This is a genomic window from Flavobacterium soyae (assembly GCF_045348165.1).
GTDB classification, from domain to species: Bacteria; Bacteroidota; Bacteroidia; order Flavobacteriales; family Flavobacteriaceae; genus Flavobacterium; species Flavobacterium soyae.
Window position 1 is genome coordinate 1,326,443 of sequence record NZ_CP150845.1, and the last position, 115,343, is coordinate 1,441,785.

The 115,343-nt window shown below is 33.8% G+C and carries 95 protein-coding genes and 1 tRNA gene (2 of these 96 running past the window's edge); 38 read left to right on the plus strand and 58 right to left on the minus strand.

Going from position 1 to position 115,343, the window contains the following annotated elements; translation table 11 throughout:
* A protein-coding gene (locus AABD74_RS05915; protein WP_053471574.1) for an LD-carboxypeptidase crosses the window boundary here: on the minus strand, nucleotides 1-89 show its 5' end (the start). It extends 811 nt beyond the left edge of the window; the window shows 89 of its 900 coding nt (coding positions 1-89); the start codon lies at nucleotides 87-89; its stop codon lies beyond the left edge, outside the window.
* Between the two features lie 212 nt (nucleotides 90-301).
* Here AABD74_RS05915 and AABD74_RS05920 point away from each other — a divergent pair, with 212 nt between their 5' ends.
* From AABD74_RS05920 to AABD74_RS05930, 3 genes are all read left to right on the plus strand, one after another.
* Nucleotides 302-1,399, plus strand: coding sequence for an endonuclease/exonuclease/phosphatase family protein (locus AABD74_RS05920; protein ID WP_406844961.1), 1,098 nt, complete (start codon nucleotides 302-304; stop codon nucleotides 1,397-1,399).
* 99 nt (nucleotides 1,400-1,498) lie between these two features.
* On the plus strand, nucleotides 1,499-2,038 hold the full coding sequence (locus AABD74_RS05925; protein WP_073483783.1) for a 3-hydroxyanthranilate 3,4-dioxygenase: 540 nt from the start codon (nucleotides 1,499-1,501) through the stop codon (nucleotides 2,036-2,038).
* A 136-nt stretch (nucleotides 2,039-2,174) separates the two neighbouring features.
* Nucleotides 2,175-2,486, plus strand: coding sequence for a hypothetical protein (locus AABD74_RS05930; RefSeq protein ID WP_406844962.1), 312 nt, complete (start codon nucleotides 2,175-2,177; stop codon nucleotides 2,484-2,486).
* On the opposite strand, the gene AABD74_RS05935 is transcribed toward AABD74_RS05930, so the two are convergent.
* Both AABD74_RS05935 and AABD74_RS05940 read right to left on the minus strand, forming a co-directional pair.
* The gene (locus AABD74_RS05935; protein ID WP_406844963.1) at nucleotides 2,483-2,773 is read right to left on the minus strand and encodes a type II toxin-antitoxin system RelE/ParE family toxin; all 291 of its coding nucleotides are present in this window, start codon (nucleotides 2,771-2,773) and stop codon (nucleotides 2,483-2,485) included. The two genes, AABD74_RS05930 and AABD74_RS05935, sit on opposite strands and share 4 nt — an antisense overlap.
* A 53-nt stretch (nucleotides 2,774-2,826) precedes the next feature.
* Entirely contained in the window at nucleotides 2,827-3,786 is a 960-nt protein-coding gene (locus AABD74_RS05940) for an MBL fold metallo-hydrolase (RefSeq protein WP_406844964.1), read from the minus strand.
* 182 nt (nucleotides 3,787-3,968) lie between these two features.
* On the opposite strand from AABD74_RS05940, the gene AABD74_RS05945 reads away from it, so the two are divergent.
* Nucleotides 3,969-5,522 carry an aldehyde dehydrogenase family protein gene (locus AABD74_RS05945; protein WP_406844965.1) on the plus strand — a complete coding sequence of 518 codons (1,554 nt, stop codon included), beginning with the start codon at nucleotides 3,969-3,971 and terminating at the stop codon, nucleotides 5,520-5,522.
* Between the two features lie 76 nt (nucleotides 5,523-5,598).
* On the opposite strand, the gene AABD74_RS05950 is transcribed toward AABD74_RS05945, so the two are convergent.
* The 18 genes from AABD74_RS05950 to aspS form a co-directional block, all read right to left on the minus strand.
* A complete protein-coding gene (locus tag AABD74_RS05950) occupies nucleotides 5,599-8,358 on the minus strand; it encodes a T9SS type A sorting domain-containing protein (protein ID WP_406844966.1) in 2,760 nt (919 codons plus the stop codon).
* A 452-nt stretch (nucleotides 8,359-8,810) separates the two neighbouring features.
* Nucleotides 8,811-9,584: a Bax inhibitor-1/YccA family protein gene (locus tag AABD74_RS05955; RefSeq protein WP_232677671.1), complete on the minus strand. Its 774-nt coding sequence runs from the start codon at nucleotides 9,582-9,584 to the stop codon at nucleotides 8,811-8,813.
* 162 nt (nucleotides 9,585-9,746) lie between these two features.
* A complete protein-coding gene (locus AABD74_RS05960; protein WP_406844967.1) occupies nucleotides 9,747-11,138 on the minus strand; it encodes an NADH-quinone oxidoreductase subunit N in 1,392 nt (463 codons plus the stop codon).
* A 135-nt stretch (nucleotides 11,139-11,273) separates the two neighbouring features.
* Nucleotides 11,274-12,713 (minus strand): NuoM family protein, encoded by a 1,440-nt coding sequence (locus tag AABD74_RS05965; protein ID WP_406844968.1) that lies wholly within the window; start codon nucleotides 12,711-12,713, stop codon nucleotides 11,274-11,276.
* A gap of 10 nt (nucleotides 12,714-12,723) precedes the next feature.
* Nucleotides 12,724-14,607: an NADH-quinone oxidoreductase subunit L gene (gene nuoL / locus AABD74_RS05970; protein ID WP_406844969.1), complete on the minus strand. Its 1,884-nt coding sequence runs from the start codon at nucleotides 14,605-14,607 to the stop codon at nucleotides 12,724-12,726.
* 7 nt (nucleotides 14,608-14,614) lie between these two features.
* A complete protein-coding gene (nuoK, locus tag AABD74_RS05975) occupies nucleotides 14,615-14,935 on the minus strand; it encodes an NADH-quinone oxidoreductase subunit NuoK (protein ID WP_012023318.1) in 321 nt (106 codons plus the stop codon).
* Nucleotides 14,935-15,474, minus strand: a complete 540-nt coding sequence (locus AABD74_RS05980; protein WP_406844970.1) for an NADH-quinone oxidoreductase subunit J — start codon at nucleotides 15,472-15,474, stop codon at nucleotides 14,935-14,937. Before AABD74_RS05980 ends, nuoK begins: the two co-directional genes overlap by 1 nt.
* The gene (locus AABD74_RS05985; RefSeq protein ID WP_406844971.1) at nucleotides 15,474-16,019 is read right to left on the minus strand and encodes a NuoI/complex I 23 kDa subunit family protein; all 546 of its coding nucleotides are present in this window, start codon (nucleotides 16,017-16,019) and stop codon (nucleotides 15,474-15,476) included. Before AABD74_RS05985 ends, AABD74_RS05980 begins: the two co-directional genes overlap by 1 nt.
* Before the next feature lie 161 nt (nucleotides 16,020-16,180).
* Nucleotides 16,181-17,233, minus strand: a complete 1,053-nt coding sequence (gene nuoH / locus AABD74_RS05990) for an NADH-quinone oxidoreductase subunit NuoH (RefSeq protein WP_232677660.1) — start codon at nucleotides 17,231-17,233, stop codon at nucleotides 16,181-16,183.
* A 3-nt stretch (nucleotides 17,234-17,236) separates the two neighbouring features.
* Nucleotides 17,237-18,268: a 2Fe-2S iron-sulfur cluster-binding protein gene (locus AABD74_RS05995; protein ID WP_053471549.1), complete on the minus strand. Its 1,032-nt coding sequence runs from the start codon at nucleotides 18,266-18,268 to the stop codon at nucleotides 17,237-17,239.
* Between the two features lie 171 nt (nucleotides 18,269-18,439).
* Nucleotides 18,440-19,810: an NADH-quinone oxidoreductase subunit NuoF gene (gene nuoF / locus AABD74_RS06000; protein WP_072955480.1), complete on the minus strand. Its 1,371-nt coding sequence runs from the start codon at nucleotides 19,808-19,810 to the stop codon at nucleotides 18,440-18,442.
* 1 nt (nucleotide 19,811) lies between these two features.
* Nucleotides 19,812-20,342: a complex I 24 kDa subunit family protein gene (locus AABD74_RS06005; protein ID WP_406844972.1), complete on the minus strand. Its 531-nt coding sequence runs from the start codon at nucleotides 20,340-20,342 to the stop codon at nucleotides 19,812-19,814.
* 198 nt (nucleotides 20,343-20,540) lie between these two features.
* Nucleotides 20,541-21,779: an NADH-quinone oxidoreductase subunit D gene (locus AABD74_RS06010; protein WP_232677655.1), complete on the minus strand. Its 1,239-nt coding sequence runs from the start codon at nucleotides 21,777-21,779 to the stop codon at nucleotides 20,541-20,543.
* A gap of 95 nt (nucleotides 21,780-21,874) precedes the next feature.
* Nucleotides 21,875-22,396, minus strand: coding sequence for an NADH-quinone oxidoreductase subunit C (locus AABD74_RS06015; protein WP_232677653.1), 522 nt, complete (start codon nucleotides 22,394-22,396; stop codon nucleotides 21,875-21,877).
* A gap of 1 nt (nucleotide 22,397) precedes the next feature.
* Entirely contained in the window at nucleotides 22,398-22,946 is a 549-nt protein-coding gene (locus AABD74_RS06020; RefSeq protein WP_232677650.1) for an NADH-quinone oxidoreductase subunit B, read from the minus strand.
* Nucleotides 22,947-23,129: 183 nt separating this feature from the next.
* Nucleotides 23,130-23,495: an NADH-quinone oxidoreductase subunit A gene (locus tag AABD74_RS06025; RefSeq protein ID WP_053471573.1), complete on the minus strand. Its 366-nt coding sequence runs from the start codon at nucleotides 23,493-23,495 to the stop codon at nucleotides 23,130-23,132.
* A 243-nt stretch (nucleotides 23,496-23,738) separates the two neighbouring features.
* On the minus strand, nucleotides 23,739-23,933 hold the full coding sequence (locus tag AABD74_RS06030) for a cold-shock protein (protein ID WP_007137066.1): 195 nt from the start codon (nucleotides 23,931-23,933) through the stop codon (nucleotides 23,739-23,741).
* 303 nt (nucleotides 23,934-24,236) lie between these two features.
* Entirely contained in the window at nucleotides 24,237-25,988 is a 1,752-nt protein-coding gene (gene aspS, locus AABD74_RS06035) for an aspartate--tRNA ligase (protein ID WP_406844973.1), read from the minus strand.
* A 156-nt stretch (nucleotides 25,989-26,144) separates the two neighbouring features.
* Between aspS and AABD74_RS06040 the strand changes: the two genes are divergently transcribed.
* Both AABD74_RS06040 and AABD74_RS06045 read left to right on the plus strand, forming a co-directional pair.
* Nucleotides 26,145-27,140 (plus strand): TlpA family protein disulfide reductase, encoded by a 996-nt coding sequence (locus AABD74_RS06040; protein ID WP_406844974.1) that lies wholly within the window; start codon nucleotides 26,145-26,147, stop codon nucleotides 27,138-27,140.
* 209 nt (nucleotides 27,141-27,349) lie between these two features.
* Entirely contained in the window at nucleotides 27,350-27,697 is a 348-nt protein-coding gene (locus tag AABD74_RS06045; RefSeq protein WP_232677647.1) for a toxin-antitoxin system YwqK family antitoxin, read from the plus strand.
* A gap of 48 nt (nucleotides 27,698-27,745) precedes the next feature.
* Here the strand turns inward: AABD74_RS06045 and AABD74_RS06050 are convergent, their stop codons facing one another.
* The 7 genes from AABD74_RS06050 to AABD74_RS06080 all read right to left on the minus strand — a co-directional run bounded on the left by AABD74_RS06050 (nucleotide 27,746) and on the right by AABD74_RS06080 (nucleotide 38,070).
* On the minus strand, nucleotides 27,746-28,855 hold the full coding sequence (locus tag AABD74_RS06050) for a PepSY-associated TM helix domain-containing protein (protein ID WP_406844975.1): 1,110 nt from the start codon (nucleotides 28,853-28,855) through the stop codon (nucleotides 27,746-27,748).
* Between the two features lie 163 nt (nucleotides 28,856-29,018).
* Nucleotides 29,019-30,578 (minus strand): PepSY-associated TM helix domain-containing protein, encoded by a 1,560-nt coding sequence (locus AABD74_RS06055; protein WP_406844976.1) that lies wholly within the window; start codon nucleotides 30,576-30,578, stop codon nucleotides 29,019-29,021.
* A 5-nt stretch (nucleotides 30,579-30,583) separates the two neighbouring features.
* The gene (locus tag AABD74_RS06060; protein ID WP_406844977.1) at nucleotides 30,584-30,883 is read right to left on the minus strand and encodes a hypothetical protein; all 300 of its coding nucleotides are present in this window, start codon (nucleotides 30,881-30,883) and stop codon (nucleotides 30,584-30,586) included.
* Between the two features lie 14 nt (nucleotides 30,884-30,897).
* Complete coding sequence (locus AABD74_RS06065) at nucleotides 30,898-31,230, minus strand: hypothetical protein (RefSeq protein ID WP_232677635.1); 333 nt, start codon at nucleotides 31,228-31,230, stop codon at nucleotides 30,898-30,900.
* A 58-nt stretch (nucleotides 31,231-31,288) separates the two neighbouring features.
* Entirely contained in the window at nucleotides 31,289-33,745 is a 2,457-nt protein-coding gene (locus AABD74_RS06070; protein ID WP_406844978.1) for a TonB-dependent siderophore receptor, read from the minus strand.
* A gap of 216 nt (nucleotides 33,746-33,961) precedes the next feature.
* Entirely contained in the window at nucleotides 33,962-35,212 is a 1,251-nt protein-coding gene (gene odhB, locus AABD74_RS06075) for a 2-oxoglutarate dehydrogenase complex dihydrolipoyllysine-residue succinyltransferase (protein WP_406844979.1), read from the minus strand.
* Nucleotides 35,213-35,292: 80 nt separating this feature from the next.
* Entirely contained in the window at nucleotides 35,293-38,070 is a 2,778-nt protein-coding gene (locus AABD74_RS06080) for a 2-oxoglutarate dehydrogenase E1 component (RefSeq protein ID WP_232677630.1), read from the minus strand.
* 116 nt (nucleotides 38,071-38,186) lie between these two features.
* Between AABD74_RS06080 and AABD74_RS06085 the strand changes: the two genes are divergently transcribed.
* Both AABD74_RS06085 and AABD74_RS06090 read left to right on the plus strand, forming a co-directional pair.
* Nucleotides 38,187-38,738, plus strand: coding sequence for a hypothetical protein (locus AABD74_RS06085; protein ID WP_232677628.1), 552 nt, complete (start codon nucleotides 38,187-38,189; stop codon nucleotides 38,736-38,738).
* 61 nt (nucleotides 38,739-38,799) lie between these two features.
* Complete coding sequence (locus AABD74_RS06090; protein WP_406844980.1) at nucleotides 38,800-39,195, plus strand: hypothetical protein; 396 nt, start codon at nucleotides 38,800-38,802, stop codon at nucleotides 39,193-39,195.
* A 36-nt stretch (nucleotides 39,196-39,231) separates the two neighbouring features.
* Here the strand turns inward: AABD74_RS06090 and AABD74_RS06095 are convergent, their stop codons facing one another.
* The gene (locus AABD74_RS06095; protein ID WP_253786860.1) at nucleotides 39,232-39,585 is read right to left on the minus strand and encodes a hypothetical protein; all 354 of its coding nucleotides are present in this window, start codon (nucleotides 39,583-39,585) and stop codon (nucleotides 39,232-39,234) included.
* Nucleotides 39,586-39,626: 41 nt separating this feature from the next.
* Nucleotides 39,627-40,652 (minus strand): LacI family DNA-binding transcriptional regulator, encoded by a 1,026-nt coding sequence (locus tag AABD74_RS06100; protein ID WP_406844981.1) that lies wholly within the window; start codon nucleotides 40,650-40,652, stop codon nucleotides 39,627-39,629.
* 166 nt (nucleotides 40,653-40,818) lie between these two features.
* On the opposite strand from AABD74_RS06100, the gene AABD74_RS06105 reads away from it, so the two are divergent.
* The 3 genes from AABD74_RS06105 (at nucleotide 40,819) to AABD74_RS06115 (ending at nucleotide 46,614) form a co-directional block, all read left to right on the plus strand.
* Nucleotides 40,819-43,458 (plus strand): TonB-dependent receptor, encoded by a 2,640-nt coding sequence (locus AABD74_RS06105; RefSeq protein WP_406844982.1) that lies wholly within the window; start codon nucleotides 40,819-40,821, stop codon nucleotides 43,456-43,458.
* Between the two features lie 80 nt (nucleotides 43,459-43,538).
* Entirely contained in the window at nucleotides 43,539-44,756 is a 1,218-nt protein-coding gene (locus tag AABD74_RS06110) for an MFS transporter (protein ID WP_406844983.1), read from the plus strand.
* A complete protein-coding gene (locus AABD74_RS06115) occupies nucleotides 44,746-46,614 on the plus strand; it encodes a trehalase family glycosidase (RefSeq protein ID WP_406844984.1) in 1,869 nt (622 codons plus the stop codon). The genes AABD74_RS06110 and AABD74_RS06115 overlap by 11 nt, the downstream gene beginning before the upstream one ends.
* A gap of 632 nt (nucleotides 46,615-47,246) precedes the next feature.
* Here the strand turns inward: AABD74_RS06115 and AABD74_RS06120 are convergent.
* Nucleotides 47,247-48,221, minus strand: coding sequence for a polyprenyl synthetase family protein (locus AABD74_RS06120; RefSeq protein ID WP_406845629.1), 975 nt, complete (start codon nucleotides 48,219-48,221; stop codon nucleotides 47,247-47,249).
* Between the two features lie 268 nt (nucleotides 48,222-48,489).
* Between AABD74_RS06120 and AABD74_RS06125 the strand changes: the two genes are divergently transcribed.
* The 5 genes from AABD74_RS06125 to AABD74_RS06145 all read left to right on the plus strand — a co-directional run bounded on the left by AABD74_RS06125 (nucleotide 48,490) and on the right by AABD74_RS06145 (nucleotide 55,466).
* Nucleotides 48,490-49,011, plus strand: a complete 522-nt coding sequence (locus AABD74_RS06125; protein WP_232677618.1) for a YceI family protein — start codon at nucleotides 48,490-48,492, stop codon at nucleotides 49,009-49,011.
* 108 nt (nucleotides 49,012-49,119) lie between these two features.
* A complete protein-coding gene (locus tag AABD74_RS06130) occupies nucleotides 49,120-49,719 on the plus strand; it encodes a TetR/AcrR family transcriptional regulator (protein ID WP_232677615.1) in 600 nt (199 codons plus the stop codon).
* A gap of 31 nt (nucleotides 49,720-49,750) precedes the next feature.
* Nucleotides 49,751-51,085 carry a TolC family protein gene (locus AABD74_RS06135; protein ID WP_232677614.1) on the plus strand — a complete coding sequence of 445 codons (1,335 nt, stop codon included), beginning with the start codon at nucleotides 49,751-49,753 and terminating at the stop codon, nucleotides 51,083-51,085.
* Between the two features lie 9 nt (nucleotides 51,086-51,094).
* On the plus strand, nucleotides 51,095-52,162 hold the full coding sequence (locus AABD74_RS06140; protein ID WP_406844985.1) for an efflux RND transporter periplasmic adaptor subunit: 1,068 nt from the start codon (nucleotides 51,095-51,097) through the stop codon (nucleotides 52,160-52,162).
* A 127-nt stretch (nucleotides 52,163-52,289) separates the two neighbouring features.
* Complete coding sequence (locus AABD74_RS06145) at nucleotides 52,290-55,466, plus strand: efflux RND transporter permease subunit (protein WP_232677612.1); 3,177 nt, start codon at nucleotides 52,290-52,292, stop codon at nucleotides 55,464-55,466.
* An 88-nt stretch (nucleotides 55,467-55,554) separates the two neighbouring features.
* On the opposite strand, the gene AABD74_RS06150 is transcribed toward AABD74_RS06145, so the two are convergent.
* The 6 genes from AABD74_RS06150 to AABD74_RS06175 form a co-directional block, all read right to left on the minus strand.
* Nucleotides 55,555-57,006 carry an RNA-binding domain-containing protein gene (locus AABD74_RS06150; RefSeq protein ID WP_406844986.1) on the minus strand — a complete coding sequence of 484 codons (1,452 nt, stop codon included), beginning with the start codon at nucleotides 57,004-57,006 and terminating at the stop codon, nucleotides 55,555-55,557.
* A gap of 177 nt (nucleotides 57,007-57,183) precedes the next feature.
* On the minus strand, nucleotides 57,184-57,621 hold the full coding sequence (locus AABD74_RS06155; protein WP_406844987.1) for a retropepsin-like aspartic protease: 438 nt from the start codon (nucleotides 57,619-57,621) through the stop codon (nucleotides 57,184-57,186).
* Entirely contained in the window at nucleotides 57,573-60,233 is a 2,661-nt protein-coding gene (locus AABD74_RS06160; RefSeq protein ID WP_406844988.1) for a CHAT domain-containing protein, read from the minus strand. The genes AABD74_RS06155 and AABD74_RS06160 overlap by 49 nt, the downstream gene beginning before the upstream one ends.
* Before the next feature lie 109 nt (nucleotides 60,234-60,342).
* Nucleotides 60,343-62,295, minus strand: a complete 1,953-nt coding sequence (locus tag AABD74_RS06165) for a PKD domain-containing protein (RefSeq protein ID WP_406844989.1) — start codon at nucleotides 62,293-62,295, stop codon at nucleotides 60,343-60,345.
* 111 nt (nucleotides 62,296-62,406) lie between these two features.
* Entirely contained in the window at nucleotides 62,407-63,384 is a 978-nt protein-coding gene (locus tag AABD74_RS06170) for a hypothetical protein (RefSeq protein ID WP_406844990.1), read from the minus strand.
* Between the two features lie 189 nt (nucleotides 63,385-63,573).
* A complete protein-coding gene (locus AABD74_RS06175; RefSeq protein WP_232677601.1) occupies nucleotides 63,574-63,873 on the minus strand; it encodes a hypothetical protein in 300 nt (99 codons plus the stop codon).
* A gap of 130 nt (nucleotides 63,874-64,003) precedes the next feature.
* On the opposite strand from AABD74_RS06175, the gene AABD74_RS06180 reads away from it, so the two are divergent.
* The 5 genes from AABD74_RS06180 to AABD74_RS06200 all read left to right on the plus strand — a co-directional run bounded on the left by AABD74_RS06180 (nucleotide 64,004) and on the right by AABD74_RS06200 (nucleotide 68,649).
* Nucleotides 64,004-64,588 carry an RNA polymerase sigma factor gene (locus tag AABD74_RS06180; protein ID WP_232677599.1) on the plus strand — a complete coding sequence of 195 codons (585 nt, stop codon included), beginning with the start codon at nucleotides 64,004-64,006 and terminating at the stop codon, nucleotides 64,586-64,588.
* Between the two features lie 2 nt (nucleotides 64,589-64,590).
* The gene (locus AABD74_RS06185) at nucleotides 64,591-65,313 is read left to right on the plus strand and encodes a tetratricopeptide repeat protein (RefSeq protein WP_406844991.1); all 723 of its coding nucleotides are present in this window, start codon (nucleotides 64,591-64,593) and stop codon (nucleotides 65,311-65,313) included.
* 334 nt (nucleotides 65,314-65,647) lie between these two features.
* The gene (locus tag AABD74_RS06190) at nucleotides 65,648-66,427 is read left to right on the plus strand and encodes a TatD family hydrolase (RefSeq protein ID WP_406844992.1); all 780 of its coding nucleotides are present in this window, start codon (nucleotides 65,648-65,650) and stop codon (nucleotides 66,425-66,427) included.
* A 64-nt stretch (nucleotides 66,428-66,491) separates the two neighbouring features.
* Nucleotides 66,492-67,628 carry a 1-acyl-sn-glycerol-3-phosphate acyltransferase gene (locus tag AABD74_RS06195; RefSeq protein ID WP_406844993.1) on the plus strand — a complete coding sequence of 379 codons (1,137 nt, stop codon included), beginning with the start codon at nucleotides 66,492-66,494 and terminating at the stop codon, nucleotides 67,626-67,628.
* On the plus strand, nucleotides 67,618-68,649 hold the full coding sequence (locus AABD74_RS06200; protein ID WP_232677594.1) for an asparaginase: 1,032 nt from the start codon (nucleotides 67,618-67,620) through the stop codon (nucleotides 68,647-68,649). The genes AABD74_RS06195 and AABD74_RS06200 overlap by 11 nt, the downstream gene beginning before the upstream one ends.
* A 198-nt stretch (nucleotides 68,650-68,847) precedes the next feature.
* Here AABD74_RS06200 and AABD74_RS06205 read toward each other — a convergent pair whose 3' ends face one another.
* A complete protein-coding gene (locus AABD74_RS06205; protein ID WP_406844994.1) occupies nucleotides 68,848-70,089 on the minus strand; it encodes an MFS transporter in 1,242 nt (413 codons plus the stop codon).
* Nucleotides 70,090-70,179: 90 nt separating this feature from the next.
* Between AABD74_RS06205 and AABD74_RS06210 the strand changes: the two genes are divergently transcribed.
* Nucleotides 70,180-71,049, plus strand: coding sequence for a LysR substrate-binding domain-containing protein (locus AABD74_RS06210; RefSeq protein WP_406844995.1), 870 nt, complete (start codon nucleotides 70,180-70,182; stop codon nucleotides 71,047-71,049).
* Nucleotides 71,050-71,111: 62 nt separating this feature from the next.
* Nucleotides 71,112-71,198 (plus strand) — tRNA-Ser (locus AABD74_RS06215).
* A gap of 197 nt (nucleotides 71,199-71,395) precedes the next feature.
* On the opposite strand, the gene AABD74_RS06220 is transcribed toward AABD74_RS06215, so the two are convergent.
* Nucleotides 71,396-72,820 (minus strand): PLP-dependent aminotransferase family protein, encoded by a 1,425-nt coding sequence (locus tag AABD74_RS06220; protein ID WP_232677591.1) that lies wholly within the window; start codon nucleotides 72,818-72,820, stop codon nucleotides 71,396-71,398.
* Between the two features lie 225 nt (nucleotides 72,821-73,045).
* On the opposite strand from AABD74_RS06220, the gene AABD74_RS06225 reads away from it, so the two are divergent.
* The 3 genes from AABD74_RS06225 to AABD74_RS06235 are packed head-to-tail and all read left to right on the plus strand — an operon-like array spanning nucleotide 73,046 to nucleotide 75,503.
* On the plus strand, nucleotides 73,046-74,071 hold the full coding sequence (locus tag AABD74_RS06225; RefSeq protein ID WP_232677590.1) for an NAD-dependent epimerase/dehydratase family protein: 1,026 nt from the start codon (nucleotides 73,046-73,048) through the stop codon (nucleotides 74,069-74,071).
* 57 nt (nucleotides 74,072-74,128) lie between these two features.
* Nucleotides 74,129-74,452, plus strand: coding sequence for an EthD family reductase (locus AABD74_RS06230; RefSeq protein WP_232677588.1), 324 nt, complete (start codon nucleotides 74,129-74,131; stop codon nucleotides 74,450-74,452).
* Nucleotides 74,453-74,471: 19 nt separating this feature from the next.
* The gene (locus AABD74_RS06235) at nucleotides 74,472-75,503 is read left to right on the plus strand and encodes an NAD(P)-dependent alcohol dehydrogenase (protein WP_232677586.1); all 1,032 of its coding nucleotides are present in this window, start codon (nucleotides 74,472-74,474) and stop codon (nucleotides 75,501-75,503) included.
* A gap of 70 nt (nucleotides 75,504-75,573) precedes the next feature.
* Here the strand turns inward: AABD74_RS06235 and AABD74_RS06240 are convergent, their stop codons facing one another.
* Both AABD74_RS06240 and AABD74_RS06245 read right to left on the minus strand, forming a co-directional pair.
* Nucleotides 75,574-77,349 (minus strand): phospholipase D-like domain-containing protein, encoded by a 1,776-nt coding sequence (locus tag AABD74_RS06240; RefSeq protein ID WP_406844996.1) that lies wholly within the window; start codon nucleotides 77,347-77,349, stop codon nucleotides 75,574-75,576.
* Between the two features lie 299 nt (nucleotides 77,350-77,648).
* Entirely contained in the window at nucleotides 77,649-78,665 is a 1,017-nt protein-coding gene (locus AABD74_RS06245; protein WP_406844997.1) for an OmpA family protein, read from the minus strand.
* A 445-nt stretch (nucleotides 78,666-79,110) separates the two neighbouring features.
* Between AABD74_RS06245 and AABD74_RS06250 the strand changes: the two genes are divergently transcribed.
* On the plus strand, nucleotides 79,111-79,899 hold the full coding sequence (locus AABD74_RS06250; protein WP_232677581.1) for an SPOR domain-containing protein: 789 nt from the start codon (nucleotides 79,111-79,113) through the stop codon (nucleotides 79,897-79,899).
* A gap of 64 nt (nucleotides 79,900-79,963) precedes the next feature.
* Here AABD74_RS06250 and AABD74_RS06255 read toward each other — a convergent pair whose 3' ends face one another.
* The 3 genes from AABD74_RS06255 to AABD74_RS06265 all read right to left on the minus strand — a co-directional run bounded on the left by AABD74_RS06255 (nucleotide 79,964) and on the right by AABD74_RS06265 (nucleotide 82,845).
* The gene (locus AABD74_RS06255) at nucleotides 79,964-80,731 is read right to left on the minus strand and encodes an SGNH/GDSL hydrolase family protein (RefSeq protein ID WP_406844998.1); all 768 of its coding nucleotides are present in this window, start codon (nucleotides 80,729-80,731) and stop codon (nucleotides 79,964-79,966) included.
* Between the two features lie 64 nt (nucleotides 80,732-80,795).
* Nucleotides 80,796-81,578 carry a DUF3050 domain-containing protein gene (locus AABD74_RS06260; protein ID WP_232677579.1) on the minus strand — a complete coding sequence of 261 codons (783 nt, stop codon included), beginning with the start codon at nucleotides 81,576-81,578 and terminating at the stop codon, nucleotides 80,796-80,798.
* Between the two features lie 85 nt (nucleotides 81,579-81,663).
* Nucleotides 81,664-82,845, minus strand: a complete 1,182-nt coding sequence (locus AABD74_RS06265) for an acyl-CoA dehydrogenase family protein (RefSeq protein ID WP_053471504.1) — start codon at nucleotides 82,843-82,845, stop codon at nucleotides 81,664-81,666.
* Nucleotides 82,846-83,016: 171 nt separating this feature from the next.
* Here AABD74_RS06265 and AABD74_RS06270 point away from each other — a divergent pair, with 171 nt between their 5' ends.
* The gene (locus tag AABD74_RS06270) at nucleotides 83,017-84,771 is read left to right on the plus strand and encodes a helix-turn-helix domain-containing protein (RefSeq protein WP_406844999.1); all 1,755 of its coding nucleotides are present in this window, start codon (nucleotides 83,017-83,019) and stop codon (nucleotides 84,769-84,771) included.
* Nucleotides 84,772-84,811: 40 nt separating this feature from the next.
* On the opposite strand, the gene AABD74_RS06275 is transcribed toward AABD74_RS06270, so the two are convergent.
* On the minus strand, nucleotides 84,812-84,946 hold the full coding sequence (locus AABD74_RS06275; RefSeq protein ID WP_232677576.1) for an rSAM-modified peptide: 135 nt from the start codon (nucleotides 84,944-84,946) through the stop codon (nucleotides 84,812-84,814).
* A gap of 268 nt (nucleotides 84,947-85,214) precedes the next feature.
* Between AABD74_RS06275 and AABD74_RS06280 the strand changes: the two genes are divergently transcribed.
* The 4 genes from AABD74_RS06280 to AABD74_RS06295 all read left to right on the plus strand — a co-directional run bounded on the left by AABD74_RS06280 (nucleotide 85,215) and on the right by AABD74_RS06295 (nucleotide 90,863).
* Entirely contained in the window at nucleotides 85,215-86,777 is a 1,563-nt protein-coding gene (locus AABD74_RS06280) for a vitamin K epoxide reductase family protein (protein ID WP_232677574.1), read from the plus strand.
* Between the two features lie 42 nt (nucleotides 86,778-86,819).
* Nucleotides 86,820-86,984, plus strand: coding sequence for a hypothetical protein (locus AABD74_RS06285; protein ID WP_232677572.1), 165 nt, complete (start codon nucleotides 86,820-86,822; stop codon nucleotides 86,982-86,984).
* A gap of 388 nt (nucleotides 86,985-87,372) precedes the next feature.
* Nucleotides 87,373-89,565: a peptidase domain-containing ABC transporter gene (locus AABD74_RS06290; protein WP_406845000.1), complete on the plus strand. Its 2,193-nt coding sequence runs from the start codon at nucleotides 87,373-87,375 to the stop codon at nucleotides 89,563-89,565.
* Nucleotides 89,566-89,567: 2 nt separating this feature from the next.
* Complete coding sequence (locus AABD74_RS06295) at nucleotides 89,568-90,863, plus strand: HlyD family secretion protein (RefSeq protein ID WP_406845001.1); 1,296 nt, start codon at nucleotides 89,568-89,570, stop codon at nucleotides 90,861-90,863.
* Here AABD74_RS06295 and AABD74_RS06300 read toward each other — a convergent pair.
* From AABD74_RS06300 to AABD74_RS06315, 4 genes are all read right to left on the minus strand, one after another.
* Nucleotides 90,860-91,567 carry a tRNA1(Val) (adenine(37)-N6)-methyltransferase gene (locus AABD74_RS06300; protein WP_406845002.1) on the minus strand — a complete coding sequence of 236 codons (708 nt, stop codon included), beginning with the start codon at nucleotides 91,565-91,567 and terminating at the stop codon, nucleotides 90,860-90,862. The genes AABD74_RS06295 and AABD74_RS06300 overlap by 4 nt on opposite strands.
* Nucleotides 91,568-91,705: 138 nt before the next feature.
* Entirely contained in the window at nucleotides 91,706-92,056 is a 351-nt protein-coding gene (locus AABD74_RS06305) for a four helix bundle protein (protein ID WP_406845003.1), read from the minus strand.
* A gap of 199 nt (nucleotides 92,057-92,255) precedes the next feature.
* Nucleotides 92,256-92,780 carry a ribosome maturation factor RimM gene (gene rimM, locus AABD74_RS06310; RefSeq protein ID WP_232677563.1) on the minus strand — a complete coding sequence of 175 codons (525 nt, stop codon included), beginning with the start codon at nucleotides 92,778-92,780 and terminating at the stop codon, nucleotides 92,256-92,258.
* Between the two features lie 15 nt (nucleotides 92,781-92,795).
* Nucleotides 92,796-93,368, minus strand: coding sequence for a 30S ribosomal protein S16 (locus AABD74_RS06315; protein ID WP_406845004.1), 573 nt, complete (start codon nucleotides 93,366-93,368; stop codon nucleotides 92,796-92,798).
* A gap of 190 nt (nucleotides 93,369-93,558) precedes the next feature.
* Between AABD74_RS06315 and AABD74_RS06320 the strand changes: the two genes are divergently transcribed.
* Both AABD74_RS06320 and AABD74_RS06325 read left to right on the plus strand, forming a co-directional pair.
* On the plus strand, nucleotides 93,559-94,050 hold the full coding sequence (locus AABD74_RS06320; protein WP_406845005.1) for a DUF6252 family protein: 492 nt from the start codon (nucleotides 93,559-93,561) through the stop codon (nucleotides 94,048-94,050).
* A 128-nt stretch (nucleotides 94,051-94,178) separates the two neighbouring features.
* The gene (locus tag AABD74_RS06325; protein WP_089053747.1) at nucleotides 94,179-94,529 is read left to right on the plus strand and encodes an RNA-binding protein; all 351 of its coding nucleotides are present in this window, start codon (nucleotides 94,179-94,181) and stop codon (nucleotides 94,527-94,529) included.
* Nucleotides 94,530-94,667: 138 nt separating this feature from the next.
* On the opposite strand, the gene leuB is transcribed toward AABD74_RS06325, so the two are convergent.
* The 4 genes from leuB to leuC all read right to left on the minus strand — a co-directional run bounded on the left by leuB (nucleotide 94,668) and on the right by leuC (nucleotide 99,646).
* Nucleotides 94,668-95,729, minus strand: a complete 1,062-nt coding sequence (leuB, locus tag AABD74_RS06330; RefSeq protein WP_232677558.1) for a 3-isopropylmalate dehydrogenase — start codon at nucleotides 95,727-95,729, stop codon at nucleotides 94,668-94,670.
* A gap of 113 nt (nucleotides 95,730-95,842) precedes the next feature.
* Complete coding sequence (locus tag AABD74_RS06335) at nucleotides 95,843-97,363, minus strand: alpha-isopropylmalate synthase regulatory domain-containing protein (protein ID WP_406845006.1); 1,521 nt, start codon at nucleotides 97,361-97,363, stop codon at nucleotides 95,843-95,845.
* A 126-nt stretch (nucleotides 97,364-97,489) separates the two neighbouring features.
* A complete protein-coding gene (gene leuD, locus AABD74_RS06340; protein WP_232677551.1) occupies nucleotides 97,490-98,086 on the minus strand; it encodes a 3-isopropylmalate dehydratase small subunit in 597 nt (198 codons plus the stop codon).
* A gap of 165 nt (nucleotides 98,087-98,251) precedes the next feature.
* Nucleotides 98,252-99,646, minus strand: coding sequence for a 3-isopropylmalate dehydratase large subunit (leuC, locus tag AABD74_RS06345; RefSeq protein WP_053471490.1), 1,395 nt, complete (start codon nucleotides 99,644-99,646; stop codon nucleotides 98,252-98,254).
* 663 nt (nucleotides 99,647-100,309) lie between these two features.
* On the opposite strand from leuC, the gene dnaE reads away from it, so the two are divergent.
* A complete protein-coding gene (dnaE, locus tag AABD74_RS06350) occupies nucleotides 100,310-104,848 on the plus strand; it encodes a DNA polymerase III subunit alpha (protein ID WP_232677549.1) in 4,539 nt (1,512 codons plus the stop codon).
* Nucleotides 104,849-105,025: 177 nt separating this feature from the next.
* A complete protein-coding gene (locus AABD74_RS06355) occupies nucleotides 105,026-105,958 on the plus strand; it encodes an outer membrane beta-barrel protein (protein ID WP_232677547.1) in 933 nt (310 codons plus the stop codon).
* A 235-nt stretch (nucleotides 105,959-106,193) separates the two neighbouring features.
* Here AABD74_RS06355 and AABD74_RS06360 read toward each other — a convergent pair whose 3' ends face one another.
* From AABD74_RS06360 to AABD74_RS06375, 4 genes are all read right to left on the minus strand, one after another.
* A complete protein-coding gene (locus AABD74_RS06360; protein ID WP_406845007.1) occupies nucleotides 106,194-107,189 on the minus strand; it encodes a Gfo/Idh/MocA family protein in 996 nt (331 codons plus the stop codon).
* 293 nt (nucleotides 107,190-107,482) lie between these two features.
* Nucleotides 107,483-109,591, minus strand: coding sequence for a prolyl oligopeptidase family protein (locus AABD74_RS06365; RefSeq protein ID WP_406845008.1), 2,109 nt, complete (start codon nucleotides 109,589-109,591; stop codon nucleotides 107,483-107,485).
* 219 nt (nucleotides 109,592-109,810) lie between these two features.
* Complete coding sequence (locus tag AABD74_RS06370; protein WP_406845009.1) at nucleotides 109,811-112,018, minus strand: TonB-dependent receptor; 2,208 nt, start codon at nucleotides 112,016-112,018, stop codon at nucleotides 109,811-109,813.
* A gap of 150 nt (nucleotides 112,019-112,168) precedes the next feature.
* Nucleotides 112,169-112,522, minus strand: a complete 354-nt coding sequence (locus AABD74_RS06375) for a hypothetical protein (protein WP_232677531.1) — start codon at nucleotides 112,520-112,522, stop codon at nucleotides 112,169-112,171.
* Nucleotides 112,523-112,746: 224 nt separating this feature from the next.
* Between AABD74_RS06375 and AABD74_RS06380 the strand changes: the two genes are divergently transcribed.
* Nucleotides 112,747-113,454 (plus strand): porin family protein, encoded by a 708-nt coding sequence (locus AABD74_RS06380; protein ID WP_406845010.1) that lies wholly within the window; start codon nucleotides 112,747-112,749, stop codon nucleotides 113,452-113,454.
* On the opposite strand, the gene AABD74_RS06385 is transcribed toward AABD74_RS06380, so the two are convergent.
* Nucleotides 113,449-114,054, minus strand: coding sequence for a hypothetical protein (locus AABD74_RS06385; protein WP_232677526.1), 606 nt, complete (start codon nucleotides 114,052-114,054; stop codon nucleotides 113,449-113,451). The genes AABD74_RS06380 and AABD74_RS06385 overlap by 6 nt on opposite strands.
* A 268-nt stretch (nucleotides 114,055-114,322) precedes the next feature.
* On the opposite strand from AABD74_RS06385, the gene AABD74_RS06390 reads away from it, so the two are divergent.
* Nucleotides 114,323-115,343, plus strand: the beginning of a protein-coding gene (locus AABD74_RS06390; RefSeq protein ID WP_406845011.1) for a bifunctional UDP-N-acetylmuramoyl-tripeptide:D-alanyl-D-alanine ligase/alanine racemase. 1,448 nt of this gene lie beyond the right edge of the window; the window shows 1,021 of its 2,469 coding nt (coding positions 1-1,021); the start codon lies at nucleotides 114,323-114,325; its stop codon lies off the right edge, out of view.

Below are 115,343 nucleotides of genomic sequence, written 5' to 3' on the forward strand. Positions count from 1 at the left end.
GTTGGTTTTAAATTGTCGTCGATATTTTTTCTGGCTGTTGCCAAAAGTGCTACGGTATCTCCTTTTTGTAAATAAGGTGGTGTTATCATGATTTGTTGGGATTGACAGGTAAATGATTGTAAAGCAAAAATAAGAAATGCCAGTTTAGCACCATTAAAATATTTTGTGATAGTAAGGAAGCTTTTCATAGTTTATTTTGCTTATTTGAATGTTGAGATTAACAAATATAAATTATTTACTCAATTAAATTATAGAAAATTCCTACAAATTATTTAAATTGAGCTCTTAAATTTTTAAAGTTATGCAAATTATTAAATTTCACTTTTGTTTACTCGCCTTTTTTATAATTTCTCTTTCAAATGCACAATCTAAAAGATATGTAATTCATACTGCAGCTTTTTATAATTTCGAAAACCTCTTTGATATTTATGATGATGCCAGTACAAATGATGATGAATGGACGCCAAATGGCGCTCAGCATTGGACAAAAGAAAAATACGAACAAAAACTAAAAAATCTTTCAAGAGTAATTTCTGAAATTGGAAATCCTGAAAACTCTAATGCACCCACTTTAATTGGCTGTTCTGAAGTTGAAAACCGCGGCGTTCTGGAAGATTTAATTAAACAGGAAAAAATAGCACCTTACGATTACGGAATTATACATTTTGATTCTCCCGATCAACGCGGAATTGATGTTGCACTTTTGTATCAAAAGAAATATTTCAGGCCCACTTCTTATGCTAATATTCCGTTGTTGATTTACAAAAACAAACCTATTATTCAGGAAGATAAAAATGAAGATTTAGGCGATGTTGAAATCAAAATAGATACTAAAAACAGGGTTTTTACCAGAGATCAGCTTTTAGTAACAGGCTTTTTAGAAAATGAAGAAATCCACATTATTGTCAATCACTGGCCTTCGAGATCTGGCGGAGAAAAAGCAAGCAGTCCGTTTCGTGAAGCAGCTGGAAGATTAAATAGAAAAATTATTGATTCCCTTCAGCAAATAAATCCAATGGCAAAAGTCATTACAATGGGAGATTTAAATGACGGACCTTTTAATAAAAGTATAAAAACCGAATTGGGAGCAAAAGCAAAAAAGACAGACGTTCCTGAATTTGGTGTTTATAATCCATTTGAAGAAATGGCAGAAAGAGGAATGGGAACTTTAGCCTTTAGAGATTCCTGGGATATTTTTGATCAAATCATTATGACAAAATCTTTTATTGAACCTAATTTTTCAAGTTTTAAATTCTGGAAAGCAGGAATCTTTAATCGACCTTATCTAATTCAAACTTCGGGAAAGTACAAAGGATATCCGTTAAGAAATACTTTAACCGAGGCTGGTTTTAGCGATCATTTTCCGGTTTATGTTTATTTAATACGAGAGATAAAATAAATCACAGCTTTCAGTCTCAGTTTTCAGTCTGAATACTGAGACTGCCACTGTATACTGAATACTTTTCATTACCTTAGCTTTTCATAAATTCTGAAAAAAATGGCTATAGCAAAACCATTCAATCTAACAAAATGGATTGAAGATAACCGACACTTATTAAAACCACCAGTTGGAAATAAAAATCTATATGTTGACTCAGGCGATTATATTGTAATGATTGTTGCCGGACCAAATGCACGAAAAGATTATCATTATAACGAAACCGAAGAACTTTTTTATCAATTAGAAGGAAGTATAAAAGTTGTAATTCAGGAAGACGGCGAACGCAAGGAAATGGAATTAAATGCCGGAGATATGTATTTACATCCCGCTAAAATCCCACATTCTCCAGTTCGCTCAGAAGGTTCAATAGGATTGGTTATTGAGCGTAAACGTGCCGGAAAAGGATATACAGACGGTTTACTTTGGCATTGTGATAATTGCAATCACAAACTTTACGAAGTGTATTTTGAACTGCATAATATCGAAAAAGATTTTCTTCCTCATTTTGAACATTTCTACAATTCAGAAGAATTAAGAACTTGTGATAACTGCGGAACAGTAATGGAAACGGATCCGAGATTTACTGCTAAGAAATAACTAATTTATCTCGAGTACGAGTATTAAACCCGACAGGTTTTTAAAACCTGTCGGGTTTATTTTTGTGTTAAAGAAAATTTTTAGTGTTATATTTGATATATATTTGCATCAAATATGACATTAAAAAGAATCAATTATGATACAAGAAATAATCGCATATAAGAATATAGTAGATAATATTGAGTCTTTAATGGACAAATCTCCTTATAAAAAAAACTATATTATTGAAAAAGTTGGCATTTCTAGCCCAACGTTTTATAGAAAATTGAAAACTCAATCATTTACTCCAGATGAAGTACTTTCAATTGCTAAGATTCTTTCACCAGAAGAAAATTTCAGATTACAATTAAAAGCAGAAATTGAAAATGCTAAACGTGAATATGAAGAAGGTAATTTTATGACTCATGAGGAAATGTTACTTGAGTTAAAAAAGAAAAATATAATTTAAAAATTTAAAATGGTTAAGGGTTTTTGACGATTGTCATAAAATTCAATTAAATGAATAAAATCCCGATTTAGAATGTAATAAAGAGAAATGTTTTTTGTGACTAATATTTCATTGCATTCTAAATCATGTCTAAATTTTCCTAAATGAGGATTTATTTTAACTAAATCAATAATATGTAAAACCTCATTTACAAATTTTTGTGCAATTTCATTACTTCGAAATTGCGTTAGATAATTCCTTGTTGTATAAAACGTATAAGTTGCCCTTGAAGACCAAACAATTTTCATTAATAAAAATTTATTTGGCTAAAATATAAAAATTAACTTACAAATATTTATTTCTACAACTCAATTTTTTTCCCTTGTTCTGGATAAATAATCTTCAATCCTAAATCATTTTGGCTTTTCAACTGCTCTTTAATTTTAGCAATATTTTTAGAAGGCGGTTTTAAATGCGTAATAATGATTTTGAAATTCTTTAAAGAACCTTTTCCGGCTAATTCTTCCAAAGCATAAAGTTCAGTCATTAAGTGATTTGGAGTTAAGTGACCAAATAAAAATTGGTCAGGCTGCTCATTTGGGAAAGAAACTTCAATTAAAATACCTTTCAATTGTTTGCTTTGAACCAAAGGTGCAACTGCAGTCCACAAAGCTTTTAATTTATCGCTTTTTTCAACAGAATCAGGGCCTGTATCTCCTAAATAAAGAACATAATTATCTTCATTTTTAATCAAAAAAGCAGTACTCTCAAACGGGTTAACATGACTTAAAGGAAAAGCTTTAACCGTCATTGACGTATTCGAAAGCGGTGTTTCTTCGCCTAAATTTAAAGTTTGAAAATGATATTTTTTTAACGGAAGTCCAACGCCTTTGTCTCCAAAATTAGCCCAGGTTTGATCGTTGAAATAATGATTTTCCATCATTTCCATACATTTTTCAGTCGCATAAACCGTTTTAGAAGAATCGGCAGGAGAATTTATAATTAATCCCGAAACGTGATCTAAATGAGCATGCGAAATTAAATACCCTTTTATGTATTTTCGTAAAACTTCGCTGGTCGAAACTTTGAAGACTTTATTTTCAATTGCTTTTTCAATTCCTGCATTTAGGGTTCCGGCATCCAGACAAACAAAATCTTTTGTGTTTGAAGGTGCAATTAAATAAGCCGAAAGATTTTTCTCGTCAATTCCGCCTTTTATTCCTAAAGGAACAATCTGAAAAGAAGATTTTTGTTCTTTTTGAGAAAAAGCATTAAATGAAATTAAGACAAAACAAAGCAAAAGCCGACTGAAATGGGTCATATTTATAATTTTAGAAATGCAAATTTCATCAAATTTACCGAATAAATCAGGATCGCTTTGCGTTAATACTTGTAAAATAACGCTAAATTTACTTTGTCTTTAATAGTTCAATATCATTTGAAATTAATTCTAAAATAATATCTTTACATAAAAATATAACAATTTTAACTAAAAAAGTTACAATGACAACAATAGCATCACAATTTGGCATGAATGAAGCTCTGGAAAAACTAGGTATTAAACTGGTTAACGAAGGAACTTCAACTGGAGTAGAGAACTTTTCATCGGGTGGAATTTTAGATAGTTTTTCTCCTGTAGACGGAAAATTAATTGCATCTGTAAAAACGTCTACACTTGAAGATTACGAAAAAGTAATGCGTTCTGCGACAGAAGCATTTAAAACATTTAGATTGATCCCAGCGCCGCAGCGTGGAGAAATCGTGCGTCAGTTTGGAGAAAAATTACGTCAAAACAAAGAAGCACTTGGTAAATTGGTTTCTTATGAAATGGGAAAATCACTGCAGGAAGGTTATGGAGAAGTTCAGGAAATGATTGATATCTGCGATTTTGCCGTTGGATTATCTCGTCAATTACACGGATTAACAATGCATTCTGAAAGACCAGGACATAGAATGTACGAACAATATCATTCTTTAGGAATTGTTGGAATTATTTCGGCTTTTAATTTCCCGGTTGCCGTTTGGTCCTGGAATACTGCTTTAGCGTGGATTTCCGGAGACGTATGTGTTTGGAAACCTTCTGAGAAAACACCTCTTTGCGGAATCGCCTGTCAAAATATTATTGCTCAGGTTATCAAAGAAAATAATCTGCCGGAAGGAATTTCCTGTTTGATAAATGGTGATTATAAAATAGGAGAGTTATTAACAAAGGATACCCGTGTTCCTTTAATATCTGCAACTGGTTCTACAAGAATGGGAAAAATTGTAGCACAAACCGTTGCCGCAAGATTAGGAAAATCTTTATTAGAATTAGGAGGAAATAATTCAATTATTGTGACTCCGGATGCAGATATTAAAATGACAGTTATTGGAGCTGTTTTTGGAGCTGTAGGAACTGCAGGTCAGCGTTGTACATCAACAAGAAGATTGATTATTCACGAAAGTATTTATGATAAAGTAAAAGATGCTTTAGTGGCAGCTTACAAACAATTACGCATTGGAAATCCGCTTGATGAAAACAATCATGTTGGTCCGCTTATCGATACGCATGCTGTTGAAATGTACGCTGTAGCTTTAAATAAAGTTGTTGCAGAAGGTGGAAAAATTTTGGTTGAAGGCGGAGTAATTTCGGGTGAAGGTTACGAAAGCGGCTGTTACGTAAAACCTGCAATTGCTGAGGCTGAAAATTCATTTGCAATTGTTCAGCACGAAACTTTTGCTCCGGTTTTATATTTGATTAAATATTCTGGTGATGTAGATAATGCTATCGAACTTCAAAATGGTGTGGCTCAAGGATTATCTTCTGCAATTATGACGAACAATTTACGCGAAGCTGAAAGATTTTTATCTGTAACAGGTTCTGACTGCGGAATTGCGAATGTAAACATAGGAACTTCGGGAGCTGAAATTGGCGGAGCTTTTGGTGGTGAAAAAGAAACCGGAGGCGGTCGTGAATCTGGTTCTGATGCCTGGAAAATATACATGAGACGTCAAACAAATACGATTAATTATACAACGAATCTTCCTTTGGCACAAGGAATTAAATTTGATTTGTAATTAAATCACTTTTAAAACTATAAAGAAGGCTTCCAAATTTTGGAAGCCTTCTTTTTTTATAAATTATTATCAGGGTTTATTTTTTAATAATAGTTTGGTTAAACGAATCCTCAGCAGTATAAATTTTTGCTAAGTAAGTTCCTGTTGAAAGCTGACTGATATCAATGGTTTCAGTTCCTTTTTGAACAGTTTTTACTAGTACGCCTGAGATATTATAGATTAAAACCTTTTCTACTTTTTGATTCGGATCTGATAAGTATAAAATGTTTGATGCCGGATTAGGATAAACAAATACTTTTTCAATTTCTGTATCAGCAGGAGCTTCTATTTTTGCCATACGTAGTGTTCCACCGCTGTAAACTGTACTCATATAAAATAGATTTGAAGTGTCTTTTTTCGTAATAGTATGACTTCCTGCAGCTAATGATACTGTTACGATTCCGTTAGAAGCTACTTTATCTACATTGTCAACTTTTATTGTTGCTGAAGCTTCTACAAAAACAAGTGTTAAAGTACTCGCTTGACTTGTGGTAAATGAAATGTTGGTAGAAGATTCAATTTTTAAACATTGTGTTAAAGTCAAACCATTATACGTAACAGTACCTTTAGTTGTAGAAAGATTTCCTGTAATTGCATAAAATGTACTTGTTTTTCCAGAAGTCGTAAAATTGTGGATTTCGCTTCCAGATGTACCTGTATTTACAGTTATTGTTCCAGACCCCGTTGCAGCAGTTCCCGTTCCTGTCGTTGCAACTGAATAAGAAACCGTTGCAGTTGGCGTTCCGGTAATGGTAATTGTTTTGGCCGAAGTGTTTTTTACAAAAGTTAGCCCAGATGCCGGCAAACCAGTCACTGTGGCATCAGTTGCAGTTCCGCCCCAGGTAAATACAATTGAGTTTATTGCAGTCCCGCTGGTTACAGTCTGGCTGTTATTATTTGTTGATGTTAAGGTTTGAGTTCCTGCCGCATTTACGGTAATAGTTCCTGAGCCCATTGCAGGAGTTCCTGCAGTTCCTGTTGTAGCGATTGAATAATTTACGGTTGCAGTTGGTGTTCCCGTGATAGTGATTGTTTTTGCAGATGTATTTTTTACAAAAGTCAATCCCGAAGCTGGCAATCCAGTTACAGCAGCATCTGTTGCATCTCCTCCCCAGGTAAACACAATTGCGCCGATAGCAGTTCCGCTCGTAACAGTTTGATTGTTATTTGAGGTTGAAGTTAAAGTTTGATTTCCGGCTGGAGGATTTGTTCCGTCCTGCACATAAACTAATGTAGTTTGATAATTCGTTAAAGCCGATTTTAATCCTGTATTTACTGCATCAGCGGTATCGTCAACAGCATTATTAAATGTCCATTGCAAATCTCCGCCAGAAACGCGCCCTGCATATTGCATAACATTTGTTTTTGCCGTTTCCGGGCTGTCAGGAGTATAAGAATACATTACACTTGAATTTGTATCGAAATTGTTATATGTCTTAGCGCCTTTTTTTGATGTAATGCTGCTGCTAATCGTTTCATTTCTGGTTGAAGCGACATAAGCGTCAAATTCAACAGGGTAAGTTGAAGCATTGTACCCTACAAATCGAGTTTGTCCGCTCATAGTATTATTAAAAGCTTTTATAGTTCCGCCGTCTTCACTTGAAAAAGTTCCTGTGGCCCCATTATATACATCGGTTCCCTGCATTGAAGTCAACATTGGGTATTTACAATTTCTAAAATAATTGGCTTCTACAAAAACTGATGAACCTAAAGTTGATCCTACACCATATTTTGAATTTCCATCATAATAGTTGTTATAAACGTGGGCAGAATAGTAGCGTACACGGGGATGACGTGAATCAGAATGGTCGTACCAGTTATGATGATAGGTAATATATAAACCGGCAGTAGTCCCTTCGCTTAAACCTAAAAGATTACTTTTTCCTGAATCCCAAAAGTGATTGTATGAAAAGGTAATATAAGTAGATTTTTTACAGTCTAAAGCTCCGTCACCTTTAACTTGGTCTGCATCGCTTCCGGCATTTCCATAAAAGAAATCACAGTTATGAACCCAAACGTAATCATTATCTTGCTGTAAGCCAATATTGTCGCCTTCGCCGCTGTCACAGTTCATTGTTCCAATATTTCGAATTTCAATGTTTGATGCATTTTTTACTCTTATTCCCCAGCCATCAGCGACTGCATCATTCCCAATTCCTTCTAAGGTAAGATATGCCGAAGCATTTTTATTATTTTCAATGACAATATCCCCGCTCATCATGTATGATAAATCAGTAATTTGCCCAACTATACGAATAATAAAAGGTCTTAAATCATTGCCTTTTTTGTAACCGTCAAGAATGGTCTGTAAACCAACACAGGGATTTGATGTTGCACCAGTTACATTAAGAGAAACGGTGTTTTTAGTCTGCTCTGTTACGTAAATAATCGCAGCATTGCTTTTTGGAGTTCCATCAGTATTATATGCGCCCGGTACACGAGAATTTGCAAAAGCAAATCCAGACCTATCATGTGCTTTAACTGTTAATGAACCAGTTGTGGTGCCAGCTCCTTCAACGCCAGAAATAACTGGTTTGATTTTTACAGTATAAGCCCCGGCCTTTAAACCCGGAATATCTGCACGAAAATAAGTTCCATAGCTCCTAATAAGCTGGTTGTCAATTTTTCTGTCAACAATTCCTTCTCCTGTATAATAAACATTATAAGTTTGGGCATTGGTTACAGGCTGCCATTTTACAAAAACGGATTCAAGCCATCCGCTGGCTTCATTAATTTGCTGTGACCAAGTTTGGACAGCAATAAAAAACATAGCTAAGAAAAGTAGGTTTTTTTTCATAATTGTTTAAGTTAGACATTAATAATAGTTTTTTGTGGTTTTTGCGGTTCTCGAGTACAATAAAAATTGTAATCGATTACACGAAATTATACAAAATTTCGATATTATTATTTATTTTGTCTTAAAAAAACAAATATGAAAAAATAATGGGTTATATTTTATTTAAAATGTAATTTATTGCATTAATTGTAATTTATTACATGTTAAAACATTTTAAGTAAAAGCCTTGTTTTATTGATGTTTTAAAGAAGTAAAATGAGTGTGCTTTTTAAATTTATATTTTTATAACTTTTGTATTAATTTTTGTTAAAAACTAAAATTTGTAAGAAAAAAGAATATTTCGTAATTGTTTATATTTTGAATTTACAACCTAATTATTAGAGTATTGAGCATAAAAAAAGCCTTTTTGGAATCTCCCAAAAAGGCTTTCTTATTTTATTGATGTTAAGAACTTAATCTTTACTTGATAATTTAGATAATAATCTTAAGAATTCAATATATAACCAAACTAATGTTACCATTAATCCCATTGCGCCGTACCATTCCATGAATTTTGGCATTCTTTGTTCAACTCCTTTTTCAATTTGGTCGAAATCTAAGAATAAGTTCAGAGCAGCAATAATAATTACAAAAACACTAATTCCGATACTCATCATTGAGTTTCCATAATGAACCGGAGTAAAGTTAAAAATTAAAGAAGCAAGCCATGAAATTAGATAATAAGTTGCAATAGCAAGAGTAGCAGCAATTACAACTGATTTGAATTGTTCTGTAACTTTTACGATTCTAAATTTATATAAACCTAAACAAACTAAGAACGTAACCAATGTGGCTCCAACAGCGTTTATTACGATTCCAGGATACATAGCTTCAAATATTGCAGAAATTCCTCCAATGAATAATCCTTCAAATAAGGCATAACCCGGAGCAAGATACGGTGACAATTGTGGTTTGAATGCAGAAATTAAAACAAGAACAAATCCAACAATTGCACCGCCAATAGCAGGCAGCATAATGTTCATTCCGTTAAAAGCCATCCACCATGTTACCATAGCAGCGCCGCATAATATTAAAAATAAAATAGCTGTTTTATTAATCGTACCAGACAAAGTCATTTCCTGATTGTAATCAATAATCTTTGCTTCGTGTACTTCTTCAGCTCTTGAAACAGCATTTGATGAAAAACGCTTGTTACTTAAAAAAGGATTTTTTGAATTGAAGGCCATAGTTTTTATGCTTTTAGTGAACCCAAATATATGGAGTTTTTTCGAAGTCTGTAATTTAACTTTAAATTTTTAACATGAAATTTTCTTTTGAAAAATGCTGTAAAACAAAAAATCCATCAAAAGAAACTCTTGATGGATTTGTATATTTTTTAATCTGAATTTTTAATTCAATAGATCTAAAATTAATGAAGGAAATAAACCTAAAGCAATATTTAAACCAATTGAAATAATAGCAACGGCATAAATAAGGAATGGTTTTCCTGTACGCTCTTCATTTGGTTCTTTAGAATACATTGCCAAAATTAATTTGAAATAATAACCAACACTTATGATAGAGTTGATTACTGCAACAATTACGATGGCAACATAACCAGCGTGAAGTGCCTGATTAAACAAGAATAATTTTGCAAAGAATCCTGAGAAAATAGGAATACCGGCCATAGACAATAATGAACCAGTCAAGATTGCAGCTAATAGTGGATTTGTTTTTCCTAAACCGTGGAAGTTTGTAACATCTTCGTTATCCTGATTTTTGCAAACGTATAAAATTACGCTGAATGCAGCGATACCGGCTAAAGCGTAAGCAGCAGTGTAATACAATAAAACTCCTGCGGAAGTTGCAATCGTTAAGAATGTAATTAACATGAAACCTGCGTGTGAGATTCCAGAGAATGCAAGCATACGTTTTACATTTACCTGACGCAAAGCCATGATGTTTCCAACCGTCATAGAAGCAATTGAAATTACAAGAATGATATTTTCAAATGTTCCTAAAAGATCCTGATTTTCTAAAGAAGGAATTAAATTCAATCCTGAAACTAATTTAAATAATGTTGCAATCGCTACAACTTTAGCAAGTGTACTCATTAAAGCAGTTGTTAAAGCTGGAGAACCTTCGTAAACATCTGGTGCCCAAAAATGAAATGGTACAGCAGCAACTTTAAAGAACATTCCAATTGTCATTAAAATCATTCCGATAGGAAACCAGATTGGTAACTCAGCAGATAAAGAACTTTCGTGAATTTCTGCAATATCAAAAGTTCCCATAGCTCCGTAAATTAAACAAATACCGAATAAGATAATTCCAGATGCGAATGATCCCATCAAGAAATATTTCATTCCCGCTTCATTACTTTTAATATTCAAACGGTCGCTCGCTGCAAGAACATATAATGCGATAGATAAAATTTCGATTCCAAGGAAAAACATCGCTAAGTTTCCAAAAGAAACCATAGCAACAGCACCAGCTAATAAAAACACTTTTATAGCAATATAATCAGAGATTTTTGTCTGGTGATTTTCGTAAAAATTATGACTTAATGCTACAAGGAAAATAGTTAGAATAATAAACAATGATGAGAATGCAGTAGAGAACTTGCTTACTGTAATCATGTTATTGTAATAACTTGCTGTTGTTCCAAATTCGTAAAAGTTTAGTGCCAAAACTCCCAATAAACCTAAAATGGTAAACGGAACAATGCCTTTTCTAAAATTTAGAATTTCAAACAATAGGCAGAAAATACCCAATCCTGTTATAGCTATTAATGTATTCATTTTTGTTTTTTTGATTTAGGAAATCTAAAACGCCCTAATTTATTTTATTTAAAATATATTTTTATTTTTTAATGTTTAACTTTTTAAGTTTCGGAAAATCTGAAATCAAAAATCGTTAATCATTATTCTAAAATCTTAGTTTTTATTGATAACGTTTAAAATCGTTTCTAAACTTGGAGTAATCAAATCTGTAATTGGTTTTGGATAAAATCCAAAGAAAATCAAAACAGCAATAATCGCTACCATAGAAATTCCTTCGTTAACAGAAACATCTGCAAATGTTTTTGAATTTGTTTCTCCTAACATTACATTTTGGAACATTTTCAACATATAGTAAGCTCCTAAAATAATCGTTGTTCCGCCTAAAACAGCAAACCAAATGTTTATTTGAGAAAGGCTGTATAATACGGTAAACTCTCCAATAAAGTTAAATGTAGTTGGTAAAGCAACAGATGCCAATACCAAAATTAAAAACATCGAAGTGAATTTTGGAGACTGAGTACGGATTCCACCTAATTCAGCAATTTCTCTAGTTTCAAATCTTCTGTAGATAATTTCTGCGGCGTAGAATAATCCAACTACCACAAAACCGTGAGCGATCATTTGTAAAACTGCTCCGCGAAAACCATCAAGAGTTAAAGTATAAGATCCAGCAGCAATTAATCCAACGTGAGCAAGAGATGAATAAGCTAATAATTTCTTTAAATCTTTTTGTCTTAAAGCAACGATTGAACCGTAGATAACTCCGGCAATTCCTAAAGCAATAAAAATATTCATGTATTCTTTTGCAGCAAGAGGTGCAATTGGCAACTGCCAGCGAATAACACTATACAATCCCATTTTCAACATAATACCAGATAAAAGCATTGTTCCAACAGTTGGTGCTTTTTGGTACACATTTGCCTGCCATGTATGGAAAGGAATAATTGGAATTTTGATTGCATAAGCTAAGAAGAAAGCAAGGAAAATCCAAAGCTGTTCGCAAGCAGATAATTGTACTTTATATAAATCTTCGATTAAGAAAGAACCTACTTTTTGATATAAATAGATAAAAGCAGTCAACATAAACAATGAACCTGCAAGTGTGTAAATAAAGAATTTAACCACTGCTTTTCTGCGTTCTTCAGCATCTCCGTTACCCCAAATAAGAGCAATAAAGTAAATAGGAATAAGAGCTAACTCCCAGAAAATATAATATAAAAGACCATCTGCAGCAAGGAAAGTTCCTGTCATTGCAAATGCCATAAATAAAATCAGAGCATAAAAAGCTTTAGAGTTTTTATATTCATTTCCAAAAGAAGAGAATATAATAACTGGAGTTAAAGCCGTTGTCAATAAAAGCATGGCAAGACCTAATCCGTCAGCATTCAGCGCAAATGAAATTTTAGGCTGATTGATCCACGCATTAATAAGGCTGATATTTTCTCCAGCATTAAAATGGTTTAACAATACAACCGAACAGCCTAAAGCTGCTAAACTAAAGAACAAAGCTACTTTTGAAGCGAGTTTGTCACCAGCAAAATAGGTGATAAATGCACCAACTAAAAGAATAATTAATATAAGAGAAACGTTCATAGTTATAAAATTATTGAGCTAAAAATATATAAGAAACAATCGCGCAAAGACCTAAAACGAAAGCAAAAAGATATAATCCAATACTTCCTGTCTGTAGTTTTTTACCCTGAAACGCTAATTCGTTTGCTGCTTTTCCTAATCCAAAAACAACTGCCGATAATCCGGTTTCAATATAGTCTCTAAAAAATCTTGATAATGCATTTACAGAACGAACAAAAATCGCATCGTAAGCCTCATCTACATAATATTTGTTATACAACACTTTTGTTAAGCCTGTAATATTTTCGTCAGCTTCAGGAACATTATCCTGTTTGAAGTATTTGATGTAAGCAATTAAAATCCCTACCAAACAGCCAAGCACTGCAATTCCCATTAAAGTATATTCTGTTGCGCCTAAATGGTGCTCTTCTCCAGCCGCTTTTGTGAAAAGAGGAGCTAAATATTCATTAAGCCAGCTGTTTCCCGGTAAACTGATTAATCCGCCAAATGCTGCAAGAATAGCTAAAATCATTAAAGGGAAGGTAATTATACCATCGCTTTCGTGTAAATGATGTTTTTGTTCTTCAGTTCCTCTAAATTCTTTAAAGAAAGTTAAGAACATCAATCTGAACATATAGAAAGCTGTCATGATAGAAGCAATCGATCCAACAACATATAATGGAATGCTATGGTGAAAAGCAGTCATTAAAATTTCATCTTTAGAGAAGAAACCTGAAAGAAGAGGGAAACCTGAAATTGCCAATGAAGAAATCAACATTGTCCAGAAAGTGATTGGCATTGCTTTACGCAATCCACCCATTTTACGCATATCCTGCTCACCGTGTAAACCGTGAATTACAGAACCAGATCCTAAGAATAAACAAGCTTTAAAGAAAGCGTGTGTGATTACGTGGAAAACCGCTACTTCATAAGCTCCAAATCCTAATGCCAAGAACATTAATCCTAATTGTGAAACTGTAGAATAAGCCAATACTTTTTTAATATCAGTTTGCACTAAACCAATTGTAGCAGCAACTAATGAAGTTATCGCTCCAACAATTGCAATTACAGTCTGTACATCTGTTGCAAGATCAAAAACGAAGTTCAATCTTGTTACCATAAAGATACCAGCTGTTACCATCGTAGCAGCGTGAATCAATGCAGAAACAGGAGTTGGTCCCGCCATCGCATCTGGTAACCAGGTATACAACGGAATTTGAGCAGATTTACCACAAGCTCCAATAAATAAACATAAAGCTGCTAAAGAAAGTAATGGTAAATTTAAATTTGCAGCTCCTGCGATTGCCGTTTTTAAAGTTGCATAATCTAATGTCGAGAACATTGAACCAATAATGAACATACCAATTAAAAGACCTAAATCTCCAATTCTGTTCATGATGAAAGCCTTTTTTGCAGCATCGTTATAATCCTGGTTTTTATGCCAGAATCCGATTAGTAAATAAGAGCAAAGTCCAACACCTTCCCAGCCAATAAATAATACTAATAAGTTGCTTCCAATTACAAGTGTAATCATAAAGAATACGAACAGATTTAAATATGCAAAGAATTTGTGGATATTCTCATCATCGTGCATATAACTGATAGAGTATAAGTGAATCAAAGATCCGATTCCGGTTACGAACAATAACCAAAGAACAGATAATTGATCTAATAAAAATCCAAGATTGATTTTTAGGTTACTAATTTGAATCCAGTCAAATAAAGTAACTTCAATTCCTTTTCCGGTTGAAGTTATTTGATTAAAAAGAACAAGAGTAACTATAAAAGAAACAGCCACGGCAGCAGTTCCGATAATTCCGGAAACTGTTTTCCCTAAACTTTTCCCAAAGAAAACATTGATTAAAAATCCTAAAAAAGGAGCTAAAACTAAAACTAAAGCTAAATTGGTATCCATTTCTATTTTATCCTTTTAAATTTTTTAAATTATCGATACTAATTGAACCGATGTTTCTGAAAATAGAAACTAAAATCGCCAATCCTACCGCAACTTCAGCAGCAGCAACCGCCATCGAAAAGAATACAAAAACTTGTCCTTGTGCATCCTGATGGTAAGTTGAAAAAGCCACAAATAAAAGGTTTACTGCATTTAGCATGATCTCGATAGACATGAAAACGATAATTGAATTTCGTCTGTACAATACACCAAAAACACCAATACAAAAAAGTACAACACTTAAAAAGATGTAATTTTCAATACCTATTTGATTTAATATATTACCCATTATTTATTTAATTTTTCTTTTTTAGACAATAATACAGTTCCAATCATCGCAACCAAAAGTAAAATCGAAGCAAATTCAAAAGGTACCATATATTCGTTCAACAATATTTTACCCAATACTTTAATAGATTGGAAATCTTCTCCGGTTGAATCATAATCTCCAACAATTGGTTTAGAATTGATGAAAATTGCAATTAAAACAATAACAATTAAACAGAAAGAAACAACAGCTCCCAAACGTGTAATCCTTGGTCGGTGTACATCTTTTTGTTCGTTAAGATTCATCAACATAATCGTAAACAGGAACAAAATCATAATCGCTCCAGAGTAGACTATTATATGTACAACAGCTAAAAATTGAGAGTTCAATAATAAATAATGACCAGCAATAGAGAAAAAACAAATCACTAAATAAATAGCAGAGTGAATTGGGTTTCGGCTATAAATGGTTAAAAAAGCAGTTATTACCGTAATAAACGCCAGGATACAAAATATAACTTGTACAGTTGTTGCGTGTGCAAAATCAGGAATATGTATCATTAGTTAGCGTTATTAAGTTGTGAATTTTTAATAGCCATTTCTAAAGGCATCACTAATTTATCTTTTCCAAAAATGAAATCTTCTCTTTCGTAGCTGGAAGGAACTAAAACCTTAGAAGTTGTCAAATAAATGGCATCTTTTGGACAGGCTTCTTCACATAAACCACAGAAAATACAACGAAGCATATTAATTTCATAGATTTCAGCATACTTTTCTTCTCTGTATAAATGTTTCTCGTCTGGCTTACGCTCAGCAGCTTTCATTGTAATAGCTTCTGCAGGGCATGATAAAGCACATAATCCACAGGCAGTACAGTTTTCACGACCTTGTTCATCGCGTTTCAACATATGCTGACCACGATAAACCGGACTCATTTCACGAACCTGTTCCGGATAATGAATTGTAATTTTTTTTCTAAAAAGGTGTTTAAGCGTAATAGCTAAACCTTTTACAATCGCCACAAGATACAATCGTTCCCAAAAAGTCATGTCCTTGTTAGACACCACCTTTTTTCTACCCGATAATGATATAGTTTCTATTGACATTTTTTAATCTATGATTTATGATTTACAATTTGAGGTCAGTCAAATTCTAAATCTATTTTATTTTTAATTGAAGCTAATCCTGCTATCCGCTGTATCTTTAATTTTTCTAAAGAAAAAAATTAAAGGATGCCGCTTCTATCAGGGCTAGGGCATTACGGTTATTAGAATCCTAAAGCTGCTGCGATATCGTGTCTTAAAATAACAGCGCCCGTAATCATAATATTAATAATCGAAAGCGGAATTAAAATTCTCCAGCCTAAGTTCATTAATTGGTCATATCTAAATCTTGGAATTGTCCAGCGTACCCACATGTAAAAGAATATGAAGAAACATATTTTTACAAATAATACGGCAATTCCTAAAAGATTAGCGGTATTTACTCCAACATTTTCTACCATCCACTGCATTCCCGGATAGTTGTAACCTCCAAAGAATAATACAGAAATAATAGTAGCAGAGATAAACATACTTGCATATTCTGCAAATAAATAGAATCCCATTTTCATTGATGAATATTCTGTATGGTAACCTCCAATTAATTCGTTTTCACATTCTGCTAAGTCAAACGGAGTTCTGTTAGTTTCTGCAAATGAACAAATTAAGAAAATTAAAAAGGACAATGGCTGATAGAAAACATTCCAGTTCATTCCTGACTGTTGTAATGAAATTTCTTTTAAACTCATTGTTCCAGTCATCATCAACAATGCAATCATTGATAATCCCATTGCAACTTCATAAGAAACCATTTGAGAAGCGGCACGAACAGCGCCCATTAATGAGAATTTATTGTTAGATGCCCATCCACCGATCATGATACCGTAAACTCCAACAGAAAGAACTCCAAAAATGTATAATAATGCGATATTTACATCAGTTGCCTGAAGAATAATGTCTCTTCCAAAAAGATGAAGTCGGTCTCCCCAAGGAATTACAGCACTTGTCATCAAAGCTGTACTCATGGCAATTGCCGGACCTACAACGAATAAAAATTTATTTGGTGTGTTTGGAAAAAATTCTTCTTTAGAGAATAATTTCATACCATCAGCAAGCGGCTGTAATAAACCTCCCCAGCCTGCACGGTTTGGCCCAACACGGTCTTGTAGAAAAGCAGCAACTTTACGTTCAGCCCAAGTAGAATACATTGCCATAATCATTGTTACCGCAAAAACGACAACAATAACAACACTTTTTTCTATAATAAATGCACTTTCCATTTCTTAAGAATTTTTTTCATTAGTAGTTAATGGAATTGCAGCCATACTAATTTTTTTACGGTCGATATCGCGGCCTAAAAGAATATTCTTTTCAGTATCGATTTCAACTTTCTCTAATTTTTGAGTGTAGTTATTTTGGTTGATAACAGAATCTTTTTCAAATTCTCTTGGTCCTTCAATTACCCAGTCATTTACATCTTTGTGATCAAAACGACAACTGTTGCAAATGAATTCTTCTACTTCATGGTACTCATCTTTACGACCAGTCACACGCTGAATTTCTCCACCAAACATCCAAACTGTAGTTTTACCGCAGCATCCGGGAGTAGTACATTCTCTGTGTGCGTTATAAGGTTTATTAAACCAAACTCTTGATTTAAAACGGAAAGTTTTATCAGTTAAAGCTCCAACGGGACAAACGTCAATCATGTTTCCAGAAAACTCATTGTCGATTGCTTTAGAAATTCCGGTTGAAATATTAGCGTGGTCACCACGATCTAATACTCCGTGAACTCTGTTGTCTGTCAATTGATCTGCAACTTGTACACATCTTTGGCATAAAATACAACGGTTCATATGCAGTTGAATATTTGGACCAATATCTTCTGGTTCAAATGTTCTTTTTTCTTCAATAAAACGTGATTTTGGGTTTCCGTGCTCAAAACTTAAATTTTGAAGATCACATTCACCAGCCTGATCACAAATAGGGCAGTCTAATGGGTGGTTGATCAATAAAAATTCTGTTACAGATTTACGTGCTTCGGTAACTCTGGCAGAAGATTTACTGTTTACTTCCATTCCGTCCATACATCCTGTTACACAAGATGCCATTAATTTCGGCATTGGTCTAGGGTCAGCTTCACTACCTTTAGAAACTTCAACTAAACAACAACGACATTTACCGCCACTGCCTTTTAATTTTGAGTAATAGCACATGGCTGGCGGAACCAAATCTCCACCAATCATACGTGCAGCCTGCAGGATCGTTGTTCCTGGCTCTACGTCTATACTTTGACCGTCTATGGTTACTTTCATCTCTATATTTTGTTTTTTTAGTTTCAGGTTTCACGTTTCAAGTTTTAACCTGAAACTAAAAAAACTTGAAACTTGAAACTATTTTAAACTTTTTTGTTGAAAGTCGGAATATTGAAAAGAATTGCTGTCCTTTTAAACATTTTGAACTTTATAACTTTTTGCTTTTTATTTTTATACGATTACTTTACCGCCTACTAAATGCTTTACTTGCGAAAAAGGTTCAGCAACAAAGTGATCTCTATTTTTGATTTTTTCTGGGAAACGAACGTGATATTCAAATTCATCTCTAAAGTGACGAATCGCGGCTGCTACTGGCCAAGAAGCTGCGTCACCAAGCGGACAAATTGTGTTTCCTTCAATTTTACTCTGAATGCTCCACAATAATTCAATATCTTCTTCACGGCCTTGACCGTTTTCGATTCTCCATAAGATTTTTTCTAACCATCCTGTTCCTTCACGGCAAGGAGTACATTGTCCGCAAGATTCGTGGTGGTAAAAACGAGCAAAGTTCCAAGTGTTTCTTACGACACAAGCAGTATCATTGTAAACAATAAATCCTCCAGAACCTAACATAGATCCGGTAGCAAAACCACCATCACTTAAAGATTCGTAAGTCATTAAACGATCTTCGCCGTTTGCTGTTTTGAAAATCAATTCAGCAGGTAAAATCGGCACTGAAGAACCTCCTGGTACAAATGCTTTTAATGGACGGCTTGAAGACATTCCTCCTAAATATTCATCAGAATTCATGAATTCGTCTACGCTTAAACCTAATTCAATTTCGTAAACCCCAGGATTTTTAATGTGCCCGGAAGCAGAAATTAATTTAGTTCCAGTAGAACGTCCAATACCAATTTTAGCATAATCGTCACCAGAATTGTTTACAATCCACGGCACCGTTGCAATAGTTTCAACATTGTTTACCACTGTTGGGTTTGCCCAAAGTCCTGAAACTGCAGGGAATGGTGGTTTAATACGAGGATTTCCTCTTTTACCTTCCAAAGACTCAATAAGTGCAGTTTCTTCTCCACAGATATAAGCTCCGGCTCCACAGTGAACGTGTAACTCTAAATCGTAACCCGTACCTAATATATTTTTTCCTAACCAGCCTGCAGCTTTAGCCTCGGCGATTGCTCTTTCTAAAATTTTGAAAACCCACATATATTCTCCACGAATGTAGATATACGAAAGGTTAGCGCCTAAAGCATAACTAGAAGTAATCATTCCTTCGATCAATAAGTGAGGAATAAATTCCATCAAATAACGATCTTTGAATGTTCCCGGCTCAGATTCGTCGGCGTTACAAACTAAGTGTCTTGGTTTTCCTGATTTTTTATCAATAAAGCTCCATTTCATTCCGGCAGGGAAACCTGCACCTCCACGACCACGAAGACCTGATTTTTTTACTTCTTCAGTAACTTCATCCGGTGTAAGTGTTTTTAAAGCTTTTTCTACAGATGCGTAACCACCATTTTGGCGATAAACTTCGTAGGTTTTAATTCCAGGAATATTGATTTTATCTAATAATATTTTTTGTGACATCTTATTTATCGTGTAATATTATTTTATCATCTCTGCAGTCAGCGATTAACTGATCGATTTTTTCTTCTGTCAATTTCTCTTTGTAGAAATCGCCTAACTGCATCATCGGAGCGTATCCGCATGCACCTAAACATTCTACACCGGCAATGGTAAACATTCCGTCAGCGGTTGTTTCACCCATTTTAATACCTAATTTTTCAGAAGTATAATCCATTAAATTTTCGGCACCGTTTAAACAGCAGCAAGACGTCTGGCAAAATTCAAACATGTATTTTCCAATTGGTTTTTGGTTGAACATGGTATAAAAAGTAACCACTTCATAAACTTCAATTGGTTTTATCTGAAGAATTTCGGCAACCTTGTCCTGCAATTCAATGCTAAGCCAGTTGTTATGCGCGTCCTGCACTTCGTGCAAAACAGGCAGTAAAGCCGATTTTTGTTTGCCTTCCGGATAATGACTAATCAATTCATTGATACGAGCGATCAATGCCTCAGTCATATTTATTTCTTGCTTGTAATGTTTACGTTCCATTTTTAATTTTAGATTTTAGATTTTAGATTTTAGATTTTTTTAATCTTTATCTACAATCTATGATTCTTCAATCATTGTTTAAGTTTTAGATTCTTCAATCTGAATTTTTCAATTCCTAATTATAATTTTAAACCTAAATTCTAAAATCTGCATTCTTAATCAGCAATCTAAAATCTAAAATCTAAAATCAACAATTTTTTAGGCGTCTAATTCTCCTGCAATTACGTTTAAACTCGAAAGGATAACAATTGCATCAGAAAGTAACGCACCTTTAATCATTTCAGGATATGCCTGATAGTAAATAAAACAAGGTCTTCTGAAATGTAATCTATATGGAGTTCTGCTTCCGTCTGTAACTAAATAAAAACCTATCTCTCCATTTCCTCCTTCAACAGGGTGGTAAATTTCGGCAACCGGAACAGGAACTTCTCCCATTACGATTTTAAAGTGATAGATTAATGATTCCATCGAATTATATACGTCTTCTTTTGGAGGAAGGTAATAATCAGGAACCTCTGCATGGTATTCGTTTCCAGCCGGCATTTTTTCTAATGCCTGACGAATAATGCTTAAACTTTCCCAAACTTCAGCATTACGAACACAGAAACGATCATAAGTGTCACCTGATTTTCCTACAGGAACAATAAAATCAAAATCTTCGTAAGATGAGTAAGGCTGAGCTACACGAACATCGTAATCAACTCCGGCAGCACGTAAGTTTGGACCTGTAAATCCGTAGGCCATTGCTTTCTCTGCTGAGATTGCACCAACGTTTACAGTTCTGTCAAGGAAAATTCTGTTTCTTTCGAATAAGCTTTCGAATTCTTTCCAGGCAGGTGGAAATTCTTCAAGGAAAGTATCAAGTTTTTTGAAAGCTTCTGGAGACCAGTCTCTTTCAAAACCACCAATTCTTCCCATATTTGTAGTCAAACGAGCCCCACAAATTTCTTCGTAGATTTCGTAGATTTTTTCTCTAAATTGAAAAACGTATAAGAAACCAGTATACGCACCAGTATCTACCCCAAGAATCGAGTTACAGATTAAGTGGTCTGTAATACGAGCCAGCTCCATTACAATAACTCTTAAGTATTGTGCCCTTTTTGGAACTTCAACACCTAATAGTTTTTCTAATGTCATCCACCATCCCATATTATTAATAGGAGAGGAACAATAGTTCATACGGTCAGTAAGAGGAGTAATTTGATAAAACGGACGATTTTCGGCAATTTTTTCGAAAGCTCTGTGGATGTAACCAATAGTTGGCTCTGCCTCTAGAATTCTTTCACCATCCATTAATAGGATATTTTGAAAAATACCGTGAGTCGCAGGGTGGGTAGGACCTAAATTCAGTACTGAAAGCTCGCTTCCGTCTTCGTTTAGTTTCTCCTTAATTATTTTAGCATAACGATGCTCTGGTGGTAATAATAGTTCTGACATTTGTAATTAAAAATTGTTAATTGATAATTTTCAATTAACCATTAATACTTTTGTTCCTTTTTATATAGTGCTAATTTTCAATTGTAAATTGTTAATTATGCATTAATCGTTGTTCTTCCAAAGAATCTGTCGTCTTTATCAGTTCTTCCGCTGTCTTCCATTGGGAATTCTTTTCTCATTGGGAAAGACACCATTTCATCCATATTCAAAATACGTTTCAATTGCGGGTGGCCAATAAAGTTAATTCCGAAGAAATCGTACGTTTCTCTTTCCATCCAGTTTGAACTTAAGAAGATATTTGAAACGGTTTTGATTTCTGGTTTTTCACCATTCAGATAAACTTTAATTCTAATTCGTTTGTTATCGTACCAGTTGTGTAAGTGATATACAACAGCAAATTGACGCTCTGAATCGTTGTCAGGATAATGAATGCCGCATAAATCTGTTAAAAAGTGAAAGCGTAGTTCAGAATCGTTTTTAAGGAATAGGATCAACGCTGTGATTTTATCAGCTGAAGCTTCTAAAGAAAAAATATCTCTTTCCTGTTGAAAGTTGAAAACATCGTTATTAAATGTTTCAGTAAGTTTATCTTGAATCTGGGTATTTTCTAAAGCCATCTTATGAAATGTTATAGGAAGCTAATAATTCTTGGTATTCTGGCGAGCTTCTGCGTCTAACAGATTCACTTTTAACCAATTCTTGTAATCTCATTACTCCGTCAACGATTTGTTCTGGTCTTGGCGGGCATCCTGGAACATAAACATCAACCGGGATTACTTTATCAATTCCCTGCAGAACTGAGTAAGTATCGAAAATACCTCCTGAAGAAGCACAGGCTCCAACAGCAATTACCCAGCGCGGCTCAGACATTTGTTCGTAAACCTGTCTTAAAATTGGAGCCATTTTTTTAGAAATAGTTCCCATTACTAATAACATATCTGCCTGACGAGGAGAGAAACTCACACGCTCAGATCCAAATCGTGCTAAATCGTAATGCGAAGCCATTGTCGCCATAAACTCAATTCCGCAGCAAGATGTTGCAAAAGGTAAAGGCCAAAGAGAATTCGCGCGTGCCAAACCAACAACATCATTTAGTTTTGTAGCGAAGAAACCTTCTCCTACAACTCCTTCCGGTGGCGCAACCATTTTTACATTTGAATCGCTCATTTTTATTTTAGATTTCTGATTTTAGATTTTAGATTTTTTGGAATCGTAAAAAGAAAAATCAATTTTTTTAAATCAGTGTATTAATTCAAAGAAGTTCAAATTTTAAATTGCTGTTCTAAATAATGTTGAATAATCCATCCATTCAAAAATCTAAAATCACGAATCTAAAATCTAAAATCTTTTTTATTCCCAGTCTAAAGCTCTCTTTTTGATAATATAGAAAAATCCAACTAAAAGTAAAGCCATAAAAACGACCATTTTAAGCATTCCTTCTATACCAAGATCTTTAAAGTTTACTGCCCAAGGATAAAGGAAAATTACCTCTACGTCAAACAATACAAACAAAATTGCTACCAGAAAATATTTTACGGAAAAAGGAATACGGGCATTACCAACAGATTCTATACCGCACTCGAAGTTTTTATCTTTAACTTCAGAGGTTCTTTTTGGGCCTAATTTTCCAGAAATAATGATTGTTCCTACCACAAAACCAACAGCCAGAATGAACTGCATTAAGATAGGAATGTAACTGTATTGATCAGATTGCATAAGCTTAACTTTTTTACTTAAAGAATAAGCCACAAAGATAACTTTCAACTATGTAAATCACAAACTAAAGGGAGATATAAGTACATCATGAAAGCGCGTTTACATGTAATTTTTATTGATTATAAATAACACATGCTTTTTTTAATATTTTTTTAAGAAATGGGCAAAAAAAAAACGTTTCGAAATAAATCGAAACGTTTTAAAACCATTCAGAGGCAAAAAAAATAAATTGCTATATTTTTCTTAGATTACTGCTACTTTAGCAGCAACTTTCCCTTTTCTTCCTTCTTCTTCTTCATAGCTTACACGGTCACCTTCGCGTAATTCTTCCGCGTTAATTCCTGAAGCGTGAACGAAGATGTCCTTTCCTGTTTCTTCGTCTGTAATGAATCCATAACCTTTAGATTCATTGAAAAATTTTACTGTACCTGTACGCATTGTAATTGTAATAATAATTTATAATAAAGCAAATGTAATATATAAATTCATACAAAAGACATCTACCTGTTAATTTTTTGTAAAAATTATTGATTTCCAGTGTTTTTACGTGGTTTATTGCATCAAATTATATATGAAATACCATAATTTGAGAATCGTTAATTGTAAGAATATCAAAAAGATGAACTTGTAGGAATTTAATATTTTAATAAGTGTAAATCTGCCCATTATTTTTTGCGGCTTTATTGCATAAAAAAAACAGCTGAATTTCAGCTGTTTTTTAAATATTTAAATTTCTATTAATTAGATAGAATCAATTTTAATGTGTAATTCCTTCAATTGAGATTCATCAATTGTCGATGGAGCATCGATCATAACATCGCGCCCTGAATTGTTTTTAGGAAAAGCGATAAAATCTCTAATGGTTTCCTGACCGCCTAAAATAGCAACTAATCTATCAAGACCAAAAGCTAAACCACCATGAGGGGGTGCTCCAAATTGAAAAGCATCCATTAAGAAACCAAACTGCGCTTTTGCTTCTTCTTCAGTAAATCCTAAATATTTGAACATTAACTGCTGTGTTGCTTTATCGTGAATACGAATTGATCCACCGCCAATTTCGTTTCCGTTTAAAACCATGTCGTAAGCATTGGCACGAACTTTTCCCGGTTCTGTTTCTAACAAAGCCATATCTTCTGGTTTTGGTGATGTAAAAGGGTGGTGCATAGCATGGTAACGGCCGCTTTCTTCGTCAAGTTCTAATAGTGGAAAATCTACAACCCATAATGGAGCAAATTCTTCAGGATTACGTAATCCTAAACGAGCTGCTAATTCCATACGAAGTGCAGAAAGCTGTGCACGTGTTTTGTTTGCAGGTCCGGAAAGTACAAAAATCATATCTCCAAGATTTGCTTCTGTAGCTTTTGCCCATTTTGCTAAATCATCATTATCGTAGAATTTATCTACAGATGATTTGAAAGTTCCATCTTCATTGCATTTTACATAAACCATTCCAGATGCTCCAACTTGCGGACGTTTTACCCAGTCAATTAATCCGTCAATTTCTTTACGCGTATAATTTCCTGCTCCCGGAACGGCAATTCCCACCACTAATTCAGCTGAATTGAAAACCGGGAATTCTTTGTGTTGTGCAAATTCGTTTAACTCACCAAATTTCATCCCAAAACGAATGTCCGGTTTGTCATTTCCGTATGTTTTCATAGCATAATCGTAGGTAATTCTTGGGAATTTGTCTACTTCTATACCTTTAATTTCTTTTAATAAATGTCTTGTCAAACCTTCAAAAACATTTAAAATGTCTTCTTGTTCCACAAACGCCATTTCGCAGTCAATTTGTGTAAACTCCGGCTGACGGTCTGCACGTAAATCTTCGTCACGGAAACATTTCACAATTTGGAAATATTTATCCATTCCCCCAACCATCAATAATTGTTTAAAAGTCTGCGGAGATTGCGGCAATGCATAAAACTGTCCTTCGTTCATACGGCTTGGTACAACGAAATCTCTTGCTCCTTCCGGAGTAGATTTGATTAAATAAGGTGTTTCAACTTCGCAGAAATCTAAATCAGATAAATATTTACGAACTTCCATCGCTACTTTATGACGGAACAATAAACTGTTTTTTACCGGATTTCTACGAATATCTAAATAACGATATTTCATTCTGATATCTTCGCCGCCGTCAGTTTCATCTTCAATTGTAAATGGAGGTGTTAAAGCAGAATTTAAAATAGTTAATTCAGAAACTAAAATTTCGATTTCACCTGTCGGAATGTTTTTGTTTTTTGCTTCACGCTCAATAACAGTCCCTTTTACCTGGATTACGAATTCACGTCCAAGAGTTTTGGCCAATTCAAAAACGGTTTTATCAGTACGGCTCTCGTCGAAAATAAGTTGTGTAATTCCGTAACGGTCGCGTAGATCGACCCAATTCATAAATCCTTTATCGCGTGATTTTTGAACCCAGCCCGCAAGTGTAACTTCGGTATTGATATTTGAAGCGTTTAATTCGCCGCAATTATGACTTCTATACATGATCTAAATTTTAGACTGCAAAAGTAAACACAAAATTCAAAATAATATAGTAAAGTGATAACTTGATGCTTATAAATTTTAAATATTTTGTTAATTCTGAAATTTTGAAGCTGTTATTTCTTTAGATTTGAATTACTAAAAGCAAACTTTAATACTATGAAAAAACTTTTTGTTACAGGTCTGTTGATTTTTAGCGCATTGAATGTCATTGGTCAAGCCAAAAATCAAATAAAATTTACGGCTAAAATTGAGAATAGAAACAGCGATACTTTAGTTATTAAAGGAAGAAATAATTTTAAGCAGGTTATTCCAATTGACAAAAAAGGAGTTTTTACTGCCGATTTTGAAGCTCCAAAAGGATTTTATGTGTTTTCTGACGGAACAGAATCTTCTAATATCTATTTAAAACCAAATTCTGAGGTTAACTTAACGATGAATGCTAAAGAATTTGATGAAACTATTGTTTACAAAGGAAAAGGGGTGAACGAAAGCAACTTTTTGGCGCAGCAGACTTTAAAAGATGAAAAATTTCAAAAAGAAGCTTTTACTAAAGAGGCTGCTGAATTTACTTCTCTTTTAGAAACTAAGAAAAAAACTGATTTTGATAGTTTAGAGAAAGGTGATTTTGATCCTGAATTTAAAACAGCTTTAAAAGGAAGTTTTGAAAATTTTAATCAATATGCGTCTCAGGAATATGAAAGAGCTGCAAATGCAAAAAAAATGGTTGGGAAAGCTTCTCCGGAATTTGACTACGAAAATTTTAAAGGGGGTAAAACAAAACTTGCCGATTTAAAAGGGAAATATATTTACATTGACCTTTGGGCAACCTGGTGCGCTCCATGCAGAGCAGAGATTCCTTATTTGCAAAAGATTGAAGAAAAATATCACGGAAAAAATATCGAGTTCGTGAGTATTTCTATTGATAAAGCAAAAGACAATGGGAAATGGAAAAAATTTGTAACAGATAAAAACCTTGGAGGTGTACAATTATTTGCTGATAAGGATTGGGAGTCTGAATTTGTAGTAAATTATGGTGTAACCGGAATTCCAAGATTTATTTTGATTGATCCAAATGGGAATGTGGTTAATTCTGATGCCGACAGACCTTCCTCTCCAGACCTTCAAAAGCAGTTAGACTCATTATTGAACTAATTTAATGATTAAATATATAACGTTATCGTAATTTAGTTTTTTACTAAAATACCAGTAAAACCAGTGCCTTAGCATTGGTTTTTTTGTTTTTTGGGAATTTCCAATGTTAAGTTTTTATTCAATGTTACTAAATTGTTAAGTAAAAGTTTTTTTAATGTAAATAATTAATTATATTTGATAACGATTTCTTAACATTAATACCTAAAGATATGAAAAAGAGTGTAATTTTAGCTGCGGTGTTGTTCTCTGGAATATTAACTGCGCAAGAAGTAAATCCTGAATTAGAAGCTGTTGGAAACAAGGTAAAAGCTACGTATTATTATGAAAATGGTAAAGTGCAGCAAGAAGGCTTTTTTAGGGATGGTAAATTAGACGGTGTCTGGGTATCTTATGACGAAAAAGGAAATAAAAAAGCCGTTGGAGAATACACAGAAGGACTTAAAACAGGTAATTGGATTTATTTTAATGAAAATACAGTAAGCAAAGTTGCTTATGTTGACAACAAAGTGAGTTCAGTTAAAAACTTGCAGAAAAATGCTTTAGCAGACAGAAACTAATTTAGTTTCGAAAATTTATAAAAAAACCGCTTATTAAAAGCGGTTTTTTTATTTCTGTTTTTTAGATTTTTTTCTTCTTCCAAACCAAATTATAAAGCCTGTTACAGGTAAAGCCGAAGCAATTAGACTTACTGTAAAAGCAATAATTTTTCCGGGCAGATTTAAAATTTGTCCGGTATGAATTCCGTAACTCATTTCGACAACCTGAAGGCCTAAACTTTTTGAATGATACGGATCGCTTTGAATTAATTTTCCGTCCTGCGGATGAAAATAATAATTGCTTTGATGATCGTATCGTAAAGCATGAGGATATGCTCCTGTATTAATAACATCATCTTTTTGCTGCGGATATAAAACAAAAAACATTTCGGCTTTTGGCTGTAATTTCATAGTTTGTATAAAAGCTCGATCGACAGCTGTTATCGAGTTTGACTTGAATTTTGTCGTGTCGATTACAGGTGCTTTTGTTTCAGCAGCTTTGTCTCCGCCAAAATTGAATGTTTTATAAATTCCATTACCAACCCAATCATACGTAAAACTTAAACCGGTTATGGCAAGAATAAGTGCAATCAACGAAATGTAAAATCCGGAAGTATTGTGCCAGTCATAATTAATACGTCTCCATTTTGCCGACCATTTTACAGTGAAACTCCTTTTAACGTCACTTCTTCTTTTCGGCCACCATTGTATAATTCCCGAAATAAATAAAAGAATAAAAATAATGGTTGAAACGCCAATAATATGTTTTCCGATATAATCTGGCAGCAACAGATACAAATGAATATATTCGACAATAATGAAAAAATCAGTTTTGGGATTTTCGGTTTTTAAATATTCTCCTGTATAAGGATTAAAGTAGAGATATAAATTTTCGGTATCAGAATAGGTGTAAACAACTGCAGAACGGTTTTTTCCATAATAAGAAACCATTGATTGTTTATAGTTAGGAAGAATTTCTTTTGCTTTTTGCTGTAAAACCGAAGGCATCAAAAAAGGTTTGTTTTGAGGTTCAATCAAACGCCATTCTTTTCGGGTGATGTCTTTTATTTCGTCGTGAAAACAGAATATACAACCGGTAATACAGACTATAAAAACAATAAGCCCGGAAATTAATCCGAGCCATTTATGTAGAAAACGTATTTGCGTTTTAAATCCCATTTTTTGATTAAAAGCGTAAAAGTAGACGCAAAATCAATAGAGGGCAAATAATTTATGCTAATTTTAAGCGATTGTTCAAAAAGTAAAAAAAGTTTGCCACGAATTTCACAAATTTCCGCAAATTTAATTCGTGCAAATTCGTGAAATTCGGGGCTAAAAATTTTTAAGCTTTTGTTATAGTTTCTTTTTTAGGCTTTAAGTGATAAGCTGTATAAAGTGATATTGAAGCCAAAGCAATCCAGAAAACATCAATAAAGAAAATCTGAATTTTGTGTTCCATAAACGAAGTCCAAAACCAATTTCCAGAAAAAATTCCGTTTGTTATTGGAATTAAAAATCCTAAAATACTTCCAGAGATTAAACAGAACTTATTTGTAAAGGCATCATTCTTTTTAATGATAAAGAAGATTGTCAATAATAGCCATCCGCCAAAATATAAACTAAACAAGTTTGACTGGCTTAACGGATAAAATATTTTTGTTCCAATAAAAGCCAAAGCTGTAATTGGATACATACTCAAACAAATCGCCAGATAAATGCGAACAACAGCAGCGTTGAAACGTCTTTTCTTTTCAGGTAAATTATTTTTCTGTCTTGCTATTAACCAAATCATTACTCCAGAAATGATGACAAAACAAGTTATGATTCCCAAAATAAAACTCACTATTTTTAGTGCATATCCGCCGTAATCACCAAAATGAATTCGGTATAAAACATTTTTTACTATATCTAGATAGCCATTTTGAGTAACAGGATTTTTGCGGGCAATTTCTTTTCCGTCAGCAATTCGGTAAATGACTTTTCCAATTCCGGTAAATTTTTTATCGCTCAATAATTCACCTTCAACTAAAACGTGCATGTTTGCATCGCCATAATTTTGAATAAAAACTCGTGTAATTTCAAAATCAGACCAATTGCTTTTTGCTTTAGAAACAAGCTGATTGATGTTAAAAGGCGTGGCTAATTTTTTATTTTCAAATTTATAATCAGGATCGTTATATTCTAATTCTTTATATAATTTGTTTTCGTCACCTTTATACAAAGCCATTACTGCTGGCGCTACGATTAATAATTTAATCATAAAAAATGCTCCGGTTACAGCATAAACAAACTGAAACGGAAGTCCGATCATTCCTAGTGCTGTGTGTGCATCTGTCCATAATGTTTTTAATTTTTCCTTTGGACGAAAAACATAAAAGTTAGAAACTATTTTTTTCCAATGTAATAAAAGTCCCGTTACTATTGCGAAAAGGAAAAATAAGGCTGTAAATCCTGAAAGATAATATCCAACAGGATAAGGAATCTGTGCCAGAAAATGCAGACGATATAAGAACTCACCTAAAGAATAAGATTCTTCGTAAGTATAAGATTTGAATTTTTTGTTGTCCAGATAAAAGAATGACCCCTCTTTTTGTTTGGCTGGAGCCAAAGTGTCTTTGGAGCCTTCCATATAAACTGCAGCTCTGTTTTCTATAGACGGTTTAGATATGGTTATATTTCTTCCGTGTAAAATGTATTCTTTGTCAATATTTTCTAAAGCTTTATTGTAGTCTAATTGAATTTCTCTTGTAATGGCAGTAGATTCACTCCTTTCCCAATTGATGATTTCATCTCTAAAAAAAGAAAAAGATCCTGCAAAGAAAATTACAAAAAGCACAACACTAATAACAATTCCGCTAACGGTATGTGTATGAAAATAGATATTATAATGACGGTTATTCATAAGTATTACGCGACAGGATTATAAGTTTGACCAAGATAAATAAGAAGAGAAAATACTAAAGAAAGAAGAATGTAAATTCCCCAGATTTTCCATCCGCTTTTTGCTAAGAAAGCCAAAACCATCAAAACAACCCAAAGTATAAATCCGCTAAAAGCCATTGTCATTAAAACATCTGCACGATTAAACCACGAAGCTAAAGCTAAATGAAAAGTAACAGAAACAAAGTAACCGCCTAAAATAGCGGCAGTAATTTTGGCAAAACGGGGCCAAAATGCAGGAGTTAAATATTTTGGATTTGCTGGCATTGGTTAAATGTGGTTTAGTTGTAATAAAATTCTAGTAAGGCAGCAATAATTAAAAGTGCTAATAGAGCTTTGCTGTTTACTTTCTTTAAAGGTGTAAGGATGATAATTAAGCTTCCAATTGCCATTAGCTGAATAAAAAACATTAATGTACCAGAGCCTAAAGACTGCGTGAAAAGCCACATTGCGTAAGCTGTAGCAAGAAGAACTAATCCTGTAATTTTAGTTTGTTTTGGATTTTTCTGCATCCATTTTTCAAAACCAAAATCATAAGATAAAGCGGCTCTTTTTGAAGTGTAATAAAGGGTATAAAAAGCTAAAAAAACGATAAGGCTTGCTATTGTTATCATAATCTTAAAAATTTAAAAAACACCTTTCGATTTCAATCGAAAGGTGTTTTTATGTTTATTAGAATCTGTAAGTAAAACTTGCAGCAAAAGTTCTAGGATCTTTTGGATGTATTGTTGACCATCCGTCATAGATTTCCTTATTTGCAATGTTGTTCAATTTTAGTGTTACACCAAATCTTTCAGCATTATAAAACAAAGAAGAATTAAGTACAGTATATTCCGGGATTGTAAATGCTCCGGAAACCGATCTGTTCATTATTTTATTGTCTCCAACATAATTCCCTCCAAATCCTAAACCAAATCCTCTAAAGAAGCCTTCTGTAAATTTGTAGCTTGCCCAAAGGTTGGCTAAATTATAAGCACCTGCACTCTCTGGACGGAAGCCCACAAAATCAGCATCACCCTGAGTTAATGTAGCATCATTATAGCTGTATCCTAAAATAATGTTTAACCCATTGATTGGGTTTGCGATAAATTCTGCCTCGAAACCTTTATTATGCTGACCTCCATCCTGATAGTAAGTTACATCAGTTGCATTTGGTCTCACGCTGTATACCTGATCTGTTACTTTGATGTCATAATAACTTAAAGCAGCATAAAGTTTATCTTTGAAGATATTCAGTTTTGTACCAACTTCAAATTGATTAGCATGTTCCGGATTAAATGTTTTTGGAGTTCTTGTTGTTCCGTTTACATTTTCTCCTGGAGCAACATTTGTAAATCCGTTCATATAGTTAGCAAAAATAGAAACCTGATCTATAATTGGCTGGTAAACTAAACCAAATTTAGGAGATAAAGCATTTTGATTGTAATTGTCTGTATCTGTCGAAATATCACCGCTGTTTAAAAAACGGTCAGCACGTAAGCTTACCATTGCAGATAAAGCAGGACTAAAGTTGATTACATCAGAGAAATAGGTGCTTATTACCTCTTGTTTAGTTTTGCTGTTATTTCTTGGGCTGTCTCCAACTATTGCATCAGAACCGGCTTTTGTTAAATCCCCAGTATCGCCATTTGTTGGTCCGAATATATTATTAAATGACTGTAAGTCGTCTCCAATATAAATGAAACCATTACCAAAATATCCAGATCCGCGGTCAGTTGCTGTTCTTTTGTAATAATCAAAACCAACAACTAGTCTGTTTCTTAAACTTCCAATTTTGAAATCACCAATAAAATTTTGCTGTACATCAGTTGTAATATTTCGGCTGTCCTGATAGTTAAAATATCTAGCCAAAACAATTCCTTCTGTAATAGAAGCAAATGCAGGATTACTTGTTCCTTCATATAGATAAGCATAATTTCCAGTTGATTTTGCTGAACTCGTTGAGAAAACGGTTTGAGATGTCCATTGATCAGAAATCTTATAATTCATTTGGGTCTGGATATTATAAGATGGTGTTTTAATTGTTAACTCGTCACTTGTATAAGAACGTTTGTTGTCATATTTCAATTCATTAATGTTATGAACTCTTAAAGGGTTTCCTCTGTCTAAGAATAACATTGTTGGATTTGTAGATTCATTACTCATGAATTCAGTAAGGACTAAAAATGATAATCTGTCATTTACATTATAAGATAATGATGGAGCAACAAAAAATGATTCTCTAAAACCGGCATCCTGAAAACTGTTTTGTTTGTTATATGCTGAGTTTATTCTAAAGTTTAATGTTTTTTTATCGTTTAAAGGAGTGTTCAAATCTGCAGTTACGCGATTTAAGCCATAGCTTCCAACGGTGTAATTTACTTCTCCGCCAAAAGTTTTATAAGGTCTTTTAGTTGTTGTGTTGATTAAACCTCCGTAAGAGATTAAGCTGCTTCCAAATAAAGTTCCGGAAGGACCTTTTATAATTTCAATTCTGTCAATATTTGCCGGATCTAAGCTTCCGTTTGTTAAACCTGGTAAACCATTTACAATAGTTGGCTGCACAGCAAATCCTCTAAGAGAATAATACCCCGCGCCGTCTCCGCCACGACCGGTTGAAGCCCAAAGTTGTGTAATTCCCGGTGCATTTTTTAGTGCATCATCAAAGTTTGTTACAACTTGTTCCTTTAAAACTTCTCCGGTAATTGTAGTATATACTTGTGGATTCTCAAGATTTTTAAGAGGTAATCTTGATACTTGCTGATTTTCTTTACGGGCGTAGTGATTGGTTTTTCCTCCGTTAATTACAACTTCTGACAGTTCTTCTGAATTTGTAATTAAAGTGAAGTTTTGAATTAACTCTTCACCTTCATTAACAGTTGTTTTTTTTTCAATTGTATTAAATCCAACTCCTGAAATTTTGATTGTATAAGTTCCTGGTTTAATATTTTTTATTTTGTAATTTCCTTGCTCATCAGTAATTGTTCCTAAACGGGTTCCTTTTAGGATAACTGAAATATTATCCGTACTTTCATTATTGTTTAATGTTACCTGACCTTTTATTGAAGCTTTTTCTTGTGCCCAGATTGTAGTACCTGTCAATAAGAAAAAGCAAAAGCTCAATACAGTAAATGTTAATTTAAATTTCATTTTTATTTAGAATTGATTTTAATAGCGCAAATTTACATGTTGAATGTAAACAATGCAAGCTTGTGTTTATTTATTCTAAATAAAATATTTTTAAAGAGTAATACTTATGTTTGTTTAAAAAATTAACATCTTAAGCAAGATTTAAGCTAATATTAAGAAAAAAAGCCTGCTCATATGAATGAACAGGCTTTTTAGTTTTATTAAAAATTTATGAAATTACAATTCTAAAGCACGTTTAGCATCGCCATTCATTAATAATTCTACTGGGTTTTCTAAAGCTTCTTTCACAGCAACTAAGAAACCAACAGACTCACGTCCGTCGATAATTCTGTGGTCGTAAGAAAGTGCAACGTACATCATTGGGTGAATTTCAACTTTTCCGTTTACAGCAATCGGACGCTCAATAATGTTGTGCATTCCTAAAATTCCTGATTGAGGAGGGTTGATGATTGGAGTACTTAACATACTTCCAAAAACTCCACCGTTAGTGATTGTGAAAGTTCCACCTGTCATATCATCAACAGTAATTTGACCATCACGAGCTCTTAAAGCTAATCTTTTGATTTCAGCTTCAATGCCGCGGAAAGTTAATAATTCTGCATTACGAACAACAGGAACCATTAATCCTTTTGGTCCGGAAACTGCGATTGAGATATCAGCAAAATCGTAAGCGATTTTGTAATCACCATCCATCATAGAGTTCACATCTGGATATAATTGTAAAGCTCTTGTAACTGCTTTTGTAAAGAATGACATGAAACCTAAACCAAGGCCGCCGTGTTTAGCTTTGAAAGCATCTTTGTATTCATTACGAATTTGGTTAATTGGCGTCATGTTTACTTCGTTGAAAGTAGTAAGCATAGCCGTTTCGTTTTTAGCCGAAACTAATCTTTCTGCTACTTTACGACGTAACATAGATAATTTTGTACGCTCAGTTCCACGGCTTCCACCAGTTGGAGTTCCCATAGAAGGTACTGCATTTACAGCATCATCTTTAGTAATTCTTCCGCCTTTACCAGTTCCTGAAACTGTAGCCGGAGCAATATTTTTTTCGTCTAATATTTTTCTTGCTGCAGGAGATGGAGTTCCAGCTGCGTAACTTGTTGCTGCCGGAGCTTGAACCGGAGCTGTTTTTGGAGCCTCAGCTTTTACTTCTGCTTTTGGAGCTTCAGCCTTTGGTGCCTCAGCTTTAGGAGCTTCTGCTGCCGGAGCGCCGCCTGCAGGTTTTGCGGCATCAGTATCAATTAAACAAACTACAGCGCCTACAGCTACTGTATCACCTTCTTCAGCTTTTAGTGTAATAACACCGCTCATTTCAGCAGGTAATTCAAGAGTAGCTTTATCTGAATCAACTTCAGCAATCGCCTGATCTTTTTCTACATAATCTCCGTCTTTTACTAACCAAGTTGCAATTTCAACTTCTTTTATTGATTCCCCTGGTGATGGGACTTTCATTTCTAAAATCATCTTATTTCTTTGTTTAAAGTTTAGTTAGTTTCAAGTTTCAGGTTTGAACTTGAAACTTGAAACATGAAACAATTATTTTTTTATCTGAATAAATTTTTATCGAATACCATTCTAATTGCATCTGCATGACGACGTTTTGCACGTGTGTAACTTCCTGATGCCGGAGCAGCATATGCTTTTAATGAAGCTAATCTCCATTTTACAAGATCAAAGTTCATTAACATAAAGCTGTAAGCTCCCATGTTTTTAGGTTCTTCCTGAGCCCAAACATAATCATCTGCCTTTGGATATTTTGCAATGATTTCTTTGATTTGTTCAACTGGGAAAGGGAATAATTGCTCGATACGAACAACTGCAACATCTTTTCTTCCATTGTTTTCTCTTTCTGCAACGATGTCATAGTAGAATTTACCAGTAACAAAAACCAAAGTTTTAACGTCTTTTTTGTTTACTGTTGTATCATCAATTGTTTCCTGAAAACTTCCGTTTACTAAATCTTCAACCGGAGATACGCATCTTGGATCACGAAGTAAACTTTTTGGAGTAAATACTACAAGAGGTTTACGGAAATTTGTTTTCAATTGTCTTCTCAATAAGTGGAAAAAGTTGGCCGGCGTTGTACAATCGGCAACATACATATTATGTCTTGCACAAAGCTGTAAGTAACGCTCCATTCTTGCAGAAGAGTGTTCTGCTCCTTGTCCTTCATATCCGTGAGGCAATAAAAGAACAATACCGTTTTGGTTGTTCCATTTATCTTCTCCACAAGAAATATACTGGTCAATCATAATTTGGGCTCCGTTAGAGAAATCTCCAAATTGTGCTTCCCAAATTGTTAAAGCTTTTGGACTTGCTAATGCATATCCGTAATCAAAACCTAAAACTCCGTACTCAGATAAGTGAGAGTTGTAAACATTAAAGTTTCCTTTTTTACCTTCAAGGCTGTTGATTAAGATTACTTCTTCTTCAGAATCTTCAACTTTAACAACGGCATGACGGTGAGAAAAAGTTCCTCTTTCTACGTCTTGTCCAGAAATACGAACATCATAACCTTCCTGTAATAAAGATCCGTATGCTAAATGCTCTGCCATTCCCCAATCTAAAAGATTAGTTTCGAAGAACATTGTTTTTCTGTCGTTGATTAATTTTTGAATTTTGCTGATGAATTTTTTGTCTTCAGGTAAGTTAGAAATTGCGTTTGCAATTTGAGTTAATTTTTCTTTTGGATAAGAAGTATCAACTTTTTCCAGCATTTGCGTATCAGTTACCTGAACAAATCCGTCCCATTCGTTTTTCATGAATGGAGTTATAATTGTCAAATCTTTTTTACGGGAAGCTTCTAAATTTTCCTCTAAAGCAGATTTGTATACTTTTTCTAAAGCATTTACATAAGATGCATCGATTACGCCGTCAGACAATAATTTCTCAGCATAAATATCTCTTGGATTTTTATGTTTTGCGATGATTTTATATAAAACCGGCTGTGTGAAACGAGGTTCGTCACCTTCGTTATGGCCGTATTTTCTGTATCCTAATAAATCGATAAATACGTCACGTCCAAACTGCATTCTGTAGTCTAATGCAAAAGATACAGCGTGTACAACAGCTTCAGCATCATCAGCATTTACGTGTAATACAGGAGAAAGCGTTACTTTGGCAACGTCTGTACAATAAGTAGAGGAACGAGCGTCTAAATAGTTTGTTGTAAATCCAACCTGATTATTGATTACAATATGAATTGTTCCGCCAGTTTTGTATCCGTCAAGTAATGACATTTGAATGATTTCATACAAAATACCCTGACCTGCGATTGCAGCATCTCCGTGAACGGCGATTGGTAAAACTTTTGAAATATCTTCCGGGAAATGTCTTTCTTGTTTTGCTCTTGTAATACCTTCAATTACAGCTCCAACAGTTTCTAAGTGAGAAGGGTTTGGTGCTAAATTGATGTTGATGCTTTTTCCAGATCTTGTTTTTTTGTCGGCAGTAAGACCTAAGTGGTATTTTACGTCACCATCAAAATATTCCTGATCGTAGTCTTTACCATCAAACTCACCAAAAATATCCTGAGTAGATTTTCCGAAGATGTTTGCCAAAACGTTCAAACGACCACGGTGAGCCATTCCCATTACAAATTGTTCAACACCTTTTTCAGCAGCCTGTTCGATTAAAGCATCTAAAGCTGGAATAATAGATTCTCCACCTTCTAATGAGAAACGTTTTTGTCCAACATATTTAGTATGAAGGAAGTTCTCGAAAGAAACAGCTTCGTTTAATTTATTTAAGATCGTTTTCTTTTCTTCTGTAGAGAAATTTGGCTGGTTAACATTAACAGCCAGTTTTTCCTGAATCCATTTTACAACGCCAGGATTTCTAATATACATATATTCAATACCAATATGCTGACAGTAAATAGCTTTAAGTCTATTTACGATAGCTTCTAATGAAGAAGGCGGTATTCCAATTGTTTGTGCAGCGTCAAAAACAGTTGGAAGGTCAGCTGCAGATAATCCGAAATTCTCGATATCTAAAGTTGGAGAAGACTGTCTGCGATCACGAACCGGATTTGTTTTTGTAAACAAATGCCCGCGTGTACGGTATCCATCAATTAATTTTAGAACATTAAACTCTTTTTGCAGTTTTTCTGAAACCTGACTGTAATCTGTGTTTGGGCTAGTCACATACTCAACTATCGTCTGCACCGGATTTTCGTCATTATAAGTCGTCATTCCAAAGTCAAAACCTTGAAAGAAACTTCTCCAGCTAGGCTCAACGCTGTCTGGGTTAACTAAATATTGATCGTATAATTGTGCAAAAAATTCGGTATGCGCTGCATTTAAAAATGAAAACCTATCCATAATATTAGTGAATATACTTTTTGTTAAATAGAATGGCAAAAGTACAACAATCGCCTTTATTTAAATCTTTTTTTTACGTACTTTTACGTAAAAATTTGTTAAAATAAACGTTAACTATGAATAAAAAACAATTTTTAATCGATTGCAGATCTTTTTTTGTGATTTTGACAGTCTTATTCTCAAGTTATGTAAATGCACAGCAAAAGTATATCATAGATAACAGTAATCATTTTTGGGATAAAGTGCAGTTTGGAGGCGGTCTTGGTTTAGGAATTGGTTCCGGTTATACAGACATTTCAGTAATGCCAAGCGCCATTTACAATGTTAACGAAATTGTTTCCTTTGGTCTTGGTTTACAATTTGGTTACTTATCTTCAAAAAACTATTATGAATCGTATGTTTATGGCGGAAGTTTAATTACGCTTGTAAACCCAATCCCGGAAGTTCAACTATCTGCCGAATTAGAGCAAGTAAGAGTAGATACAAGATATGAAGCCAACATCAACAGACCGGCTTTTTCTGATAGTTATTGGAATACTGCTTTATATCTTGGAGCAGGTTACAGAACCGGAAATGTAACAATTGGCGCCCGTTACGATGTTTTGTATGATCCTGATAAAAGTCTTTATGGTTCTGGGTTTATGCCTTTTGTGAGAGTGTATTTTTAGAGTTGCTAAGGTTCTAAGATGCTAAGTTTCTAAGTTTTGAATTGTGAATAAAAATACTCAAATGAATCAAGCTTTATATTCTGAAATAACTTTAAAATATTTAAAACAAAAGCATCCTGAATTTTTAGAAAATGTTGATTTCAAAGAAGATCATTCTTTTGATTGTTCTATTAAAAGTGTAAGTGGAAACAGATTTTTGTGGATAGCGACTTACGATTTAGAAATAACAATTGGTTTAGAAAACTATAAAAAAGAATGTGATTGGCATTTTCACATAGGAGCTTCAGGAGGAAATAATCAAAAAGAAGAATTAAAAGAATTAACCAAACAGCTGAATGAAATTTTAAATAATGAGCAAGTCTTTATTTTGGAAAATGATAAATATATTCCATTTGATAAAAATGATGAGTCAGTTGTAAAAGGAGATGAAAAGTTTTTTATGTGGAATGAGATATAAGTTTCAAAATCTTAGAACCTTAGCAACTCAGTACCTTTATCTGTAATGATTACGAAACCACACCTTCTGCCATTCTCTTTTTAAGATTAGAAAAGCAACCTGCTCAGCTAAAATTACCAAATCTGATCCATCTAACTTTTTGATTTCGATTTCAGAAACATCAATAATATAGAGCAGATTTAAATATTCAGCAAATTTGTACTGAATCATTCGGTAGATTTTTTCGTGAAGCTGGATTTTTAATTCTTCGGGAGAAATACTAAGCGGAAAATCAATTCCTTCATTCGCCAGATTAAAATCTTTATTAATCTGCTCAATCAGACTTAAATATAAATTTTCTCTTTCGGCATCAGCCAATAAAAAATCGGTATTTTCAGGAATTGGAAACATTGATGCTCTTTAAGAATTGAGGCAAAGTTAAAACTAAAAAATCATTTAACCGTTGATTCTCTTTCAATGATTCTGGTTGGAAGTTCTATAATTTGATGCGTAACAGGTTTGTGTTCTTTTATATCTGCAATTTCATCAATTAAAATCGAAACCGCTGTGTGCCCCATTTCAAATCCAGGCTGATCAATTGTGGTTAATTTAGGCGAAATAACGGTACTCATAAACCAGTTGCTAAACCCAAAAACAGCAACCTGATCCGGTGTTTTTATTCCAGCCTCATTAAAATATTTTATAATCCCGATAGCGACTAAATCTGTAATGGCAAAAATAGCGTCGATATCTGGATGTTCGTTCATGATTTTTTGAGCATTTTCGTAGCCATCTTCAAAATCAGTATTATTGTCGCAAACGTAAACCAATTTCGAATCGTATTCAATTCCGTGAGCTTCGAGCGCGCGTTTATAACCTAAAAAACGATCAATAGAATTTTGAGGAACATACGAACCTCTAAAATGAGCGATTTTTTTATATCCTTTATTTATAAGATAGGAAACAGCATCAAAAGCCGCTTTGGCATCATTAATAACCACTTTAGAACAATCAACTCTTTTGGCAATTTTATCAAATAAAACAACAGGCGTATTTTTTCGGATGGCTTCATTAATGTGAGAGAAATCATCTGTTTCGTTCGAAAGTGACATTAAAACGCCGTCAACCCGCTTTTGAATCAATAAAGCAAGCTGTTTTTTCTCCATTTCATATTTTTCATTTGATTGTAGAATGATAACCAAATAACCTCTTTTTTCAGCTTCTTCTAAAATGCCGTTTAAAACGCTCGAAAAAAAGTGATGAACCGTTGCAGGGATAATGACACCAATGGTTTTGGTTTCGTTGGTTCTTAAATTAACCGCAACAGAATTAGGCATATAGTTCATCGTTTCGGCCATTTCTATAACTTTGGCGCGCGTCGATTTGCTAATGTCTGTATATCCTTTTAATGCCTTTGAAACCGTTGTAACCGATATTCCTAAGGCCGAGGCTATATCTATTAATTTTGTATCATTCATGAAATAAATGTACTAAAAAATAAACTTCATTGATAAAAAATATATTTCCGAAAACGTTTTAGGTGATTTCGAAAACGTTTTCGATTTAGAATTGCTAAATTGTGTTTAATTAGTGTTTTAAGTTTACAGTATAAATGAAAAATTTACTAACTAAACCAAAAAAATCATGAAACAGAAACACTCTTACTTAGGTATATTATTTTTGATAATGTGCCTAATTACTGTTCCAAATAATTTATTTGCCCAGGCAAAAAACACGGTGTCTGGAAAAGTATTAGACGAAACCGGACAATCAATTCCGGGAGCAAATGTATCTTTAAAAGACACGGGAAAAAATACGATAACAGATGAAAACGGACGTTATGTTTTTACGGATGTTATTGCCGGAAATTATGTTGTAGAAGCAACAAATGTAGGTTACAAAACATATAGTAAAGAAATTTCGGTAAAAGAAGGAGAATCTGTAGTGGCAGATTTACTTTTAGAAACCGAATCTCAAAGCTTGAAAGAAGTGGTAGTAACAGGTTCATCTGCCCCAAGATCAAAACTAGAATCGAGCGTTGCCATTACGACAATGGGAGCAAAAGCAATCGAAGACAGAGCGCCGTCAAGTACAGCGGCTTTATTGCAGACAATTCCGGGATTTGTGGTTGAAGCATCTGGAGGAGAAATTGGAAATAACCTTTTTGCAAGAGGTATTCCTTCTGCGGGAGCTTATGAATATGTACAGATTCAGGAAGACGGATTACCGGTTTTTGAAGATGGTGCATTACAATTTGCCAATGCCGATACCTTTTACAGACTTGACGAAACGGTAAGCAAAATGGAAGCTGTTCGTGGAGGTTCTGCCTCAATTTTTGCAAACAATGCTCCTGGGGGAATTATCAACTTTATTTCGAAAACAGGTCAAAATGATTTTCAGGGAAGAGCAAAATTCACAACTTCAGATTACGGAATGTTTAGAACTGACCTTAATTTATCAGGAGCTTTAATTCAGGATAAATTATTTTTTAATGTCGGAGGATTTTACAGAGCTGACAATGGTGTAAGAAACACTGGTTTTACAGCTAATAAAGGCGGGCAAATAAAAGGAAACATCACGTATAAATTTGATGACAACGATTATTTAAGAGTTAACTTCAAACATCTTGATGACAGAAACACATTTTATTTACCAATTCCTTTAAAAAGCAATAACGGAAAAATTGAAGGTATCGACGGATTTAATCCAAATTACGGAACATTGACTTCAGTAAATTTCAGTCATTTAAATGTTCCTCAATATGGAGGCGGAACTTTTAGCGCAGATTTAGAAGATGGTTCTCACCCAGTTATCAACTCAATTGGAGCTGAATTCAAGAAGAAAATTTCAGATAAAGTAACTTTCAAAAATGCCTTCAAACAAACGAGCATCGATTTGAATTATAATGCTATTTTCCCTAATGGCGGGCCTTGGACACAAGATGCTTATGCAACAAGCGTTCAAAATACAACGGCTAGTAATTTGACTTATAGTTATGTAGATAACGGAGCTACTCTTGATCCAAATGCTTTAATTATGAGAGCTGACCTTTGGCACATTGAAAAGAAAATGAACAATTTTGCGAATAATTTCTCTTTTTCTTTTGATTTAGATCCTGTGAAATTAACAGCTGGTTACTACTATTCTAACTGGAAATCAAATCAATATTGGAACTGGAATTCCTATTTAGTAGGCGTTTCAGATAATCCAAGATTATTAAACGTAAAAGATAATACAACCGGAGTTGATCATACCTGGAATGGTGTGGAAAGAATTACTTGGTTAGAAAGAGATGCGCAGACAAAAGGTCTTTTGAATGATATTTATGCTGACGCAGAAATTAAAGCGACAGATAATTTGACTTTCAATGCAGGTTTAAGATACAATAAAGACAAATATTCCGGATACAGAGACAACGCCAGATTTTTCTCTGAAAACTTAGGAATTCTGGACAATAATACGGCCGATGATGCAGTAACAACTGTAAAAGGAAACCCTTATACATACTGGAGATATGATGTAAGCGAATGGTCGTATACTGCCGCTGGAAACTACAAATTCAACGACAATATGGCTTCATACGTTCGTTACAGCCACGGTTTTAGATCTCCAATTGAAGAATCATTTTATGATAATGCAGCCGATTTAAGCAAACTGGAAAATACAGAAGTAAATCAGTTTGAATTGGGTTATAAATATTCAAGTTCTTTCTTCTCTGTAAATGCGAATTTATTCCACATGAATTTGAAAAACGTTGCTTTCACTGATATTTTATCTGATGGATCTTCAGAAAATAAATTTGCCGACGTAAACAACATTGGTCTTGAAGTAGAAACTAATGCGAGATATGAATTCGTAAAACTGAACTTTACATTTACCGTTCAAAAACCAGAGTACGATAACTTTACAGGAACAAATGCCGACGGTTCTACTTTTGATTTCAACGGAAATACAGCAAGAAGAATCCCTAAATTTTTCTGTAACCTAAGACCAGAAGTTGATATTACTAAAGATTTTACAGCTTACGTTCAGTTCTCTTACTACGATAAAAAATTCACGAATCAGGATAACAAACAAGTTTTACCGGCTTATAAAGAAGTTGGAGCAGGTTTAAATTACACGTATAAAAATCTTCGTTTTGCAGTCGATGCATCGAATTTATTCAACGAAATTGGTTTAACAGAAGGAGATCCAAGACAAACTACATCTGCAGCAAGCGACGTGTTTATGGCAAGACCTATTTTAGGACGCGCGTTTAGATTTTCAGTAGCAATTAATTTCTAAATTTATATATATGGTATCGTAGAGACGCACAGCAGTGCGTCTCCGCACAGTAACCACAACGAATAGACAAAAAACAGAAAATGAAAAACATAGGAATTAAAATCTCACTTTACCTCAATTATTTTGTCTTCGCTATTTTATTAAACAGCGTAGGAATTGTGATTTTAAAATCACAGAGAAATTACGGAGTCGATGAAGTTCAGGCGAGTATTTTAGAGGCTTTTAAAGACATGCCAATTGCTATTGTATCCTTTTTTATAGCCTCTTTTTTGCCCCGAATAGGCTATAGAAAAGCGATGTTAATAGGGTTGGGTTTGGTCACTTTAGCCTGTATTTCTATGTATTTTGGAAATTCATTTGACAATGCTAAAATCCTTTTTGCAACCGTTGGAGTTTCCTTTGCTTTGATAAAAGTTTCCGTTTATTCCTTGATAGGAACCGTAACCGAAACAAAAAAAGAACACAACGCTTTAATGAGCAGTATAGAAGGTTTTTTTATGGTAGGAATTGCGCTGGCCTACTTTTTATTTCCGGCTTTTAATAATGAAAACGATCCCAATTCATGGCTAAATGTATATTGGTTATTGGCAGGATTGTCATTTTTATCGTTTCTGTTTCTGTTTTTTGTAAAGTTTGAAGAAACTGAAGCCGCAGGAGTAAATCTAAAAGACGATTTTTTGCAGATGTTCAAATTAATGGCAAAACTCCTGACCGTAATTTTTGTTATCAGCGTTTTTTTATTTGTCATGATCGAGCAGGGAATACTTTCCTGGCTGCCAACATTTAACACAAAAGTGCTTCATCTACCCGAAAATATAAGTATTATGATGGCCAGTATTCTCGCAGTTTCATTGGCCGTTGGAAGAATTATTGCCGGCATAGTCACCAAAAAAGTAAACTGGATTTGGGTATTGAGTGTTTGTATTATTTCGGCTATGTTGTTGGTAACTTTTGTGCTTCCAAAAACCGTTGGACTCGAAGTAAAAAATATCAATACACTTTCAGATATTCCATTAATAGGTTTTGCTTTTCCTCTTATCGGGTTATTTATAGCACCAATTTATCCGCTGTTAAATTCAATCGTATTAAGCGCATTGCCTAAAAATCTGCAAAGTTCAATGACCGGATTAATTGTTATTTTTTCTGCACTTGGCGGAACATTAGGTTCCCGAATAACAGGCTGGCTTTTTAAAAATGAAGGACCGCAAAATGCCTTTTATTTCACACTAATTCCAATGTCATTGTTATTGATCTCCTTTTTTATTCTTAAAAAAATAACTGCAAAAGATGAAATTTAAATTACATATAGCCCAAACCATCGAAAAATTATTGGCTCAGGAAGATACTGACGGCGATAAAAAAATTACGATTGATGACAACGGTCCAAAGAAGTTTTTATTGAATGATGAAAACGGAAATTCAGCAGTGATTGAAGGGACTTATCAGCTTTCAAACCTGTTGCAGGAACTGGCTTTGGCTAAGAAAAACAATACTGAATCTGCCACAATAGATTTAAATGAAATCACTGAAGATCCTGTAAAAAGAATTTCAAGAAAAATAAAAGACCTGTATTGGAATGGTCTTACCCGAACAATTGATGCCATTGGTGTAAAGAAAATTCTGGAAGACGATAAAATCGAAAATGAATTGGCTTATTTATATGTGCCTTTTGGCGACGAAATTGTTTTTGATTATTTCAAGAAATTAGAAGCTGCGACGCCAAAATTAAAAGTGGTGCAACTGCCTAAAAATATTACTCCGGAATATGTTTTATCGCTGAATAAAAAACCGGGAATTCTGGCTTTGGCACTCCAAATAAAAAATAATGAAATTTCGGGAGTTCCGTTTGTCGTTCCTGGCGGAAGATTCAACGAAATGTATGGCTGGGACAGTTATTTTATTGCCAAAGGGCTTTTGATTGATGATAAAATTGATCTTGCTTTGGGCATTGCCGAGAACTTTAAATATCAAATAGATCATTACGGAAAAATTCTAAATGCAAACCGAAGTTATTATTTAACCCGCACGCAGCCACCGCTTTATACGTCGCTTATTATGGATGTTATTGAAAAGTCAAATCCTGATATTTTTTGGATTGAAAGACATTTAAAAACAGCCATAAAAGAATATTTAACGGTTTGGATGGAAGAAGGAAAAAGGCTTACAGCAAATGGTTTAAACCGTTATAAAGCAGAAGGAATTGGGCTTCCGTTTGAAGTTGAAGAAGGGCATTTTGATGATATTCTGGAGCAATATGCACCAAAGTACAATCTCTCAACCCGTGAATTCGAAAAGAAATATCTTGAAAGAGAAATCGTCGATCCTGAACTAGATAAGTATTTTACACACGATAGAAGTATGCGCGAAAGCGGTCACGATACAACACATCGACTGGTTGGAGTCTGCGCTAATTTAAATACGGTTGCGATTAATAGTTTGCTTTATAAATATGAAACGGATATTGCTTTTTTGATTAAGAAATATTTTAAAAATGAATTTCAATATTTTGAAGATAAATCTTTTTCAAGCGATTATTGGCTGTTAAAAGCGTCTTCGAGAAAAGAAAAAATAAACAAATTGTTATGGAATCCTGAAAACGGAATTTATTTTGATTATGATTTTGTAAACGAAAAACAGCATGCTTTTGACGCTGCGACCACTTTTTATCCGCTTTGGGCAAAAATAAGCACACAGGAACAAGCCGATATTTTGGTTAAAAAAACGCTTCCAAAGTTTAAAATGAAAGGCGGAATTGCCGGAAGTACGAAAGAATCAATTGCAGGTTTTGATGATAATTCGCCAACAAGACAATGGGATTATCCGTTTGGCTGGGCGCCGCATCAAATGTTTTTGTGGGAAGGCCTGCTGAATTATAATTTTAGCGAAGAAGCGCAGGAAATGGTCTATCGCTGGCTTTGGCTGATTACGAGAAATGCGGTTGATTATAACGGAACGATTCCGGAGAAGTTTGATTTATCGATAAATTCCCATAAAATTTTTGCAGAATACGGAAACGTAGGAACCGAATTTAATTATATAACGGAAGAGGGTTTTGGATGGATGAACGCTTCATATCAATTTGGTTTAACCATTTTAGAAGATGATTTAAAACAAAAATTATCGGATTTAGTTGATCCCGATGATTTGTTTTCATAAGCCTTCTCCCGAAGCCCAATGTCATTAAGTTAAGCTTTTAGAAAATAAAATTATTGCAAATCAAATCCGTGTTTATCCGCGTCCCAATTAGACGCTGATTTTACTGATTCGCTAAAGCGAAAACGCTGATAAAAACTGATTTTTCTAATGACTTTCTTAATTAAACTGTTAAGTAATTTTATAGATTTCCTCTTAACTTAATGACATTGCCCGAAGCCTCGGGATCGCTCAGGATGACACACAGTTTTATAATAACGCTTTTCAGGCTGGGCGAAGTCGTTTACTGCATGTAAAAAAATATAGCCACAGATTTAAAAGATTTTCACAGATTTAATCCTTGAAATCCTTTAATCTTTGACTATTATCTTTCGACTTCGCTCAGGATAACACTCAGTTCTATAATAACGTTTGTCAGGCTGAGCGAAGTCGAAGCCCTTTTAGATGATACCGCAAAAGACAAACCCGACAGGTTTTTATCCTGAGGATTTGGGACTGTCGGGTTTACTATATGTAGTTTTTTGCCACGAATTACACAAATTTTCACTAATTAATTATGATGAATAATTTGTGGAAATTTGTGTAATTCGTGGCAAACAAAAATCCTTCTAATCCGTTTAATCTGTGGCAAAGAACTATACTTTTCTTCCCATTAAATTCTCCCCAAAAGTTCTCAGAATATCCTTCTTTTCAGCATTAATGTCCATTTTTTCCAAAGTATCAAAAGCCTTAAAAGTGTACATTTCAATGGCTTTCTGAGTGGCGCCTGAAGCCCCTGATTCATTAAAAATAGCTTTTGCAGTTTCTATTTTTTCTGAATTATCTTCTAACTGTAAACTGAATAATTTCTGTAATTCTGAAGCTTTTTCAGGAGTTGAAAATTCTAAAGCTTTTAAATATAAATAGGTCTTTTTGTTTTCGATAATATCACCGCCAACTTGTTTTCCAAAAGTTTCAGGATCTCCAAAGGCATCTAAATAATCATCCTGTAATTGAAAAGCCAGGCCTAAATTTAATCCAAAATCATAGATTAAATCTCCTTCTTTCTCCGAAGTTTTGGCAACAATTGCGCCCATTTTCATTGCAGCAGCAACCAAAACAGCGGTTTTATATTCAATCATTTTCAGATATTCAGGAATCGTAACATCTTTGCGTGTTTCAAAATCAACATCCCACTGCTGTCCTTCGCAGACTTCAAGAGCCGTTTTGCTGAAAAGTTTTGCTAAGTCTCTAAAAACTGCCGGTTCGTATTGTTCAAAATATTGGTAAGCCAGGATCAGCATTGTATCGCCAGAAAGAATTCCCGTGTTTAAATTCCATTTTTCATGAACCGTAATTTGTCCTCTTCGCAAAGGCGCATCATCCATAATGTCATCATGAACAAGTGAAAAATTATGAAAAACTTCAACCGCCATTGCTGCCGGAAGTGCCGCTTTATAATCAGTATTAAAAACTTCTGCGGCCATTAAAGTAAGTACCGGACGCATACGTTTTCCGCCAAGTTCTAAAATGTATTCAATTGGTTCGTAAAGATTTGCAGGTTCTTTATGTATGTTTTGTTTATTTAAATATTCAATAAAAAAATCCTGGTATTGACTAATATCGTGCATAAAATGAAATTCTGATTTATGAGGCTCAAAGATACGATTCATAATGAATTATTTCTTTCTTAAAATTAAAAGATAGTTTCCATCTGAAACTGCCATTAAATCAATTAATTCTTAATAAGTTAAAATTATTTCGAAAAAAACTTGGAAACTTTTTTGGTGTTTAGAGTTTCCTTTTTATATTTGCGCCATCAAACGGAAACTTAGAACACTGAAAAAGTTTCCAAAAGAGAGTTTGAATAATTTATAAACTCATTAAAATTAGATATTTATGAAAACAACATGGACACTAGATTCTACTCAATCAGATGTTTTAATAAAAATGAGACATTCAATAATTGCTTATTTAGGAGGAACAACAAATAAATTTGACGGTTATGTGAATATTGAAGATAATGAAATTGAAGATGCATCGGTTGAATTTTCATTGGATATTAATAATAAAAAGGAAAGTTTTCAGCAAATCGATACGAATTTACAGCTTCAGGATTTCTTTGATGTAGACGAACATCCAATTATTAGTTTTAAATCGACTTCGTTTCAAAAGATAAACAACAATATCAATTTCTTCAAAGGCGATTTAACGATAAAAGATGTTACAAGAGTTGTAGAACTTGATGCAGAATTTATTGGTGTTAATACTTATAACGGAGAAAAAAAGGTAGCTTTTGAAATTAAAGGAGATATTAAACGCCAGGATTTTGGTCTGGATTATAATTCTTTTCAGCATAACGGAGGTTTGGCTCTTGGAAAAGATATTAAGCTGATCGCTAATCTGGAATTTAGTATATAAATCTTACTTAATGAATAATTTAATGTAAAATTATTACAAATACAACGGAAGCTATTTTTCGGACTTTAGTTTCCTGTTTATATTTGTAATGCAATTGGAAAAATTAAAATGAAAGAGAAAATTATATCAAAAGCAAGTGAGTTGTTTTTAAAACTTGGTTTTAAGAGTGTTACAATGGATGACATTGCCGGTGAAATGTGTATTTCAAAAAAAACGATCTATAAATATTTTTGTAATAAAGAAGTTTTGATCGAAGAGAGCACCTCGGCAGTTCACAGACAAGTACACGAAGTTATCGATACCATTGTTGCTAAAAATTACAATGCAATTCATGAGAATTTTGAAATTAGAGAAATGTTTCGCGATATGTTTAAAAACAGCACAGACACATCTCCTTTATACCAATTAAAAAAGCATTACCCTGAAATTTATCAAAATGTAATGACTCACGAAATAGATCAGTGCAACCATTATTTTAGAGATAATATTTTAAAAGGCATTCGAGAAGATTTATATCGACCAGACATAAATATAGATATATATGTGAAATTTTATTACACTTTGATTTTTCACATTAATGAAACGACCGTATCTGAAAGAGAAGCGCAAAAAATAGAATTAGAAGCTTTGGAATATCATACCAGAGCAATGGCAACACAAAAAGGTATAATTGAACTAGAAAAACAACTTAAAAATATCAAAGAATAATCATCAATCTATAAATAATATTTAATTACATATGAAACGAATAGTTCTTATATTTTTGTGCACAATTGGTCTGTCGGCCAACGCACAAGTAACTACCCTAACCTTAAAAGATGCGATTAACTACGCGCTTCAAAATAAAGCCGATGCTAAAAAAGCAAAACTTGAGGTTGAAAACAGCGAATACAAAATTCAGGAAGTACGTTCAAGAGCGTTACCACAAATTTCTGCAAACGGAAATTTAACCTATAATCCCGTAATTCAAACAACAGTAATTGATGGAGCAGGATTTGGTGCGCCTGGAACTACAATTCAGGCAGCATTTGGTCAAAAATGGACATCGACTGCAGGAGTTTCTTTAACTCAGGCAATCTTCGATCAATCTGTTTTTACAGGATTAAGAGCGGCAAAATCTACTCGTGAGTTTTATCAAATAAACGATCAGTTAACAGAAGAACAAGTTATTGAAAGAGTCGCAAATAACTACTATTCTGTTTATGTACAAAAAGAAAGATTGATTTTGTTAGACAGTAACTACGTAAACACAACAAAAGTTCGTGATATCGTAAAAGGACAGTTTGATAACGGTTTAGCTAAAAAAATTGATTTAGATCGTATTGTTGTAAAAATGTCAAATATTGACACGGAACGCCAGCAGATTAAAAACCAGATTACTTTGCAGGAAAATGCTTTAAAGTTTTATATGGGAATGCCTATTGAAACTGTAATCGATATGCCAAAAGAAGAATTTGAAGTTGTTCCTGCTGCATTAACAGAACAGCCAAATGTTGAAAACAGAACAGAATATCTGCTTTTGAAAAAACAAGAAGAGCTTTTAGTGTATAATAAGAAAGCAGTTGAAGCCGCATATTATCCTACACTTTCATTAACTGCAGGCTACAATTATATTGGTCAGGGGCCTGAATTTCCTTGGTTTGCAAAACCTGAAAAAGGAGTTTATTGGTCAGATTACTCTGCAATTGGATTAAATTTACACGTACCAATCTTTACAGGTTTTGGAACTCGTGCCAAAGTAAGACAAGCAGATGTTCAAATCAGATCACTTCAGGAAGATATGAAGGATACTAAACTTTCTCTTGATTTAGACTACAGAAATGCAATGGCTCAAATTGAGAATAATCTTGTAACGATCGAAAATCAAAAAGAAAATATGCGTTTGGCAACTGAAATTCTTAGTAATACAAGAAACAATTACCTTCAGGGGCTAGCATCTTTAACCGATTTATTAGATGCCGAAAATGCATCACTTGAAGCTCAAAATAATTATACAAGAGCAGTTTTAAATTATAAAATTGCCGAAATATCTCTAATCAAATCAAAAGGCGAACTTAAATCTCTTATTAAATAACTAATTACAATGAAGAAAACTATTATAACAATCGCAATCATAATCGCAGCACTAGGTGTGATGGGATATGTCTTAAATAATAATAAGAAAGAAAATAAAGCAAAAACAGATATCGTTGCTGAAAAAAATGCAGCAGTTTCTGTAAAAATATCTACAGTAAAAACAGAAGAAGTTTCATTAGATTTCGTTGCAAACGGAAACTTTCAGCCAATTCAGGAGTTGACTTTTTCTGCAGAAAAATCTGGAAAAGTTATCAGTGTTTTAGCTAAAGAAGGTGACTACGTAAGAGTAGGTCAGACATTATTAACAATGAGAGGTGATGTTATTAATGTAAGTGCAAAACAAGCTCAGGCAGCTTATCAAAATGCAAAATCTGATTACAGCAGATACGAAAATGCTTTTAAAACAGGGGGTGTTACTAAACAGCAGTTAGACCAGGCAAAATTAGCTTTGACAAATGCAGAATCTGAATTGAAACAAGCAAATATCAATGTAGGAGATACTAAAGTAAAAGCTCCAATTAATGGATTCATTAACAAAAAATATATTGAGCCGGGATCTATTTTAACAGGAATGCCGGCAACAGCATTGTTTGATATTGTAAATGTTTCTAAACTAAAATTAGTAGTTACAGTAAACGAAAATCAAGTTGCAAGTTTAAAAGTAGGAAACCATATTAATGTAACGGCTAGTGTTTATCCTGATAAATCTTTTTCTGGAAAAATTACTTTTATTGCCGCAAAAGCTGATGAGTCTTTAAATTTTCCGGTTGAAATCGAAATCACAAACAACTCAAACAACGACCTAAAAGCGGGTATGTACGGAACTGCAAACTTTGCATCAAATCAGCAAAAACAAAACTTAATGGTTGTACCTAGAAATGCATTCGTAGGAAGTGTAAGCAGTAATGAAATCTTTGTTGTTGAAAATGGCGTTGCAAAATTAAGAAAAGTTACAGCAGGAAGAATTTTGGGTGATAGAGTAGAGATTATCAAAGGATTATCTGATGGAGAAAAGGTAATCGTTACAGGTCAGATTAACTTACAAGACGGAAATACAGTAGAAATTATTAAATAAGCTTTAAGCTGTAGGCAATAAACTTTTTAAAAAGCCTAAAGCTTACAGCTCCTAGCCTTAAATAAAATAATGAATTAAACCTTAAAGCTTAAAGCCTACAGCCTAAAGCCTATAGCATTAAAAAAATATGAAATTAGCCGAAATATCCATAAAACGTCCGTCGTTAGTAATTGTATTGTTTACAATTCTGACACTTGGTGGATTGTTCAGCTACAGCCAACTAGGCTATGAGCTGATCCCGAAATTTGAACAAAACGTTATTACAATCTCTACTGTTTATCCCGGAGCATCTCCGAGTGAGGTAGAAAATACTGTAACCAAGAAAATTGAAGATGCGATCGCATCTTTAGAAAATGTCAAGAAAATTGATTCGAAATCGTACGAAAGTTTATCGATCGTTTCGATTACATTGACCTCGAATGCAAAAGTCGATTTTTCTTTAAATGATGCACAGCGTAAAATCAATGCAATTATTAGTGATTTGCCAGAAGATGTTAAAACACCGGCATTAACTAAATTCTCGCTGAGTGATTTACCAATTATGACAATTGGTGCCAACGGAAAAATGGATGAAGCAGCATTTTATGATTTAATTGATAAAAAAATTGCGCCAATTTTATCTCGTGTACAAGGTGTGGCTCAGGTAAATATTATTGGTGGTTCTGAACGTGAAATCCAAGTAAATCTAGATGCCGTAAAAATGCAGGGGTATGGATTATCTATTCCGCAGGTACAGCAAAATATTTTGAGTTCAAACTTAGATTTCCCAACAGGAAACATTCAGACCCGTGATCAAAAAATATTAATTCGTTTAGCGGGTAAATATAAAAGTGTTGACGAATTAAGAAACTTAGTAGTTTCGTCTCAAAACGGAATTCAAATTCGTTTAAGTGATATTGCTGATGTTCAGGACACACAGAAAATTGCTGAAAAAATATCGCGCGTAGATCAAAAAAGTGCAATTGTTTTACAAATCGTTAAACAATCTGATGCAAATGCGGTAGCGGTAAGCGAGCAATTATTAAAAACAATTGCAACTTTAGAAAATGATTATAAAGTAAATCAGTTAAAATTAGCGGTAGCAAAAGATAGTACAATCTTTACGCTTGAAGCGGCAGATTCTGTAGTACACGATTTATTGATCGCGGTAATTCTGGTAGCATTTGTAATGTTGTTTTTCCTGCACAGTATCAGAAACTCATTGATCGTAATGGTTTCGATTCCGGCATCGTTAATTGCGACTTTTATCGGAATTTATTTAATGGGATATACCTTAAACTTAATGAGTTTATTAGGATTATCTCTGGTTGTAGGTATTCTGGTCGATGATGCGATTGTGGTTTTGGAGAATATTTATCGACATATGGAAATGGGTAAAAGCAGAATCCGTGCGTCTTATGATGGTACAGCAGAAATTGGAGGTACAGTAACTTCGATTACTTTAGTAATTGTTGTAGTATTCCTGCCAATCGCAATGAGTTCTGGATTAGTTTCTGATATTATTACGCAATTCTGTGTTACGGTTATTATTTCTACGATGCTGTCACTTTTGGCTTCCTTTACAATTATTCCTTGGTTGTCATCTCGTTTCGGGAAATTGGAGCATATTGAAGGAAAGAATTTATTTGGAAGAATTATTCTTGGTTTCGAAAATTATTTAACTCGTTTTACAGACTGGGTTTCTCATTTATTGACTTGGTGTTTAGACCATTATATTAAAACTTTTATTGTTGTAATTATATTGTTTTTTGCTTCAACAGTTGGATTAATGGCTGGAGGTTTCATTGGAGGGGAGTTTTTCGCATCTTCAGATAGTGGGGAGTTCTTAGTTCAGATAGAAATGCCAAAAGATGCTTCGTTAGAGCAGACAAACTTTATGACTCAAAAAGCAGAAGCTTATTTGAAATCTCAAGAATACGTTCACAGTCAAATTACAACTGTAGGACAAACCAGTGAAGGTTTTGGAGCATCGCAGGCAACAGCTTATAAAGCAGAGATTGACGTAAAAATGATCGAACAAGAAGATCGTACAGATGATGCGAATGTTTATGCAGCAAAAATTAAACGTAAACTTGAAAAAGTATTAGTTGGAGCAAAAGTAAAAACAGTTCCTGTAGGTATTTTAGGAACTGCAGAAGATGCTACATTAGGATTAATCGTAACAGGTCCTTCAACAGAAAGTGCTATGGCATTTGCTAAATTAGCAGAAGCAGAATTACGTACAATTCCTGGAACAACAGAGATTAAATTAACTGTTGAAGACGGAAACCCTGAGATTAACGTAAAAGTAGACCGTGATAAAATGGCTGCTTTAGGATTAACACTCCAAACAGTTGGTTTAACAATGCAGACTGCTTTTAGTGGAAATACAGATGGTAAATACAGAGCTGGTGAATACGAATACGATATCAACATTAGATATAATGCATTTGATAGAAAAAGTATTGCAGACGTAAGTAATTTGATTTTTATTAATGCAACAGGGCAGCAAATTAAATTGTCTCAATTTGCAGATATTACAGAAGGTTCCGGACCTAGCCAGTTAGAGCGAAGAGACAAATCGGCTTCGGTAACTGTAAAAGGACAAAACGTTGGGGTTCCGTCAGGAACAATCGTTCAGCAATGGCAGGCAAAATTAGATAAACTGAAAAAACCAGCCGGAGTAAACTACATTTGGGGTGGTGACCAGGAGAATCAATCTGAAGGATTTGGTACTTTAGGAATTGCTTTACTTGCCGCTATTATTTTGGTTTACCTTGTAATGGTGAGTTTGTATGACAGTTTCGTTCACCCGTTTGTAGTATTGTTTGCAATTCCACTTTCGTTTATTGGTGCGATGACAGCATTAGCTTTGACTAATAACTCATTGAACATCTTTACCATCTTAGGTATTATCATGTTGATTGGTCTGGTGTGTAAGAATGCGATCATGCTTGTCGATTATACGAACCAAAGAAGAGCGGCAGGAGAGTCAATCAGAACGGCATTAATTCAGGCAAACCACGCTCGTTTACGTCCGATCTTGATGACTACAATTGCGATGGTTTTCGGTATGTTCCCAATTGCATTAGCATCTGGAGCTGGAGCTGAATGGAAAAACGGATTGGCTTGGGTAATTATTGGAGGATTAATTTCTTCTTTATTCCTAACCTTGATTGTGGTTCCTGTTATATATAACATCATGGAGAAAATTATTCATAAATTCTCTAAAGGAGAAAAAATCGATTACGAAGCTGAAATGCATGCAGATTATGTACATGCAGAATTAAGCGACGACGGTTTTAATCCTAAACATACCCATTAATTTTTGATTTAATTTTAGACGAAAAATCCCAGATTCCGAAAGGAGTTTGGGATTTTTTAATTTTATAATAATATAGAGAATCTATTCTTTAAGCCCAAAAAGGGATATATTTTTTATATTTTCTTGAATTACTTAAAGGATCATCATCTTTTATTAAACCTTCAGTTATTGTATCTTTTATAATTCTTGATGCTATTGCGGAATTTTGTTCTTCAATTTGGAAGCGTTCTCGTAGACTTTGATTAGTCATTATATCATTTGACACATAGCGTAAACAAGCATGTTGATAGCATGCTCTAACTTTATCTTTTTTATCTAAATGATTAAGTTCTTTATAGCTAAACATAGTAATTTTTGTTCTTTTTTCTGAAACTATGAAATCAACAGCAGGTAATTGAAACATTTCGTTATAGAATATTACTTTATCAATTCCACTTCCTTTCTCTTCACATATTCCAAATCTCCTTAAGATATCGGCTAATTTTTCATTTCGAGAAATATATTCGTCAATAAAACGTTGTGGAGTTATAAGTGGAAGACCTGGGTTTGAAATTTCAATTCGATCTGAAAATATTTCGATCATTGGAAATCCCTTTTCGTTAAAATCTTGATGAATAAGAGCATTTGCAACCAATTCTCTTATTGCAATTTCAGGATACATTTTTGTTTCTTTTCTAAAAGCTTTTCCTATTTCTTCGTTAGCAGGTAATTGTCCATTAATCCAGTCAATTAATCCGTCGAAACCAACTGCATATCCTCTTTTACCTATTTGCTCTCTTATTGTCTCAACTTTATTTTTTCCTTTATAAACGATTACTCTTACCGCCTTTCTGCCTATTTCATCAAATTCTTCGAGATTTTTAGCAAGCAAAATAGCTCCTAATTTTGTTATATCGTAAAGCTCTTTATTCTTTTTTATAAATTTTTCAGAAATAAATTTTTTTATTACACCTTCCTGAGTATTTGGGTATGGAAGCTTTAATAGTTCAAAATAAGTTTGGGAATTTAGTAAACTTATTATTTCAGAAGATGTAACATTTGCTTTAGCAACACGATTTTCTAAAGGCTTGTCTGGGGCTTTTCTCCAAATTTTGCCTTCTTTTTCAGGAAATTCACTTAGTTTTCTGGTATAACTGCCGATTCTAATATATGATATATGAAAAAAGTCTACTGGGCGGTTTTCGGCGCATGGAATTATAATCATGGCTATATTTATTCCATCTTCATATTCAAATTCGTGAAACCTAAAATCTATTTTCGGTGCTAATCGATTCATCAGCCAACTTTCTAATTCTTCACCGCCTTTTTTATGCGATTTTATTTTGAAAGTAGTTCCAACAACTTTATGAGTTTTATCTTCTATTCCAAAGATTAGATAACCAAAAGGGTGGTTATGTAAACAGGCACCATTCGATAGTGCAGAAATACGTTCGCCAATTTCCTCAGCCGAATGATAATTCAATTTGAATTCAACCCATTCACTTTCGTTGGGCTGTTTAATTAAGTCGTTTACTATATTTATTAACTTTTCTTGTTCCATAATCAAATAACCATCAAATAAGAAAGCCTTGATTTTACTGGCTTTCTGTGTAAAAATACACCTATTTGTCAAATAACTATCAAATAAGATTTTTATTTTGCCATGTTTTGTTGATAACTTTTTGTTTCTTTTTTCGAATTTATTTACGAATGTTTAAAGTAGTAAACATTTGTGTAATCATTTCAAATACAAATAATGATTAAAATAATCAATAATTGCCTTTCCTTCAAGCAGAACATCCGCACCAATAATGCCGTGAACCGGTTTTGCTTTATAAGATTGTAAAGCCTCATTTACATGTGAAAGATCAAAAATTACAATAGTGAAACCTTTATTTTTCCAACTCCCTAATTGTAAAATATTCTGTGAAGAAATCTGGGTTGACATTCCGGTTCCGCCGGCTCCGGAAGCTTTTGTTTTGGATTTTTTTGCAGATACTTCAAAACGTTCAATGCTTTCAAAACCAATGCAGGTGTTTGATGCGCCCGTATCTAAAATGAAACTTCCAGATACACCGTTAATTTTTGCTTTTATAGAAAGATGCTGTGTTTTAGTAACCTTGAATTTTATTTTTTTATATTTCTCTTTTTTGAGAACCTCGTGAAGATTTTCCATTTTCGATATTGATTGAAAACCAAAAATAAACCAATTACAATCAAAAAGCTAATCACATAATAAATATAATTTACAGATTTTTCTTCTGTAGAAATTGAACCGTAATACACAAATGAACTCCAGTAATAAGGAGATTTCTTCGCATTTGGAATCGATTTGTCGTTTAAATATTCCAATTTGGCATTTGAATTTGCTTCAAAATAAGAAACATCATTCTTGACATTTTTATAAAAATCAGACATAAAAACCGAAGTTGTAAAATCGTTTACTTTCCATAAAGAAAACAACAAATTCTGCGCGCCAGCAAACTGAAAACCTCTTGCAATGCTCATTGCACCTTCGGCTTTATACAATTTTCCAATTCCGGTTTCGCAGGCACTTAAAACAACTAAATCAGGATTTATATGCAGATTATACAATTCAGAATATAAGATTTCCTGATCGTAAAATTTAATGGTTGCCGGAGTTTCAATATCGCCTGATGAAGCGTGTGTACTCAAATGTAAAATGGAATAATTTGCAGCATCATTTTTAAAATTAGAAAAAATTGCATTCGAATTTTCTAAATATTTCCCTTTAAAATTATTCCGAATCGATTCTAATTCTTTCTTAGAATAACTCAATTCAAAAGTCGTTTTTTCGAAAACCGGAAAAACTCCCAAAACTGTTTTCTCTGATTTTGAAACAGTTTTTGAATTCAGATAAATATTGGCTGAGGTATTATAAGTAATCCTGAAATCGTTTAACAAATAATGCATTTTAGCAAAATTTGTTGTTTTTGATTCTTGTGTAATTAATGCTTCAAAAGGAAGGAAATTTAAAATTCCGTCAGGAACAATTATTAGATTTTGGTAAACCGAATTTTTTGGAAATTTCAATAAATCATAAACAACTTTTCCATATTTATTATAACCTGAAATATCATTTGTAATAGAATTTGCATCGTTGAAATAATCTACAAACTGCACAATTTTAGGAATTGCCAAATGATTGATCGAGATATAATTTAGTTGAATTGTGTTCTCTTGCAAAGTGAAATAATACAATTTTTCAGAACCCATAAAATAATAAACCATCATTGCTTTATCATTTTCTAATTTTGAAAATAAAGCTTTTAAATCACAATTTTCTGGAAGATAATCTTGATTTTCAGACTGAATTTTTTTCAGCGAAAGCATTGATTCATTTTGCTTTTTTATTAACTGATTTATTTTTGAAATATCAGCTAAATCAACTTTTTGCTGTTCTTTTAAAATAGCATTATTTAAGTTCTGAAGTTCTTGTAAAAGTTGCTTTTCTTTCACGGAAGCGTTTTTAATATTCGAACGATAACGTTGCAAAATGCCCGATTTTGTTCTTTCAGACAATTGAAAAGCTTCTTCCAGATATTGAATCTTTCTTTCCGTTTCATATAAATTACTATAAATCGAAATACATTTTTCAGTTCGATTACGAGATCGTAATTGAGATATGATTTTTGAGTTTTCATAAACCAATGAATTCATCAATAAATCTTCAATGTAAAAAGAAAGTTCAAAAGCTTTTAAAGCTTTTTTAGGCTGCTTTAGTTGTAGAATTTCTGCTTGCAAATCGATTGCGTCCATTAAAACAGTTTCGGCATACAATTGATTTTGATTTGGAAAAATATCTTTTGAATTATAATTCGGAATTAAAACTTTAAAAACAGCCGAAATCTGTTTTGTACTTTCATCATATTTTCTTTCATCAAAAAGTAATAAAGCTTTTTCATAATATAATTTTGCCAATTTTCGAGGTTGCTGATTTTTTGATTCTAAAAAGAGTTTTTCCGCTTTTTCTAAATAAGATTTCGCTTCTTTGAAATTATGCCCCTGGCGATTAAACGTGGCAAGACTTCTATAAGAATTTGATAAAGTTTCTAATTGTCCTTTCTCATTTTCCAGAGATTTTACGGCAGACTTAAATGCGTTTTCAGCTTTTTTATATGTTTCAGGAATCAATAAATTTCCTCCTGAACTTAGTAAATAATTATTTCCAAGATTATTCCATAAAAGACCTTTCTGAGAATTCGATAATTGCTCTGTTTTTAGAGTATTTTCTAAAACTTCAATTGCCAAAGAAATTTTCCCCGAACTCTGATAAACATTCGATAAATTCAAAATTGCAGCAAATTTTTGCTTTTGGGCGTCAGGATAATTTTTAGAAGTATTTACAATAAAAAAATATTGTTTAATAGTATTTTCGGCGCTGTCATAATCGCCCAAAACTGTATATAAATTCCCTAAAGGTTTTAAGCAGAATTCAATAATATCATAATTGCTGAGTTTCTGTTTTTGGTAAATCTGCCATGCTTTTTCATAACTCGAAATCGCATTTTGTGTCTGCCCAAACTGATTTTCATAATAGGCTTTATTACAGTTTAAAACCACAATTGCTAAAAATTCATCTTTGGTTTTAGGTTTTGGATTTCTCCAAAAATCAGCTTCGGTATTCGTTAAATTTTGTAACGCTTTCGCGGATGGATGAGCAGTAAAACTATCAACAGCATTATATATTTTATCTTCCTGATTCTGTCCAAAAACATTCAGATTTATGAAGAGGAAAATTAAACCATATAAGTGATATAAGTTCATATTAAATTTTATTCCACAGAGATACACAAAGATTTTTCGCAGAGATACACAAAGAATAAAAAATCTTAGCGTATCTCTGTGCATCCTTTGTGTATCTCTGTGAAACAAACTAAAACTTCCATATTCCATAAACCTGAAAGTAATTAAGATTCTGTTCAAAATTAATTACATAACGTGCACCCAAACTCGGTCCAATTCTGGCGAAACCTGCCGTTAAATCAAACAAAAGACCCGTTTTAAAATCGGTAAAAGAAGTTTTTATATTGTTGGTTTCTGTTTTTGTACCAATTAAAAAGTTCTCTTTATCGCCTTCATAAGTATCAATCGTTAAGTTCTGATTTTGTTCTTGCGAGACATTTATATTCGCCTGAATTCCGGCACCAATTCCGATGTAATTATTAATGTTGTACCGAATCAAAACAGGAATTTCCCAATTAATATTTTTATTTTCAGTTGCTGTAGTGGTACGTATCAATTGCCTTACTCCGTTTGCATTCGTATTTATTTGGTCGACAACCGTAACGGCACTATTATATTGATTTAAAGCATTTACCCATTCAACCTGCCAGTAAAAACGATACGATTTAAAAGGCGAAAGTGTCGCACCCACAAAATAACTTGTCGATTTATCTAAATCAGGATAAAAGTTGTAACCCGCTTTTACGCCAATCGAAATTCCCGGCAAAAATCTAGTAGTAGCATAATTGGTAATAATAGGTTCATTTTTGTCGAAAATAATAGAAGTTCGGCTTTTGGTTTTTACCTTATGAAAGTCTTCTCCAAACTTCATAGAATATTTTACAAAACCCTTTGTACTGTCTTTTTCGTGAACATTTTTTTGTTCCGTTCCCGGAAGATAAATATTCTTAAACGTAAATATAATCTGCTTTTGTTTGATAATCGTATCGAGACAGCTCACGGTTGGTTCTTCGCCTTTTGGGCAAATCGGACATTCTGGATACATGCTTTCGATCTGGAAAGTTTTCTTGTCAAACATATCCGGAACATCGGTTTCTAAACGAATTTTTCTTGCCGGACCTTCACCGTTATTTTGAAAACGGGTTTTGAAATTTACTCTTTTAAAACGGACTAATCTATAATTCATAAAACGTCCGTTAGACCCCATTTTATTAGGATCGTGCGACGTTACGATTTCCATTTCCAGATTTTTAATCTTATGGTTTTTATAACTTCGATTCGGAACAAAAATACCGCGCATCGTGACCGTTGCGCTCGTATCTTTTATCATTTCGGGAGTAGTTTTAAACGTATAAAAAACATTGCGTGTTTCTCCCGGATTTGCATCATCAAATTCTAAAACCGAAACATTATGATAGGTTTTATTGGCATCTAAAAGCGAAGCATCGAGATCTTCTTCGGTAGTTGTATTTCGGTATTTTTTAAGTTTGAAACTGTTTTCGGCGGAAGCCACATAATTATTTGAATCGTCAAGATCATTAACAGAAGCAACTAAATTTTCTTTTATTTCACGCTCGTTTGCATAGGTTCTAAAATCGCTTAATTCGAAATTATTATGTTTGAATTGTTTCTCATTATAAAATAAATAAAGCTTTCCGCTGGAAACATAATTCTCCAGATTTTGATAACTTACTACGACTACCATTTCCTGTTCCGGAATGGGATCGCAGTTTTTTAAAATCGCAAAACCATTTTGATCAGCAATAGAAGCAATGTCTTTGTAATTAGTATCTGTAATATCATTTACAGCCACTTTTTTCGGGCGCGTTGCAGGAGGTTTTCCGTTGTCGTAATTGTTTGTTACAGCAAGCCTTGTTGTATAAGTTCCTTTGTTTTTATAAACATGTTTTGGCTCAGCTTCTTTACTGTAATGTCCGTCGCCGAGTTCCCATAAATAAGAAAAACTAGGCTTTGGCGCGCCTGCAATTGGAATCAACGGCGGCGTTTCGGGTTTAAAAGAAACGGCATTTCCATTTTGGATAAAACCAATATTTGCTCTTCGGGTTATGGTGTCTTTTACTTTGGTTTGTCCTATTGAGAAAATTGAAAATAGAATAAAGAAAATAGACAGTTGTGGTTTCATAACTAGACAGTTTTTAGTCTTAAAATCATCAAAATCAATTTTAAAACAGGATTAAATGTAAAAAAAAGTGATGAGCAAATCATCACTTTCTCTTAAAAAAGCATTTATAAGTTACTGTATGGCATTAATTGCAGCAACTAGTTGAGCTTCGGTACCGACTGTTGTTTCGGCTAGTGTAAAGGTGTAAACGGCATTTGCAGTCGTAGTCACTCCTTTTATTGCATATCTCCAGTTACCATTGTCTTCTGTTGCAAAAATAATGTGGCACGCAAGACCAACTGGAATTTGTCCGTAATGTTCGCTAAACAATCCTTCGGCAGTATACGTATCCAATTTTGCAAGAGCATTTGTACCTTCTCCATCATAAGAAAGATATACAGCACTGTTTGTGTTATTGTATCCGTCTGGAACATCAACTAAAATAGTGGTTTTAGGTCTTGGATCGCTATAGAAACGGTCAACATTTGTCCATCCAAAGTTTCCAAAAGTTACATAGTAACTGTTTCCTTCGCCTTGAACGCCGCCTTTTCCGTCAGCACCTCTGGCATCTTTCCAGGCCAAATCACCATCTTCCTCAATTACACCAGTCCACAATGTCATGGCATTGTCATAACCGTCAGTCAGCGCAGTTGGAACCACTAAACTCAAATAACAAGAAGTTTGTAATTCAACACCGCCTTGTGTAGCTTTAATAAAGAATTCTCCGCCAGAAATTAAAAGGTTTTTCTTTCCGTCTGGTGTAATTCCCATTGTTGGTTTATTAGTAACCAGCATATTTCCTTTGTCAAAAAGTTCAATATATTCGATATTAACTTCTCCCGTTACAGCATTTCCGTTTTTAGTAAGACAGTTTCCGTTGATGTGTAATTTTACACCTTTTGCAGATGTTAGCGTTACCATACCATCTCCGGCTGTAATTGTAAAGTTTTGTGTATTTCTTTTTACTCCTTTTTCGCTGATGCTTTTAAAAGCTGCCGATGTTGGAGGCAGAATAACATTGCCGGTATCATCTCCATCGCTGGTGTCGCAGCTTACAAAAGAAACTAATAATAGAAATAAAAGTCCGATAGTTTTAAAATTTGTGTTCATAATTTCTAGTTTTTATAAATCTGACTTGATCGTCAAGTGGTTTTCAGATTCTGGTTATTAATTACAATCTTATATAAATTAGGGTTTGATATTGTTACCCCTGTTTTCAAAAAATATTTTTATAGTGTTTATATGCTTATATCAACTTGTGGTTTTGTTTGTTACCCCTGATTTTTATTTTTTTTCGATTTATGCCGAAAGACATTTGTCTTCAAAGAGATTTCCGTCTTCATCAACAGCTACGAGAATGTTTTGCTTCCGCGAAAGTGTAACAATTAAATAGATCCAGACAATTGACCAAAGTCCGAAAGTGAGACAGGTAAGAAATAAGTGCAGAAAATGTTTGATAACTTTTTTTTCCCGGCATAAAACAACATAGGGTAGTTTCTCGTTATGTTCTACGATTACAAAGCCATTACGGGTTTTGGCAGAGATCATTTTGTAAAATTGATCTAAAGTCTTGTCGCTGGTAAATTGATAAGTTTCCATTTTCTCTTAATTTTTAACTCTTTTAAAAGATTTTTGTTTCCTTATATCAACTGTAATTGTTAATTGTTACCCTTTTATTTGAAATTTATTTGAGATTCTTTTTTAACTTTATCTGATTAAAAGTTTTTTTATGAGTAAAACTAAAGTGCATCCTGACCAAAAGTATATTGACGGACTTGCTGCAAACGATTCGACAGTGATCCAATCTATATATAAAAAGTATGTTCCTAAAGTCGTAATGTTTATTATGAACAATTCTGGCGATAGAGACCATGCTCAGGACGTGATTCAGGAAGTATTGATTTTGCTCTTTAATCAGGCCAAAGCCAATTCGCTGCAGTTAACCTGCCCGTTTGATGCGTACTTTTTTCTTTTGTGTAAAAGAAAATGGCTCAATGAATTGAAAAAAACATCAAACAAAGGGGTAACAATTATCGAAGATGCAGTATCTATAAATGAATCTGCTCTTGAACTGATTGGACAAACCGAAGAATTTGATGAAAAACAACAGCTTTTTGACACCATGTTTCAAAAATTAGGAGACAAATGCAAAGAGTTATTAAAGCTGAGTTTTGAAATTAAATCGATGGAAGAAGTTGCCGAAAAACTAAATGTAACATATGGTTATGTTCGTAAAAAAAAGTCGCTTTGTGTTGGCCAGTTAACGCAGTGGATTCAGGAAGCAAAAAACTTTAATTCTTTAAAAAACAATTAGTCATGAACGAAGAACGCTACATATTATTTGATGAATATCTTCAAGGCGAATTAAAAATTGAGGCAAAAAATGATTTTGAAAAACAATTGTTAGAAGACCCTGAATTTGCTTCACAGTTTGAAACTTTTAAAAACATACAATTTCAGCTGAACAATAAATTTGGGTTTGAACAGGAAAGACAAGCGTTCAAAGATAACCTGAGTCAGATTGCAGAGAAACATTTTGATAATAAACCAAAAGTTATCGGTTTAAAACCTTGGTATTTGGCTGTTGCTGCTTCGGTTGCCGTTTTGTTCGGATTGTTCTTTTTTAATTACAACCAAAACCCGGTTTATGGAGATTACAATAATCCCGAACATGCTTCTTTTACTGAAAGATCAACTGCTGATGAAACTTTAAAACAGGCTGAAAAAGCATATAATCATAAAACATATAATAAAGCAATTCCGCTTTTTGAAACCATTTTGCAAAAGAATAAAACAGCAGAAATTCAATTTTTTTATGGAGTTTCACTTTTAGAAGAAAGCCATTATATAAAAGCCGAAGCTGTTTTTAATGAATTGAAAGCAGGAAATTCTGCCTATAAAGAAAAAGCTGTTTGGTATCTGGCTTTATCTAAATTAAAACAAAAAGATTACGAAGGCTGCAAAAAAATACTGGAAACCATTTCTGAAGATTACGAAGGTTACGATCAGGTTGAAGAACTTTTGCATCAATTGGATTAGTACTTCCACAAAGAAACACAAAGATTTTACACAGAGATTCGCAAAGTTTTAAAGCTTTGCGTTTTTTTGTTTTTAGAGACCTTTGTCAAAGGTTTTTTACGTCCTCTATGTCATCCTGAGCGAAGTCGAAGGACACACAAACAGCTCGACAAAGATTGTCGCATTTCTTTGCGGGACTTCTCCCGAAGCTTCGGGATCGCTCAGTCTGACAAAAGCATAAAAAATCCGTTCTCATCCGCGTTTTCACGAAGTGAATCCGTAAAATCCGTGTTCCAACAAGCAATTGCTATTCTTTTAATATTGTCGTAATTTTGACAACTTTAAAATTAGACCATTGAATTCAGCACCCATTATTACCGATACACACACACACTTATATTCTGAAGAATTTGATCAGGATCGTGACGAAATGATTCAACGCGCCATTGATGCTGGAGTTACACGCTTTTTTATTCCTGCCATCGATGCTGCCGTGACACAGTCAATGTACGATTTAGAGAAAAACTATCCCGATAATATTTTCCTAATGATGGGTTTGCATCCTACTTATGTAAAAGATAATTACCTGGAAGAATTAGCACATGTAGAAACGGAATTATCAAAACGAAAATTCTACGCAGTAGGCGAAATAGGAATCGATTTGTATTGGGATAAAACGCATTTAAAAGAACAGCAAATAGCTTTTAGAAGACAAATTCAGCTGGCAAAACAATACAAATTACCCATCGTAATTCATTGCCGCGAAGCCTTTGATGAAATCTTTGAAATTTTAGAAGAAGAAAAATCTGAAGATTTATTTGGGATTTTTCATTGTTTTTCAGGAACTTTAGAACAAGCACAGCAGGCAATTTCTTATAAAATGAAATTAGGAATTGGAGGCGTGGTAACTTTTAAGAACGGAAAAATTGACCAGTTTTTAAATCAAATCGATTTAAAACACATTGTATTGGAGACAGATTCGCCTTATTTGGCGCCAATTCCGTACAGAGGGAAAAGAAATGAGAGCAGTTATTTAGTCAATGTAATTTCGAAGCTGGCAGACTTATATGATGTGTCTGAAGAAGAGATTGCAGCAATAACAACTCAAAATTCAAAAGACGTTTTTGGGATTTAACCCAAGCCTTACAAAACTTTGATTTTTTTTTTGTTCTTTTGCCCACTTAAAACCAATATAAATAATGCAGAAATTTGATGCCATTCGACCGTTTTATGATTCCGAAATAAATGAAGCACTTCATGATGTTGTAAATCACCCAATGATGAAAACCATGATGAACTTTACTTTTCCGGAAGTTGAAGATGAAGTTTGGAAAGAGCAATTAAAGAAAACGCATTCTATTCGTGATTTTCAATGCAATTTTATTTATAATACCATACAAAAGGTTTTAGAGAAAAGTTCTGAAGGGTTAACAACTTCAGGTTTTGAGAAACTGGAACCAAATACTTCTTATTTGTTTATCTCAAATCACAGAGATATTCTTTTAGATACCACTTTGCTGAATGTTTGTTTGTTTGAACATGGTTTGGTAATGACAGCTTCTGCAATTGGAGACAATTTGGTTAAAAAAGCTTTCTTGGCAACTTTAGCAAAATTAAACAGAAACTTTTTGGTTTTAAGAGGATTAACGCCTCGTGAAATGCTGCAAAGTTCTAAACTGCTTGCCGAATATATGGGGCAGTTATTGCTTCGCGAAAATCGTTCGGTTTGGATTGCACAAAGAGAAGGAAGAACAAAAGATGGAAATGACGAAACCAATCCGGGCGTTTTAAAAATGATTGGAATGGGTTCTGACGAAGAAAACTTAATGGATTATTTTAAGAAATTAAGGATCGTTCCGGTTTCTATTTCTTATGAATATGATCCTACTGATGTTTTAAAAATGCCGCAATTAATGGCAGAATCAAAAAACGAAGTCTACGTTAAAGATAAAAACGAAGATTTCATGACCATTTTAAGTGGTATCATGGGAACTAAAAAAAGAATACATATTTCTGTTGGCGATGTTTTAGATACTGAAATTGATAAAATTGTTGCCGAAAATGACAACGTTAACAAACAAGTTCAGGCTTTGGCACAAGTTATTGATGATACGATCTTAACAAATTATCAATTATGGCCTACTAATTTTATTGCTTACGATATTTTAAACGAAACAACAAGATTCGCTCATTTGTATAAAGAAAGTGAAAAATCACTTTTTGAGCGTCGTTTAGAAATGCGTATCGGCAGCGATAATCCTGTTACAAGACAAGGATTTTTGGCAATGTATGCTAATCCGGTTGTCAATAAATTAAAATACCAAGATGTCATCTAAAGCAAAAATACTTTTGATTTATACCGGAGGAACTATCGGTATGAGCAAAGACTTTGAAACCGGAGCGCTTAAAGCATTCAACTTTAGTAAACTAATACAGAAGATTCCTGAAATCAAACAATTAGATTGTGAAATCGAATCGGTTTCTTTTGAAAATCCTATAGATTCATCGAACATGAATCCGAAAATGTGGACAAAAATTGCCACAATTATCGAGGAAAATTACGCTGCTTATGACGGATTTGTGGTGCTGCACGGTTCAGATACCATGTCATATTCGGCTTCGGCATTAAGTTTTATGCTGGAGAATTTGGCAAAACCAGTTGTTTTTACAGGATCGCAGTTACCAATTGGAGATTTGCGTACCGATGCCAAAGAAAACCTTATTACAGCAATTCAAATCGCTTCATTGCAGGAAAACGGAAAACCTGTTATCAATGAAGTTTCTTTGTATTTTGAATATAAATTATATCGCGGAAATAGAACTTCAAAAGTAAACGCTGAACATTTTAGAGCTTTTACTGCACCAAATTATCCTGAATTGGTAGAATCTGGTGTACATTTAAAATTGAATTCGCATTTATTTCTTCCGGTAAAAGAAGGTGCAGATTTAATTGTTCATAAAAACTTAGACAATCACGTAGCGATTATAAAAATGTTTCCGGGAATGAGCGAAGTAGTTTTGGCTTCGATACTGGCTACTCCTGGTTTACGAGGAATTGTCTTAGAAACTTACGGTTCAGGAAATGCCCCAACCGAAGAATGGTTTTTAAATTTAATTGAAAAAGCAATCAATTCTGGAATGCACATTGTAAACGTAACGCAATGTTCTGGCGGAAGCGTAAACATGGGACAATACGAAACCAGTACAGCCTTAAAATCTCTTGGCGTTATTTCGGGAAAAGATATTACTACAGAAGCCGCAATTACAAAATTAATGTATTTACTGGGTCATAATATTCCACAAAATGAATTTAAAGACGTTTTTGAAACTGCTTTACGCGGTGAGATTTCGTTATAAATAAAATTCCAATATTTTAAATTCCAAATTCCAAAACGCATAACAAGTATAGTTTGTCATTTCGAGGAACGAGAAATCGTACAAGCAGCTCCGTTCCTAATGGTGCTAATCTTTGTCGAATTTCTAGTGCGATTTCTCGTTCCTCGAAATGACAAGATTACCGACAATTGGAATTTGGAATTTTTTTATTGGAATTTATTAAAATTTAGAATTTTCATAAGGAACAGGACAAGTTTCCAATTCTTCAGAAGTTTTATGTTTTTTGTAATACACATAAACAATCACAGAAAGAATACAAATTATTCCCTGAATCGCAACCGTATGTCTGGTTCCGATAATGTGTGAAACGTACCCGATAATTAAACTTCCCACAGGAATCATTCCCTGATAAGCCATTAAATAGTAACTAATACTTCTTGATCGCATATTTACCGCACTTTGTGTCTGTACATAAATGTTTATAGATGAAGTTTGTGCCATCATTCCCACACCGCTCAAGGCCATGCAAATAAGCGCCACAGTCAAACTATTTGAATACGCGAGTATAATGATGCTAAAACCCAATAATAAGCTCGCAGCGATCATTATTTTACTCATGTAGTCTGATTTTTTAAGATTTGCCAAATAAATTGCAGATAAAATTGAACCAATTCCGGCGGCGCTTTCAAACCAGCTGAAAGTTTGTGCGTTTCCACTAAAAATATCTTTGGCAAAAACCGGCATCAGTGTATTAAAAGAAATTACAAATAAACTGCTGCACATTAACATCAAAAGCATTTTGGCCATTTCGGCTTCTTTTTTTACGTAATCAAAACCTTCAATGAAATCTTCTAACATTTTAAATTTATCTACCGCTTTGATGTGTGGCATAATTTTCATCATTAAAAGCGAAATTAAAACCGGAATATAGCTAAGGAAATTTCCAATAAAACAAATATCTTCACCATAATTGTGCAGAATAATTCCGGCCAGTGCAGGACCCGCAATTCTGGCAAAATTATTTAAAGTTGAATTTAGTGCAACAGCGTTTGGCAGATCTTCTTTATTGTCAACAATATCAATCATCATCGTTTGTCTGCAGGTCATATCAAAAGCATTTATAATTCCCTGAATTAAGCTTAAAGCCAAAATAAAGTTGATGTTATAGATTTTAAAATAAATTAAAATTGCCAAAGCTCCTGCCTGCATCATTGCCATAGACTGCAATAAAAGCATTGCTTTGTGTCTGTCGTAACGTCCAATAATACTTCCGGCTAACGGTGCCAAAAATAAAGACGGAATCATGCTTAAAAAAGTAGCCAGTCCTAATAAAAATACAGATCCGGTTATGCTGTAAACCATCCAGCTTATGGCAGTTTTCTGCATCCAGGTCCCAATAACTGAAACGGATTGCCCGTAAAAGAATAACTTGAAGTTTTTTGATTTTAACGCTTTAAACATGATCTTAAATATTTAATACAAAGGTCGGGATTATGATTTCATTAGAAAAATTAATAATTTTACTGATAATAAGTATTAAAACTTATCAATATGGAAATTTACCAACTCGAATACTTTATTAAAACGGCTGAGGTGCTGCATTTTACAAAGGCTGCAGAATTGTGTTTTGTAACGCAGTCCGGGCTTTCGCAGCAAATAAAAAAACTGGAAGAAGAACTCGGCCTGCCTTTGTTTAAAAGAATTGGAAAGAAAGTACAGCTTACAGAAGCAGGATCGGTTTTTTTAATTCACGCTAAAAAAGTGGTAGAAAATGTAGAAAATGGAAAACAGGCCATTGAAGATTTAAACGAAATGATTGGCGGTGAACTGCGAATTGGTGTAACTTATATTTTTGGTTTATTGATTCTTCCTATCGTCAATACATTTGCTAAAAAATACCAGAACCTGAAAATTGTTGTTGAATATGGAACTACAGAAGCTTTAGAACAAAAGCTTCTGGATAATCAATTAGATGTTGTTTTGGTTATTTCATCGCACGAAATTGAACCGCCAATTCAAAAAGTGCCTTTGTTTACTTCTTACATGGTTTTGGCGGTTTCCAAAAACCACGCTTTAGCAGATTTAGATAAAATAGCTTTTAAGAAAATAGAAAACATCCCGTTAGTATTGCCCGGAAAAGGATCAAATTCCAGGGAATTTGTAGAAGAGTTATTCCAGAAGTTTAATATGAAGCCTAAAATCTCAATAGAGCTGCATTCTATACACGCATTATTACAAATGGTAGAGAACAGTGACTGGGCGACGATCGTGGCTGAAAAGGCGTTAAAAGGCTGGGATCAGCTCAAGGCGATACAAATTACAGGTGTTGCAACCAAAAGAGAATCTTTTATGTTAACGATTGGAGGTTATCAAAAAAAAGCCGTAAAATTATTTATGGAAGAATTTAGTAAAAGCATTTAAAAGTAATCTTAGATTTTACTTTTTAAACTCGATTTTTTTTGTGTTCTTTGCAGACCAATAATAGAAAGGTGTCCGAGTGGTTTAAGGAGCTAGCCTGGAAAGCTAGTATATGGGTAACTGTATCGAGGGTTCGAATCCCTTCCTTTCTGCTAAAAAATCTCAAAATAGTTTCAAAACCCTAAAAATCATAAGATTTCTAGGGTTTTTTGCTTTTTCAGACTTATTCATTAAACCGTATCTTAAGGAGATAAAAGCGCAATTCTGTAAAAAATCAAAAATTAGGATAAAGTTTTATATCATTTATTTGAAAATGCAAACTGTTAAGTAAAAAAATGTAATTATTGATTTAGGTCAATCTTTGTAAAACTTTTGCTAATGTATTTATTGCTTTTTCAGTTTTATGATTCCATAGGGGACAATAATTTATTCTTATGTAATGATGAAAAAAATCAGAAGTTGAAAATATATGTCCGGGGCATATGCCTACTCCTTTATTTAATGCTTCTTTTTGTAAAGCATAAGCATCTATTTTTGGTGGAAGTTCTATCCAGATACTTAAACCGCCTTGTGGGATTGCAAGTTTTGTTCCTGCAGGAAATATCTCAGAAATTGTACTTAGATATTTTAGCATTTGCGATTGAAGTGCATTTCGCATTTTTCGGATATGTTTATTGTATTGCCCGCTTTCTAAATATTTTCCAATTGCAGCCTGAAGCACACTGTTTGTTGACATATTGGAACCATATTTTAATTTTTCAATTGCATGATGGTATTTCCCTCCTGACACCCAGCCTATTCTAAAACCGGGAGCTAATGTTTTTGAAAAAGATGAGCAGTATAATACATTATTATATTTGTCGTAAGCTTTGGCAGGAAAAACTGCTGAATGAAAACTTAATTCTCCTAAGGCATCATCTTCAATAAGCGGAATGTCTAACCCGCCCAATAAATTGACTAACTCTATTTTGTTAGCCTCAGGCATTTTGCACCCAACAGGATTGTGGCAATTGGGCATGAAAATACAGGCAGCAACTTTGTTTTTTTTGAGACCTTCTTTGAGATCATCTAAACATAATCCTGTTTCTGGGTTTACACCTATTTCCAAAGCCTGTAACCCTCTTTGTTCGAGGCTTTGCAATATCCCATGATAGGTAGGAGATTCAATAGCTACAATGTCACCCGGTTTGGTAATTGCATCTAGACAAAGGTTTATCGCTTCCATGCAGCCATTCGTTACAAGAATTTTGTCCTGGCTGATGCTGTTGGGCCAGTCAAATGTTTTTAAAGCTAACTGTTTAATTAATGCTGGATGTCCATCTACAAGATGATATTGATAATTATCGTTGCTAATTTCATAAAGGGATGAAGTTACATACTTGTTCAGTTTTGTAATAGGTAAGTGTTCATTTACCGGAGCTAAGATTGAGAAATTTACAATTTCTTTTTCTTTTGCCTTTTTCATCATTACTGCTGACATTGCAGTAATGTCAACTATTGTAGGTAACGTTAAATCATTTTTTTTAAGGGAAATGATTGCAGATTTTGGAGACATGCTGATAAAATAGCCGGATTTAGGTTTTGAATAAATAATTCCCTTAGCTTCCAAGATTGCATATGCCTGGAAAACGGTATTTACACTAACATGGAATTCTGTACTAATTTTTCTAACCGATGCAATTTTGTCGCCCGGCTGCAATTGCAATTGTTTTATAGAACTCTCAATTTTAGCGGCAGTCTCTTCATATAAAAAGAGCTTCTCTTTTGTTTCCATGATATTTTAGATATAAAACAATATTGTGCTCTCAAGTATAATTTAATCAGTTGATTATATGATTAAGGGCTATACAAAGAAAGCAATTTTAATTCCTTTAAAGAACAAACTGATACTCTTTTTTTTATCAAATCTGAATCTGTTTTTAGATTGAGATTTATTTGAACTTTGTACAAGCTTAAAAACCAGCTGTCAAAATAAATAACAACAAAATATTTATTGAATATGAGTCAAATTGAGAACAAACAGAAAATTTTCATTACAGGAGCAACAGGATATATTGGTGGTACTTTTCTTCACTTAATGCTTTCACGTGATTATTTAAAGAGCTTTAATATTTCAGCACTTGTTCGTAATGAAGAAGATACAGTAAAATTAGAAAAACTCGGCATAGAGCCAATTTTTGGTACTTTGAATGATTTGCAGATCATATCCACAGAATCCCAAAAGGCAGATATTGTATTTAATACAGCTAATTGCGACCATTTGCTAAGTGTAGAAGCTATTATTCAAGGACTTGAAGAACGTGCAAAACAAACAGGACAGCGTCCAATTCTTATTCACACTTCAGGCGCAGGTGTTTTATCTGAAAACTCTAATGGAGAAGGTCGTCCTCTTTTAGAAGATCTGGCAGCAGTTGTCTGGGATGATGCTGATTTTGAAGCCCACGAATCTATTCCGGGTTATGCACCACATCGTTTTGTAGATGTTGAAGTTTTTGCAGCAGCAAAAAAAGGGCTCTTGAAAACCTATCTGATGGTTCCTCCAACTGTTTTTGGAAAAGGACTTGGCGCATTTGCAGAAAACCGTATGTCTATTCAAATACCCCGGCTGGTATATCAGTCTTTGGTAAGCCGCAAAGTGATGTATGTAGGTGAAGGTAAAAATCAATGGACAAATGTTCATGTAGCTGATTTGGCTGAACTATATCTTTTAGTAATGGATTCTGCTCTTAAAGATACCGCACCTGAAGGATTGAAAGGTATCTACTATCCGGCAAGTGAATATTTTGTTTGGTCAGATGCAGCTCATCGAATTGCTGAAATATTGTATTCAAAAAAGCTTATAACAAGTCCTGTAGCTGTAACTGGCTTACAAAAAGGCTGGTTTTGGGGCAGTAACGTAAGAATGAAAAGCACAAACGGAGCTTTGCTTGGCTGGGAGCCAAAACATGGAGGTACTCAGGAAATGCTGGAAAATGTGGAATGGGATGCAGAACTGATGCTTAAGTTCTTATGGACAAATCGTTGAAACTATTGAAATAAATTAAGTATTAACAAATAATAACAATTCTAAAATTTAATTAAAATGGAAAAAGGAATGATTAAACTAATCGCGTATTACAAAAACCTTGATGGAAAAAAATTCAACTTGGATTACTATCAAAACAGTCATTTACCAATGATTAAAAGGTTAACAGGGGATGCATTGAAACATGTTGCGGTAGACAAAGGCGTTGCAGGCGGAGAACCAGGTTCAAAACCATTCTACCATATTGTTGCACACCTATACTTTGACAGTATGGAGACTTTTGAAAATTCGTTGGTGCCGCATTTTGCCGAAATTATGAGTGATGTGCCTAACTATACAGATATTGAACCAGTCTTTCAGATTAGTGAAGTAGTAGAATAATTAATTTTTTAAAATAAAAATGGAAGAAAATTTAAAAACAATGAAAGCCTGGCAATTACATGCTTTTGGCTTGGAGAATCTCACATTAGATAATGTTGATATACCGGCACCAAAACACAATGAAATCCTAATAAAGGTTGGTGCAGTTTCTTTAAATTTCAGAGATAAAGCAATTGTTGACGGGATTTATACACCAGATAAAATACAATTTCCAGTAATTCCTGTTTCTGATACTTCAGGAACTGTTGTTGCTATTGGTTCAGGTGTTAATCGTTTTAAAATTGGAGACAGAGTTACATCGCATCTCTATTCTCATTGGATCGACGGAAAACCGGCCGACAATGAACAAGAGTTTTCTTTAGGTTCTCCTTTGTCTGGAGGGCTGGCTGAATACATGATATTAGAAGAAGGCTCTACTGTCTTTTCGCCTTCCTCATTAAATGATGAAGAAGCTTCTACTTTACCTATAGCAGCCTTAACGCCTTGGTATTCTATGGTAACATGTGGAAATTTGAAAACAGGGGAAACCGTTGTACTGCAAGGTACCGGCGGAGTGTCTATTTTTGGTTTGCAAATAGCACATGCTTTAGGGGCAAAAACAATTTTAACAACAAGTGATGATGAGAAGGGGCAAAAAGCGAAAGATTTGGGAGCAGATGAAATTGTTAATTACAAGCAAACTCCTGATTGGGCAACAGAGGTATTAAACCTAACGAATGGAATTGGTGCAGACCAAATATTGGATATTGCAGGAGGCGAAGGTTTAAATGATTCTGTTAGGGCTGCCAAAGTCGGAGGGCAAGTATCTGTAATTGGTTTTTTACAAGGGCAAAATACGAATCTTGACTTGATGAATGTAATATTTAAAAGAACAAGAGTTCAAGGGATAGCGGTTGGTCATTTAAAAGCATTTGAAGAAATGAATAAGGCTTTTGATAAATACAATATCAAACCAGTTATCGAAAAAATTTATTCATTTGAGGAGGCTATAGAGGCATATCAACATTTAGCTAAAGGAGCATTTGGCAAAATTGTGATTAAGATTAGTTAAAATGTGACCTTGAAAGTGTCCAAATAAAAACAGAAAACCTGCAAATTTACAACTTGCAGGTTTTCTGTTTTTATTTGATTAACATTTCTCTTTCCTTGCAGCGTAAATCCTTTGCATTGTAATATTTGGTATACCATTTTGTTTTTTCGGCTGCAGTGTACAATGTCATTTCATCAGTATTAATATTCTCAATGATGCCTTTATTTAACCAATGATAGTGATCTATTAATCGAATGGCTTCAATTGCAAATACGGTTACAATATCTTTATCTCTAAATTCAATTAAATTATCTCCATTTTTTTGTTCAGGATTAAAAGCCAGATTACTGCTTCCGCAATAAACAACAGGATCATCTCCTTTAAAATCAACTACTATAAACTTGTGGTGTATAACATGCCCTAAACCGGGAACCCCAATGATATCTTTAAATGGCTTTTTTAATTTGGTATTAATATCTAAGGCAGATATTTTAACGGCAGTTTTTCTATTGGGTTTATATAATTTTAAATTGTCTTTTTTATCGGTAATTCCAAAAGTATATATGTTTTCAGATTCAACTTGTGTTTTAAGCGCATCCAAAATTTTACTGTTACTGTCGTCAATCATTACAGCAAACAAAACATCACTTTTGGCATTTAGTATTTTAGAACTAATATCTTCAAATAAATTTTCTACAAAGCTTTTTGGGTGCGGAGCAAATGTAATAATCGTGTTTGTTACGCCATTTTTATCAAAGCTAAAACTAGTATTGGCATGAGAGCTTGTATTAAAAACATCCATTTTTGCTTTACCAAATGAAGCATCAAAAACATCTGCATACACTTTAGAAATATCTTCATCGTTAAATATAACAACATGATTTGCATTTATATACAAGCCATTTGTGGTAAAATTGGTTGATCCCGTTAAGGTTTTTAATGCTTTTGCATTGGTATTATTTTCTCTTTGAATAAATATTTTTGAATGCGCCTGACTATCAAAACACCCTCTTTCAATTTGATTTGTATTTAAAGCTTTTTCTCTAAATGCTTTATCAAATTTCATCTCAAAAGAACCTGCTTTTTTATGATTTGGATAATCGTCCAGTATGATTCTAACCCTGCCTTGTTCTGCTAGTTGTATTATTTTTTCTGCTATTATCGGCTCATTCAAATCGTATGCAAACACATCCAGTTTTAATGCATTATTATTTATAACTTCATTTAAAAAGTCGGTTACCCGGTCTCTTGCCTGCCACCCTAAATATTGATGAATTTCTTCATAAGTAAATTCTTTCTCTACACCATTAAGTGTTCTTGAACCGGCTGCTTTTGAAATATCAAAAGTTAAATCGGTCTTATTTGGTCTTAAGTTTAATTTATTTCCAAAATGATATCCAAAGGCTTGTGAAGAGATAAATGCCCTGGTAAAACCAAGTTCAACTTTGCCGCTTTTAAATGAATCAACATTAATAGTAACTTCAACGGTCAAGTTGGGATCAGGAGCTAATAGAGTATTATTTTTTACATATCTGGGTGTTACCTGATAAGTATATTCGCCAAAATAAGGATTTTCAATGTAGTGTACAGTCGATGGAACATGAACCCATCTAAATTTTTGAATAGGAGAGAATTCGCTGCTTAATACATTGTCCCATTCTGCTAATTGTCTATGGAGAGTTACTGAACTATTAAATTTCATCTTATTGTAGATGTAAAATTTTCTATTATTATCAGTCAGGACTTTAATTGTAAAACCAACAAAGTTTTTTTTCATGCTGCTATTTAGGTCAAAAGCTAATAGGGTCATTGCATCGCCTTTGTATGCTCTGACAGAAACGCCATTTTTAGTCATAAATTTTTCCATGATAATATAGTTTGATGTTAGTAAGCTTTGTGAAATCTATTTAATTTATTAGGAATGTTATTTATTTAATATTCAGATAATTACGATATTTTTATTTGTAACAAGTTAAAAAATAAATAAAAAAAGGACAATGCGTATTTATACCTGTTTTATTGTCAATAGGAGAATCGCTTTAAATTATCAGATATTAAGTAATCAAGGAAGTATAAACTAAAAATGGAGACCTGTTAAAGTCTCCGTTTCTTATATAAAAATGCTCAAGGTTAGAAGTATTTGAGCGGTAATATTGATAGTAAGTATTATATTTTTACTATTTCTACCCGACGATTTTTTGCTTTGCCATTTTCACTGGCATTATCAGCAATAGGTTTTTCGGCACCCAATCCTTTTGTCTGTAATCTTGCAGTACTTATTCCTTTGGCAGTTAATGCCGTTTTTACAGCATTAGCCCTGTCTTCAGAAAGTTTTTTGTTGTGTAATGCAGCACCACTATTGTCGGTATGACCTTCAATAGCAATTTTCAGGCTGGCATTGCTGGTCAATAGTTTTTGTATTTCATCTATAATAGGCAGAGATTCAGGTTTGATTGTTGCTTTATCGGTATCAAAATTGATGTATAAAGCAATATGTCCTTTTGTATCCAGTTCTTTTTTCATTTCATCTGCTTTGATAAGAGAAGCTGTCATTTTAAAAGGTTTTGTTTCAAGAATCATCCAGCCGGCAGAAACGGCATCATCACCCGGAGTAAGCTGCACCCAAATATTTCTATCCGGACGGCGAATTAAATAAGTGGTAGTAATAGCATTTGCAATAAAGCCATAACCGTTTATGTATTTTATACGGTTATTTTCTGGAATCGCAGCAGACGAATCTGAAGGAGTTTTCATTTCAGATACTTTTACGCCATCAACACTTTTAATTAATTCGTCCAGATTTTTTGCTACTTCAAGATCACTATATGATTTTCCTTCTTTGGCAGTAATTCTGGCATAGAAAATTTTCCCTTCCGGTTTTTCAAAATGGTCTTTTACCCAGAAATAGGCAACGTCATAGTCTGTCGTGTTATTTTTAGGTGTTCCCTGATAATTCTCAGGCAGGTTAAAATATGGAAAAGTGCCAAGTGATTTGTTTGAAACAGGAATAGAATTAATATCGAATTTTTTGGCAGATACTGCTGTTTGAGGCTCCTGAGCTGTAGTTGATACCTGAGAAGAATCTATACTGTCTGGGGCTTCCTCGTTCTGTTTTTTGTTAGAATTGCATGCAAAAGCTATAGAGGCTATCACAACGCATAATGTTAAGGTTTTGATTTTCATATAGTTCTTTTTTTGATTATCAAAGATAACGAAGTGGAAAGTTTCCCACAAAAAAAATCTATTTTGAAATTATTATTTTTTCGATGTAATAGTTTAATATAGTGAAGATTAATTAATTCAAATAGATTATTTTCGGTACATTCTGTGGGATACTGAAATTTGTATATACTAGTATTTATGGGAGGTAAATGGGGTTCGAATTACATCCTCTCTGCAAAATTAAACCCGCAATTTCATTCTAAATAGAATAGCGGGCTTTATTTTTCAAAATTAGTTTATCAGATAAAAAAGGGTATAATTACGGGGTATTTTTTTAGGTTTTAGTTTTATATTGCATTGTTTTTCAGTGTTTTGTATTTGTTACTGCCAAGTCTTTATAGGCTTAAAAAGACAAAATTCTGTTCAAGCAAAAGGAAATTGTCTAACACTTTAAAATCTTTAACCCATGTTTTCAAATACAGGAAATGTTTCGTTTTGGCTTTATTTATTTTTTGTTTTTATAGGATTACTATCTCTTGTCATTTTATACAGATTGATTAAAAAAGCAGAGATAGCGCCGGAGAATCTGGATAAATTTATTGATTACTTTAAATGGGTAATCGTAACACTTGCAATAAGTACTGTTACGCTGGTAGTGAGTGATTTGTTTAAAGAAAGGGATCAGGATATTAAAGAACTCGAATATTTTGACAGGTATGTAAACGATGTTAAAAATGAAAAAGAACCGCTTGTAAGACTGCAGCTTGTTAAATACTTGTCAATAGTATCGCCAAGAGGCGAAATGAAAAAATCATGGACGAATTACTATATTGAAATAAAGAAAGAATATGATGATTATGTGAAGATTGAAAATGTAAAAATTGACACTTCTAAAAGCTATACTAAGGCCCAAATAAAGGAGATTGAAGAAAATCAAAAGAAAAAAGAATTATTTGAAACACCTTTGTCGAGTACAGAACCGGGAGTAGAATGGTTTATAGTTGCCGGAGGAGATTCTAAAATTGAGGATGCAAATTTTGAGCTTAAAAAAGCAATTAAAATAAATCCAAATTCTGCTATAATAAAAAAAGGCAATGTATTCAGAACGATTCTTATGGGATATACATCTAAAGCAGAGGCTATAAGCTTATTACAATTGGTTAGAAGGCAAGTAAATCAAACGGCCTATGTAGTAAAAAAATCAAGCTGGTGTAATTCTTATGAGCAGACTAAGGAATGTTTAGTGTGTAAATAAAAAACAGGGAATAGCAGATCTAAAAATGTCCTGAAAAAGTTTTACTTACTGCAGAAATAGAGAATTAACCCTGCAAAGCTGCTTTAACCTTTGGTAAAATACGCTCAACAAACATTGCATAAGCAGATTCTGAAGGATGTAATCCATCAGAAGCAACTAAACTAGTGTTGTATAATCCATTTCTGGTAATATCTGTAATGGAAACAAATGTTACGCCATTCATCATGCAGTAGTTTTCGGCAAAAGTGTTGTATTTGTTTATTTCTTCAGTGATTTTCATCCTTCCGTCGGTTCCAAACATCATTCCGAAAGAGGTGTAAGCATAATCTGGAATTGAGAGTACAATTACATTTTTTTTATCGCCTTTGGCCAGGGCAATTGCTTTTATAACTAATTCAGGAAACTCTTTTTCATAAATAGAAAAATCTCTGCCCTGATATTGATTGTTTACACCAATTAATAAAGTAACCAAATCATAATTTGATTCTGGATTTTGCTCTTTTATAGCTGTAAGTAAATTATTGGTAGTCCAGCCCGTTGCGGCAATTACGTTTAATGAAAAATTGGTTTCAGGATAAAGCGCTTTTAAGCTCGTTTTGAGCTGTTCTGGATATCTGCAGGTTTCGCAAACGCTTTGTCCAATAGTATAGCTGTCTCCTAAAGCCAGATAATTTATGGATTTAGAAATTGGAGTCGTCGGAATTTGTGTTGTTGAAGGTGGAGTTGTAGATCCTGGCGAAACAGGAGTTTCTGATGAAGATTCTTCGGAACTGCAGCTTAATAGAAATGCTGAAAAAATAACTGTAACTATTTGTTTGAATTGCGGTTTCATAATTTGTTTAAATTAATTGGGCTTGTTTAAACAAATAGTTACGTTAAATATGCTGTTTTGGTTTTTAAACCATTTCTGTTTTCATAAGAATTTCTTCTTCAATAGCATTCCAAAGTCCAATTCGTTTTTCTAAAGCAAGAATCGAAACTTCTTCAACTTCTTTCCACTTTTGAGCGTCATCTCCACATAAGTCCGTAATCATCTGCATTGCCATTGGTCCGTGTTCATCAGCATCAAGTTCAATGTGCCTTTCGAAATAATACAGCAATTTGCTTAAATCTGTATCGGGAAGATTTTTTTGAAAATTATTCAGGATTTCGGTAAACATACTCGGAATCAAATCTTCTCTCCCAAAGGTAAAAGCTGCAGCAATTTGATGTGGTTTTCCTTCTTCGATCACTCTAAAAGTAAAATCAAGAAAGGCTTTTATTTCAGGATGAAGCGAACTTTGTTTTATAGCAACAAAAATGTTGTGAAGCGAATTTACTTCGGCTAAAAATTTATTGATCTCTGTAGTATCTGCACCACAGTCTTCCATTGCTTCAAGATACATTTCATAATGACTTTGTCTTCTTCCGTCAATACTTAAATCAGTTTCTTCGGCTAGAACAATTTCATTTATTAAATATCTTGTTTCCGGGTTTTTAGTTGCAAACCAAGGTGTTGTAGTACAAGTAAGTTTGGCTTGTAAAGCTTTTAATAAAGACATAAAATCCCAAACAGCAAAAACGTGATTTTCCACAAAGCTGTGTAAGTCATCAATCGTTTGGATTTTGTTATATAAGGAATGTTTTAAAAGCTGTTCTTTTTGAGGTTGAATGCTATTGTTTATAGTTTCAATATTCATTTATGTAAATTTTGGGACAAATATAAAAAGCTTCTCGATTAGAAGAAGCTTTTTATATTGTTTTTATATATATTTTAATAGATGTTTATGATTTAAATGCTGGAATTCCAGTTACATCCATTCCGGTAATCAATAAATGAATATCATGAGTTCCTTCATAAGTTATAACACTTTCCAGGTTCATCATATGGCGCATAATGGAGTATTCTCCTGTAATTCCCATTCCGCCTAACATTTGTCTGGCTTCGCGGGCAATTTGAATTGCCATGTTGACATTATTACGTTTTGCCATCGAAATTTGAGCAGTTGTTGCTTTTCCTTCGTTTCTCAAAACACCTAAACGCCAGGTTAATAATTGTGCTTTTGTGATTTCGGTAATCATTTCGGCCAATTTTTTCTGCTGTAATTGAGTTCCTCCAATTGGTTTTCCAAATTGAATTCTCTCTTTAGCATAACGCAAAGCAGTATCGTAACAATCCATTGCAGCACCAATTGCTCCCCACGCAATTCCGTATCGTGCTGAGTCTAAACAGCCAAGCGGAGCTCCTAAACCAGATTTATTTGGTAACAGGTTTTCTTTTGGAACTTTTACATTATCAAAAATTAATTCTCCGGTTGAAGAGGCACGAAGCGACCATTTATTGTGGGTTTCAGGCGTTGTAAAACCTTCCATACCGCGTTCTACAATTAAACCGTGAATTCTTCCTTCTTCATTTTTTGCCCAAACAACAGCAATATCTGCAAAAGGAGCATTTGAAATCCACATTTTTGCACCATTTAAAAGGTAATGATCTCCCATATCTTTAAAATTGGTGATCATACTTCCCGGATCAGAACCATGATCTGGTTCTGTTAAACCAAAACATCCTATGTATTCACCAGTTGCTAATTTTGGCAAATACTTCATACGCTGTTCTTCGTTTCCGTATTTCCAAATTGGATACATTACTAATGAAGATTGTACTGATGAAGTTGATCTTACACCAGAGTCTCCTCTTTCAATTTCCTGCATAATTAAGCCATAAGAAATTTGGTCTAAACCGGCACCTCCGTATTCAACAGGAATATAAGGTCCGAATCCGCCAATTTCTCCAAGCCCTTTTATAATCTGCTTAGGAAATTCTGCTTTTTGAGCATATTCTTCAATAATAGGAGAAACTTCTCTTTTAACCCATGCACGTGCTGATTCTCGAACTAATTTATGTTCATCTGTTAACAAATCGTCAAGGTTGTAATAATCTGGAGCTTGAAATAAGTCTGGTTTCATTTTTGTATAGGATTTTTCAAAACAAATTTACGCAATAAAAATATAACAAAACAAAGTTAAATTGTTATATTTTTACATGTTAGTTAAAAAATAATCACAAATTAGGTAAATTAATTTTAGTTTATTGATAATTTATAAACTAATTTTGAGATTCTAAAAAACATAAATTGAATGAGGCTGATCATCTCTTTTGTACTTTTTTTTGTTCTGAATACTGCATTTGCCCAACAGAAAAGTGCACTGACTGAAGAGGAGTATCTTATACTGCAGGAAAAAATTCGACTAAATTATAATGCAAATGTCGATAGTGCCCTTGTATACGCTAAGCAGATGTCAAAATCAAACAATTTTAAACATTTAGCTTTTGCAAATGGAGCAATGACTCAATTGTTTCAGATAAAAGGTAATACTAAACTTTCAAAAGAAAAATATTCTCTGGCCCTTAAATACTTAGAAAAAGTCCCGGAATCACGCGATAAAATACAATTAAAGTCTTACATCTATAATTATGGAGGTTTGGCAGAATGGAAAAGAGGTAATTTTAGTGCCGCGCTCGACAAGTATCAGCAGGGGATGAAGCTTTCTGTTGAAATTGGAGATGTTATTCAAATTGTAAAATTTAGAGGAAATATAGCTTTAATTAATGAAGCCGTTGGAAATTATCAATTAGCTATAAAAAATCTAAAACAACTGAATGATTTTGTTGATAAAAACGAAGGAATATTTACTAAGGATGATTTTTTAAATAGAAAGAGTAACATCAATGTTAATTTAGGAAGTTCTTACGAGAATTACTTCATTAAAAATTCAGACAAAAAGTTCTTACTTGATTCGGCAGAATATTATTATAAAAGGGCAATTAATTATTCGCAGAATTTTGCAGATAATAAAATCACAGCAAAATTAAGTTTAGGTAATATATACAATTGGAAAGGAGATTATAAAGCTGCTGAAAAAACATATTATGACATTGTATTTTATTCACAGCAAAACAATCAGCCGGGTTTATTATGTGTTGCCAATTATAATTTAGGAGATATATACTTTACTACAAAAAAGTACGATAAAGCGCTGGTTTTCTTTAAAAAATGTGATTCACTTGCAGAAATAACAAAATCTAATAATATAGATTTTTTGAAGTCAAATTATTATCAGGCAAAAATTTATAATTTAAAGAATGAGCCTGAACTTGCCTATAAACACTCTAAAGTTTACTTAGATAACTATGAAGATTTTCAAACAAAGCTGAATCATGAAGCTCTGGAGGTAAATTATAAACTAGGAGTGAATGATTTGACTCAGGAAATGGTAGTTATTCAGGAAAAATACCAGTATGATGTACTTATTAATAAGGCATTAAAAGTGTTTTATGTCTTATTAGTTGTTGGAATTGTATTTTTACTAATAAAAAACATTAGAGATAAAAATAAGGCACATAAAAAAATGAATGCTTTGATAGAAGAATTTAAGGCAAACATTGAAAAGAAAAACAATGCTGAAATTGAGCCGGAAGAAAAAGAAGAAATTCTTGAAACGGAAGAAATTCACCTTAAAAGAGAAAATATTACGCTAAGTATTGATGAAGCGAAAGAAAATAAAATTGTAGAAAAATTATTAGCTCTTGAAAACAAACTGGAATACCTTAACGCAGATTTTACTTTGCCTTATGTAGCTAAAAAAATAAAAACAAATACTACATATTTATCTTATGTAGTGAATAAACGATTTGGTAAATCATTTGGAGAATACTCGAATGAGTTAAAAATTAATTATGTAATCAATGAAATGATTACTAATCATATGTATCGAAAATATTCAACACAAGCTATTGCAGAAAGTGTGGGTTTTAAAAATGCAGTATCTTTTGCAAAATCATTTCGCAAAAGAACTGGAGTGTCTCCAGCTCAGTTTGCGAATAATATCTAGTTTTAAAAAAAAACTTTTAGCAGCTTAAATAAGGAAACAATTACCCGTTACCATTATTATCTCTTTTTCCAGGATCAACTGGCGGCGGTGGTACAGGATCATCTCCTCCTCTAACCACTTTTTGTTGATTTTTTGATAATTTTTCTCCTTGGAAATCCTCGAATTTTAATTTCATATTTGCCATCTTTTTACATGTTACGGTTACTGATTTATCAAAACTAAAGAAAATGTAAAGCTCTTGATCGAGAATTGGGTTTTGAACGCTTTTGTAAAACTAATTCTATAATAAATATTTGATAATCAATAACTTGTAATTGTATTATAGCTGCTATAATTTATAAATTGTATGTAGTATAATATATAAAATGTGTGCTTTTAGCAATATTTTTTGAATAAAAACTGCAATCTTTGTACTGTAATTCGATTTAAAACAGGTCCTAAAGATGTTAAAACTTATCCAAAAATTTCTTCAAATAAACAGATACTCGGATGTAAAGAATGAGTTTAAAGACTTGTTTCTTTCACATCCTAATTATCCGAGTTTATTTGCGATAACAGATTCATTTGATTTGTTGTCGATAGAGAATGCTGCCATAAGAGTTCCAAAGGAACAAATAGTTGATTTACCGTCAAACTTTCTAGCCTATTTTAAGGAAGAATTAATTTTAGTTGAAAAAGCAAAAGATTTTGTTCGCATTAATTCTATAAAAAAAGGAGTTCAAAAAATTTCATACGAGAAATTCCTTTTAGACTGGAATGGGGTAATTGTTGCAATAGAACCCAATAATGTAGTTGCAAGAGAAAATTTAAAAGTTGAACTAAATTGGTTAAAATATCTTATACCTTTTATACTTGTAGCAGGATTATCATTTTTTTATAGTTCATACAGTATTTTTAGCGCTGTATTTTTGCTAACATCGGCTTTAGGATTAATCGTAAGTATTTTAATCGTTCAGGAAAAGCTTGGTTTTAAGAACAATCTTATTACTAACTTTTGTAATCTAAGTACAAATTCTTCTTGTAACTCTGTTTTGAGTTTTAGCGAGAATTACGAGAATAGATGGATTAGCTTTTCAGATTTACCTCTTTTGTTTTTTGGTGCAAGCTTTATTTCAGTATTAGTACAGCCTGTTAGTTCGTCAATTTTTGTTGGATTTTTGAGTTTATTGGCGATTCCTATTATTGTATCCTCAGTTTGGATTCAAAAATTCGAACTTCAAAGATGGTGTGTAATGTGTTTAATGGTTTCCTTTTTAATATTTACACAAAGTATAATTTGGTTTTCATCAGATTTATTTACGTTAAGTTTTAGTTTTAGTACAATTTTCCCGTTTTTGTTTTCTTTAGTTCTTCTAATACCAATTGCATTTGTTGTAAAATCAATTGCCAAAGATGTACTTAATAATGAAAACTCTTTAAAAGAGCTTAAAAAATTCAAAAGAAACTATTCACTGCTAAACTTTTTATCTAAAAAAGTTTCTCATCAAAATGGATTTGAAGATTTAAGAGGATTAAATTTTGGAAACAGAAGCGCTGTTGTAAAACTGGCAGTAATAATAAGTCCAAGTTGTGTTCATTGTCATAAAACATTTCAGGAAGCTTTTGATTTAGTTTTAAAATTTCCCGATAAAATATATCTAAGTGTTTTATTCAACATCAATCCTGAAAACATTGACAATCCGTATAAAGCAGTTGTCGAAAGACTTTTAACAATAAACAGGTCAACACCTGGAAAAACAGTTGAAGCTATTTCAGACTGGCATATTAAAAAAATGAGTTTGAAAAAATGGCTGAAAAAATGGAATGTTGACAATGTCAGCATGATGATCAATCAGGAAATAAATAAACAATATGAGTGGTGTTCTAAAAACAACTTTAATTACACACCGGTAAAAATTGTTAATGAGAGGTTGTTTCCTAATGAATATGAATTAAGCGAATTGAAATACTTTTTAAACGATTTTGTCGAAGAAAAAGAAACAACAGTACTAGAAAGAATAGCCTAGTTTGACATTTGATAAATTATCTAACAATTAAAATTTACAGTTATGTTAAAAAATATATTAAACCTGGAAGGAACGCAAGAAATAAGCGCGAGTGAACAAAAAACTATAGTTGGTATTATTGCCGGCAAAGAAACAGTATCTAAATGCGATGCAAATTCGATAATATCTTATGATGATTGTACAGACTTTTTTTCAGAATTGAATTAAAACTGTACGGTTATTGTTAGAGGGAACCCAGCAGAGAATTTTTCAAATGGTCTTTGCTTCTAATTTTTTAAATTATTTAAAGTAATATACAATAAAGCCTTTTTAAAATTTAGTCATGTTTTTTTTAATTTGTAGGCGCTCGATCGTGGAACATTGAGCAAATTATCCCAACATTGATGATTGGTGTCGGGATTCTCAGGATAATTGGTCACTTGGGTCGGTTTTATTTGGTTAGGGCTGATCAAGTGCCATCTCCTAGAGAAATTGATATTACTTAAAATATTATAATTAAATATTCAATAGAGAGGAAATTTTTTTCCTCTCTATTTTTTTATAAAAAAACGACATACATTTATTGCAAATTAAAATTGAAAAATTTAAGATTAAATTGAAAAAATTCACTCATTATAAACAAGCAGATTTTAAGGATTGCGGCCCTACATGTTTAAAGATAATCGCTAAACATTACGGCAAAACAATCCATATACAAGAACTGCGCGACAGCAGCGAGACTACTCGCGAAGGAAGCAATCTGCTTTTTTTGAGTGATGCTGCCGAGAAAATTGGTTTCAGGACCCTGGGTGTAAAGTTAAGTGCAGAAAGACTCGAAGAGGCGCCTCTGCCATGTATCCTGCATTGGAACAAAAATCATTACGTTGTACTTTATAAAATAAAAAAGGGAACTTACTATATTTCTGATCCCGCTTTTGGATTAATTGAATATAATAAAAAGGATTTCCTTAAATTCTGGATCGGAAACAATGCCGATGACAACACTAAAGAAGGTATTGCTTTACTTATAGAAGCCGCACCAAAATTTTTTCAGTCAGAATTTGATAAAGAAGACAATAAAGGTTTAGGATTTGGATTGTTATCGCAATATGTACTTCGGTATAAATCATTTTTGATTCAGCTGAGTATCGGACTTCTGGCCAGCAGCTTACTGCAGCTTATTTTCCCGTTTTTGACCCAGAGTATTGTCGATGTGGGAATACAGAACCAGAACATCCATTTTATATATTTAATTCTTTTTGCGCAGTTATTTCTCTTTGCCGGAAGAACCGGTCTTGAACTTATCAGAAGCTGGATATTGCTGCATCTTTCAACCAGAATAAATATCTCCTTAATTTCAGATTTCTTTATTAAATTAATGAATCTGCCTATTTCCTTTTTTGATGTGAGAATGACAGGAGATATCATGCAGCGTATCAACGATCACCGCCGGATAGAAAAAATACTGACCACATCCTCTTTAAATGTATTGTTTTCTGTAATCAATATGTTTGTTCTGGGCGGTGTTCTGGCCTATTTTAACTTAAAGATATTTCTGGTCTTTTTTGCAGGCAGTATTCTTTATTTTGGATGGATTACGCTGTTTTTAAAGCGAAGGGAAGTTTTAGATTATAAACGTTTTGCTGAGGTCTCTAATGAACAGGGAAAAGTAATTGAACTTATAAACGGCATGCAGGAAATCAAACTCCACAATGCCGAAAAACAAAAACGCTGGGGCTGGGAATATGTTCAGGCGAGATTATTCAGGGTTTCAATAAAAGGATTGATTCTGGAACAAAGCCAGACCATCGGTTCTTCGGTTATAAATGAATTAAAGAATATTTTTATCATATTCCTATCTGCTAAATTAGTAATCGACGGATCAATAACATTGGGGATGATGCTCGCAATCAGCTCGATTGTAGGAAGCCTGAACGGACCCATAACACAGCTTATCGAATTTGTGAGAGAATTGCAGGATGCTAAAATATCACTGGCAAGATTATCTGAAATTCATGAAAAAGAAGATGAAACCCAGCAGGAAATCCATCAAACAAATGATGTTCCATATGATTGTGATATCGAAATCAAAAATCTTTCCTATCGCTATTTAGGATCCGATATTCCGGTTTTAGATAATTTAAGCCTCGTGATTCCGGCCAATAAAGTAACGGCTATAGTAGGTGTTAGCGGCAGTGGAAAAACAACTTTAATGAAACTGCTTCTTAAGTTTTATGAACCAGAAAAGGGCGAGATTAATATTGGCAGCTCACAGCTTAAAAACATTTCGCAGAAAGCCTGGCGGTCAAACATTGGAGCTGTAATGCAGGAAGGTTATATTTTCAGCGATACAATAGCTAATAATATTGCTTTTGGAGTAGATAAAGTTGATAAAGAGCGATTGGTTTATGCCGCAGAGGTTGCCAATATTAAAGAATATATCAGTGAGCTTCCTCTTGGTTATAATACAAAAATTGGAGCCGAAGGGACGGGAATGAGTACAGGACAAAAGCAGCGTTTATTGATTGCCAGAGCAGTTTATAAAAACCCTGAAATATTGTTTTTTGATGAAGCCACATCAGCTTTGGATGCCAATAATGAAAAAGTGATTATGCAGAAACTGGATATTTTTTTTAAAAACAAAACTGTAATTGTAATTGCGCACCGCTTAAGCACGGTTATGAATGCAGACCAGATTGTGGTTTTAGAAAAAGGAAAAATTATCGAAACAGGTTCACATTCATCGCTGGTGGAACAGAAAGGGAATTATTTTGAATTGGTTAAAAACCAATTGCAGTTAGGAAATTAATCATGGAAGAAGATAACAGCACATTAGAATTACGAAGCGAGGAAGTTCAGGACATTCTCACCAAAGTACCGCACTGGATGATCCGCTGGGGAACGGTTTTGATTTTTGTAATCATACTGCTGCTCTTTTTTGTTTCCTGGTTTATAAAATATCCAGATGTTGTCAATACCGAAATTGTAATTACGACCAATATTCCGCCGGAGAAAATTGTTGCCAAATCATCCGGCCGTATTGAAGCAATTTTGGTTAAAAACAAATCGATTGTATCTAAAAACAGTACGCTTGCTATTATAGAAAATACAGCCAATTACAACGATGTTTTTCTGCTGAAAAGTATTGTTGAGAATTATAATATCAATGATCCAAAAATAGAATTTCCGTTTTCAAAACTAAAAAACACACAGCTGGGAGAAATAGAAAGCGCCTATGCTGTTTTTCAGAAAGATTATCAGGCACAGGAGCTGAATCATGACCTGCAGCCTTTTGCAATTGAAAACAGAGCGCAGGTTTCAGAAAAAATCCAAATAAAAGAAAGATTAGAAATTCTGCAGCAGCAAAAAGTAATCAATGAAAGCGAATTGCAGCTTCAAAAGAACGAAGTGGCCCGTTTTGAAGTCTTGTTCAATAAAGGCATTATTTCGGCCCAGGAAATGGAAGTTAAAAAACTGGGGTTCCTGCAGGCACAAAAGAATTACAGAAGCCTGTTATCGTCGATTTCTCAATTGAGGTCTTCTCTTATCGATAATACAAAATCGAGCCAGAGTTCGCAGGCAAACAGTACCAAAGAAGAGGTTAACCTTGGGCGGAACATGGCGCAGTCATTTTATCAGCTTAAAAAAGTGATAAAAGACTGGGAACTGGCTTATGCCTTAAAATCCTCTATCAGCGGAAAGGTTACTTTTTTACAGGTTTGGACAGAAAACCAGACGATAAATTCGGGTGATAATGTTTTCTCTATTATTCCCGATGCTAAAAATGGTTTTATAGGAAAAGTAAAAGCTCCGGCTTTAAATTCAGGAAAGATAAAAACAGGACAGAGAGTCAATATTCGCCTGGCTAATTTTCCGGACAGGGAATTTGGTGTTTTAAAAGGCAGAATTCAGAACATTTCTCTGGTTCCGGATAAAGACGGAAATCTATTGATTGATGTTGCACTGCCAGACGGACTGCATACTTCTTATAACAAACAAATTTTGTTTCAGCAGGAAATGAAAGGAAGTGCCGAAATCGTAACCGAAGATTTGCGCTTAATCGAAAGAATCTTGTATCAGTTTAAAAGTATTTTTGAACAAGTTTAGAATTTCAAATAAAAATCCTTCGTCAACTCAATATATTCAGGAGTATAAACATGTCTGTCAATTTCGATTGTTAATTCGTCGATTTCAATTTCATAAACTTCATTTCTGCTAAAAGCCAATAAACTTCTTTTAATTGTTGAGGTTGGAGTGCCTTTTACACGTGTAATTTTTATAGGATATAATTCAGCTTCTTTTGCTAAAGCGATAAATTTTTCTTCTTCTTTGTAAGGAAGAATTATTGCAAGAATTCCATTTTCAGAAAGTAATAAATCAGCAGCTTCGACGATTTCTTCAAAAGGCATAGCATCTTGAAAACGTGCTAAATCTCGCTGTTCATTTTCTGTTTTATAATCTTCGGCATAAAAAGGCGGATTTGAAACAATTAAATCATATTCATCTTCTGGTTCTTCAATGAATTCATCTAATCCAGCATGAAAACAAAATAATCGACCGCCCCAAGGAGAATTTTCAAAATTTTCGACAGCTTGTTCATGCGCCTCTTCGTCAATTTCAAGAGCATCGATTTGTTCGGCATGAGTTCGCTGCGCCAGCATTAAGGCAATAATTCCGGTTCCTGCGCCAATATCTAAAATACTAAAAGGATTATGATGAATTGGAACCCAAGAACCCAATAAAACGCCATCAGTACCTACTTTCATTGCGGTTTTATCTTGTTTGATAGAAAATTGTTTAAATGAAAACATAAATGAAAATTCCAAATTTTTTAAATTCCAAATTCCAATTTTAAAAAGGGAAATTCTAATAAAAAGAACTCCAAATCTCAAATGTAATACGGATTAAATTATGTAGTTTGAACTACAAAAATAAGATTAAATTGCCATTTATTGTTTTGTAGTTTTAGTAATTATTGCAGATAGAATTTTTCTTAATTCTTCTATTTCGAATATGAGTGAATCTGAAGCGGATCTTTGATCTGGATTTAATTCGTGAAGTAATCTTAGCCAATATTTAGATTCCTTAGCTTCTTTTCTAGATATTTTGAGCCTAAAAACTAAATCTTTGTCGCCAAGTTTTTCGTTTGATTCAATATAGTTAGCTCCAACGGAATCAGATGATCTAATTAATTGTTTGCCATCTTCAATATTTGATGTTGTTTTTGATAAACTTCTAATGTAATTTCTACAGTCTTTTGCAAACAAAAATGTTCGTTCTTCTAAATCGTATGGTTTCATAGTTTAAATTCCAAAATTTTAAAATACCAAATTCCAATTGTTGGGCTTAAAAATAGTGAAAAACAATTTAAATATAGGTTTTTTCCTTCAAAAATATAATTCTATAAGTGTTCTATATTCTTGGAATTTGGAATTTCAAAAATTGAGATTTAATCTTTCAGTTTTGGAATTTGGGATTTAAAAATTGGAATTTATAAACTCAAAGGTACATCTCAACCAATCCCTCAGGCAGATTCATGATAACCTTTTTATTTTCTCGGTCAATTTTTACCAGGAAATGGTCGATCATTGGCACTAAGATTTCTACTTCACCATTTAAAACTTCAAAAAGAGGCTGCGCAGAAGAGTCATTAATTGAAGTAATTTTTCCGAAAACACCTAAACGCTGGTCTTCGATTTCGAAACCAATAACTTCATGGAAATAGAATTTGTTGCCGGTAAGTTTTGGCAGCATTGATAAAGGAAGATAAATAGCATTGCCAACAAGTGCATCAGCTTCTTCCTCATTATTTACATCTTCAAAACGAACCCTAAGAAAGTCGTTTTTATGTAAAGAACTTGTTTCAATAAAAAAAGGAACCAAGTGTTTGTTGCATTCAACAAACACTGATTCCAGATTTTCGTATAACTCAGGCTCGTCTGTGTCTAAATAAACCAGAACTTCACCTTTGAAACTAAATTTTTTAGCGATTTTACCTAAATAAAAACATTCTTCTTTACGCATTATCGCTAAGTAAAATTATGCTTCAGTTGTTTCGTTATTCTCTTCAGCAGCAGGAGCTTCTTCAGTAGCAGCTTCTGCTTCTACTTCAGCAACTTCTTCTTCAACTGCAGGAGTTGCAGCAGCGATAGCATCAGCTTCAGCCTTAGCTGCAGCAGCTAAACGTTTAGCATTAACTTCTTTTTCAGCTTTTAAAGCTTTAGCTTTAACATCAGCTTGCGCTTTTGATAAACCATCTTTTTTAGCATCAACTTTTCCAGCTTTAGCCTCTAACCAAGCAGCTAATTTAGCATCTGCCTGCTCTTGAGTTAAAGCTCCTTTACGGATACCTCCATCAAGGTGGTGTTTCAATAAAGCACCTTTGTAAGAAAGGATTGCTCTGGCAGTATCAGTTGGTTGTGCACCATTGTGTAACCATTTAACTGCGCTGTCAAGGTTTAACTCAACAGTTGCTGGGTTTGTGTTTGGATTGTAAGTACCGATTTTCTCTAAGTATTTACCATCTCTTTTTGAGCGTGCATCTGCAGCTACAACCCAGTAAAAAGGTTTTCCTTTTTTACCGTGTCTTTGTAATCTAATTTTTACTGACATAATCTTATGATTAAATTTTGAGGTACTCGACCTCTGTTAATTAAGGGCGCAAAGATATAATTTTTTTATCAATTATCCGTTTCAAAAAGTATTAAATATATTTAAGACAGATTTTTAGCTTTTTTTTGACTTTAAATTTTAAACACTTATCCCATAATGCGATACTTTTGCATTAAATTCATCTTAATATATGAAAAAATATTTTTACTTTTTATCCTTTTTATTACTGCTTACATCTTGTACAGAAGATGTAAAATTTAATAATCCTGCTTTTCAAACCCTGAAAAATAATGTTTTCTGGAGAGCTAAGACCTATAAAGCTTATTTTGGTGCAAATGGAATTGTAGTTGTTGAAGGATCTTTGGGGTATGAAAAAGTTATTTTGAAAGCTGCTTCTTCTGCAGAACAAACTTTTGTTTTAGGAGTCGATGAAACTTCAAAAGCATCTTACAAAAATACGCTGCCGGCTGAATTGTCTTCATTTTCTACAGGAACAAATATTGGTAACGGACAAATTGTTATTACAGATTATGATACCGATAATAATACTATTTCGGGGACATTTAAATTTACTGCGATAAATGAAGATGAAAGCGATACTGAGAACCCAAAAATTAACTTTACAGAAGGTGTTTTTTATAAAGTCCCGATTGAAGTAAGCGATGTTGTTCATGAGATGTAACTTTTTTGCGAATACCGAGTTTTATTAAGCTGATTTTCAAAATCAAAATAAAAACATAAATAAACTAATATATAGTAGATTACAGAAAAATAAGACTACATTTGCTACATTATTATAAATAAGTACATATGAACATTTTTGTTGGAAGCCTTCCATTCAGTATTGAGGAAGCAGATTTAAGAGAGTCTTTCGAGGCTTATGGAGCAGTAGATTCAGTTAAAATTATCACTGATAAGTTTACTGGAAGAAGCAAAGGTTTTGGTTTTGTTGAGATGCCAAACGATGCTGAAGCTCAAAAAGCAATTGATGAATTGAACGGAGCTACTGTTCAAGGTCGTACAATTGTTGTTAATAAATCTGAACCAAAACCTGAAGGTGAAAGAAGAAGCTTCAATAACAACCGTGGAGGTGATTCTCGCGGAGGTTACGGAAACAACCGCGGAGGAAATGACCGTGGTGGTAACAGAGGAGGATATTAATATTTTTTTCTAAATATATAAAAGGGATCAATGAAAGTTGATCCCTTTTTTTATGCGCATTTTTTTGTAGAGGCGCACAGCAGTGCGTCTAACATACCGAGGAGACGCACAGCTGTGCGCCTCTACGATTATATGTTGTTATAAATTAGCCACAAGCCAATCTCCAACTTCGCTTGTTTTGTAAGCTTTTGATCCTTTTGGAGCTAAATCTTCGGTAACAACACCTTGCTCTAAAGATTTGTTTACAACAGCGCGAATAGCATCTGCTTCAGCTTTTAATCCAAATGCATCTTCAAACATCATGGCAGCAGATAAAATAGTTGCCAATGGATTTGCAATGTTTAATCCAGTTGCCTGTGGATAAGATCCATGGATTGGTTCGTATAATGAAGTGTGCTCTCCAACAGAAGCAGAAGGCATTAATCCCATTGAACCAGAAATTACAGAAGCTTCGTCAGTTAAGATGTCTCCGAATAAATTTTCTGTGATTAATACATCATAAGAATTTGGCCATTGAACCAAACGCATTGCAACAGCATCAACAAATTCGTAAGAAACCGTAACTTCAGGATAATCTTTTTCCATTGCCTGAACCGTTTCTCTCCATAAACGTGAAGTTTCCAGCACGTTTGCTTTGTCAACGCAGCATAATTTTTTACTTCTTGTCATAGCTAATTCGAAACCTTTTTTAGCTAAACGCTGCACTTCTGCACGAGTATAAACACAATTGTCGAAAGCAGTATCTCCGTTGTCTTTTCTTCCTTTTTCTCCAAAGTAAATTCCGCCTGTTAATTCTCTTAAGAAAACTAAATCAGTTCCTTCAATTCTTTCTCTTTTTAAAGGAGAATTGTCAATTAAAGAAGGAAAAGTAAATGTTGGACGTACGTTAGCAAACAATCCTAATTTTTTACGCATCAACAATAAACCTTGCTCAGGACGAACTGGGGCACTTGGGTCATTATCATATTTTGGGTGTCCGATAGCTCCAAATAAAACAGCATCAGCTTTCATACAAACTTCGTGTGTTTCGTCTGGATAAGGAACTCCAACTGCGTCAATTGCGCAGGCTCCGGTCAAAGCAGGAGTCCAGGTTATTTCGTGATTGAATTTTTTTGCAATAGCATCAGATACTTTTACAGCTTCATTTATTACTTCTGGTCCGATTCCGTCTCCGGCTAAAAGGGCTATGTTAAATTTCATTTTTTAAGTATTTATTATTTTAAGGTTCAAGGTTCAGAGGAACAAAGGTTCAAAGTTTTGAAAGCAGGTAAAAACCTCTGTGCCTTTGCAACTTTGAACCTTTGTCCCTTATATTAAGTAACTATATTCAACATTTTTTGTGTTGCAATAATCGCTGCAACGGTTTGATCTGAATCTAATCCTCTTGTTTTGAATTCTTTTCCGTTGTTTACCCATGTGATAATGGTTTCGCACAACGCATCAGAACTACTTCCGGGCGGGATTCTAACTGCGTAATCGATCAATTTTGGAAGTGTTAGTTTTTTGCTTTTGTAAATCTTTGATAAAGCATTCATAAAAGCATCAAACTGACCGTCTCCCTGCGCATTTTCTTCGATGATTTCGCCATCAATTTTTAGGCATAAAGTAGTTGATGGACGCATTCCTTTTGAGTGTACTAATATATAGGACTCGATTTTTATTTTTTCTTCGTAAGTATGGCTGTCCAAAACATCTGAAATAATGTATGGAAGATCTTCCTTAGTAACAGTTTCTTTTTTGTCGCCTAATTCGATGATTCTTTGGGTAACCAATTTCAAATCTTCGTTGTTTAGTTTTAAACCTAATTCCTGAAGATTTTTCTCGATATTAGCTTTGCCCGAAGTTTTTCCTAAGGCATATTTTCTTTTTCTTCCAAAACGTTCAGGAAGAAGGTCATTAAAATATAAGTTGTTTTTATTGTCTCCATCGGCATGTATTCCGGCAGTTTGAGTAAAAACATTATCGCCCACAATTGGTTTGTTTGCAGGAATTCTGTATCCAGTAAATGTTTCAACTAATTTACTTACTGTATATAAAGAAGTTTCTTTTATATTGATGCTTACTTCTGGCAGATAATCATTTATAACGGCAACCGTGCTTTCAAGCGGTGCATTTCCGGCACGTTCTCCCATTCCGTTTACCGTTACATGAAGTCCGTTGATTCCGGCCTTTATAGCTTCCATGACATTGGCTACGCTTAAATCGTAGTCGTTATGCGCATGGAAATCAAAATGAATATTCGGATATTTTGCTCTGATTTTAGAAATAAATTCAAAAGCCAAAGACGGAATTAAAACTCCTAAAGTATCCGGAAGTAAAATTCTTTTAATTGGCTGAGTCGATAAGAAATCCAGAAATTGAAAAACATAATTAGGAGAATTTCGCATTCCGTTGCTCCAGTCTTCTAAATAAACATTCGTTTCAATATTATTTTCTTTAGCTAAAGCAATGATTTGAGCGATTTCAGAAAAATGCTGTTCAGGAGTTTTTTTTAACTGATGTGTTAAGTGATTCATTGAGCCTTTGGTCAACAAATTCTGCACCTTTGCACCTGCTTTTTTCATCCATTCGATTGAAACTCCGCCGTCAACAAACGAAAGGACTTCGATACGGTCAATATAACCGCGTTCTTCAGCCCATGAAGTAATGCCTTTTACGGCTTGAAATTCTCCTTCGCTCACACGCGCCGAAGCAATTTCGATTCTATCAATATTTAATTCCTCCAGCAACAATTGCGCAATGGTTAGTTTTTCTGCAGCAGAAAATGAAACTCCTGAGGTTTGTTCACCATCACGAAGCGTCGTATCCATTATTTCAATTTTTCTTTTTTCCATATTGATATTCTAAATTCCTTTTTTATAAGGTAAATTTTTGTTGTGTTGTCTTGGTTTTTTAACTTATAAAGACCCGACAGGTTTCAAAAACCTGTCGGGTCTCAAAGGACTGAACCTGATTTTCTATTAGTAAGGAAGTTTATCGGCGAAAGCCTTAATATCTTCCTTCATATCTTGTAAATAATCAATGTCGTCAAAACCATTAATCATGTTATTCTTTTTGTATCCGTTGATAGCAAAAGATTCCTGCTGACCAGTTGATAATAAAGTAATAGTTTGGTTTGGCAAGTTGATTTCTAATTCTGTTTTAGGATCTGCTTCGATCGCTTTGAAAATAGTTTCAGAAAACTCCGGGCTGATTTGTACTGGTAAAACACCAATATTTAAACAGTTTCCTTTGAAGATATCTGCAAAGAAACTAGAAACTACTGCTCTAAAACCGTAATCGTAAACTGCCCACGCAGCGTGCTCTCTTGAAGATCCGGAACCGAAGTTTTTTCCTCCAACCAAAATTTTTCCAGAATAAGTAGAATCGTTTAAAACGAAATCAGCTTTAGGAGTATCGTCTCCGTTGTATCTCCAGTCTCTAAAAAGGTTGTCTCCAAAACCTTCACGTTTTGTAGCTTTTAAGAAACGAGCCGGAATAATTTGATCTGTATCAACGTTTTCAATTGGCAGTGGCACTGCACTGCTGGTAAGTATAGTAAATTTATCGTATGCCATTTTTTGGAATTTTAGATTTTAGATTTTAGATTTTAGATTTTCTTTTGAAAACTTAAACTCGGAACCTAAAAATATTTTGTATTAAATAATGTTGATCAATTTTATTTGAAGAAATTTAGATGAAGATTTCACAAAGTGAGAAATCTAAAATCTAAACTCTGCAATCTAAAATAATTCACGCGGGTCAGTTAGTTTTCCTGTAACAGCAGCAGCGGCAGCCATAATTGGACTTGCTAGTAAAGTTCTTGATCCAGGACCTTGACGACCTTCAAAGTTTCTGTTTGAAGTACTTACCGCATATTTTCCGGCAGGAACTTTATCATCGTTCATTGCTAAACAAGCTGAACAGCCCGGCTGACGTAATACGAAACCAGCTTCAGTAAGAATATCTAAAATTCCTTCTTCTTTAATCTGAGCTTCAACAACGTGAGAACCCGGAACTAACCAAGCGGTAACATTATCGGCTTTTTTTCTTCCTTTTACAATTTCGGCGAAAGCCCTAAAATCTTCAATACGTCCGTTTGTACAGCTTCCTAAGAAAACGTAGTCGATTTGTTTTCCGATCATTACATCGTCTTCATGGAAGCCCATGTAAGCCAAAGATTTTTTGTAAGTTTCCTCACCGCCTTCAACTTCTTTTGCACTTGGGATATGTTTTGTGATGCCAATTCCCATTCCTGGGTTTGTACCGTAAGTAATCATTGGTTCGATGTCTTCTGCTTTGATGTTTAATTCAGCATCAAACACAGCATCAGCATCCGTTTTTAAAGTTTTCCAGTATTCAACAGCTTTTGTCCATGCTTCACCTTTTGGAGCGTATAATCTTCCTTCAAGGAAATCGAAAGTAGTTTGGTCAGGAGCGATCATTCCGCCTCGCGCACCCATTTCGATACTTAAATTACAAACTGTCATACGGCCTTCCATAGTCATGTTTTCGAAAACATCACCAGCGTATTCAACAAAATAACCTGTACCTCCAGAAGTAGTTAACTGAGCAATAATATAAAGTGCAACGTCTTTTGGGCCAACACCTTTACTTAATTGACCATTTACGTTAATACGCATTTTCTTTGGTTTAGGCTGCATGATACATTGAGTAGAAAGCACCATCTCAACCTCAGAAGTTCCGATACCAAAAGCGATAGCACCAAAAGCACCGTGAGTAGAAGTATGCGAATCCCCACATACAATAGTAGCACCTGGCAAAGTAATTCCGTTTTCAGGACCAACTACGTGTACAATACCATTTTTTTGATGACCTAATCCCCAGTGCGAAATTCCGTATTCGGCAGCATTATCTTCAAGAGCCTGGAGCTGATTTGCTGATAAAGGATCCTGAACTGGTAAATGTTGGTTTATAGTTGGGGTATTGTGATCTGCAGTTGCAAAAGTACGTTGCGGGTATAAAACGTTAACGCCTCTTGATTTTAATCCTAAAAAAGCAACAGGACTCGTAACTTCATGAATGAAATGGCGGTCAATAAAAAACACATCTGGTCCATCTTCAATTTTACGCACTACATGTGAATCCCATACTTTGTCAAATAATGTCTTACTCATTTTTTATTTTTTTAAATTGTAATTTCTATAACCACAGCAATTTCCTGTTCATTATAATAGCAAAACAAAAGTAAAAAAAGATACAAAGGCGTCAATTTCGATATTTCATTATATACGATACCCAAACTAAAATACAAATTGCTAAACCGCTTTTGCGACTTCAATTTTGGCAGAAAAATGATTTAGAAAATGACTTTGTTTTTCTTTTTCAGCTTTAATTTTCTTTGATTGTTTTTTGTTTTAATAGTTTGCAAATTTACCTCATAATCACTATAAAATATAAGAATTTATTTGAAAAAATGTAACAAATTCAATAAAAATAGTAATAATTGTTAGTTTTGATTTCTTTGTAAAAAGAATGCTTTTTTGGTTTTTGAATGCTTTTAAAGGAGTTTTTCAGGCGTTATTTAGATTGAATAAATCATCTAAATACTACGACATCCAAGAAGTGTAATTTTATGAAATTTTATGCTTTTTAAGAGAAAATTTGAGTAATAAATAAGAATGTCTTTTTAAGAAATTATCTATTTTCTATCTCTAAAAAAAGCGTAAATTTGAACTTCCTCCATTTTCTATAGAGCAGTTTTTTAGATTCCATATAATCAAAGGTTTATATTGGAAAAGTTTTGGAATTTGGAGCTTTAATTTTTGCTATTTAAACTTATGTATTTAATATTCGATACCGAAACAACTGGATTACCAAAGCGTTGGGATGCACCAATTACTGATTCTGATAACTGGCCCCGCTGTATTCAGATTGCGTGGCAGCTTCATGACGAAATGGGACAGCTTATTGAGCATCAGGATTATTTGGTAAAACCAGAAGGATTTAATATTCCGTATGATGCTGAACGTATTCACGGAATCTCTACTGAATTGGCTGAAGCCGATGGAATCTCGCTGGCAGAAGTTTTAGAGAAATTCAATATCGCTTTAAGTAAAACCAAATTTATTGTTGGACAGAATTTAGGTTTCGACGTTAATATTATGGGTGCCGAATTCCATAGAATGGGAGTAGAGTCTCAAATGAGTTCAATGCCAGTTTTGGATACCTGTACTGAAGTTACGGCTTCATTATTACAGCTTCCCGGAGGTCGTGGGGGAAAATTCAAACTTCCAACTCTTACGGAATTACACAGCTATCTTTTCGACCAGCCTTTTGCGGAAGCGCACAATGCAACTGCCGACGTTGAGGCAACTACGCGTTGTTTCCTTGAGTTGGTTAGAAGAGAAGTTTTTACAAAAGAAGAATTAGACGTTCCGAAGGATTATTTCAAAGAATTTCAGGAAAGAAATTCAGAGCCGTTTAAGCTTATTGGTTTAAAACATATCAACTTAAAAGCAGCTTCTGATAAAATCAGAGAACAGCTTAAAGCTTTGCAAGTTGACGATAAACAAACTACCGTTTCAGAATCTGATAAAGCAGATTTTAAAGCAGCAAAATTTGCACATTTACACAATCATACACAGTTTTCGGTTTTGCAATCGACTATCGGAATTGGAAATATTGTGGCAGCTGCAGCCAAAAACGGAATGCCGGCCGTTGCCATGACCGATACGGGAAACATGATGGGGGCTTTTCACTTTGTGAGCGCCGTTATGAACCACAACAAAGCAGCATCTGGAAAAAATAAAGCTTTGGTTGAAGCGGGAGAAGAGCCAACCGAAACTGAGGTAAAACCAATTGTAGGCTGCGAGTTTAATATTTGTGAAAACCATTTAGATAAAAGTAAAAAAGACAACGGTTATCAGGTTGTTTTGCTGGCTAAAAACAAAGCAGGTTATCATAATCTGGCCAAAATGGCTTCGATTGCCTACACTGATGGATTTTATTATGTGCCGAGGATTGACCGTGCGATTGTTGAAAAATACAAAGAAGAGATCATGGTTTTGTCTGGGAATTTATATGGAGAAATTCCAAGTAAAATCCTGAACATTGGTGAAAACCAAGCTGAAGAAGCTTTAGTTTGGTGGAAGGAACAATTTGGCGACGATTTCTATTTGGAAATAATGCGCCACAATCAGGAAGACGAAAACCGTGTCAACAAAACCCTGATTGAATTTTCGCAAAAACACAATGTCAAATTAATTGCGACAAATAATACCTATTATTTAAATAAAGAAGATGCCAATGCACACGATATTTTACTTTGTGTAAAAGACGGAGAAAAGCAGGCAACACCCATCGGACGCGGACGTGGTTATCGTTATGGGCTTCCAAATCAGGAATATTATTTCAAGTCAGAAGAGGAGATGAAAAAACTCTTTTCTGACCTGCCCGAAGCAATTATCAACATTCAGGAAATTATTGATAAGGTCGAAGGATATTCGCTTTACCGAGATGTATTGCTTCCAAAATTTGATATTCCCGACGAATTTATAGTTCCTGAAGATGAAGAAGACGGTGGTGTAAGAGGGGAAAATAAATACTTGCGACACCTTACCATGGAAGGTGCTAAAAGACGTTATGGCGAAATTACCGAATCAATTCAGGAGCGTTTGGATTTTGAATTATTGACGATTTCGAATTCAGGATATCCGGGTTACTTTTTGATTGTTCAGGATTTCATTGCCGAAGCAAGAAAAATGGACGTTTCGGTAGGTCCCGGTCGTGGATCTGCAGCGGGTTCAGCCGTTGCGTATTGTCTAGGAATTACCAATATTGACCCCATTAAATACGATTTACTTTTTGAGCGTTTCCTAAATCCTGACCGTGTATCGATGCCCGATATTGATATCGACTTTGATGATGAGGGTCGTGGACGTGTAATGGATTATGTAATTAATAAATATGGTCAAAAACAGGTAGCACAGATTATCACTTATGGTAAAATGGCAACCAAATCGGCAATTCGTGATACGGCGCGTGTACTGGATTTACCATTGTTTGAAGCTGATAGAATTGCAAAACTGATTCCGGGAATGATGCCGTCAAAATGGAATTTGGCGCGTTTTATTTCTGAAAGCGAAGAGGAAGTAAAAAAAGCACTTCGTTCGGACGAATTTGATAATGTAAAAGAATTAATTGCCATTGCCAACGAAGATGATTTGGCAGGAGAAACCATTCAGCAGGCAAAAATCCTTGAAGGATCGATGCGTAATACGGGAATTCACGCTTGTGGGGTTATCATTACGCCATCGGATATTACGAATTACGTTCCTGTTACAACGGCAAAAGATTCTGATTTATATGTAACACAGTTTGATAACTCGGTTGCAGAAAGTGCCGGACTGCTTAAAATGGACTTCCTGGGTCTGAAGACCCTTACGCTGATAAAAGATACCGTTAAACTGGTAAAATACAGAACAGGAATTGATTTGGATCCAGACACGTTTCCAATTGATGACGAAGAAACGTATGCACTTTTCCAAAGAGGTGAAACGGTTGGAATCTTCCAATACGAGTCACCCGGAATGCAGAAATACATGAAAGATCTAAAGCCAACGGTTTTTGGAGATTTAATTGCCATGAATGCCTTGTATCGTCCGGGACCTTTGGAGTATATTCCGTCTTTCGTTCGAAGAAAAAACGGTGACGAAGAAATCAAATACGATTTAGACGCCTGTGCCGAATATCTATCAGAAACCTACGGAATTACGGTTTACCAGGAGCAGGTAATGCTTTTGTCTCAGTCTTTGGCAGGATTTACAAAGGGTGAGGCCGACGTTTTGCGTAAAGCGATGGGTAAGAAACAAAAAGATGTACTGGATAAAATGAAGCCTAAGTTTGTGGAGCAGGCGGCAGAAAAAGGTCACGATGCCAAAATTCTGGAGAAAATCTGGAAAGACTGGGAAGCTTTTGCGAGTTACGCCTTCAACAAATCGCACTCGACTTGTTATGCGTGGATTGCGTATCAAACCGCTTATTTAAAAGCTCATTATCCGGCAGAATATATGGCTGCGGTTCTTTCGAATAATATGAATGATATCAAACAGGTTTCATTTTTTATGGAAGAATGTAAACGTATGGGATTACAGGTTTTAGGTCCAGACGTAAACGAATCGTACTATAAATTTACAGTAAACGATAATTATGCCGTTCGTTTTGGAATGGGTGCTATTAAAGGTGTTGGTTCCGGAGCCGTTGAAACAATCGTAGAAAACAGAAAAGACGGAAGATATAAATCCATTTTTGATTTGGCGAAACGAATCGATTTGCGTGCAGCCAATAAAAAAGCAATTGAAAACTTAGCACTTGCCGGAGGATTTGATTCTTTTGAAGGAACTACAAGAGCGCAATATTTCCATGATGATGGCGACGGAATTACATTTTACGAAAAAGCGATGCGTTACGGATCGAAATTTCAGGAAAATGAAAATTCATCGCAAGTAAGTTTATTTGGAGAAACCAGCGAAGTGCAGATTGCAGAACCGGTTGTACCGCCATGTGAGGACTGGAGTACAATGGAAAAACTAGCTAAGGAAAAAGAGGTGGTTGGGATTTATATTTCCGGACATCCGCTTGATGATTTTAGATTTGAGATGAAATACTTCTGCAATGCCCGATTAGAAGTGTTGAAAAGCATGAATGAATATGTAGGTAAAAATCTAAACTTTGCCGGAATCATTAACAATGTACAGCATCGTGTAGCCAAAAACGGAAAAGGCTGGGCTGTATTTAATCTGGAAGGATATGACGAGAGTTATGAGTTTAAAATTTTTGGTGAAGAATATTTAAAATTCCGCCATTTCCTGATTCAGAATAATTTCGCCTACTTAAAAATATTGATAAAAGATGGCTGGGTAAATCATGATACAGGTAAAAAATCAGATCCAAGAATGCAGTTTGTTGAGGTGCGGCAATTGCAGGATATTCTGGAAGCATTTGCTAAAAAACTGATTCTTTTATTAGATATCAAAGATTTACAAACTGAATTTATTCATAGATTAAGCCAACTGTTTAATGAAAACAAAGGAGATAATTCTGTAAGTTTTGAGATTATGGAAATCGAAAATGTAAAGCGTTTAGTTGAGGTTGAAACCACCAGTGAGTTTGAAGGAAATGATGATGCCGTTTTTGAAGATGTAAATGAAGATAACGAAACTGTTGCCGGAGAAGCTAAAATGCAGGAAGTAAAAGAAGTCGAAGAAGTAAAAGTCGTAACAAAATTAACGATGCCAAGCAGAAGGTTAAAAGTTAGGATTTGTACTGAACTTCTTCAGGAATTAGAGAAAATGCAGGTAAATTTCAAACTGAATTAAATTTTAACAGTTAAAATTTAATGGAATGTATTTTTTTTAAGTTAAAATTATGCATGCATAATACTTTTTTAGTAATATTGCCTGAAATTACAACGATTTCGTTCCAAGTCTAACAATGCAAATTATAAGAATATGTTAAAAAATTCTAAGTTTGTATAAATTAATTAAATCAGAATTATGAAAAAGAACCTATTTTTATTAGGACTATTAGTTTGCTCTATCGCTACAATGGCGCAGACAGAAAAAACAGACAAACCAGAAAGCTGGTATTTTAAATTGGGAGGATCATATTTTATCCAAACTGCTGCTGCCGAGTTCCCAACTGTATCAGGAGCGTTGCCTAATACAGATGTTTATGCTGCCGATGGTACGACTTTAATTTCTAGAGAAACTAATCATGGTTCTTTTGGACAAGGATTCCGTACAGGTTTAACCGCTGGATATCGTTTTACGCCGCGTTTAGGTGCTGAGTTAGGATTTAATTACTTTAACAGCGCAGATAAAACTATGGTTCAAACCACAAATAGATTAGTAGCGGCCGGACCAACTTTTGCAACTGGTAAAGCGGTAGGAAAACTTGAAGCTTTTGATATTGCTCCAGCAATCGTTTTGTTTTTAGGAGAAACTCATGGTTTTGAGCCTTATACTAAAGTTGGGGTTATTGTTCCTGTTCATGGCACTTTAGAAATTGAAACCACCAGAACGTATACTAACCCTGCGGGAGTAACAAATACTTATACTAAAGATGTTATTAAGCCAAACCCAACAGTTGGATTTACTGCTGCATTAGGAACATCTTATAAATTAGGTACACATATTTCTCTTTTTGCTGAATTAGAATACCGTAACTTTACAGTACACGGAAAAACAAAAGAAACAGAAATATATACTGAAAACGGTGTAGATAAATTAAACACTCCTACAGCTTTCCGTGCAGATGCATCATATTCTGCAAGCCATACTAGATATGTAAAGCAAATTAATACTACTTCAAATAGTAAAGTAACTAATGCAGCTGGTTTTGATAATACTAAAGCAACTGATGATATTAGTTCTTATGTTGGAATCTCTGGTCTAGGATTTACTTTTGGTCTTAAATACAGTCTATAATTTTTTATAGAAGTTTATAGTTTTTTGAAGAAAGGATATTCGCGAGAATATCCTTTTTGTTTTTTTGTCATTTCGATGAAAGGAGAAATGACAAGATTTATTAAATTGCCTCCAGCTTTAGCTGGAGGTCGATAGGATTAAATTTAAAAAGGCTTTAGCCAAATAAACGTTTTGGCTAAAGCCTTTTAAGCTTGCTATTATTAAATCTCCAGCTAAAGCTGGAGGCATTGAAATATTAAGATTTAGAATTCCTAAACTCCTTCAAAACTTCATCAATAACCCAAGTTGTTCTCGCTCCTGAAATTCCTTTTGATGGAGAAGCATCTTTTTTACCTAAAAGCTCTGTAATAACGGTTTCAATAAATGGCTGCTGAATATGAAGCGGATTCTCAATTGTAATACTTTCTTTTTGTCCATTTGCATATTGAATATGTATTGGATCATTTCCGAAAGTTGAAAACGAGATTTTACCTTTATCCCCTACAATTTCAGTATTGTCATAACGTTCAAAACTGGCAAAATTCCACAAACCAGATCCGTGAATTCCGTTTTCAAATAAAAAGGACATCGAAACCGAATCTTCAGCCGGATAAGCTTGCAATTGAGAAGTCGCATGTCCGCGAACAGATTTTATCGGACCTAAAACAAAATCCAGAAAATCTAACGTATGGCAGGCCAGATCAACAAAAATACCACCGCCTGAAATATGAGGTAAAACCGTCCACGGAAGATTAATTTCGTCGTCATAACGAGCTTCAAACGGATGGTATAAAACAGTATTTACATGTCGTATGTTTCCTAATTTTCCCTTGTCAATTATTTCTTTTATTTTTAAAAAACGAGGCAGACCTCTTCTGTAGTAAGCAACAAATAAAGGAACATTATGTTCTTTGCAAGCACTGATCATTTCATTGCATTCTTGAAAAGTCAAAGCCATTGGTTTTTCAACATACACAGGCTTTCCGGCTTTTGCACACAAAAGAGTATATTCTTTATGAGAAGATGGTGGCGTAGCAATATAAACCGCATCAACTTCAGGATCGTTTATTAAATCTGCTGCATTCGAATACCATTTCGGGACATTATGGCGTTTGGCATAATCTTCGGCAAGCTTTGCATCTCTACGCATCACAGCAACCAAAGCAGAATTCGGAGCTCTCTGAAAAGCTGGTCCGCTTTTTACTTCCGTCACATTCCCACAGCCTATAATTCCCCACTTTATAATTTTCATCGTTTAGTTATTTCAGTTATTCAAATTTAAGGAAAAAAGTTAGCCACGAATTCACGAATTATTTTTCACGCAGATTTAAAAGGATTTGAGCAGATTCACGCAGATTTTTATTAATTAAATCAGTTTAGATCTGCCTAAATCTGCATGGAAAAAAATAATAAAGCCACAGATTAAAAAGATTTTCACAGATTTTAAAATCCATTTAATCCTTTTAATCTGTGGCAAAAAAAATAACCACAAATTCACAAAATTAAATTCGTGAATTCGTGGCTATAAAATTTTAACTTAAAGTCTTACTCCTTAGGTAAAGCTTTAAATCCCATATTATAAAGTGTGAAAGCCTGAATGTCTACATTTTCCTGGATTGTAGCCGCAACAGATTTTCCTGCGCCGTGACCTGCTTTTACATCAATTCTAATCAAAACAGGATTTTCTCCTGCTTGCTTGTCTTGCAATTCAGCAGCAAATTTAAAACTATGTGCCGGAACAACACGATCATCATGATCTCCGGTTGTAACCATTGTTGCCGGATATTTAGTACCGCTTTTAACGTTTTGAACAGGAGAATACCCTTTTAAATATTCAAACATTTCTTTGCTGTCCTGAGCTGTTCCGTAATCGTAAGCCCAACCCGCACCGGCTGTAAAAGTATGGTAACGAAGCATATCCATAACACCAACTGCTGGCAAAGCTACTTTCATTAAATCAGGACGCTGAGTCATAATTGCACCTACTAATAAACCTCCGTTAGATCCTCCGCGAATCGCTAAATAATCAGATGAAGTATACTTTTGAGCAATTAGGTATTCTGCAGCAGCAATAAAATCATCAAACACATTTTGTTTTTGAAGTTTTGTTCCCGCATCATGCCATTTTTTACCGTATTCACCGCCGCCTCTTAAATTGGCAACCGCATAAACACCTCCGTTTTCCATCCAAACCGCATTCGAAATACTAAATGCAGGAGTCAAACTAATGTTAAACCCGCCGTAACCGTAAAGAATCGTTGGGTTTTTGCCGTCTAATTTTGTTCCTTTTTTATACGTAATAATCATAGGAACTTTTGTACCGTCTTTTGAAGTATAGAAAACTTGCTTAGATTCATAATCTTCACTTTTAAAATCAACTTTTGGTTTTTGATACACTTCTGATTTACCAGATTTTGGTTCAAAAGAAAAAATGGTTCCCGGAGTTGTATAGTTTGTAAAGCTGTAGTATAAAGTCTTTTCTTCTTTTTTTGCACCAAATCCTCCGGCAGTTCCAACTGCAGGAAGTTTAATTTCGCGAATTAGTTTTCCGCTGTAATCATATTGTAAAACTAACGAAACAGCATCTTTTGTATAATTGGCAAAAAAGTATCCGCCGCCTGTAGATGGAGATAAAACATTCTCTGTTTCTTTAATAAAATCTTTCCAGTTTTCCTGTTTAGGATTGCTGAAATCTACAGTAACCACACGTCCGTTAGGGGCGTTATAATCCGTTTGTATGAATAATTTACTTCCTTCGTTTTCGATAATATTATTATCACTGTTAAAGTTATCTACAATGGTAATAATCGGACTGTTTGGCGTTTTTAAATCTTTAATATAAAGTTCATTTCCGTAAGTCGAATTAGCAGCCGTAATTACTAAATAATGATTGTCTTCGGTAACGTAACCGCCAACATACCTTCTTTTTTGATCTGCACCAAAAATTACTTTATCTTCTTTTTGAGAAGTTCCCAATTTATGAAAATACAATTTGTGCTGGTCTGTTTTTGCAGAAAGCTCACTTCCTTTTGGTTTATCATAACTAGAATAATAAAAACCTTCATTTCCAAGCCATGAAACACCGCTGAATTTTACATCAACCAAAGTATCTTCCAGAACTTTTTTAGAAACTGCATCAATAATAATCACTTTTCTCCAGTCGCTTCCACCTTCAGAAATAGAATATGCCGCTTTGTTTCCATCTTTAGAAAAATCTAATCCGCCAAGCGAAGTTGTCCCGTCTTTTGAGAAAGTATTCGGATCCAGAAAAACTTCTTCTTTTCCGTTTTGGTCTTTTCTGTAAATAACAGATTGATTTTGAAGCCCATTATTTTTAGAATAATAAGTAAACTTTCCTTCTTTTGATGGGGCACCTATTTTTTCATAATTCCAAAGTTTTTCCATTCGCTTTTTAAGTGCTGAACGAAACGGAATTTTATCTAAATATCCATAAGTTACTTCGTTTTCAGCTTTTACCCAAGCACCAGTTTCAGCAGATTTATCATCTTCAAGCCAGCGGTATGGATCGCTTACTTTTGTATCGAAATATATGTCGACAGTTTCTCCTTTTTTAGTTTCCGGGTACTGAATTTTATTTTGCCCAAACGAAATTCCTGCAGTTGTAATTGCCATTATAAGAAAGGTTTTTTTCATAGTTTTTGATTAACAGTTGTAGCAAAAATAGTACTTTTTGTTGTGAAAATAATTTAAACCATATAAGTTATATAAGTTCATTTAATTTAAGGTCAAGCTTATATTTAGCAGGATAACTCATTTAAAGAATAAAGAATTAAACCATATGAGTTATATGAGCTTATTTAATTTAAGACTTAGCTTTTATTTACTTATATAACTTATATGGTTTAAAAAATGTTATAAATTGAAATTAACGCCCAGAACGATGTTTCTTCCAATATTTGGAATTCCATCTGTTTTTAATCTTGAAAGGTGCGCAATGTATTTTTTGTCGAATAAATTGTTTCCGTTCAGGTTGATGTCAAAAGCCGTTTTACCCAATTTTACCGTTCCTCCAAAACCTAAATTAACCAAAGTATAACCTTTAGAAGCAGTTTCGAAACCACTCACATTATCCTGGCTGAAAGTTGAAGATACATTTAATGAAGCAAAACCTTCACTTAACCAGTTTTTGATGTTAAATTCTGTTCTAAGCGTATTATTCCAGTTGTTGGCAGGAATCAGCGGTAAGTAATCATTATTGTCTTTTTTACCAGTTACGGTTTCAAAACTAGTTTCAAAATGTAACCAGTCTAAAGGATGCGGATGAAAATGTATACCAGCTTCACCTCCGTACAATTGTGCATTATCCTGAACATAAGCAAAAACATCATTATCGTCACGAGTTTCTCCGGTTGGGGAAGTATAGATATAATTGTTTACGTGATTGTAAAAACCGTTTACGAAAAACTCAAAATGCGTGTTTTTGTATTCTAAATTTAAATCAGTTTGAACATTTTGTTCTGTTTTCAAATTGGCGTTTCCAATCTCATAGCGGTTTGTTCCTTCGTGAACCCCGTTTGAGGTTAACTCCGCTAAGTTTGGCGCTCTAAATCCGGTTGCAACATTTAAACGAAGCGTAAACGGTTCTGCCAATTTTGTTTTATATCCTAAAGAAGCATTAAAACTGTCAAAAGATCTGTCTAAAGCCTGAAAATAACCTTCTTCACCTTCAATTCCGTGTGGGTCAGAAGTAACGTTTCTGTTGTCAAAACGTAATCCGGTTTGTAAAACACTGTTGTTCCATTCGTAATTTGCAGTTCCAAAAACACCAAAATCATTTGTTGTTGCATCTGGAATTAAATATTCTTCACCAGAATTTTTATTCGTTTGATGCATTCCCTGAACCCCAAAAATGGTTTCGATTTTTCCGAATTTAGGAAAGTGATATTTTAAGTTGTAATTCAAAGTATTTAATCTCATGTGAAGTGAAGGATCATTGCTGTCTTCAAACTCACTTCTGTCATTTGAAATATATCCTAAATCAACATCAAGTTTTGAGTTTTCAAAAAAGATAACATTGTTTAAACTCAATAAATGATTAAAAATTCCCTGCCTAGGGAACTGTGTGTCTTTGCTTGAAGATTGTTCTGCAATTCCATCTTCAGGCATTCCAATATCCAGCTTATTGTAATTGTATCTTAAAACACTTGAGAAGCTTGAGTTACTGTAACCAATTCCGGTTTTAAAATCAGTTTCATTATAGCGCGAATTTGTTACGCGGTCGCCACCGGAAATTTTGTAATCAGAATGTGTGTTGTAACTTCCACGCGCCAGAAATTTCCAATTATCTGTAGACGTTTTTAATCCAATAGAAGAATTACTTCCTTCTGTATTCGTAAAATATTTTTGACTGAAATTAGCTTTAAAAGTACCGGCATCAGCAAATTTTTCAGGATTGAAGTATAAAACTCCTCCTAAAGCGTCAGAACCGTACAATAGCGATGCAGGGCCTTTAATAACTTCGACACTTTCAATTCCGGCATCGTTTAAGCCTAAACCATGCTCATCTCCAAACTGCTGGTTTTCGATACGAACACCTTGAGAATACACTAAAACACGGTTACCGCTCAATCCGCGAATTACCGGCTTCCCAATAGAAGTTCCGGTAGAAATCTGCGAAACCCCGGGAATTGTAGCCAAACCTTCAATTAAAGTCGAAGTTCCTTTTTGCTGTAAAGTTTTAATGCTTTCATGCTCAATTTTCATTACGTTTTGAGATTGCAGTTTGTTGAAAGGAGTAGAAACCACAACTTCATCCATTTCTAAAATCGATTCTTCGAGCGTTACATCAATGGTATTTTGTTTTACTAATTTGGGGATGTTTTTATTTTGAGTGGCATATCCAACATAAGAAAAAGACAGACGAAGATTTCCGTTTGGAAGATTGTTTAATTCATATTTTCCGTTTACATCAGTTGTTGTTCCTTTATGCAGTTCCGGTGCGTAAACAGAAACGCCAGGTAAAGGTTGATTTTGATTGTCAGTTACTGTTCCTGAAACCGAATTCTGGGCAGAAAGTAAGCCCGAAAACCCTAAAACAAGGGCAATTATTAATTTTTTCATTTGAAAATTTTGCTATAGTTAAATGGATTTTCTTTTTTTAAATGAAAATTAAACTAACAGTACAGCATTCTAATCCTAATTTAATAAACAGGATCAGGAAACTCAAAGTTGTTTTTGAATTTAGATTTTAAAAAAAGAGATGTTGAATTATTAAGAAACTAAAGCTGCAGGAGGACCTCGTAATAAATACGAAGTTTTTGAAATAGAAAAAACCTTTTCTAAAAGCGGGAAAAAATAAGGAATCTCGCTGTCAAAAGAATTAAATTTAATAGAAAAACTTTCCGGGACAATGTAACTTCCAAAAGCAAAATTACAAACGTAACATAAATCGTAATTATGGTGCTGATGCGTTATTTCACCGCTCGGATCATTATAATCGTGATGGCACTGCTTTTCTGAAAGCTGTTTTACAATATGCTCATAACTGTGTATGGACTGAAACAATATCGAGAACAATATTGTTACAGCAAATGAAAAACTTAATATGAGCTGTTTTTTCTTCATACACAACAAAGGTATAAAAGATCGTATAAATACAAATTCATTTTTTGAATTCTGTTGCAGATTATTTGAAAAAAGTTCAGCAAACACAATTATTATTAGTCAAAAACAGAATAATTGCTTTCTAATCGCTTCCTGAACTATCATTATATTATATTTGTAAGTGAAATAAATTGATTCTATTGAGCGTTTATTTTGTAAAACCTCTTTTAAATTCAAAAAATTATATGCGATTTCTTTTTAGCTGTTTGTTTTTAGTTTCATTTTTTAATGCTTTTTCGCAAGAAGATGTCAAAGCAGAAATAAAACCTATAGTTAAAATAGATTCTTTGTATAGAGAAGACCAGTTTTATTTTTCTGTAACCTATAATATGTTTACGGATATCCCTCAAAAATTCAAACAAAACAAATTTTCCCTTGGACTTTCGGGTGGGTTTTTACGCGATATGCCAATTAATAAATCGAGAACAGTTGCAATTGCAACTGGTTTAGGATTTAGTTATCAAAATTACTATCAGAATTTTGGTATTTCAAAAGATGGGACCGGAGCAATAGTTTATAATGTTGTAGATGCAGGAGATATTGCTTCAAATCGATACAAACAATACTCTGTAGAGTTTCCGATAGAGTTTAGATGGCGTAATTCTACTTATGAAAGTACCAAATTCTGGAGAATTTACGGCGGAGTAAAATTGAGTTATATATTCTCTAATACTTCAGTTTTAGACGATGGCGAAAACACATATCGAATAAATAATAATGACGCTATTAATAAATTCCAATACGGTCCATATATTTCTGCAGGTTACAACACCTGGAATGTTTATTTGTATTATGGTTTGAGTCCGTTATTTAAAGATGGCGTTACAACATTAAGCGGAGAAAAAGTTACCATGAAAACGCTCAATGCAGGATTAATATTTTATATTTTATAACCACAAATACAAAAATAATACCTGAGGTAAAACGCCAATTAATAACCCAATCAATATTTCTTTTGGCGTATGAGCATCCATTTCTAATCGTGATGAAGCCACAATTCCAGACAATAAAATTAACAATGCGCCCCAATACGGATTGTGCATTTGTAAATGAATATTTAATCCAATTGCAAAAATTGTAAATCCTGTAAGAGCTGTCATGTGCAGACTGGCTTTAATTTTAAAAAGCGAACAGACCAATGCTAATATTGTACTAAACAGCGCACCCAGAAAAAAGAAATGAAGTTCAGGATAACGCGTAATTACGATACTTCTTTTTACTAATAAAATATATAAAAAGCACTGTAAAATAAGAGGAATTCGGCGTTGAGAGTTTTCTGGAAGCATCATCGATTTTACGTGTCCGGTAGAACGAAGCAGCATAAAAAATAAAACGGGAACTATAATTGTAATGACTAAAATTTGAAACAGAACAAAATATTTTTCCTGCATTGTAAAAATATCTTCTTTACAATAAAGGTATAATAGTGCTGCATACATCGATATAAAAATCGGATGAAGTATATAGGAGAATATCGGAAGTATTTTTTTCAAAACGTATTATTTTGTGGTATTGAACAAATATAAGGAATTAATGTTTTTTGCCACGAATATTTAGTTTTTCTCGCCTCGAATTGCACTAATTTCTACGAATTTATTTTAAAATATGTGGAAAGTTTTGCCACAGATTAAAAGGATTAAAAGGATTTCTAATCTGTGAGAATCTTTTTAATCTGTGGCAAAAAAATAAAAAAATAATTCGTGGAAATTAGTGTAATTCGCGGCAAACCTTTTTTTAAATTTGACAAAAAGAAATTTCTAAATGAGCATAAATTTAAAAAGCCTTATTTCGGTTTTTAACGCTGAATGGATAGGTTCAGAATCAGATATTTTTGTTGATCATATTTCGATCGACAGCCGTTCTTTACAAAACGGGTCTAAAACATTGTTTATTACCCTTTCCGGGGTTAACAATGATGCTCATTTGTACATTTCAGAATTGATAGAAAAAGGCGTTCAGAACTTTGTCGTTCAGTATATTCCCGAAAATGTAAAAGGAAAAGCGAATTTTTTCGTGGTAAAAAATACTCGCAAAGCACTTCAGGAACTCGCAGGTTATCATCGTGATTTATTTGATTTTCCAATAATTGGTTTAACGGGAAGCAACGGAAAAACCATCGTAAAAGAATGGCTTAATTTCCTGCTGAGTCCGGATTATAATATTATCCGAAACCCAAAAAGTTATAATTCACAAGTTGGCGTTCCGCTTTCTGTGATTGCCATAAATGAGAAACATAATTTAGGAATTTTCGAAGCCGGGATTTCGACGGTAAACGAAATGGTTAACCTTGAAAAAATCATCAAACCAAATATTGGTGTTTTAACCAGTATAGGTTCTGCGCATGATGAAGGTTTTGAAAATCTGAATCATAAAATCAAAGAAAAATTATTGTTTTTCAAAAAATCAGCAGTAATTATTTATCAAAAAAATGAATTGGTAGACCAATGTCTTTTAGATTTTTCTGTTAAATATCCACTAGAGAACAGAACTTTATTTTCATGGAGTTTTACAGATGCTTCTGCAGATGTTTTTATTTTGAAAAAAGAAACCAAAAGCGATTCGACAACCATTAAATATCAATATAAAGACAAAGTTTTTAATTTAGAAATTCCGTTTAGTGATTCGGCTTCTATAGAAAATACTATTTCATGTTTATTGGTTTTACTGTATTTTAATTATGATTTCGAGGTTATTCAAAATCGGGTGCAATTACTTTATCCGGTTGAAATGCGCCTTGAAGTTAAAAACGGAATCAACAATTGCAGTTTAATTGATGATAGTT

Bases quoted from the DNA above. Each gene is read 5' to 3' on its own strand.
- AABD74_RS06185 (WP_406844991.1), top strand. From the start codon at position 64,591: ATGAACGAAGAACGCTACATATTATTTGATGAATATCTTCAAGGCGAA.
- AABD74_RS06230 (WP_232677588.1), top strand. From the start codon at position 74,129: ATGGAAAAAGGAATGATTAAACTAATCGCGTATTACAAAAACCTTGAT.
- AABD74_RS06160 (WP_406844988.1), bottom strand. From the start codon at position 60,233: ATGAACTTATATCACTTATATGGTTTAATTTTCCTCTTCATAAATCTG.
- AABD74_RS06205 (WP_406844994.1), bottom strand. From the start codon at position 70,089: ATGTTTAAAGCGTTAAAATCAAAAAACTTCAAGTTATTCTTTTACGGG.
- AABD74_RS06120 (WP_406845629.1), bottom strand. From the start codon at position 48,221: ATGCACGATATTAGTCAATACCAGGATTTTTTTATTGAATATTTAAAT.
- AABD74_RS06105 (WP_406844982.1), top strand. From the start codon at position 40,819: ATGAAACAGAAACACTCTTACTTAGGTATATTATTTTTGATAATGTGC.
- nuoK (WP_012023318.1), bottom strand. From the start codon at position 14,935: ATGGGTAATATATTAAATCAAATAGGTATTGAAAATTACATCTTTTTA.
- AABD74_RS06180 (WP_232677599.1), top strand. From the start codon at position 64,004: ATGAGTAAAACTAAAGTGCATCCTGACCAAAAGTATATTGACGGACTT.
- AABD74_RS06085 (WP_232677628.1), top strand. From the start codon at position 38,187: ATGAATAAAAAACAATTTTTAATCGATTGCAGATCTTTTTTTGTGATT.
- AABD74_RS06095 (WP_253786860.1), bottom strand. From the start codon at position 39,585: ATGTTTCCAATTCCTGAAAATACCGATTTTTTATTGGCTGATGCCGAA.
- AABD74_RS06365 (WP_406845008.1), bottom strand. From the start codon at position 109,591: ATGAAAAAAACCTTTCTTATAATGGCAATTACAACTGCAGGAATTTCG.
- leuB (WP_232677558.1), bottom strand. From the start codon at position 95,729: ATGAAATTTAACATAGCCCTTTTAGCCGGAGACGGAATCGGACCAGAA.
- AABD74_RS06110 (WP_406844983.1), top strand. From the start codon at position 43,539: ATGAAAAACATAGGAATTAAAATCTCACTTTACCTCAATTATTTTGTC.
- odhB (WP_406844979.1), bottom strand. From the start codon at position 35,212: ATGATTTTAGAAATGAAAGTCCCATCACCAGGGGAATCAATAAAAGAA.
- AABD74_RS06045 (WP_232677647.1), top strand. From the start codon at position 27,350: ATGAAAAAGAGTGTAATTTTAGCTGCGGTGTTGTTCTCTGGAATATTA.
- AABD74_RS06040 (WP_406844974.1), top strand. From the start codon at position 26,145: ATGAAAAAACTTTTTGTTACAGGTCTGTTGATTTTTAGCGCATTGAAT.
- AABD74_RS06175 (WP_232677601.1), bottom strand. From the start codon at position 63,873: ATGGAAACTTATCAATTTACCAGCGACAAGACTTTAGATCAATTTTAC.
- AABD74_RS06200 (WP_232677594.1), top strand. From the start codon at position 67,618: ATGTCATCTAAAGCAAAAATACTTTTGATTTATACCGGAGGAACTATC.
- AABD74_RS06100 (WP_406844981.1), bottom strand. From the start codon at position 40,652: ATGAATGATACAAAATTAATAGATATAGCCTCGGCCTTAGGAATATCG.
- AABD74_RS06240 (WP_406844996.1), bottom strand. From the start codon at position 77,349: ATGGAAAAATTTATGACTAAAAATGGCGTTTCTGTCAGAGCATACAAA.
- AABD74_RS06050 (WP_406844975.1), bottom strand. From the start codon at position 28,855: ATGGGATTTAAAACGCAAATACGTTTTCTACATAAATGGCTCGGATTA.
- AABD74_RS06270 (WP_406844999.1), top strand. From the start codon at position 83,017: ATGAGGCTGATCATCTCTTTTGTACTTTTTTTTGTTCTGAATACTGCA.
- AABD74_RS06335 (WP_406845006.1), bottom strand. From the start codon at position 97,363: ATGGAAAAAAGAAAAATTGAAATAATGGATACGACGCTTCGTGATGGT.
- AABD74_RS06235 (WP_232677586.1), top strand. From the start codon at position 74,472: ATGGAAGAAAATTTAAAAACAATGAAAGCCTGGCAATTACATGCTTTT.
- AABD74_RS05930 (WP_406844962.1), top strand. From the start codon at position 2,175: ATGATACAAGAAATAATCGCATATAAGAATATAGTAGATAATATTGAG.
- AABD74_RS06245 (WP_406844997.1), bottom strand. From the start codon at position 78,665: ATGAAAATCAAAACCTTAACATTATGCGTTGTGATAGCCTCTATAGCT.
- leuD (WP_232677551.1), bottom strand. From the start codon at position 98,086: ATGGCATACGATAAATTTACTATACTTACCAGCAGTGCAGTGCCACTG.
- AABD74_RS06285 (WP_232677572.1), top strand. From the start codon at position 86,820: ATGTTAAAAAATATATTAAACCTGGAAGGAACGCAAGAAATAAGCGCG.
- AABD74_RS06030 (WP_007137066.1), bottom strand. From the start codon at position 23,933: ATGCGTACAGGTACAGTAAAATTTTTCAATGAATCTAAAGGTTATGGA.
- AABD74_RS06020 (WP_232677650.1), bottom strand. From the start codon at position 22,946: ATGAGCGATTCAAATGTAAAAATGGTTGCGCCACCGGAAGGAGTTGTA.
- AABD74_RS06260 (WP_232677579.1), bottom strand. From the start codon at position 81,578: ATGAATATTGAAACTATAAACAATAGCATTCAACCTCAAAAAGAACAG.
- AABD74_RS06305 (WP_406845003.1), bottom strand. From the start codon at position 92,056: ATGAAACCATACGATTTAGAAGAACGAACATTTTTGTTTGCAAAAGAC.
- AABD74_RS05940 (WP_406844964.1), bottom strand. From the start codon at position 3,786: ATGACCCATTTCAGTCGGCTTTTGCTTTGTTTTGTCTTAATTTCATTT.
- rimM (WP_232677563.1), bottom strand. From the start codon at position 92,780: ATGCGTAAAGAAGAATGTTTTTATTTAGGTAAAATCGCTAAAAAATTT.
- AABD74_RS05955 (WP_232677671.1), bottom strand. From the start codon at position 9,584: ATGGCCTTCAATTCAAAAAATCCTTTTTTAAGTAACAAGCGTTTTTCA.
- AABD74_RS06140 (WP_406844985.1), top strand. From the start codon at position 51,095: ATGAAGAAAACTATTATAACAATCGCAATCATAATCGCAGCACTAGGT.
- AABD74_RS06065 (WP_232677635.1), bottom strand. From the start codon at position 31,230: ATGATAACAATAGCAAGCCTTATCGTTTTTTTAGCTTTTTATACCCTT.
- AABD74_RS06055 (WP_406844976.1), bottom strand. From the start codon at position 30,578: ATGAATAACCGTCATTATAATATCTATTTTCATACACATACCGTTAGC.
- aspS (WP_406844973.1), bottom strand. From the start codon at position 25,988: ATGTATAGAAGTCATAATTGCGGCGAATTAAACGCTTCAAATATCAAT.
- AABD74_RS06315 (WP_406845004.1), bottom strand. From the start codon at position 93,368: ATGTCAGTAAAAATTAGATTACAAAGACACGGTAAAAAAGGAAAACCT.
- AABD74_RS06375 (WP_232677531.1), bottom strand. From the start codon at position 112,522: ATGAAGAAAAAACAGCTCATATTAAGTTTTTCATTTGCTGTAACAATA.
- AABD74_RS06070 (WP_406844978.1), bottom strand. From the start codon at position 33,745: ATGAAATTTAAATTAACATTTACTGTATTGAGCTTTTGCTTTTTCTTA.
- AABD74_RS05935 (WP_406844963.1), bottom strand. From the start codon at position 2,773: ATGAAAATTGTTTGGTCTTCAAGGGCAACTTATACGTTTTATACAACA.
- AABD74_RS06295 (WP_406845001.1), top strand. From the start codon at position 89,568: ATGGAAGAAGATAACAGCACATTAGAATTACGAAGCGAGGAAGTTCAG.
- AABD74_RS06355 (WP_232677547.1), top strand. From the start codon at position 105,026: ATGAAAAAGAACCTATTTTTATTAGGACTATTAGTTTGCTCTATCGCT.
- AABD74_RS06325 (WP_089053747.1), top strand. From the start codon at position 94,179: ATGAACATTTTTGTTGGAAGCCTTCCATTCAGTATTGAGGAAGCAGAT.
- AABD74_RS06080 (WP_232677630.1), bottom strand. From the start codon at position 38,070: ATGGATAGGTTTTCATTTTTAAATGCAGCGCATACCGAATTTTTTGCA.
- AABD74_RS06135 (WP_232677614.1), top strand. From the start codon at position 49,751: ATGAAACGAATAGTTCTTATATTTTTGTGCACAATTGGTCTGTCGGCC.
- dnaE (WP_232677549.1), top strand. From the start codon at position 100,310: ATGTATTTAATATTCGATACCGAAACAACTGGATTACCAAAGCGTTGG.
- AABD74_RS06090 (WP_406844980.1), top strand. From the start codon at position 38,800: ATGAATCAAGCTTTATATTCTGAAATAACTTTAAAATATTTAAAACAA.
- AABD74_RS06115 (WP_406844984.1), top strand. From the start codon at position 44,746: ATGAAATTTAAATTACATATAGCCCAAACCATCGAAAAATTATTGGCT.
- AABD74_RS06005 (WP_406844972.1), bottom strand. From the start codon at position 20,342: ATGGAACGTAAACATTACAAGCAAGAAATAAATATGACTGAGGCATTG.
- AABD74_RS05980 (WP_406844970.1), bottom strand. From the start codon at position 15,474: ATGATACATATTCCTGATTTTGCACACGCAACAACTGTACAAGTTATA.
- AABD74_RS06195 (WP_406844993.1), top strand. From the start codon at position 66,492: ATGCAGAAATTTGATGCCATTCGACCGTTTTATGATTCCGAAATAAAT.
- AABD74_RS06170 (WP_406844990.1), bottom strand. From the start codon at position 63,384: ATGAACACAAATTTTAAAACTATCGGACTTTTATTTCTATTATTAGTT.
- AABD74_RS06010 (WP_232677655.1), bottom strand. From the start codon at position 21,779: ATGTCAGAACTATTATTACCACCAGAGCATCGTTATGCTAAAATAATT.
- AABD74_RS05995 (WP_053471549.1), bottom strand. From the start codon at position 18,268: ATGAAAGTAACCATAGACGGTCAAAGTATAGACGTAGAGCCAGGAACA.
- AABD74_RS06220 (WP_232677591.1), bottom strand. From the start codon at position 72,820: ATGGAAACAAAAGAGAAGCTCTTTTTATATGAAGAGACTGCCGCTAAA.
- AABD74_RS05920 (WP_406844961.1), top strand. From the start codon at position 302: ATGCAAATTATTAAATTTCACTTTTGTTTACTCGCCTTTTTTATAATT.
- AABD74_RS05965 (WP_406844968.1), bottom strand. From the start codon at position 12,713: ATGAACGTTTCTCTTATATTAATTATTCTTTTAGTTGGTGCATTTATC.
- AABD74_RS05945 (WP_406844965.1), top strand. From the start codon at position 3,969: ATGACAACAATAGCATCACAATTTGGCATGAATGAAGCTCTGGAAAAA.
- AABD74_RS06210 (WP_406844995.1), top strand. From the start codon at position 70,180: ATGGAAATTTACCAACTCGAATACTTTATTAAAACGGCTGAGGTGCTG.
- AABD74_RS06025 (WP_053471573.1), bottom strand. From the start codon at position 23,495: ATGCAATCTGATCAATACAGTTACATTCCTATCTTAATGCAGTTCATT.
- AABD74_RS06125 (WP_232677618.1), top strand. From the start codon at position 48,490: ATGAAAACAACATGGACACTAGATTCTACTCAATCAGATGTTTTAATA.
- AABD74_RS06280 (WP_232677574.1), top strand. From the start codon at position 85,215: ATGTTAAAACTTATCCAAAAATTTCTTCAAATAAACAGATACTCGGAT.
- AABD74_RS05985 (WP_406844971.1), bottom strand. From the start codon at position 16,019: ATGTCAATAGAAACTATATCATTATCGGGTAGAAAAAAGGTGGTGTCT.
- AABD74_RS06275 (WP_232677576.1), bottom strand. From the start codon at position 84,946: ATGAAATTAAAATTCGAGGATTTCCAAGGAGAAAAATTATCAAAAAAT.
- nuoH (WP_232677660.1), bottom strand. From the start codon at position 17,233: ATGGAAAGTGCATTTATTATAGAAAAAAGTGTTGTTATTGTTGTCGTT.
- nuoL (WP_406844969.1), bottom strand. From the start codon at position 14,607: ATGGATACCAATTTAGCTTTAGTTTTAGTTTTAGCTCCTTTTTTAGGA.
- AABD74_RS06165 (WP_406844989.1), bottom strand. From the start codon at position 62,295: ATGAAACCACAACTGTCTATTTTCTTTATTCTATTTTCAATTTTCTCA.
- AABD74_RS06265 (WP_053471504.1), bottom strand. From the start codon at position 82,845: ATGAAACCAGACTTATTTCAAGCTCCAGATTATTACAACCTTGACGAT.
- AABD74_RS06255 (WP_406844998.1), bottom strand. From the start codon at position 80,731: ATGAAACCGCAATTCAAACAAATAGTTACAGTTATTTTTTCAGCATTT.
- AABD74_RS06150 (WP_406844986.1), bottom strand. From the start codon at position 57,006: ATGGAACAAGAAAAGTTAATAAATATAGTAAACGACTTAATTAAACAG.
- AABD74_RS06225 (WP_232677590.1), top strand. From the start codon at position 73,046: ATGAGTCAAATTGAGAACAAACAGAAAATTTTCATTACAGGAGCAACA.
- AABD74_RS06370 (WP_406845009.1), bottom strand. From the start codon at position 112,018: ATGAAAAAATTAATAATTGCCCTTGTTTTAGGGTTTTCGGGCTTACTT.
- AABD74_RS06130 (WP_232677615.1), top strand. From the start codon at position 49,120: ATGAAAGAGAAAATTATATCAAAAGCAAGTGAGTTGTTTTTAAAACTT.
- AABD74_RS05960 (WP_406844967.1), bottom strand. From the start codon at position 11,138: ATGAATACATTAATAGCTATAACAGGATTGGGTATTTTCTGCCTATTG.
- AABD74_RS06320 (WP_406845005.1), top strand. From the start codon at position 93,559: ATGAAAAAATATTTTTACTTTTTATCCTTTTTATTACTGCTTACATCT.
- AABD74_RS06250 (WP_232677581.1), top strand. From the start codon at position 79,111: ATGTTTTCAAATACAGGAAATGTTTCGTTTTGGCTTTATTTATTTTTT.
- AABD74_RS06145 (WP_232677612.1), top strand. From the start codon at position 52,290: ATGAAATTAGCCGAAATATCCATAAAACGTCCGTCGTTAGTAATTGTA.
- AABD74_RS06015 (WP_232677653.1), bottom strand. From the start codon at position 22,396: ATGGCTTTAGAAAATACCCAGATTCAAGATAAACTTACTGAAACATTT.
- AABD74_RS06360 (WP_406845007.1), bottom strand. From the start codon at position 107,189: ATGAAAATTATAAAGTGGGGAATTATAGGCTGTGGGAATGTGACGGAA.
- AABD74_RS06060 (WP_406844977.1), bottom strand. From the start codon at position 30,883: ATGCCAGCAAATCCAAAATATTTAACTCCTGCATTTTGGCCCCGTTTT.
- AABD74_RS06155 (WP_406844987.1), bottom strand. From the start codon at position 57,621: ATGGAAAATCTTCACGAGGTTCTCAAAAAAGAGAAATATAAAAAAATA.
- AABD74_RS05925 (WP_073483783.1), top strand. From the start codon at position 1,499: ATGGCTATAGCAAAACCATTCAATCTAACAAAATGGATTGAAGATAAC.
- AABD74_RS06300 (WP_406845002.1), bottom strand. From the start codon at position 91,567: ATGTTTTCATTTAAACAATTTTCTATCAAACAAGATAAAACCGCAATG.
- AABD74_RS06380 (WP_406845010.1), top strand. From the start codon at position 112,747: ATGCGATTTCTTTTTAGCTGTTTGTTTTTAGTTTCATTTTTTAATGCT.
- nuoF (WP_072955480.1), bottom strand. From the start codon at position 19,810: ATGTCACAAAAAATATTATTAGATAAAATCAATATTCCTGGAATTAAA.
- AABD74_RS05950 (WP_406844966.1), bottom strand. From the start codon at position 8,358: ATGAAAAAAAACCTACTTTTCTTAGCTATGTTTTTTATTGCTGTCCAA.
- leuC (WP_053471490.1), bottom strand. From the start codon at position 99,646: ATGAGTAAGACATTATTTGACAAAGTATGGGATTCACATGTAGTGCGT.